The sequence below is a fragment of the Micromonospora sp. WMMC273 genome (assembly GCF_027460285.1).
Taxonomy (GTDB): Bacteria; Actinomycetota; Actinomycetes; order Mycobacteriales; family Micromonosporaceae; genus Micromonospora; species Micromonospora aurantiaca.
In genome coordinates, this window is record NZ_JAPZBE010000001.1 from 5531948 (window position 1) to 5643878 (window position 111931).

Annotated in this window: 114 protein-coding genes and 2 riboswitches (2 of these 116 cut by a window edge); of the genes, 53 read left to right on the forward strand and 61 right to left on the reverse strand. The window is 73.1% G+C overall.

Annotated elements, in window-relative coordinates; genetic code table 11:
- The 7 genes from O7611_RS25650 to O7611_RS25680 all read right to left on the reverse strand — a co-directional run.
- Nucleotides 1-456 carry the start of an ABC transporter permease gene (locus O7611_RS25650; RefSeq protein WP_269697712.1) on the reverse strand. The gene continues 729 nt to the left of window position 1, outside the view, so the window shows 456 of its 1185 coding nt (coding positions 1-456); it begins with the start codon at nucleotides 454-456; its stop codon lies beyond the left edge, outside the window.
- Nucleotides 453-1307: an ABC transporter ATP-binding protein gene (locus O7611_RS25655; protein ID WP_269697713.1), complete on the reverse strand. Its 855-nt coding sequence runs from the start codon at nucleotides 1305-1307 to the stop codon at nucleotides 453-455. Before O7611_RS25655 ends, O7611_RS25650 begins: the two co-directional genes overlap by 4 nt.
- Nucleotides 1304-2701 (reverse strand): efflux RND transporter periplasmic adaptor subunit, encoded by a 1398-nt coding sequence (locus tag O7611_RS25660; RefSeq protein ID WP_194801524.1) that lies wholly within the window; start codon nucleotides 2699-2701, stop codon nucleotides 1304-1306. Before O7611_RS25660 ends, O7611_RS25655 begins: the two co-directional genes overlap by 4 nt.
- 28 nt (nucleotides 2702-2729) lie before the next feature.
- Nucleotides 2730-4463 carry a hypothetical protein gene (locus O7611_RS25665; protein WP_228532311.1) on the reverse strand — a complete coding sequence of 578 codons (1734 nt, stop codon included), beginning with the start codon at nucleotides 4461-4463 and terminating at the stop codon, nucleotides 2730-2732.
- A 116-nt stretch (nucleotides 4464-4579) separates the two neighbouring features.
- Nucleotides 4580-4915 carry a YrdB family protein gene (locus tag O7611_RS25670; RefSeq protein ID WP_194801525.1) on the reverse strand — a complete coding sequence of 112 codons (336 nt, stop codon included), beginning with the start codon at nucleotides 4913-4915 and terminating at the stop codon, nucleotides 4580-4582.
- Complete coding sequence (locus tag O7611_RS25675) at nucleotides 4912-5481, reverse strand: TetR/AcrR family transcriptional regulator (protein WP_194801526.1); 570 nt, start codon at nucleotides 5479-5481, stop codon at nucleotides 4912-4914. The genes O7611_RS25670 and O7611_RS25675 overlap by 4 nt, the downstream gene beginning before the upstream one ends.
- Nucleotides 5474-6268, reverse strand: coding sequence for an alpha/beta fold hydrolase (locus O7611_RS25680; protein WP_194801527.1), 795 nt, complete (start codon nucleotides 6266-6268; stop codon nucleotides 5474-5476). Before O7611_RS25680 ends, O7611_RS25675 begins: the two co-directional genes overlap by 8 nt.
- Before the next feature lie 75 nt (nucleotides 6269-6343).
- Here O7611_RS25680 and O7611_RS25685 point away from each other — a divergent pair, with 75 nt between their 5' ends.
- Nucleotides 6344-6748: a VOC family protein gene (locus tag O7611_RS25685; RefSeq protein WP_269697714.1), complete on the forward strand. Its 405-nt coding sequence runs from the start codon at nucleotides 6344-6346 to the stop codon at nucleotides 6746-6748.
- 1 nt (nucleotide 6749) lies between these two features.
- Here O7611_RS25685 and O7611_RS25690 read toward each other — a convergent pair whose 3' ends face one another.
- Nucleotides 6750-7670, reverse strand: a complete 921-nt coding sequence (locus O7611_RS25690; RefSeq protein ID WP_030502864.1) for a proline dehydrogenase family protein — start codon at nucleotides 7668-7670, stop codon at nucleotides 6750-6752.
- Nucleotides 7671-7787: 117 nt separating this feature from the next.
- Here O7611_RS25690 and O7611_RS25695 point away from each other — a divergent pair, with 117 nt between their 5' ends.
- Genes O7611_RS25695 through O7611_RS25705 form a run of 3 tightly spaced genes read left to right on the forward strand, consistent with a single transcriptional unit; the run spans nucleotide 7788 to nucleotide 9817 of the window.
- Nucleotides 7788-8063 (forward strand): hypothetical protein, encoded by a 276-nt coding sequence (locus O7611_RS25695; RefSeq protein ID WP_269697715.1) that lies wholly within the window; start codon nucleotides 7788-7790, stop codon nucleotides 8061-8063.
- A gap of 1 nt (nucleotide 8064) precedes the next feature.
- Nucleotides 8065-9231, forward strand: a complete 1167-nt coding sequence (locus O7611_RS25700) for a glutathionylspermidine synthase family protein (RefSeq protein ID WP_194801529.1) — start codon at nucleotides 8065-8067, stop codon at nucleotides 9229-9231.
- 19 nt (nucleotides 9232-9250) lie between these two features.
- The gene (locus O7611_RS25705; RefSeq protein ID WP_018787720.1) at nucleotides 9251-9817 is read left to right on the forward strand and encodes a CGNR zinc finger domain-containing protein; all 567 of its coding nucleotides are present in this window, start codon (nucleotides 9251-9253) and stop codon (nucleotides 9815-9817) included.
- A 56-nt stretch (nucleotides 9818-9873) separates the two neighbouring features.
- Here O7611_RS25705 and O7611_RS25710 read toward each other — a convergent pair whose 3' ends face one another.
- Both O7611_RS25710 and O7611_RS25715 read right to left on the reverse strand, forming a co-directional pair.
- Nucleotides 9874-10680 carry a sugar phosphate isomerase/epimerase family protein gene (locus O7611_RS25710; protein WP_013288771.1) on the reverse strand — a complete coding sequence of 269 codons (807 nt, stop codon included), beginning with the start codon at nucleotides 10678-10680 and terminating at the stop codon, nucleotides 9874-9876.
- Nucleotides 10681-10755: 75 nt separating this feature from the next.
- Complete coding sequence (locus O7611_RS25715; RefSeq protein WP_194801530.1) at nucleotides 10756-11700, reverse strand: Ppx/GppA phosphatase family protein; 945 nt, start codon at nucleotides 11698-11700, stop codon at nucleotides 10756-10758.
- A gap of 74 nt (nucleotides 11701-11774) precedes the next feature.
- On the opposite strand from O7611_RS25715, the gene O7611_RS25720 reads away from it, so the two are divergent.
- On the forward strand, nucleotides 11775-12581 hold the full coding sequence (locus tag O7611_RS25720) for a hypothetical protein (protein WP_269697716.1): 807 nt from the start codon (nucleotides 11775-11777) through the stop codon (nucleotides 12579-12581).
- Between the two features lie 45 nt (nucleotides 12582-12626).
- Here the strand turns inward: O7611_RS25720 and O7611_RS25725 are convergent, their stop codons facing one another.
- The 3 genes from O7611_RS25725 to O7611_RS25735 all read right to left on the reverse strand — a co-directional run bounded on the left by O7611_RS25725 (nucleotide 12627) and on the right by O7611_RS25735 (nucleotide 16117).
- Complete coding sequence (locus O7611_RS25725; RefSeq protein ID WP_269697717.1) at nucleotides 12627-13202, reverse strand: hypothetical protein; 576 nt, start codon at nucleotides 13200-13202, stop codon at nucleotides 12627-12629.
- Between the two features lie 917 nt (nucleotides 13203-14119).
- Entirely contained in the window at nucleotides 14120-14803 is a 684-nt protein-coding gene (locus tag O7611_RS25730; protein WP_030272198.1) for a response regulator transcription factor, read from the reverse strand.
- A gap of 21 nt (nucleotides 14804-14824) precedes the next feature.
- A complete protein-coding gene (locus O7611_RS25735) occupies nucleotides 14825-16117 on the reverse strand; it encodes a sensor histidine kinase (RefSeq protein ID WP_370584975.1) in 1293 nt (430 codons plus the stop codon).
- Between the two features lie 201 nt (nucleotides 16118-16318).
- Here O7611_RS25735 and phoU point away from each other — a divergent pair, with 201 nt between their 5' ends.
- Nucleotides 16319-16963 (forward strand): phosphate signaling complex protein PhoU, encoded by a 645-nt coding sequence (gene phoU / locus O7611_RS25740; RefSeq protein WP_194801802.1) that lies wholly within the window; start codon nucleotides 16319-16321, stop codon nucleotides 16961-16963.
- Between the two features lie 46 nt (nucleotides 16964-17009).
- On the opposite strand, the gene O7611_RS25745 is transcribed toward phoU, so the two are convergent.
- A complete protein-coding gene (locus O7611_RS25745) occupies nucleotides 17010-17777 on the reverse strand; it encodes a phosphoglyceromutase (RefSeq protein WP_194801803.1) in 768 nt (255 codons plus the stop codon).
- A gap of 150 nt (nucleotides 17778-17927) precedes the next feature.
- Between O7611_RS25745 and O7611_RS25750 the strand changes: the two genes are divergently transcribed.
- A complete protein-coding gene (locus O7611_RS25750) occupies nucleotides 17928-19253 on the forward strand; it encodes an MDR family MFS transporter (RefSeq protein ID WP_194801804.1) in 1326 nt (441 codons plus the stop codon).
- Nucleotides 19254-19333: 80 nt separating this feature from the next.
- Nucleotides 19334-20584, forward strand: a complete 1251-nt coding sequence (locus O7611_RS25755) for an MFS transporter (protein WP_269697718.1) — start codon at nucleotides 19334-19336, stop codon at nucleotides 20582-20584.
- Nucleotides 20585-20965: 381 nt separating this feature from the next.
- On the opposite strand, the gene O7611_RS31950 is transcribed toward O7611_RS25755, so the two are convergent.
- The 3 genes from O7611_RS31950 to mshA form a co-directional block, all read right to left on the reverse strand.
- A complete protein-coding gene (locus O7611_RS31950; RefSeq protein WP_442929396.1) occupies nucleotides 20966-21823 on the reverse strand; it encodes a hypothetical protein in 858 nt (285 codons plus the stop codon).
- Nucleotides 21824-22110: 287 nt separating this feature from the next.
- On the reverse strand, nucleotides 22111-22644 hold the full coding sequence (locus tag O7611_RS25770; protein WP_194801807.1) for a YbjN domain-containing protein: 534 nt from the start codon (nucleotides 22642-22644) through the stop codon (nucleotides 22111-22113).
- Nucleotides 22645-22695: 51 nt separating this feature from the next.
- Nucleotides 22696-24057 (reverse strand): D-inositol-3-phosphate glycosyltransferase, encoded by a 1362-nt coding sequence (gene mshA / locus O7611_RS25775; RefSeq protein ID WP_269697720.1) that lies wholly within the window; start codon nucleotides 24055-24057, stop codon nucleotides 22696-22698.
- A gap of 171 nt (nucleotides 24058-24228) precedes the next feature.
- On the opposite strand from mshA, the gene O7611_RS25780 reads away from it, so the two are divergent.
- The 6 genes from O7611_RS25780 to O7611_RS25805 all read left to right on the forward strand — a co-directional run bounded on the left by O7611_RS25780 (nucleotide 24229) and on the right by O7611_RS25805 (nucleotide 28542).
- Nucleotides 24229-24993, forward strand: a complete 765-nt coding sequence (locus O7611_RS25780; RefSeq protein WP_194801808.1) for an SDR family NAD(P)-dependent oxidoreductase — start codon at nucleotides 24229-24231, stop codon at nucleotides 24991-24993.
- The gene (locus tag O7611_RS25785; RefSeq protein WP_194801809.1) at nucleotides 24993-25775 is read left to right on the forward strand and encodes a class I SAM-dependent methyltransferase; all 783 of its coding nucleotides are present in this window, start codon (nucleotides 24993-24995) and stop codon (nucleotides 25773-25775) included. The genes O7611_RS25780 and O7611_RS25785 overlap by 1 nt, the downstream gene beginning before the upstream one ends.
- Nucleotides 25776-26143: 368 nt before the next feature.
- On the forward strand, nucleotides 26144-26890 hold the full coding sequence (locus tag O7611_RS25790; protein ID WP_269697721.1) for an IS110 family transposase: 747 nt from the start codon (nucleotides 26144-26146) through the stop codon (nucleotides 26888-26890).
- Complete coding sequence (locus O7611_RS25795) at nucleotides 26785-27120, forward strand: transposase (RefSeq protein ID WP_228533097.1); 336 nt, start codon at nucleotides 26785-26787, stop codon at nucleotides 27118-27120. The genes O7611_RS25790 and O7611_RS25795 overlap by 106 nt, the downstream gene beginning before the upstream one ends.
- Entirely contained in the window at nucleotides 27117-28043 is a 927-nt protein-coding gene (locus O7611_RS25800; RefSeq protein ID WP_194803492.1) for an IS3 family transposase, read from the forward strand. The genes O7611_RS25795 and O7611_RS25800 overlap by 4 nt, the downstream gene beginning before the upstream one ends.
- A 196-nt stretch (nucleotides 28044-28239) precedes the next feature.
- The gene (locus O7611_RS25805; RefSeq protein ID WP_442929397.1) at nucleotides 28240-28542 is read left to right on the forward strand and encodes a transposase; all 303 of its coding nucleotides are present in this window, start codon (nucleotides 28240-28242) and stop codon (nucleotides 28540-28542) included.
- A gap of 131 nt (nucleotides 28543-28673) precedes the next feature.
- Here O7611_RS25805 and O7611_RS25810 read toward each other — a convergent pair whose 3' ends face one another.
- Nucleotides 28674-29765 (reverse strand): UDP-N-acetylmuramate dehydrogenase, encoded by a 1092-nt coding sequence (locus tag O7611_RS25810; RefSeq protein WP_194801810.1) that lies wholly within the window; start codon nucleotides 29763-29765, stop codon nucleotides 28674-28676.
- A 70-nt stretch (nucleotides 29766-29835) separates the two neighbouring features.
- On the opposite strand from O7611_RS25810, the gene O7611_RS25815 reads away from it, so the two are divergent.
- The 7 genes from O7611_RS25815 to O7611_RS25845 all read left to right on the forward strand — a co-directional run bounded on the left by O7611_RS25815 (nucleotide 29836) and on the right by O7611_RS25845 (nucleotide 37325).
- Entirely contained in the window at nucleotides 29836-30591 is a 756-nt protein-coding gene (locus O7611_RS25815) for a maleylpyruvate isomerase family mycothiol-dependent enzyme (RefSeq protein ID WP_269697722.1), read from the forward strand.
- 178 nt (nucleotides 30592-30769) lie between these two features.
- A complete protein-coding gene (locus O7611_RS25820) occupies nucleotides 30770-32077 on the forward strand; it encodes an ABC transporter substrate-binding protein (RefSeq protein ID WP_121683308.1) in 1308 nt (435 codons plus the stop codon).
- A gap of 70 nt (nucleotides 32078-32147) precedes the next feature.
- Nucleotides 32148-33137 (forward strand): carbohydrate ABC transporter permease, encoded by a 990-nt coding sequence (locus O7611_RS25825; RefSeq protein WP_194801812.1) that lies wholly within the window; start codon nucleotides 32148-32150, stop codon nucleotides 33135-33137.
- Nucleotides 33134-33967: a carbohydrate ABC transporter permease gene (locus O7611_RS25830; protein ID WP_121683310.1), complete on the forward strand. Its 834-nt coding sequence runs from the start codon at nucleotides 33134-33136 to the stop codon at nucleotides 33965-33967. Before O7611_RS25825 ends, O7611_RS25830 begins: the two co-directional genes overlap by 4 nt.
- Nucleotides 33964-35331, forward strand: coding sequence for a GH1 family beta-glucosidase (locus O7611_RS25835; RefSeq protein WP_194801813.1), 1368 nt, complete (start codon nucleotides 33964-33966; stop codon nucleotides 35329-35331). Before O7611_RS25830 ends, O7611_RS25835 begins: the two co-directional genes overlap by 4 nt.
- Before the next feature lie 19 nt (nucleotides 35332-35350).
- Entirely contained in the window at nucleotides 35351-36358 is a 1008-nt protein-coding gene (locus O7611_RS25840; RefSeq protein ID WP_194801814.1) for a LacI family DNA-binding transcriptional regulator, read from the forward strand.
- A 61-nt stretch (nucleotides 36359-36419) separates the two neighbouring features.
- A complete protein-coding gene (locus tag O7611_RS25845) occupies nucleotides 36420-37325 on the forward strand; it encodes a GNAT family N-acetyltransferase (RefSeq protein WP_194801815.1) in 906 nt (301 codons plus the stop codon).
- Here the strand turns inward: O7611_RS25845 and O7611_RS25850 are convergent.
- Nucleotides 37318-37836 (reverse strand): O-acetyl-ADP-ribose deacetylase, encoded by a 519-nt coding sequence (locus O7611_RS25850; protein ID WP_269697723.1) that lies wholly within the window; start codon nucleotides 37834-37836, stop codon nucleotides 37318-37320. The two genes, O7611_RS25845 and O7611_RS25850, sit on opposite strands and share 8 nt — an antisense overlap.
- 1 nt (nucleotide 37837) lies before the next feature.
- Nucleotides 37838-38629 carry an EI24 domain-containing protein gene (locus O7611_RS25855; protein WP_194801817.1) on the reverse strand — a complete coding sequence of 264 codons (792 nt, stop codon included), beginning with the start codon at nucleotides 38627-38629 and terminating at the stop codon, nucleotides 37838-37840.
- A gap of 40 nt (nucleotides 38630-38669) precedes the next feature.
- On the opposite strand from O7611_RS25855, the gene O7611_RS25860 reads away from it, so the two are divergent.
- Nucleotides 38670-39662, forward strand: a complete 993-nt coding sequence (locus O7611_RS25860; protein WP_194801818.1) for a helix-turn-helix transcriptional regulator — start codon at nucleotides 38670-38672, stop codon at nucleotides 39660-39662.
- Here the strand turns inward: O7611_RS25860 and O7611_RS25865 are convergent.
- The gene (locus O7611_RS25865; protein WP_269697724.1) at nucleotides 39653-40567 is read right to left on the reverse strand and encodes an SDR family oxidoreductase; all 915 of its coding nucleotides are present in this window, start codon (nucleotides 40565-40567) and stop codon (nucleotides 39653-39655) included. The genes O7611_RS25860 and O7611_RS25865 overlap by 10 nt on opposite strands.
- A 76-nt stretch (nucleotides 40568-40643) precedes the next feature.
- On the opposite strand from O7611_RS25865, the gene O7611_RS25870 reads away from it, so the two are divergent.
- Nucleotides 40644-41315, forward strand: coding sequence for a nucleotidyltransferase domain-containing protein (locus O7611_RS25870; protein ID WP_194801820.1), 672 nt, complete (start codon nucleotides 40644-40646; stop codon nucleotides 41313-41315).
- Nucleotides 41316-41320: 5 nt separating this feature from the next.
- Here the strand turns inward: O7611_RS25870 and O7611_RS25875 are convergent, their stop codons facing one another.
- The 5 genes from O7611_RS25875 to O7611_RS25895 form a co-directional block, all read right to left on the reverse strand.
- Nucleotides 41321-42058, reverse strand: coding sequence for an alanyl-tRNA editing protein (locus O7611_RS25875; RefSeq protein ID WP_194801821.1), 738 nt, complete (start codon nucleotides 42056-42058; stop codon nucleotides 41321-41323).
- Nucleotides 42059-42069: 11 nt separating this feature from the next.
- On the reverse strand, nucleotides 42070-42957 hold the full coding sequence (locus tag O7611_RS25880; RefSeq protein ID WP_194801822.1) for an alpha/beta fold hydrolase: 888 nt from the start codon (nucleotides 42955-42957) through the stop codon (nucleotides 42070-42072).
- Complete coding sequence (locus O7611_RS25885) at nucleotides 42954-43268, reverse strand: DUF2516 family protein (protein ID WP_013288803.1); 315 nt, start codon at nucleotides 43266-43268, stop codon at nucleotides 42954-42956. The genes O7611_RS25880 and O7611_RS25885 overlap by 4 nt, the downstream gene beginning before the upstream one ends.
- Before the next feature lie 71 nt (nucleotides 43269-43339).
- Entirely contained in the window at nucleotides 43340-44092 is a 753-nt protein-coding gene (locus O7611_RS25890) for a hypothetical protein (RefSeq protein ID WP_269697725.1), read from the reverse strand.
- The gene (locus O7611_RS25895) at nucleotides 44089-44715 is read right to left on the reverse strand and encodes a helix-turn-helix domain-containing protein (protein WP_269697726.1); all 627 of its coding nucleotides are present in this window, start codon (nucleotides 44713-44715) and stop codon (nucleotides 44089-44091) included. The genes O7611_RS25890 and O7611_RS25895 overlap by 4 nt, the downstream gene beginning before the upstream one ends.
- A 113-nt stretch (nucleotides 44716-44828) precedes the next feature.
- Here O7611_RS25895 and O7611_RS25900 point away from each other — a divergent pair, with 113 nt between their 5' ends.
- Nucleotides 44829-45626 carry an alpha/beta fold hydrolase gene (locus O7611_RS25900; RefSeq protein WP_194801825.1) on the forward strand — a complete coding sequence of 266 codons (798 nt, stop codon included), beginning with the start codon at nucleotides 44829-44831 and terminating at the stop codon, nucleotides 45624-45626.
- A gap of 111 nt (nucleotides 45627-45737) precedes the next feature.
- On the opposite strand, the gene O7611_RS25905 is transcribed toward O7611_RS25900, so the two are convergent.
- The 4 genes from O7611_RS25905 to O7611_RS25920 all read right to left on the reverse strand — a co-directional run bounded on the left by O7611_RS25905 (nucleotide 45738) and on the right by O7611_RS25920 (nucleotide 49260).
- Nucleotides 45738-46718: an asparaginase gene (locus O7611_RS25905; protein ID WP_194801997.1), complete on the reverse strand. Its 981-nt coding sequence runs from the start codon at nucleotides 46716-46718 to the stop codon at nucleotides 45738-45740.
- Nucleotides 46719-46791: 73 nt separating this feature from the next.
- Nucleotides 46792-47634 carry a 3-keto-5-aminohexanoate cleavage protein gene (locus tag O7611_RS25910; RefSeq protein WP_194801826.1) on the reverse strand — a complete coding sequence of 281 codons (843 nt, stop codon included), beginning with the start codon at nucleotides 47632-47634 and terminating at the stop codon, nucleotides 46792-46794.
- Between the two features lie 112 nt (nucleotides 47635-47746).
- On the reverse strand, nucleotides 47747-48856 hold the full coding sequence (ygfZ, locus tag O7611_RS25915; RefSeq protein WP_194801827.1) for a CAF17-like 4Fe-4S cluster assembly/insertion protein YgfZ: 1110 nt from the start codon (nucleotides 48854-48856) through the stop codon (nucleotides 47747-47749).
- The gene (locus O7611_RS25920; RefSeq protein WP_194801998.1) at nucleotides 48853-49260 is read right to left on the reverse strand and encodes a Fur family transcriptional regulator; all 408 of its coding nucleotides are present in this window, start codon (nucleotides 49258-49260) and stop codon (nucleotides 48853-48855) included. Before O7611_RS25920 ends, ygfZ begins: the two co-directional genes overlap by 4 nt.
- A gap of 92 nt (nucleotides 49261-49352) precedes the next feature.
- On the opposite strand from O7611_RS25920, the gene O7611_RS25925 reads away from it, so the two are divergent.
- Nucleotides 49353-50216, forward strand: coding sequence for an aminotransferase class IV (locus O7611_RS25925; RefSeq protein WP_269697727.1), 864 nt, complete (start codon nucleotides 49353-49355; stop codon nucleotides 50214-50216).
- 84 nt (nucleotides 50217-50300) lie between these two features.
- Here the strand turns inward: O7611_RS25925 and O7611_RS25930 are convergent, their stop codons facing one another.
- Together O7611_RS25930 and mtfM are read right to left on the reverse strand one after the other, a co-directional pair.
- On the reverse strand, nucleotides 50301-50891 hold the full coding sequence (locus O7611_RS25930; RefSeq protein ID WP_026268511.1) for an FABP family protein: 591 nt from the start codon (nucleotides 50889-50891) through the stop codon (nucleotides 50301-50303).
- 55 nt (nucleotides 50892-50946) lie between these two features.
- Nucleotides 50947-51051 (reverse strand): small membrane protein MtfM, encoded by a 105-nt coding sequence (gene mtfM, locus O7611_RS25935; RefSeq protein ID WP_013288813.1) that lies wholly within the window; start codon nucleotides 51049-51051, stop codon nucleotides 50947-50949.
- 23 nt (nucleotides 51052-51074) lie between these two features.
- Here mtfM and O7611_RS25940 point away from each other — a divergent pair, with 23 nt between their 5' ends.
- The 3 genes from O7611_RS25940 (at nucleotide 51075) to O7611_RS25950 (ending at nucleotide 53976) form a co-directional block, all read left to right on the forward strand.
- Nucleotides 51075-51437, forward strand: coding sequence for a DsrE family protein (locus O7611_RS25940; RefSeq protein WP_135242222.1), 363 nt, complete (start codon nucleotides 51075-51077; stop codon nucleotides 51435-51437).
- Nucleotides 51438-51511: 74 nt separating this feature from the next.
- Nucleotides 51512-51901: an SCP2 sterol-binding domain-containing protein gene (locus O7611_RS25945; RefSeq protein ID WP_194801830.1), complete on the forward strand. Its 390-nt coding sequence runs from the start codon at nucleotides 51512-51514 to the stop codon at nucleotides 51899-51901.
- On the forward strand, nucleotides 51898-53976 hold the full coding sequence (locus O7611_RS25950; RefSeq protein WP_269697728.1) for an amylo-alpha-1,6-glucosidase: 2079 nt from the start codon (nucleotides 51898-51900) through the stop codon (nucleotides 53974-53976). Before O7611_RS25945 ends, O7611_RS25950 begins: the two co-directional genes overlap by 4 nt.
- A 2-nt stretch (nucleotides 53977-53978) precedes the next feature.
- On the opposite strand, the gene O7611_RS25955 is transcribed toward O7611_RS25950, so the two are convergent.
- From O7611_RS25955 to O7611_RS25980, 7 genes are all read right to left on the reverse strand, one after another.
- Nucleotides 53979-54830: a hypothetical protein gene (locus O7611_RS25955; RefSeq protein ID WP_194801832.1), complete on the reverse strand. Its 852-nt coding sequence runs from the start codon at nucleotides 54828-54830 to the stop codon at nucleotides 53979-53981.
- 55 nt (nucleotides 54831-54885) lie between these two features.
- On the reverse strand, nucleotides 54886-55938 hold the full coding sequence (locus tag O7611_RS25960; protein WP_194801833.1) for a hypothetical protein: 1053 nt from the start codon (nucleotides 55936-55938) through the stop codon (nucleotides 54886-54888).
- Nucleotides 55939-56068: 130 nt separating this feature from the next.
- Nucleotides 56069-56407: a DUF1416 domain-containing protein gene (locus O7611_RS25965; protein ID WP_135242226.1), complete on the reverse strand. Its 339-nt coding sequence runs from the start codon at nucleotides 56405-56407 to the stop codon at nucleotides 56069-56071.
- Entirely contained in the window at nucleotides 56407-57255 is an 849-nt protein-coding gene (locus O7611_RS25970) for a sulfurtransferase (protein ID WP_194801834.1), read from the reverse strand. The genes O7611_RS25965 and O7611_RS25970 overlap by 1 nt, the downstream gene beginning before the upstream one ends.
- A 205-nt stretch (nucleotides 57256-57460) precedes the next feature.
- On the reverse strand, nucleotides 57461-57538 hold the full coding sequence (locus O7611_RS31955; RefSeq protein WP_310503780.1) for an Ms5788A family Cys-rich leader peptide: 78 nt from the start codon (nucleotides 57536-57538) through the stop codon (nucleotides 57461-57463).
- 95 nt (nucleotides 57539-57633) lie between these two features.
- Entirely contained in the window at nucleotides 57634-58416 is a 783-nt protein-coding gene (locus O7611_RS25975) for an LmeA family phospholipid-binding protein (protein WP_194801835.1), read from the reverse strand.
- Nucleotides 58417-58495: 79 nt separating this feature from the next.
- Nucleotides 58496-59545 (reverse strand): hypothetical protein, encoded by a 1050-nt coding sequence (locus tag O7611_RS25980; protein WP_194801836.1) that lies wholly within the window; start codon nucleotides 59543-59545, stop codon nucleotides 58496-58498.
- A gap of 245 nt (nucleotides 59546-59790) precedes the next feature.
- Between O7611_RS25980 and O7611_RS25985 the strand changes: the two genes are divergently transcribed.
- The 7 genes from O7611_RS25985 (at nucleotide 59791) to pstB (ending at nucleotide 66899) form a co-directional block, all read left to right on the forward strand.
- Nucleotides 59791-60510 carry a winged helix-turn-helix transcriptional regulator gene (locus tag O7611_RS25985; RefSeq protein WP_176739763.1) on the forward strand — a complete coding sequence of 240 codons (720 nt, stop codon included), beginning with the start codon at nucleotides 59791-59793 and terminating at the stop codon, nucleotides 60508-60510.
- 150 nt (nucleotides 60511-60660) lie between these two features.
- On the forward strand, nucleotides 60661-61515 hold the full coding sequence (locus O7611_RS25990; protein WP_194801837.1) for a polysaccharide deacetylase family protein: 855 nt from the start codon (nucleotides 60661-60663) through the stop codon (nucleotides 61513-61515).
- A gap of 67 nt (nucleotides 61516-61582) precedes the next feature.
- On the forward strand, nucleotides 61583-62554 hold the full coding sequence (gene mshD / locus O7611_RS25995; RefSeq protein WP_269697729.1) for a mycothiol synthase: 972 nt from the start codon (nucleotides 61583-61585) through the stop codon (nucleotides 62552-62554).
- 232 nt (nucleotides 62555-62786) lie between these two features.
- The gene (gene pstS, locus O7611_RS26000) at nucleotides 62787-63890 is read left to right on the forward strand and encodes a phosphate ABC transporter substrate-binding protein PstS (protein ID WP_194801838.1); all 1104 of its coding nucleotides are present in this window, start codon (nucleotides 62787-62789) and stop codon (nucleotides 63888-63890) included.
- A 41-nt stretch (nucleotides 63891-63931) separates the two neighbouring features.
- Complete coding sequence (pstC, locus tag O7611_RS26005; RefSeq protein ID WP_194801839.1) at nucleotides 63932-65017, forward strand: phosphate ABC transporter permease subunit PstC; 1086 nt, start codon at nucleotides 63932-63934, stop codon at nucleotides 65015-65017.
- Nucleotides 65014-66102, forward strand: coding sequence for a phosphate ABC transporter permease PstA (pstA, locus tag O7611_RS26010; protein WP_194801840.1), 1089 nt, complete (start codon nucleotides 65014-65016; stop codon nucleotides 66100-66102). Before pstC ends, pstA begins: the two co-directional genes overlap by 4 nt.
- Nucleotides 66103-66122: 20 nt before the next feature.
- Entirely contained in the window at nucleotides 66123-66899 is a 777-nt protein-coding gene (pstB, locus tag O7611_RS26015; RefSeq protein WP_013288829.1) for a phosphate ABC transporter ATP-binding protein PstB, read from the forward strand.
- A gap of 1 nt (nucleotide 66900) precedes the next feature.
- On the opposite strand, the gene O7611_RS26020 is transcribed toward pstB, so the two are convergent.
- Entirely contained in the window at nucleotides 66901-67728 is an 828-nt protein-coding gene (locus O7611_RS26020) for an NUDIX hydrolase (protein ID WP_194801842.1), read from the reverse strand.
- Nucleotides 67729-68177: 449 nt separating this feature from the next.
- On the opposite strand from O7611_RS26020, the gene O7611_RS26025 reads away from it, so the two are divergent.
- The gene (locus O7611_RS26025) at nucleotides 68178-68771 is read left to right on the forward strand and encodes a DinB family protein (RefSeq protein WP_194801843.1); all 594 of its coding nucleotides are present in this window, start codon (nucleotides 68178-68180) and stop codon (nucleotides 68769-68771) included.
- A gap of 59 nt (nucleotides 68772-68830) precedes the next feature.
- A complete protein-coding gene (locus O7611_RS26030; protein WP_194801844.1) occupies nucleotides 68831-69799 on the forward strand; it encodes a Gfo/Idh/MocA family protein in 969 nt (322 codons plus the stop codon).
- A gap of 43 nt (nucleotides 69800-69842) precedes the next feature.
- Here O7611_RS26030 and O7611_RS26035 read toward each other — a convergent pair whose 3' ends face one another.
- The 3 genes from O7611_RS26035 to O7611_RS26045 all read right to left on the reverse strand — a co-directional run bounded on the left by O7611_RS26035 (nucleotide 69843) and on the right by O7611_RS26045 (nucleotide 72578).
- Nucleotides 69843-70847, reverse strand: a complete 1005-nt coding sequence (locus O7611_RS26035) for an inorganic phosphate transporter (RefSeq protein ID WP_194801845.1) — start codon at nucleotides 70845-70847, stop codon at nucleotides 69843-69845.
- A gap of 4 nt (nucleotides 70848-70851) precedes the next feature.
- Nucleotides 70852-71478 (reverse strand): DUF47 domain-containing protein, encoded by a 627-nt coding sequence (locus O7611_RS26040; RefSeq protein ID WP_013288834.1) that lies wholly within the window; start codon nucleotides 71476-71478, stop codon nucleotides 70852-70854.
- A gap of 149 nt (nucleotides 71479-71627) precedes the next feature.
- The gene (locus O7611_RS26045) at nucleotides 71628-72578 is read right to left on the reverse strand and encodes a PPK2 family polyphosphate kinase (protein WP_194801846.1); all 951 of its coding nucleotides are present in this window, start codon (nucleotides 72576-72578) and stop codon (nucleotides 71628-71630) included.
- Nucleotides 72579-72979: 401 nt separating this feature from the next.
- Between O7611_RS26045 and O7611_RS26050 the strand changes: the two genes are divergently transcribed.
- Together O7611_RS26050 and sigJ are read left to right on the forward strand one after the other, a co-directional pair.
- Nucleotides 72980-74059 (forward strand): IS110 family transposase, encoded by a 1080-nt coding sequence (locus O7611_RS26050; protein WP_194802082.1) that lies wholly within the window; start codon nucleotides 72980-72982, stop codon nucleotides 74057-74059.
- Nucleotides 74060-74129: 70 nt separating this feature from the next.
- A complete protein-coding gene (gene sigJ / locus O7611_RS26055; protein WP_194801847.1) occupies nucleotides 74130-75083 on the forward strand; it encodes an RNA polymerase sigma factor SigJ in 954 nt (317 codons plus the stop codon).
- Between the two features lie 6 nt (nucleotides 75084-75089).
- On the opposite strand, the gene O7611_RS26060 is transcribed toward sigJ, so the two are convergent.
- A complete protein-coding gene (locus O7611_RS26060; protein WP_123110811.1) occupies nucleotides 75090-75596 on the reverse strand; it encodes a DUF402 domain-containing protein in 507 nt (168 codons plus the stop codon).
- A 124-nt stretch (nucleotides 75597-75720) separates the two neighbouring features.
- Between O7611_RS26060 and O7611_RS26065 the strand changes: the two genes are divergently transcribed.
- Nucleotides 75721-77865, forward strand: a complete 2145-nt coding sequence (locus O7611_RS26065) for an ATP-dependent DNA helicase (RefSeq protein WP_194801848.1) — start codon at nucleotides 75721-75723, stop codon at nucleotides 77863-77865.
- A 52-nt stretch (nucleotides 77866-77917) separates the two neighbouring features.
- On the opposite strand, the gene O7611_RS26070 is transcribed toward O7611_RS26065, so the two are convergent.
- Nucleotides 77918-79204 carry an AI-2E family transporter gene (locus tag O7611_RS26070; RefSeq protein ID WP_194802000.1) on the reverse strand — a complete coding sequence of 429 codons (1287 nt, stop codon included), beginning with the start codon at nucleotides 79202-79204 and terminating at the stop codon, nucleotides 77918-77920.
- A gap of 162 nt (nucleotides 79205-79366) precedes the next feature.
- On the opposite strand from O7611_RS26070, the gene O7611_RS26075 reads away from it, so the two are divergent.
- Nucleotides 79367-79714 carry a GroES family chaperonin gene (locus O7611_RS26075; protein ID WP_013288840.1) on the forward strand — a complete coding sequence of 116 codons (348 nt, stop codon included), beginning with the start codon at nucleotides 79367-79369 and terminating at the stop codon, nucleotides 79712-79714.
- Between the two features lie 97 nt (nucleotides 79715-79811).
- Entirely contained in the window at nucleotides 79812-79979 is a 168-nt protein-coding gene (locus O7611_RS26080; RefSeq protein WP_167796936.1) for a hypothetical protein, read from the forward strand.
- 18 nt (nucleotides 79980-79997) lie between these two features.
- On the opposite strand, the gene O7611_RS26085 is transcribed toward O7611_RS26080, so the two are convergent.
- Nucleotides 79998-81491 (reverse strand): PrsW family intramembrane metalloprotease, encoded by a 1494-nt coding sequence (locus O7611_RS26085; RefSeq protein WP_269698167.1) that lies wholly within the window; start codon nucleotides 81489-81491, stop codon nucleotides 79998-80000.
- Nucleotides 81492-81514: 23 nt separating this feature from the next.
- Nucleotides 81515-81637: riboswitch (SAM riboswitch) on the forward strand.
- Between the two features lie 44 nt (nucleotides 81638-81681).
- Here O7611_RS26085 and O7611_RS26090 point away from each other — a divergent pair.
- Entirely contained in the window at nucleotides 81682-82953 is a 1272-nt protein-coding gene (locus O7611_RS26090) for an aminotransferase class V-fold PLP-dependent enzyme (RefSeq protein ID WP_269697730.1), read from the forward strand.
- Between the two features lie 68 nt (nucleotides 82954-83021).
- Here O7611_RS26090 and O7611_RS26095 read toward each other — a convergent pair whose 3' ends face one another.
- A complete protein-coding gene (locus tag O7611_RS26095) occupies nucleotides 83022-84275 on the reverse strand; it encodes an FUSC family protein (RefSeq protein ID WP_269697731.1) in 1254 nt (417 codons plus the stop codon).
- A gap of 69 nt (nucleotides 84276-84344) precedes the next feature.
- On the opposite strand from O7611_RS26095, the gene O7611_RS26100 reads away from it, so the two are divergent.
- Nucleotides 84345-84980, forward strand: a complete 636-nt coding sequence (locus tag O7611_RS26100; protein WP_194801851.1) for an HD domain-containing protein — start codon at nucleotides 84345-84347, stop codon at nucleotides 84978-84980.
- Here the strand turns inward: O7611_RS26100 and O7611_RS26105 are convergent.
- Nucleotides 84906-85238 carry a DUF4031 domain-containing protein gene (locus tag O7611_RS26105; protein WP_194801852.1) on the reverse strand — a complete coding sequence of 111 codons (333 nt, stop codon included), beginning with the start codon at nucleotides 85236-85238 and terminating at the stop codon, nucleotides 84906-84908. The genes O7611_RS26100 and O7611_RS26105 overlap by 75 nt on opposite strands.
- Nucleotides 85239-85271: 33 nt before the next feature.
- Between O7611_RS26105 and O7611_RS26110 the strand changes: the two genes are divergently transcribed.
- Nucleotides 85272-86672, forward strand: coding sequence for an FAD-binding oxidoreductase (locus tag O7611_RS26110; RefSeq protein WP_269697732.1), 1401 nt, complete (start codon nucleotides 85272-85274; stop codon nucleotides 86670-86672).
- Here the strand turns inward: O7611_RS26110 and O7611_RS26115 are convergent.
- Complete coding sequence (locus tag O7611_RS26115; RefSeq protein ID WP_194801854.1) at nucleotides 86669-87172, reverse strand: hypothetical protein; 504 nt, start codon at nucleotides 87170-87172, stop codon at nucleotides 86669-86671. The genes O7611_RS26110 and O7611_RS26115 overlap by 4 nt on opposite strands.
- Nucleotides 87173-87238: 66 nt before the next feature.
- Nucleotides 87239-89056, reverse strand: coding sequence for a glycerol-3-phosphate dehydrogenase/oxidase (locus tag O7611_RS26120; RefSeq protein ID WP_194802002.1), 1818 nt, complete (start codon nucleotides 89054-89056; stop codon nucleotides 87239-87241).
- A 68-nt stretch (nucleotides 89057-89124) separates the two neighbouring features.
- Between O7611_RS26120 and O7611_RS26125 the strand changes: the two genes are divergently transcribed.
- Nucleotides 89125-91524, forward strand: a complete 2400-nt coding sequence (locus O7611_RS26125; RefSeq protein WP_269697733.1) for a S8 family serine peptidase — start codon at nucleotides 89125-89127, stop codon at nucleotides 91522-91524.
- A 48-nt stretch (nucleotides 91525-91572) separates the two neighbouring features.
- Here the strand turns inward: O7611_RS26125 and O7611_RS26130 are convergent, their stop codons facing one another.
- A complete protein-coding gene (locus O7611_RS26130) occupies nucleotides 91573-92091 on the reverse strand; it encodes a YfbM family protein (RefSeq protein ID WP_194802003.1) in 519 nt (172 codons plus the stop codon).
- 70 nt (nucleotides 92092-92161) lie between these two features.
- Between O7611_RS26130 and O7611_RS26135 the strand changes: the two genes are divergently transcribed.
- Both O7611_RS26135 and O7611_RS26140 read left to right on the forward strand, forming a co-directional pair.
- A complete protein-coding gene (locus O7611_RS26135) occupies nucleotides 92162-93088 on the forward strand; it encodes a GNAT family N-acetyltransferase (RefSeq protein WP_194801856.1) in 927 nt (308 codons plus the stop codon).
- 70 nt (nucleotides 93089-93158) lie between these two features.
- Nucleotides 93159-93401 carry a hypothetical protein gene (locus O7611_RS26140; protein ID WP_194801857.1) on the forward strand — a complete coding sequence of 81 codons (243 nt, stop codon included), beginning with the start codon at nucleotides 93159-93161 and terminating at the stop codon, nucleotides 93399-93401.
- A 71-nt stretch (nucleotides 93402-93472) separates the two neighbouring features.
- Here O7611_RS26140 and groL read toward each other — a convergent pair whose 3' ends face one another.
- The 3 genes from groL to O7611_RS26155 all read right to left on the reverse strand — a co-directional run bounded on the left by groL (nucleotide 93473) and on the right by O7611_RS26155 (nucleotide 96986).
- On the reverse strand, nucleotides 93473-95095 hold the full coding sequence (groL, locus tag O7611_RS26145; protein ID WP_018787968.1) for a chaperonin GroEL: 1623 nt from the start codon (nucleotides 95093-95095) through the stop codon (nucleotides 93473-93475).
- A gap of 275 nt (nucleotides 95096-95370) precedes the next feature.
- On the reverse strand, nucleotides 95371-96672 hold the full coding sequence (locus O7611_RS26150; protein WP_269697734.1) for a hypothetical protein: 1302 nt from the start codon (nucleotides 96670-96672) through the stop codon (nucleotides 95371-95373).
- Between the two features lie 110 nt (nucleotides 96673-96782).
- A complete protein-coding gene (locus tag O7611_RS26155) occupies nucleotides 96783-96986 on the reverse strand; it encodes a cold-shock protein (RefSeq protein WP_013288855.1) in 204 nt (67 codons plus the stop codon).
- A 219-nt stretch (nucleotides 96987-97205) separates the two neighbouring features.
- Here O7611_RS26155 and O7611_RS26160 point away from each other — a divergent pair, with 219 nt between their 5' ends.
- Nucleotides 97206-97721, forward strand: coding sequence for a GNAT family N-acetyltransferase (locus O7611_RS26160; RefSeq protein ID WP_194801859.1), 516 nt, complete (start codon nucleotides 97206-97208; stop codon nucleotides 97719-97721).
- Nucleotides 97722-97780: 59 nt separating this feature from the next.
- Here the strand turns inward: O7611_RS26160 and paaN are convergent, their stop codons facing one another.
- The 4 genes from paaN to O7611_RS26180 all read right to left on the reverse strand — a co-directional run bounded on the left by paaN (nucleotide 97781) and on the right by O7611_RS26180 (nucleotide 103325).
- Complete coding sequence (gene paaN / locus O7611_RS26165; protein ID WP_269697735.1) at nucleotides 97781-99454, reverse strand: phenylacetic acid degradation protein PaaN; 1674 nt, start codon at nucleotides 99452-99454, stop codon at nucleotides 97781-97783.
- Nucleotides 99455-99506: 52 nt separating this feature from the next.
- Entirely contained in the window at nucleotides 99507-100526 is a 1020-nt protein-coding gene (locus O7611_RS26170; RefSeq protein ID WP_194801861.1) for a GNAT family N-acetyltransferase, read from the reverse strand.
- 317 nt (nucleotides 100527-100843) lie between these two features.
- Nucleotides 100844-102133, reverse strand: a complete 1290-nt coding sequence (thrC, locus tag O7611_RS26175; protein WP_194801862.1) for a threonine synthase — start codon at nucleotides 102131-102133, stop codon at nucleotides 100844-100846.
- Between the two features lie 12 nt (nucleotides 102134-102145).
- Nucleotides 102146-102278, reverse strand: a riboswitch (SAM riboswitch).
- A 72-nt stretch (nucleotides 102279-102350) separates the two neighbouring features.
- Nucleotides 102351-103325, reverse strand: a complete 975-nt coding sequence (locus O7611_RS26180) for a DMT family transporter (RefSeq protein ID WP_194801863.1) — start codon at nucleotides 103323-103325, stop codon at nucleotides 102351-102353.
- 89 nt (nucleotides 103326-103414) lie between these two features.
- Here O7611_RS26180 and O7611_RS26185 point away from each other — a divergent pair, with 89 nt between their 5' ends.
- Nucleotides 103415-103723, forward strand: coding sequence for an ArsR/SmtB family transcription factor (locus O7611_RS26185; RefSeq protein WP_135242255.1), 309 nt, complete (start codon nucleotides 103415-103417; stop codon nucleotides 103721-103723).
- Nucleotides 103724-103730: 7 nt separating this feature from the next.
- Complete coding sequence (locus tag O7611_RS26190) at nucleotides 103731-104408, forward strand: DUF4232 domain-containing protein (RefSeq protein WP_269697736.1); 678 nt, start codon at nucleotides 103731-103733, stop codon at nucleotides 104406-104408.
- 54 nt (nucleotides 104409-104462) lie between these two features.
- Here O7611_RS26190 and O7611_RS26195 read toward each other — a convergent pair whose 3' ends face one another.
- From O7611_RS26195 to O7611_RS26205, 3 genes are all read right to left on the reverse strand, one after another.
- Nucleotides 104463-104909, reverse strand: coding sequence for a DoxX family protein (locus O7611_RS26195; protein WP_194801865.1), 447 nt, complete (start codon nucleotides 104907-104909; stop codon nucleotides 104463-104465).
- A 150-nt stretch (nucleotides 104910-105059) separates the two neighbouring features.
- Entirely contained in the window at nucleotides 105060-105977 is a 918-nt protein-coding gene (locus O7611_RS26200) for an ABC transporter permease subunit (protein WP_194801866.1), read from the reverse strand.
- A complete protein-coding gene (locus O7611_RS26205; protein WP_269697737.1) occupies nucleotides 105977-108841 on the reverse strand; it encodes an alpha/beta fold hydrolase in 2865 nt (954 codons plus the stop codon). The genes O7611_RS26200 and O7611_RS26205 overlap by 1 nt, the downstream gene beginning before the upstream one ends.
- 372 nt (nucleotides 108842-109213) lie before the next feature.
- Between O7611_RS26205 and O7611_RS26210 the strand changes: the two genes are divergently transcribed.
- Both O7611_RS26210 and O7611_RS26215 read left to right on the forward strand, forming a co-directional pair.
- A complete protein-coding gene (locus O7611_RS26210; protein WP_194801868.1) occupies nucleotides 109214-110386 on the forward strand; it encodes a hypothetical protein in 1173 nt (390 codons plus the stop codon).
- Nucleotides 110373-111931 carry the 5' portion of a sensor histidine kinase gene (locus O7611_RS26215; protein ID WP_269697738.1) on the forward strand. Its footprint extends 1303 nt past the window's final position, so the window shows 1559 of its 2862 coding nt (coding positions 1-1559); it begins with the start codon at nucleotides 110373-110375; the stop codon falls past the right edge of the window. The genes O7611_RS26210 and O7611_RS26215 overlap by 14 nt, the downstream gene beginning before the upstream one ends.

Sequence of the window (111931 nt, forward strand, 5' to 3'; positions counted from 1 at the left end):
CACCGCCACCCGGCGGCTGGTGTCCACGTCCGCCCCGGTGAGGTAGCGGCCCCGCGACAGCGACCTGGTGAACACCGACGGGGTGGTCTCCAGGACGCCCTGCACCGTGGTGAAGTCGGACCGGTTGCCGGCCCGGGCGGTCGCGCCGGAGGCCACCGTGACGGCGACCCGGCCGGGGTCGCCGACCACCCGGGAGACGGCGTCGGCGTCGCTGAGGTCCAGCGGCGAGACCACCGGGGCGGTGCCCACCTCGATCCGGCCCGGCACCACCAGCAGCAGGTTCGAGCCGAGCCCTTCGACCTGCTGCTCGACCTGCTGCTTCGTGCCGGTGCCGATGGCCACCAGGATCACCACCGAGGCCACCCCGATGATCACCCCGAGCATGGTCAGCAGGCTGCGCATCCGGTTGGCCCGCAGCGCGTCCGACGCCACCCGCCACGCCTCGGCCAGCCTCATCCGGCGTCGCCCCAACCTCGCGGAAGGCGCCCGGTGGCCCCGGTGGCGCCACCGGGGCCACCGGGCGGGTGCCCCGGGCCGCTTCCGGACGCGGACCGGGGCTCCGCGCTGGGAGCGGGGTCCAGTGTCGCAGGTACGCCGGAACCGTCCGACGGCGGTCGATCATGAAGGCTGTCGGACCGGATGAGCCCGTCCCGTACCGCGATGCGCCGGTGCGCCCGGGCGGCCACCTCCTGGTCGTGGGTCACCATCACCAGCGCCACGCCCGACTCGGCGTTCAGCTGTTCCAGCAGCTCCAGCACCGCCTCGCCGGTGGCACTGTCCAGGTTGCCGGTCGGCTCGTCGGCGAGCAGCACCGCCGGTTCGGTGACAAGCGCCCGGGCGATCGCCACCCGCTGCTGCTCGCCGCCGGAGAGCTGGTTGGGCCGGTGGTGCAGCCGATGGCCGAGCCCGACCCGGCCCAGCATCGCCGCCGCCCGCTCCCGCCGCTGCCGCGCCCCGACACCCCGGTAGACGAGCGGCAACGCCACATTGTCCACAGCCGACGTACGGGCCAGCAGGTGGAACGCCTGGAACACGAAGCCGATCGTCTCGTTGCGCAGCGTCGCCAGCTCCGGCGCGGTGAGCGTGGTCACGTCCCGCCCGCCGATCACCAGCCGACCGCCGCTGGGCCGGTCCAGCCCGCCGAGCAGGTGCATCAGCGTCGACTTGCCGGAGCCGGACGGGCCGATCACCGCCACGTACTCGCCCTGGTCGATGGTGAGCGACACCCCGCGCAGCGCGGACACCGAGACCCCGTCCAGCTCGTACGTGCGCCAGACGTCGACCGCCTCGACCGCCGGTACGGTCACCGCAGTTCCTGGCCGTCGCGCACCTGGTCGGCGCCGCGCACCACCACCCGGTCACCGGCCCGTACGCCGTCGACGATCTGCACCAGGTCCTGCCCCTGCACGCCCACCGTCACCGGCACCCGGTCGGCCCGGCCGTCGCGCAGCACCCAGACCGCGTCCCGCCCGTCGGTGGAGAACACCGCCGACGCCGGCACCGCCACCGCGTCGGCTGCCTCCCGCACCCGCAGCCGCACGACGGCGTTCATGCCGGGGCGGGGCGCCGGAGCGGCCTCGGCCTCACCGAGGCGGCCGGCGCCCAGGTCGAGCCGGACCCGGTAGGTGACGCCACCCCGCGCCGAGCTGGTCGGCAGCACGTCCACCGACCGCACCGTGGCGTCGTACGTCGCGCCGGTCACCGCATCCAGCTCGACCGACGCGGGCACCCCGGCCCGGACCAGCAGCACGTCGGTCTCGTCCACCTCGGCGAGCAGGCCGAGCCGGCCGACGTCCACCACGGTGAGCACCGGCGTGCCGGCGGTGACCCGGCCACCGGCCGGGATCGCGTCGTCCACCCCCGGCGGCGGACCGCCCTGCCCGCCACCGCCCAGCGCCGACGGGTCGAGACCGGGCACCCCCGCGCCACCCGCCGCACCCAGCAGCCCGGCCAGGTCGGCCGGTGCCGGCGACCGGGTGCCGCCCGGCTGCACCACACCGGCGATCGGCGCGCGCAACGTCAACGCGTCCACAGTCGCCTTCGCCAGGTCGTACGCCTGCTGGGCCTGGAGTCGTTGCGCGGCCGACAGCGCGCCGACGGCGCTGTTCAGGCCGGCGACGCCGCGCTGCACCTGGGCCACGGCCCGGTCGGCGGCGCGAGCGGCCGACTCGTACTGCCGCTGCGCCGAGGAGACCTGGAGCAGCAGCGCGGCGCGTACCCGCGGGTCGCCGACCTTGCCGGCGGCGGCGCGGGCGGCGGCGAACGCCTCGTCGGCGGCCCGGTCCGTGCCGCGCCGGCTGCCGCCCAGGTCGCCGGTGCCGGTGCCCCGCCCGGCCCGCTCAGCCGCGCGCAACGCGTCCCGCGCCTTCGCCAGGCGGTCCCGGGCCGACGGCGAGTCGATCACCGCGAGTACCTGCCCCCGGGTCACCCGCTGGCCCGGCTGGACCCGCAGGCGGGCGAGCGTGCCGTCGGCGGGTGCGGTGAGCGTGGCGGCGGCCCGCGCGGTGACGGTGGCCGGGGCGTCGATCACCTCGCTCACCGGCGCGCGGCCCACCTCGGCGACTGTCACCGCCGGGGCGTCGTCGCCGCAGGACGCGGCGGTCGTGCCGGTCAGCGCGACGACGGCGAGCACAGCGGTGACGAGACGGAAGCGGCGGGCCGCGGGCAGCCGCGGCGAGGGAGTGCGGGCCACCCGGCCCATGCTACGACCCGTCGACAGGTGTCGACGTTCAGCCGACGACGGCCCGCACGTAGGCCACGCAGTCGTCGTGCAGCATCGACCACTGGTCGCCGAACACCTCGTCGGCGGCCTGCTCCGGGGTCCGGCCCTGGTGCACCACGGCCCGGTAGAAGTCCAGCATCCGCTGCTCGCCGTACCTGTCGACCAGATGGCGTACGGCCAGGTAGCCGACGCCGTACGCGCCGCCGACCCGGTCGTCGCTCGCGTCGTCGGCCGGCGCCACCTCGTCCAGCCGCCCGGACCACCCGCCGCGCAGCAGGTCCCGCACCTCGGTCAGGCCGTCGTAACGGTGCACCGGCTGGCCGTCGGCACCGGCGTACTCGGCCAGCCCCTCCACCAGCCACCAGTCCGCGCGGTCGGCGTAACCGCGGTCGGGGAGCGAGGCGGCGTGGGTCAGCTCGTGCCGGAGCAGGTCGTCGAGGCCGGCCGGGGTGACGATCTGGGCGTTCAGCACGACGTCGTGACGCCCACCGCCGACACCCACCGCGTAGCCGGCTGTCCACTTCGGCCGCCCGCCGCCGTACCAGCGCTGCCACTCGCCCTTCCCGGCGTAGTAGACGACGTACCGGTCCGGCGGCCGGCCGCCGATCGCGTACCGGTCCGCGGCCCGGGCCGCGGTCTCCGCCTGGGCGAGCAGGCCGGGCAGCTTGCGCCGCTGGGCCGCGGTGGTGGCCACCACGACCCGCTTGCCGACCGTCACGGCCAGGTCGTTCGCCTGCCACGGCCGTACCCCGGCCGGGTCCGCCTCGGACGGTTCCAGCGCGGTCAGCCGGGGTTCCTCCCCCGCCAGCCGCCAGCGCGCGCCCAGCTCCACAGTGCTCGGCGCGCAGTCCGGCACCACGAAGCAGTAGCCCACGGTCACCGTCTGTCGCCACTCCCCCGGCCGCCCCTCGACAGCCTCCGGCACCCCGTCGGCCGCCGGCCGCCACACGGTGACCCGCAGCGCCCGCAGCGCCGCGTACCGGCGGCTCAGCGCGGGCCGGGCCGCCGGCTCGGCGACCGCGAGGAAGCCGGCCCGGTCCGCGCCGACCAGCGCGGTGGCCTGCCGGTCCAGCAGCGCGAGCATCCGTTTGCCGAGCCGCCGCTGCGCCGCCGTGCCCGGGTCGTCCTTCGCGGCCGACCGCCCGGCCGCGTCCGGCGCCGACCCTCGGAGGAGTACGCCGGGCACCGCGCCCGCCACCAGGCCGAGCGCGAGTCCGAGCGCGGTCCAGAGCGGCCACCGCCGCCGTGTCCGCACCGCCCGCGTCCGCGCCGGGTCCGGCTGCGCCAGCGGTACGGGGTACGGCGCCGCAACCGCCAGGAGGTGCGGCGATTGACTCGTGCCCGCGACGGGGCGCGGCGACGGACTCGTGTCCGCGACCGAGGGCGCGACGGGATGTGGCGGCGGGTCCGCGTCTGCATCAACGGCCCCGGCTGGGCGGGAGGGTGGGTCCGTGTCCGCCTCGATCGCCCCGGCCGGGTGCGGCGGCGGGCCGGCGTCCGCTGCCGGTTCGCCGGCATCGGCCGCGCCGTCGGCGTTCTCGCTCGGCACGGGTGCGGGTTCGCCGTCGCCGGCCGGAGCGGCGACGGCGGGCCGGGGTGCGGCGTCGGCGTGGTCCGCCGACGGCGGGTCTGCGTCGGCGGCGTCCACGTCGGCAACGGGGGCACCGCCCGGAGTGACGGCGGTACGAGGCTCGTCGCTGTCCGCCGTCCGGCCGGGAGGCTGCTCGTCGCCGTCGGTCACCGGCGAAGGGTACGACCAATCGGGCGTTCCGGGAAAGAGTCCCGTCGCTGTTCCGCCGCGCCCCGAGATCTTGGAAGGAAAGTGCCCCCAGAGGGGCCGAATCCTTCCAAGATCTCTCAGATGGGGGTGCCGGTCAGCGTCAACGCGGCCTTGTCGGCTGCCCACAGGGTCACCAGGGCCAGTCCGGGGGCGGCGTGGCCGGCCAGGGCGAGCAGGACGCCGCCGGTGAGGAAGCAGGCGGCCTGGACGGCGAGCTTGGCCGGGTCGGGCAGCGTCACTGCGGCACGCGGCGAGCAGAACAGTCCCCACACCACGGCGATCACCAGCGGGGCGCCGAGTCCGGCCAGCAGGCGCAGCGGCCAGCCGACGTCGAGCGTGAAGCCCCAGTAGCCGGCCGAGCCCAGCAGGGCCAGCTCCAGCAGGAAGATCACGCCGAGCAGCACCGCGGTCATCGGTCCCTCCAGGAACGGTAGGCGCGGTCCAGGCCCGCGATCATCTCGCCGAAGGAACGGTCGGTGTCGCGGGGCAGCCCGAATCCGCCGGCCGCCTCCAGGGCGACGAAGCCGTGCACGGCGGCCCGGAACATCCGGATGGCGTCGGTCGCGGCGTCGCCGTCGAGGCCGTACCCGAGCAGGATGGCCCGGACCGCGCCGACCGCGCGCTGCCCGGCGGCCAGATGCTCGGGGTCGGCCGGGTCGGGCGCCCGCTGGGCGGCCGGGTAGCGGCCGGGGTGCTGCCGCGCGTACTCCCGGTAGGCGGCGGCGACGGCGCGCAGCGCGTCGTCGCCGGAGCGACCCGCGGCGGCGGCCGTGAGCACGTCGGCGATCTCGGCGGTGGCGAGCACGGCGAGCCTCTGGTGCAGCGCGTCCGCGCCCCGGACGTGCTTGTAGAGGCTCGGCAGCGCGACGCCGAGCCGGGCGGCGAGCGCGGCCAGCGTCAGCTTCTCGTAGCCGACCTCGTCGGCGAGCGCGGCGGCCTCCCGCACGACAGTCGCCGGGGTCAGCCCGGCCCTAGGCACCTGCGGTCACCGCCAGGAACTCGACCAGGTCGGCGGCGGTGGCGTCGGGCTGGTCGGCGTGCGGGTAGTGGCCGGAGTCGGCGACCATCCGGGCCTCGGCCACGGCGAACAGCCGGCGTGCGGCCCGCGCCTCGGCGCCCGGGTCGGGGAAGTCCGGGTCCTTCGTACCCATCAGCACCAGCACCGGCCGGCGCACCTCGGGCGCGCGGGCGGTCCAGTGCGGGTCCACCGGTGCGATCACGCCGCGCACCGCGGCCATCCGCCCGCGCAGCTTGGCGACCAGCTCCTTGCGGTACGCGGCGTCGTCCGCCGGCCGCCCGCACGGGAACAGCGTGCGGTGGAACAGCCCGAACAGCCGAGGGCTGCGCAGCACCGCCGCCTGCGCCACACGCATCAGCGGGTTCGGCTTCGGGGTGCCGACGAATGGGCTGACCTGCACGATGCCGCTGACCAGGTCTGGCGCCTCGGCGGCGGCGAAGACGACCGCGGCGGCGCTGGACGAGCTGCCGACCAGGGTGGCGGGCTCCCCGCCGAGCGCCCGCACCACGGCGAGCAGGTCGCCGCCGACGTGCTCGGGGGCGTACGTGGGCCAGTGCGGGCTGGAGTCGCCGTGCCCGCGTACGTCGACCGAGGCGACCCGGTAGCCGGCCGTGATCAGCCGGGGCGTCAGGTGCCGGAAGGCGGCCCGGTTCTCCCCCATGCCGTGCGCGAGGACCACGAGCGGTCCCGACCCGTGCACCTCGTACGCGATCGTGCCGCCGTCCCGCGCCAGTCGGCTAACTGTCATAGCCAAAAAGCTAATGCCATTAGCCAAACTCGTCAAGCTTGACCTCAACCCGAGGTGAGGTCGCACGATCCCGGCATGCCGATCACCGCCGACACCCACGTACGCCTCGCCCGCCCGAGCCGCGACCTCGCCGCCACCGAACGGTTCTGGACGCAGGGGCTGGACCTGGACGTGCTCTACCGGAGCGAGGGCGGTCACGCGGACGAGCACGACCTGGTGATGCTCGGCCTCCCCGGGGCCGGCTGGCACCTGGAGCTGGTCGGTGGTCCGACGCTCACGGTCGAGCCGCGCCCCACCGGGGAGGATTTGTTCGTGCTCTACCTCGACGGCCCCGCCGACGAAGAACTGGTCCCGAGACTGGAACGGGCCGGCGGGACCAGGGTCTCCGCCGGCCCGTACTGGGACAGGTGGGGTGTCACGCTCGCCGACCCGGACGGCTACCGCCTCGTGCTGTGCACCCGGGCCTGGTCGAACGACTGACTCACTTCTTCGACAGCACCGCGCGGCCGAAGAACGCCAGGTTGGCCGGGCGCTCGGCGAGCCGGCGCATCAGGTAGCCGTACCACTGGTCGCCGTAGGGGACGTACGTCCGCACCGTGTAGCCCTCGCCGACCAGGCGCTGCTGCTCCTCCGGGCGGATGCCGTAGAGCATCTGGAACTCGAACCGGCCCGGGTCGCGGTCGAACCAGCGCGCCCGGTCCTCGCCGATCGCGATCAGCCGCGGGTCGTGCGTGGCGAGCATCGGGTAGCCGTCGCCGGACATCAGCACGTTCATGCAGCGCACGTACGACTTGTCCACCTCGCGGGCGGACTGGTACGCCACCGACTCCGGCTCCTTGTACGCGCCCTTGCACAGCCGCACCCGCGACCCCGCCGACGCCAGCTCCCGGCAGTCCGACTCGGTCCGCCGCAGATACGCCTGGAGCACCGCGCCGGTCGACGGGTGGTCCTTGCGGAGCTTCGCCAGGATGTCCAGCGTCGAGTCGGTGGTGGTGTGGTCCTCCATGTCCAGCGTGACAGTGGTGCCCGCCGCGTCGGCCGCCGCGCAGATCGCCCGCGCGTTGTCGTACGCGAGCTGCTCGTCGAACATCTGACCCAGCGCGGACAGCTTCACGCTGACCTCGGCGGCCGGGGTGAGCCCGGCGGCGGCGAGGCGGCTCAGCAGCGTGAGGTATTCGTCCCGGGTGGCGTTCGCCTGCTCCGGGGTGGTGGTGTCCTCGCCCAGGTAGTCGAGGGTGACCGCTTGGCCGTCGGCGACCAGCTCGCGGGTGGCGCGCAGCGCGTCGTCGGTGGCGGCGCCGGCGACGAACCGGCGGACGACGTCCCGGGTGAACGGGGCCGTCGCGACGAGCCGCTCCACCTGGGAAGACCGGGAGGCGGCGAGGATGACGGAACGGAGCATGAGCCGAGCGTAACGCTCACCACCGGGCCCTCGCCGGGTGCGTCCGAGGCCCGCTGCTCCCGTCCTCAGGCCCGGCCCGGGCACCCCCGGCTGGCGGGGATCGGCTACAACGTTCACGTGGATCGACGACACCCCCGGCGCCGGCTCCGCTCGGCCTCCGTGCAGCTCGGCGCGCTGACCGCGCTGGCCCTCGCGCTCTCCGGCTGCAACAACGGTTACGACGACGACGATGACGACTGCGCGCTCGGACCGGCCGGCGGAGGCGGCGACACCGTCGCGGTCGCCCTGCTCGTGCCCGCGCCGGCCACCGCCACGCGCGGCGAACCGGCCCCGACCGCCGCGCTGCCCGAGCGCGGTGGGTTCGGCACCCACCTCGCCTCCTGCGGCGGCTGACGTGCGCCGCGAGGCGAGCACGCCGCGCCCCGGCTGGGACGAGACCATCCGGGCCCAGGGCCTGGTGTACGTGGACACCGAGCTGCCCGACGGCGAGATCATGTCGTACTGGGACGAGACGGCCGCGTACTCGTTCACGCTCGACGAGGTGCTCCGGCTGGAGGAGGCCACGGAGGAACTGCACCGGATGTCGGTGGCCGCCGCCGAGCACGTGGTGGCCCGCCGCCGGTACGCCGAGTTCGGCATCCCCGAGTGGGCCGCCGAGGCGGTCGCCCGTTCGCTGCGGGAGTCCCCGCCGACGCTCTACGGCCGGTTCGACCTCTGGTACGACGGCAGCGGACCGCCGAAGATGCTGGAGTACAACGCCGACACCCCGACCGCGCTGGTCGAGGCGAGCATCGTGCAGTGGTACTGGCTGGAGCACACCCGTCCGGAGGCGGACCAGTGGAACAGCCTGCACGAACGGCTGGTCGGCGCCTGGGCCAAGATCGGCGCCGGGCTGCACGAGCCGCGGGCGCACGTGCTGTGGTCCGAGGAGGAGGAATCGGGCGAGGACCAGATCACCGCCGGCTACCTGGCCGAGACGGCCCGCCAGGCCGGGCTGGACGTGACGCTCATGCCGATCCAGCGGGTCGGCTGGGACGGGCGGCGCTTCGTCGACGCCGACGACCGGCCGATCACCACCTGCTTCAAGCTCTACCCCTGGGAGTGGATGCTGGCCGAGCCGTACGGGCGACCTGCGCTCGACCCGGGCACCCCCACCACCTGGATCGAACCGGCGTGGAAGCTGCTGCTGTCGAACAAGGCGCTGCTCGCCGTGCTCTGGGAGATGTACCCGGGGCACGACTACCTGCTGCCCGCGTACCTGGACTCGCCGCGCGGCATGACCGAGTACGTGGCCAAGCCGCTGCTCGGCCGCGAGGGCGGCTCGGTACGCATCGTGACTGGCGACACGGAGATCACCAACCCGGGGATCTACGGCGACGAGGGCTTCTGCTTCCAGGAGTTCCGCGCGTTGCCCGAGTTCGAGGGCAACCGGACGGTGCTCGGCAGCTGGATCGTGGACGGCGAGTCAGCAGGCGCCGGCGTGCGCGAGAGCGAGAGCCTCATCACTGACGGTTACGCGCGGTTCCTGCCCCACTACATCGACGCACCGCGTCCGCTCTGAGTCGTCTACCGTTGGTGTCGTGAACTTCGACGCGTACGCCCGGACCGGGGTCGAGCTCGTCAACGCCCGGCTGGACGACCTGGACGGCCTGCGGGCCGTCTTCTCGGACGAGCAGGGCTGGATGCGCGACGAGGTCGCGGAACGGGACCTGGCGATCTTCCGGCGGGCGCAGAAGCGCCTCCGGGACGTCTTCGAGTACGGCACCTCGGGCCGGGACAACGAAGCGGTGGCGGAGTTGAACGCGCTGCTGGAGGCGTTCCCGGTGCAGCCGCGCATCTCCGGCCACGACTCCTCGGACTGGCACATGCACGTGACCAGCCGGGGCGCGTCGGTCTCCTCGGAATACCTGGCCGGCGCGGTCTGGGGCCTGTCGGTGTGGCTGTGCGAGTACGGCAGCGCCCGCTTCGGGGTCTGCGCCGACGACCGCTGCGGCAACGTCTACCTGGACACCTCGTCCAACTGCTGCCGCCGGTTCTGCTCCGAGCGCTGCGCCACCCGCTCCCACGTGGCGGCGCATCGGGCGCGCAAGCGTGCCGCGGTCGGCGAGCAGGCCGTCCCGGCGCAGCCACTGTCCCCGGTGAGCTGACCTCCGGCGCTCCGGCCGCCCACCCGTGTGCGAGCGGCCGGGGTGGCCCGTGCCGGTCAGACGTCGACCGGGGAGGGCGCGGTCAGGTTGGCCCGGGCGAACTCCAGCGACTCCCGCAGGTCCGCCTCGCGGACCGCGCGGCTCTTCGCGCCCCGGGTGGTCACCTCCACCGCCACCGAACCGGTGAACCCCCGCCCGGCCAGCGAGCGGAGCATCTCCGCGCAGGGCTGACCGCCGCGACCGGGCACCAGGTGCTCGTCGCGCCCCTCGCCGGTGCCGTCGCCCAGGTGCACATGCGCCAGCCCGGAACCCATCCGGTCGGCCATCGCCATCGCGTCGGTGTGCGAGGCCGCACAGTGCGACAGGTCGAGCGTGTACGAGGCGTACCCGATCTCGGTGGGATCCCAGCCCGGCGCGTACGGGACGAACTGCCGCCCCGCCATCCGCACCGGGTACATGTTCTCCACCCCGAAGTGCAGGCCGCCGAACTGCCCGGCGATGGTGTCGAGCCCGTCGGCGAAGGTGCGCGCGTAGTCACGCTGCCAGGTGAACGGCGGGTGCACCACGACAGTGGGCGCCTCCAGCGTCTCGGCCAGCTCGGCGGCCTTACGCAGCCGCTCCCACGGGTCGGGGCTCCACACCCGCTGGGTGACGAGCAGGCACGGGGCGTGGACCGACAGCACCGGGACGCCGTAGTGCTCGGCGAGGCCGCGCAGCGCGCCCGCGTCCTGGCTGACCGGGTCGGTCCAGACCATCACCTCGATGCCGTCGTAGCCGAGCTCGGCGGCGAGCTGGAACGCCGCCGCGGTCCGTTCGGGGAAGACCGAGGACGTGGACAGGAGCACCGGAACGCGGTAAGTCACGCCTTCGAGGGTAGCCCCAACCGCCGGCGAGCATCGGGACGAGCAACCGCAAAGCAACCCAGAGCGCTCGTACGGTCACATCGGCGCGAGCTGATCCAACCGGCGCAGGATGACCCCCTCCCGCAGCGCCCACGGGCAGATGTCCACGCAGTCCACGTCGAGGCGCCGCATCACCGCCTCGGCCACCACCGCACCCGCGAGGAGCTGATGCGCCCGCTGCGCGCTGACCCCCTCCAGCTCGGGCAACTGGGCCGGCGGGATGTGCCTGATGAACCCGAGCACCTGCCGCAGCCCGGTACGGGTCAGGCTGCGCCGCGCCCACAGACCCGCACCCGAAGGCGCGGCGCCGGCCAGCCGGGCCAGCGTGCGGAACGTCTTCGAGGTGGCGACCGGACGCTCCCAGCCCACCGCCGTCAACTGCTCCACCACCGGGTCGAGCTGCGCGTCCACGTACTCCCGCAGTTCCTCCACGGCCTCGGCCGACGGCGGCGCCGTGCCGGCCGGATCCACCGCGAGCCGCTCCCGGCTGAGCCGCCCCGCGCCGAGCGGCAGCGAGATCGCCACGTCCGGGTGCTCGTCGATGCCGGCGGCCAGCTCCAGCGAGCCACCGCCGATGTCCATCGCCAGCAGCCGCCCGGCGGACCAGCCGAACCACCGCCGCACCGCCAGGAACGTCATCCGCGCCTCGTCCGCGCCGGAGAGCACCTCCAGGCGTACGCCAGTCTCGTCGCGGACGCGCGCCAGCACGTCGGCGGCGTTCGTGGCGTCGCGGACCGCGCTCGTGGCGAACGCCAGCAGATCCTCGGCGCCCAGCCCGTCAGCCGCCGCCCGGGCCATGCCGACCGCCTTGACCAGGCCGTCCGCGCCGCCGTCGGTGAGCGCGCCGTCCGGCCCGATCTGCTCGGCCAGCCGCAGCACCACCTTCTCGGAGTGCGCCGGCCAGGGATGCGCGCCGTGGTGGGCGTCGACCACCAGCAGGTGCACAGTGTTGGAACCGACGTCGAGAACACCCAGTCGCATGGGGAAGACCCTAGGGCCAACACGTTTCGTCGGCTCGGCGGCCGGGCGGGGTCACCGCGCGTACGCTGGTCCGAGTGACAGGGCAGATCGAGCTTCACGTGCTGGTGGACGACCCCGAGAACCCGCGCAGCCGGGAGGTCGGGCTGGACTTCCCACGGGAGTGGATCGAGTTCGTCGACCCGGCCGACGCGAAGCACGTAGTCCGCGCCGACCTGACCTGGCTGCTGTCCAGCTGGACGTGCATCTTCGGCAAGGGCTGCCACGGCATCATCGCCGGGCGGGCCGCCGACGGGTGCTGCTCGCACGGCGCGTTCTTCACCGACTCCGACGACGAGAAGCGCGTCCGGGCCGCGGTGAAGCGGCTGACACCGGAGACGTGGCAGCACTTCCGGCGCGGGTTCAAGAACTGGACCGAGAACGACACAGTCGACGGCAAGACGCCGGCCCGGCGTACCGCCACCCGCGACGTGGACGCCCCGTGCGTGTTCCTCAACGACGCCGACTTCGCCGGCGGGGGCGGCTGCGCGCTGCACGCCCAGGCGCTACGCGACGGGGTGCACCCGCTGGAGTACAAGCCGGACGTCTGCTGGCAGTTGCCGGTACGCCGCGACCAGGAGTGGCACAAGCGGCCGGACAACACGAAGGTGCTGATCTCCACGCTGGCCGAGTTCGACAGGCGCGGCTGGGGCGCGGGCGGGCACGACCTCGACTGGTGGTGTACGTCCTCCACCGACGCGCACGTCGGCGCCGAGCCGATGTACGTCTCGTACGGGCCGGAGCTGACCGCGCTGATCGGCGCGCCCGCGTACGCGAAGCTGGCCGAACTCTGCGCCGCCCGGCAGCGCCAGGGTCAGATCGCGCCGCACCCGGCAAGCGAGTGAAGGCCGGCACCCCCGTCTTGGGGTGCCGGCCTTCAGCTCTTGGTCTTAGCTGTTCCAGTGCTCGGCGACGAGGTCGGCGGCCTGCTGCTCCCACTGGGCGTAGTGGTCCGGGTAAGCACTGACCTGGACGGTCTGGGCGGCCTTGGTCAGCGGCATGTCCTGCCAGCCGTCGACCTGCTTCAGACCCTTCAGGAACGCCGTCGTCGAGTACTCAGGATCGGTGATCTGCTCCACCGTGCCCCAACCGGAGGACGGGCGCTGCTGGAACAGGCCCTGCGAGTCGTGGTCGTTACGGTCACCCAGGTGGCCCAGGTTCTCCAGCTTCGACTCCTGCAACGCCGTCGCGATCGACACCACCGCGGCACGCTCGTCCATACCGGCCTTCTTCGTCGCCGCGATGATCGCCTTCACATTCGCGGTCTGCTCGTCGTTCAGCTCGATCCGCGACTGCTCACCCTGCACACCGTGCGGGATCAGCTTGTCACTCTGCACCGTGGCCGCAACCGGCTTGGTATGGGTGGTGGTGTCGGCCGCGTGGGCGGCGACCGGACCGGCGAACACGCCGCCGGTGAAAGCCAGACCAGCAATACCCAGAACGCTCTTACGCAGAATCGTGTTCATCACAAGTGCTCCATTCGGGGGTCGACGCACCCAGGGGGAAGGGCGCGTGGCACCGTCAGGCGCTCAAAAAGTTCTTGGGGACCGGCTGCTCGCGGGAAACAGGGGGTGCCACTACGCGGCGCCGGAAGCATGTCCAACGACCCACCACCCGGCATCATTCCCGGGCCGGCTCACGCCACCACGCGGGGCGCGGCGCGGAGGTTCACGTCGTCGGAACCATGTTCAACGACCAGCCCACCGGGATGATTCCCGCGCTCACGCACGCCGCCCCGCTCGCGGGGCACCGCCGGTGCTCGGTCGTTCACCCGGTTACAACGCCCGGCACCCGCCCACGATTCCGCCACCAGAGTGCCGCCCACCACCCCCGACCCGGACACCCCCGACACGGCACCACAGAGACGCATATCCGCATTCCAGGAACAGCCGTAGATCTTGGTACGAAAGCGCCCTCATGCGGGCCGTTTCGTACCAAGATCTACGGATGGCTCGGGTCGCCGAGGCGGCGGAGGGCGCGTGGGACAAGCTCCCGTGCACGGGCGGCACCACAGCCACCCGCCCCCAAGCCGTCGATCATGAGGTTAGCGGCGACAAACCGGACACCAGGCGCCGCCAAGTTCATGATCGACCCGACCGGGTAGGGCGCGCGTTGGACGGGGAGCGAAGCGGCCGTCGACGAGCCACGCGATCTTGCAGTTCGCGCCCTCCGTGCGCCCCATTCGCGCGGTTTACGGGGCACCAAAGTGCAAGATCGCGCGCACTCAGGGTCTCGGCGGGGTCGGGGCCCGAGAACCTTCCCCGAAAGGCCCCGGGGGTCGGCGATCTTGGAGTTATGGCACCTCGCGAACGGCGCCAACTCGGGCATCCTGGGTGCCACAACTCCAAGATCGACGCAAAGGGCCCAACGCGGCCCGGGCGGATCAGGGCTCGAACTTGTAGCCCAGACCTCGCACCGTGACGATGTAGCGCGGGGCGGAGGGCTCCGGCTCGATCTTGGAGCGCAGCCGCTTCACGTGCACGTCGAGCGTCTTGGTGTCGCCCACGTAGTCGGCGCCCCAGACCCGGTCGATCAACTGGCCCCGGGTGAGCACCCGCCCGGCGTTGCGCAGCAGCAGCTCCAGCAGCTCGAACTCCTTGAGCGGGAGCTGCACCCCGGCGCCGCCGACTGTCACCACGTGCCGTTCGATGTCCATCCGGACCGGGCCGGCGGCGAGCGTCGGCGCGCCCGTCTCGTTCGACTCGGCGCTCTGCCGGCGCAGCACCGCCCGGATGCGGGCGACCAGTTCACGCGGCGAGTACGGCTTGGTCACGTAGTCGTCGGCGCCGATCTCCAGCCCGACCACCTTGTCGATCTCGCTGTCCCGCGCGGTGACCATGATGATCGGCACGTGCGAGCGCTGGCGGAGCTGCCGGCAGACCTCGGTGCCGGACATCTCCGGCAGCATCAGGTCGAGCAGCACGATGTCGGCGCCGGTCCGGTCGAACTCGGTGAGGGCGGCGGGGCCCGTCGCGGCGACGGACACCTCGAATCCCTCCTTGCGGAGCATGTAGGACAGGGCGTCGGAGAACGACTCCTCGTCCTCGACCACCAGTACGCGGCTCAACGGGTGTTTCCTTTCCTGTGGTCAGACCTGCCGGAGCTCGGCCGGGCCGGCCTCGATCCCAGCGGAGGCGAGTGTCGTCTCCAGGTCGTCCGGGGGGCGTGCGGGCAGCCGGAGAGTGAACGTCGACCCCCCACCAAGGGTGCTCGACACGTCGACCCGGCCGCCATGGTTGCTGGCGATGTGTTTGACGATGGCCAGGCCCAGGCCGGTGCCGCCGGTGGACCGGGAGCGGGCCTGGTCGGCCCGGTAGAAGCGCTCGAAGATCCGGTCGACCTCGTTCGGTGCGATACCGATGCCCTGGTCTGCCACGGCGATCTCGACGTGTTCCTCGGTGCCGGTGACAGTCACCCGTACCGTGGTGTCCTCGCCGGAGTAGTTGATCGCGTTCTCCACCAGGTTCGCCACAGCGGTGGCGAGCTGGCTGTCACTCCCGTACACCGTCAGGCCCCGCTGCCCGCCGACGGCGATCTCCACCCGGCGCGCGGTGGCCGCGGTGCGGGTGCGGTCGACGACCTCGGCGAGCACCCAGTCCACCGAGACCGGCTCGGGCGCGGGCTGCGGTTCGGCGCCCTGGAGGCGGGTCAGTTCCAGCAGTTCCTGCACGAGGCGGCCGAGCCGGGTCGACTCGTGCTGGATCCGCTCGGCGAACCGCCGCGCGGCGACGAGGTCCTCGGACAGGTCGGGCGCGCCGTCGGCGGCCGGTTCGGTGGCGTCGACGAGCGCCTCGGCGAGCAGTTGCAGCGCGCCGATGGGCGTCTTCAGCTCGTGGCTGACGTTCGCGACGAAGTCCCGGCGTACCCGCGCGAGACGGTGCGACTCGGTGACGTCTACCGCCTCGATCGAGATGTAGCCGGAGCCCAGCCCCATCGCCCGCAGGTGCACGCCGAGCGGGTTGTCACCGCCGCCGTCGCGGCCCCGGGGCAGGTCCAGCTCGATCTCGCGCCGCACGCCCGTGCGGCGGACCTGCCCAGCGAGGGTACGGATCAACGGGTGCGCCGCGATCGAGCCGGGTGTCGCCCCGGTACGGAGCAGACCCATCGCCCGGGCGGCCGGGTTCACCAGCACCGGCACGTCGTCCGGGCCGAGCACCACCACGCCCGCGCGCAGCGAGTCGATCGTCTTGCGGCCGAGGCCGGGTAGGCCCCCCTGCTGGTCGTCCGGAATCGTCGTCCTCCCTGCGTCACGACGGAGGATCCCGCCGCCCCGCGACGCCCGGCGGCGCCGCCATTCGTCAACGGGTCCGGACAGCAGCGCCCCGGCGACCAGCCCGGTCACCAGCGCTCCGGCCACCACGACGGCCACCGCCCATTCCACCCGGCGATCGTAGGGTCATTGTTAACCCGGGTATCGGGCGCAAAGGGACGAACCACTCTCGCTTTCGGCAAAGTTCACCTGCGGGCCCAGCGTCGTTCATCCGCGTTCACCCTGGTGCCGACCGTTCGGCCTAGCGTGGGGCGCGCACCTGCTCCTGCCGTACCCCTCGGGGGTGGCGGCCACCGAACCCAGGAAGTGACGATGCGCGACGAGTTCCGGGCCGACCTGCAGATTGTCAGCCAGTTGCTGGTGGACATGGCCGAGGCGGTACGCGCGGCCATGCGGCAGGCCACCAAGGCGCTGCTCACCGCCGACCGGACGGCCGCCGAGACGGTGATCGCGCGGGACGCCGAGATCGACGACCTCTACCGGCACGTGGAGGAGCGGGTCTGTGACCTGCTGGCCCGGCAGGCGCCGGTGGCCTCCGACCTGCGGGCGATGATCACCGCGTTGCACGTGGCAGCCGATCTGGAGCGGATGGGCGACCTGGCCGACCACGTGGCGAAGACGGCGTTGCGCCGGCACCCGTCCCCGGCGGTGCCGGCGGAACTGCGGCCGGTCTTCACCGACATGGCCGGGATCGCCGACCGGATGGCCGAGAAGATCGGCTCGGTGCTGGCCGAGCCGGACGCCGACGTGGCCGCCGAGCTGGACGGCGACGACGACGCGATGGACGACCTGCACAAGAGCCTGTTCGGCGTGCTGCTCGGCGACGACTGGCCGTACGGGGTGGAGACGGCGATCGACGCGACGCTGCTGGGTCGCTTCTACGAGCGTTTCGCCGACCACGCGGTGAACGCGGGCGAGCACGTGGTCTACCTGATCACCGGGTCGACGTCCGGCTGAGAACCGTGGGCGGGGCCGCCTCGGGGGAGGCCCCGCCCACGCCGTCTCAGCGGCCCTGGTTGGCGACTGCGGCGGCGGCGGCCTTGGCCGCCTCCGGGTCGAGGTACGTCCCGCCGAGCACCTGCGGACGCAGGTCGGCGTCCAGGTCGTAGCGCAGCGGGATGCCGGTGGGGATGTTCAGCTTGGCGATCGCGTCGTCGGAGATCTGGTCGAGATGCTTGACCAGCGCGCGCAGCGAGTTGCCGTGCGCGGCCACCAGCACCGTCCGGCCGGCCAGGATGTCCGGCACGATCGAGTCGTACCAGTAGGGCAGCATCCGTTCGACGACGTCCTTCAGGCACTCGGTGCGCGGCATCAGCTCGGTCGGCAGCAGCGCGTATCGGGGGTCGCCGACCTGCGACCACTCGTCCGCGTCGTCGATCGGAGGCGGCGGCGTGTCGTACGAGCGGCGCCAGAGCATGAACTGCTCCTCGCCGTACTCGTCGAGGGTCTGCTTCTTGTCCTTGCCCTGCAGGGCGCCGTAGTGGCGCTCGTTGAGCCGCCACGACCGGCGCACCGCGATCCAGTGCCGGTCGGCGGCGTTCAGCGCCAGCTCGGCGGTGCGGATGGCTCGGCGCATCAGGCTCGTGTGCACCACGTCCGGCAGCAGGTCGTGCTCGCGCAGCAGTTCGCCGCCGCGCCGCGCCTCGGTCTCCCCCTTGGTGGTCAGGTCGACGTCGACCCAGCCGGTGAAGAGGTTCTTGGCGTTCCAGTCGCTCTCGCCGTGCCGCAGCAGGACCAGCGTCCCGACGGTGGGCCCCTCGCTCGCAGTCATGCCGATCATCCTGCCGTACGACGCCGGCGGACACGCGGCGACCTGTGGTGACGACCACCACGTGGAAAACCTGATGACCACGGCTCCGGCCCGGCACTAGGTTGTAAGGCGCATTAAAGAGGTCGGTCATTACCACACGGGGGCATCGGGATGCGGGCAGCGCGAGGCTGGTTACAGGACACGGCGGGTGGCCTGCCACGGACGTTCTGGTACCTCTGGGCCGGCACGCTGATCAACCGGCTCGGCTCGTTCGTCCTGATCTTCCTGGCCATCTACCTGACCCAGGAACGCGGCTTCTCCGCCGCCCAGGCCGGACTGGTGATCGGCCTCTGGGGCGCCGGCGGCGCGGTCGGCACCACCATCGGCGGCACCCTGACCGACCGCTGGGGACGGCGGCCCACGCTGCTCGTCGCGCACGTCGGCGCCGCGGGCATGATGCTCGCGCTCGGCTTCGCCCGCCCGCTCTGGGCGGTCGCCGTGGGCGCGTTGCTGCTCGGCGCGTTCGCCGAGGCGGCCCGCCCCGCCTTCGGCGCGATGATGGTCGACGTGGTGCCGGACAAGGACCGGCTGCGCGCCTTCTCGCTGAACTACTGGGCCATCAACCTCGGTTTCGCCTGCGCCGCCGTGCTCGCCGGCTTCGCCGCCCAGGGCAGCTACCTGCTGTTGTTCCTGGTGAACGCGACCACCACACTGGTGACCGCGCTGATCATCTTCGCCAAGGTCGGCGAGACCCGCGGCCCGGTCACCGCGCTCCCGGTCAAGGGGATGGCGGCGCCCGCCGGCGCGTTGCGCACCATCCTCGCCGACCGGGTGTTCCTCGGCTTCGTCGCGCTGAACCTGCTCGCCGCGCTGGTGTTCCTCCAGCACATCTCGATGCTGCCGATCGCGATGGGCGACTCCGGGCTCAGCCCGGCCACGTACGGCTCGGTGATCGCACTGAACGGCGTGCTCATCGTGGTCGGCCAGCTTTTCGTACCCCGGCTCATCAAGGGCCGCAGCCGCTCGCACGTGCTGGCGCTCGCGGCGCTGGTGATGGGCGCCGGGTTCGGGCTCACCGCGTTCGCCGACACGGTCTGGCTCTACGGCCTGACCGTGCTGATCTGGACCGTCGGCGAGATGCTCAACTCGCCGTCCAACGCCACCCTGATCGCGGAGCTGTCCCCGGCCGCGCTGCGCGGCCGCTACCAGGGCGTCTTCTCGCTGTCCTGGCAGCTCGCCGGCGCCGCCGCGCCGATCCTCGGCGGCCTGGTCCGCGAGCACGCGGGCAACAGCGCGCTCTGGCTCGGCTGCGCTGGCATCGGCGTCGTGGCGGCGGTCGCCCACCTGATCTCCGGTCCGGCCCGGGAGCGCCGCGCTGTCGCGCTGCGCGCCGTGGGCACGCCGGTCACGCCGGTCACCGCCACCGCCTACCCGGCGCCCGAGGCGGGCGAGGCCGCGGCGACCGCACCGGCCGCGCCGGTCCGGGCCGGTTCCTGAGTACGCCCCGACGCGACCGCCCCGAGGCGGGTGGATACCGTACGGGACGGAATCGGTAAGGAAACCTTCCTGGAGGGCTGGTGCACGGCCTGCGGCGCTGGTGGGACGACACGGCCGGCGGACTACCGGCCACGTTCTGGTACCTCTGGTCCGGCCTGCTGATCAACCGGGCCGGCGCGTTCGCGCTGCTGTTCCTGTCGCTCTACCTGACCGCTGCGCGGGGCGCCCCGCCGTCGCTGGCCGGGCTGGTGGTCGGCGCGTACGGGATCGGCGGCGCGGCCGGCACGCTGCTCGGCGGCGTGCTGGCCGACCGGTGGGGACGCCGGGCCACGCTGCTCGCCGCCCACCTGGCCGCCGCCGCCCTGATGACGGCGCTGGCGTTCACCACGCACCTGGCGGCGATCGCCGTACTCGCCACGCTGGTCGGCGTGGCACACTCGATGCCCAGCCCGGCATTCGTGGCCGCCATCGTGGACGTGGTGCCCGAGGCGCGCCGCTCCCGCGCGTTCAACCTGCAGTTCTGGGCGTTCAACCTGGGCATGGCGGTGGCCTCGCTGCTGGCCGGCATCCTCGCCGAGGCGAGCTTCACGGCGCTGTTCCTGGTCGACGCCGGAGCCACGCTGGCCGCGGCGGTGGTGATCGCGCTGAAGGTGCCGGAGACGCTCACCCGGCGGCCCGCGCCCATGCCACGGGCGGTGGTGGGACGGCGTCCCGGGCTGCACACCGCGCTCACCGACCGCACGTTCCTGGTGTTCGTCGGGCTGACGTTCCTGCTGGCCGTGCTGACCATGCAGACCTCCACGATCATGCCGCTGGCGATGCGCGAGGACGGTCTGCGCCCGTCGGCGTACGGGCTGGTGGTCGCGCTCGGCGGGGCGCTCATCGTGGCCGGGCAGCTGTTCGTGCCCCGGCTCATCGAGCCGTACCGCAAGTCGAGCGTGCTGGCCGTCTCCACCGGCCTGATGGCGCTCGGGTTCGGCGCGCTGACGGTGGCCGACGGGCTGCCGCTCTACCTCGGCGCGGCGGTGGTCTGGACGGTCGGGCAGATGCTCGCCGCGCCGCCGAACGCACAGATCAACGCGGACCTCGCGCCGCCCGAACTGCGCGCCCGCTACCAGTCGGTGTTCTACCTGACGTTCCCGGCCGCGTCGTTCGTGGCGCCGGCACTCGGCGGGCTCAGCCTGGAACACCTCGGCGCGCGGCACTGGCTGGTGGTGGGCGCGCTCGGCCTGCTGGCCGCTGCCGGGCACCTGCTCGCCGGGCCGCGCCGGGAGCGGCGGGTGGCCGCGCTGCGGGCCGCGGCGGCGGAACCGGTGACGTCCGCCCGCTGACGGGCTCGAGAAGACAACGGCAGAGCGCCCACCCCGACCCCCGTCGAGATGGGCGCTCGTACCGTACGCCCGGCGGCGGCGGGCGACACTCACCCCCGTAAGCGTCGCCCGCTCGCGCCGCCGGTTCCACGGGTGGCACCGTCCCCCAACGGCGTGCTCCACCCGATCTTCGCATCTCGCCTGCGCGGATCTGATCGATCCACCGCTCCCCCGAACGGAAACAAGCGTGACGCGGTGCAATAAAGTTAGTTCGCCCGGATTCCGGATTCAACCCAGAACGCTGTCTTGCCCGTCACAGCACCCGTGTCGGAAAACCGGCTTTCCGTGTCGTCGTCCCTGGAATGGCAAACACGGCGTTCCCGTCGGCCATTCCCGTAAACCTCAGCCGTCCTCGCGATTCGGGTTCTCGGTCCGGAAGAAGTTGCTCTGCCGGCCGTCCCGCATCTGCTCCTGGTAGATCAGGTTCAGCCGCCGCAGGTCGAACGTGCGGAACCAGTCGTCCCAGGTGATCTCGCGGATCCGGCTGCTCTCCCGGTACCCGGGGATGTTGAACGTCAGCACCCCGGCCCGGCCCTCGCGCTCGGTTCCGGCGATGGTGGCGGGCTTCGCACCCCGCGCCCGCGCCCAGCGCTGGATCACCTCGTGGTTCCGGGTGACCAGGCTCCGGCCCGGACGCTCCGGCCGGTCTGCGAGCGACGTGATGAGCTGCGACGATCCGATCGACCGGCTGGACGCCGGCCCACGGGTCGGTGCCGCCTGGGCCCGGGCGGACGACGCCTTCCGAGCCGGCGCCGCCTTGGCCCGCGACGGGGCCGCCTTGGCGCGCGAAGGAGCTGCCTTCGCCCTCGACGGAGCTGCCTTCGCCCGTGACGCGGCAGTGGCGCGCCCGGGTGCCGCCTTCGCGCGGGACGGAGCTGCCTTCGCGCGCGATGTCGTCGCCCGCGACGAGGTCGCCTTCGCCCGAGCCGGAGCCGCCTTGGCCCGAGCCGGCATCGGCTTCGCCCGCGACGAGGTCGCCTTGGCGCGAGCGGGGACCGCCTTGCGCGTACCCGTCGCCTTGGCCCTGGCGCCGGTGGCGCGTGCGGCCGGCGCGGCCTTCGCCGGCGACGTGGCGCTCCGGCGGGCCGGCGTGGTCCGCTTCGCCGCAGTGGTCTTCTTCGCGGCGGTGCTCTTGCGGGTCGCCGACGGCCGGCCGGCCGGGCCGGTGCTCCGCCGGGCGGCGCCGCCCTCCCCGCGCATCGCCCGCGCCAGGGTCTTCACCAGTTCCGGCTTCCGCAGCGCGGAGATCCCCGAGACCCCGCGCCGCTTGAGCTGGCTGCGGAGGTCGTCGACCTTCATCCGGGAGATCGCCGACTCCGACACCCTCGGGGTGTTCGGCGTCTGATTGCCGGTTTGCCGCTTGGTCCGGGTCGCAGTCGTGCCGCGACCTGAGCTGTTGCGCTGAGCCATGGGACACGCTCCTCGACAGTCCGTCCTCGGCCCGCGGTGGGTCCCAGTGCTCCGCACCGCGCGGGGCGGCATACCCGTCAGGAGGGCTCCGAACCTCCGGCGGACGATCCGGCAGCGGCGGAAGGCTCGAAGAGGTGCGCGAACGCGGCCAGGTTCGCTGTCGACTCGCCGCGCTTGACCCGCCACTCCCACTCCCGGCGGATGGCGGTGCCGAACCCGATCTCCAGCATGCTGTCGAACGACTCGTCCGCGTACGTCAGCACCGAACCGAGCAGCCGGTCCAGCTCGTCGGCGTCCACCCCGGCCAGGTTGACCCGCCCGGTCAGGTAGACGTCGCCGACCGCGTCGATGGAGAACGAGACGCCGTACATGCGGGCGTTGCGCTGGAGCAGCCACGCCCACAGCTCCTCGCGGCGCTCGTCCGGCTGGCGCATCACGAACGCCTCGACCCGCAGCGCGTGCTCACCCACGATCAGGTTGCAGATCGTCTTGAGCTTGTGCGTGCCGGGCAGCGTCACCGCGTACGACGCCTCACCGGTGGACTCCCACTCCAGCTCGCGCTCCGCGCAGACGGACTCGATCAGCGCGGCGACCTCACTCGTGCGGCTCATCGCACCCACTCTACGACCGGCGTACCGGGGCCGCCCGGTGGCCGGTGGAGATCACCAGGAGCACAGCGCGGCCGGTTCGCCGAGCCGCCGCGCCAGCCGGGCCCGGTGCTCGGTGATCGCCTCCCCGTAGACCGCGAGCAGGCCGGAGGCGGTGCGGTGCCAGGAGAAGTCCCGGGCGTGCCGCTCGGCGCCGCGGCCCAGCGCGGCACGGCGTACCGGATCGGGCAGCAGGCGGGCCAGCGCGCGGGCCCAGTCGACCGGGTCGTGCCCGTCGATGAGCATGCCGCTGACGCCGTCGCGTACCGCCGTCACCAGGCCGCCCACGGCGGCGGCCAGCACCGGCGTGCCGCACGCCTGGGCCTCCAGCGCGACCAGCCCGAACGACTCGTTGTGCGACGGCACCGCGACCAGGTCGGCGGCGCGGTAGAGGGCGGGCAGGTCCGCGCCGGTCTGCGGCGGGAGGAAACGCACCCGGTCGGCGATGCCGAGCGCGTGCGCCAACTCGATCAGGGCGGTGGGCCGGTCCAGGCCGCTGCCGCTGGGCCCGCCGCAGATCACCACGGTCAGCTCGTCGGCCAGCGCCGGATCCCGTTCACGCAGCGCGGCGGCGGCGCGCACCAGCACGTCCGGCGCCTTCAGCGGCTGGATCCGGCCGACGAACGCGACCACGTAACCGTCGGTCGGCAGGCCGAGCCGGCGGCGCGCGGCCCGGGTCGCGGCGTCCCGGTCGCCCGCGGCGGGACGGAACCGGTCCAGGTCGACGCCGGGTTCCACGATCGCCACCCGGTCCGGCTCGGCCGCGTACCGGTCGAGCAGGTCGCGGGCCTCGACCCGGGTGTTGGCGACCAGCCGGTCCGCCTCGGTGACCACCTGCTCCTCACCGATCACCCGGGCCTTCGGCTCGGGACGGTCCCCGGCGGCCAGGCGCGCGTTCTTGACCTTCGCGAGGGTGTGCGCGGTGTGCACCAGCGGTACGCCCCAGCGCTCCTTGGCCAGCCAGCCGACCTGGCCGGAGAGCCAGTAGTGCGAGTGGATCAGGTCGTAGTGGCCGGGCGGACGGGCCGCCTCGGCCCGCAGCACCCCCGCAGTGAAGGCGCAGAGCTGACCCGGCAGTTCCTCCTTGGTCAGCCCCTCCAGCGGCCCGGCGGTGACGTGCCGGACGGACACGCCGGACGCCACCTCGACCACCGGGGGCAGGTCACCGGCGGTGGCCCGGGTGAAGATCTCCACCTCGACGTCGGCCTCGGCCAGCCGCCGGGCCACCTCCAGGATGTAGACGTTCATGCCGCCCGCGTCACCGGTGCCGGGCTGGTGCAGCGGCGACGTGTGCACCGACAGGGTGGCGATACGGCGGGGCCGCGGCCACGGAAGGGCACCTCGCTGACGACCGACACCGGTGTGCAAATCCGCCACGTCCGCTCCCTCTGTCACGGTTGATGCCGTCCCGCACGACCGGCGCTTCTCGGTCAACCCGTGTGCCGGATGTCATCTTCCCCATCGGGGTACGGAAATGCTTTCCGCCGGGTCCCGGGCGTGACGGACCTCATCCCGCCGACCGGCCCGGCGACGGGAGACAATGTCCGGATGACTTCAGTCGCCATCGTCACCGGGGCGTCCAGCGGGATCGGCGCGGCCACCGCCCGCCGGCTCGCCGCCGAGGGATTCCACGTGCTGGCCGCCGCCCGGCGTACCGACCGGCTGGCCGCGCTGGTCGCCCAGATCGAGTCGGCCGGCGGCGCGGCGACAGCGGTGGCCTGCGACGTGACCTCGGACGAGTCGGTGGCCGGACTGGCCGCCGCCGCCGAGGCCGCCCCCGGGCCGGTAACGCTGCTGGTGAACAACGCCGGCGGCGCCCGCGGCCTGGACCCGGTCGAGACCGCCGACGTGGGCGACTGGCAATGGATGTACGACGTCAACGTGCTCGGCACGCTGCGCGTCACCAAGGCGCTGCTCCCGGCGCTGGAGCGCTCCGGCGCCGGCACGGTCGTGATCGTCAGCTCCACCGCCGGGCACGTGGTCTACGAGGGCGGCGGCGGCTACACGGCCGCCAAGCACGCGCAGACCGCGATCGCCGGCACGCTCCGGCTGGAACTGTGCGGGCGCCCGGTCCGGGTGATCGAGATCGACCCCGGCATGGTGAAGACCGTGGAGTTCGGCCTGGTCCGCTTCGGCGGTGACACCGACCGGGCCGAGGCGGTCTACGCCGGAGTCGCCGAACCGCTGGTGGCCGACGACGTCGCCGACTGCGTCGCCTGGTGCGCGACCCGCCCGCACCACGTCAACATCGACCAGCTCGTGGTCCGCCCGCTGGCCCAGGCCGCGCAGCACAAGGTGCACCGGACGTCCTAATGGAGCGTCCGCTCGGCGTGGCCACCCGGGGCACGACGAACCCCAACCGGCTCCGGCGGGTGGACAACTGGATCGTCGAGACCTGCGGCGACGCGCTGCGCGCCGCCGCCGACCCGCTCGTGGTCGACCTCGGCTACGGCGCCACCCCGGTCACCCCCGTCGAGCTGCGCGCCCGGCTGGCCGCCGGGGTCCGCGCCGACGTGCGGGTGGTCGGCCTGGAGATCGATCCGGTACGCGTCGCCGCCGCCCTGCCCGCCGCCGACCCGCCCGGGCTGACGTTCGCCAGGGGCGGCTTCGAACTGGCCGGGCTGCGTCCCGCGCTGGTACGGGCGTTCAACGTCCTCCGCCAGTACGACGAGAGCGAGGTGGCCGACGCCTGGCGTACCGTCACCGGGCGGCTCGCGCCGGGCGGACTGCTGGTCGAGGGCACCTGCGACGAGCTGGGCCGGCTCGGCTCCTGGGTGCTGCTCGACGCCACCGGCCCGCGCACCCTCACCCTGTCGGCGAAGCTCACCACGCTGGAGAGCCCGGCCACGCTCGCCGAGCGGCTGCCGAAGGCCCTGATCCACCGCAACGTGCCGGGTGAACGCGTCCACGACCTGATCGAGGCGCTGGAGCAGGCGTGGCGCTCGGCCGCCGGTTACGCCCCGTTCGGCCCCCGGCAGCGCTGGCTGCGGACGGTCGAGGCGGTGAAGGAGTCAGGCTGGCCGATCCAGGACACCCCGCGCACGTGGCGCCACGGCTACCTGACGCTCCCCTGGCCCGCCGTGGCCCCCCGCTAACCCGCGCCGCCCCTGCCCCCCCGCCCGCCACCCGCCCCTCTCGGCGAGCCCTGACGAGGTCTCCCTCGGGCGCGTTGACGCTTCTATAGGTGGGCCGGTTCCGGGAGGTTGGTATCGGTAGGGTTCGACGTTGGTGATCTATGGGTGACTCATGCAAGATCTGGCCGCTGTCAGTTGGTGTGCCGTGGCGTCGACTTGTCCTCGTGGGTTGCCGGCGTCGGCCCGGCCCACCTTGTTGGCCTGATCAGAAGCCTGTCCGCGAAGGGGTGTGCAGCCCGTGTCGCGTGACTCATCACAGATGTGCCGCTGGGTGATCGCTCCCGGGCCGACGCCGTCCGAACGTCGTCCCGTGCAAGGGAGAACCGTCCGTGTTTCCCATCCTGGCAGAACGTCTGGCCGAGCGTGTCGACGCGGTCGTCGGTGTGGACACCCATACCGATACGCACACCGCCGCGGTGCTCACCGCGGTCGGCACCGTGCTGGCGGAGATCACCGTGCCGGCCACCGACGACGGCGCCGCTGTCCTGCTGGCCTGGGCCGGCCGGCAGACGGCCGTGCTGGGAACGGGCCGGCGGGCCTGGGCCCTGGACGGCGCTCGTTGTCACGGTGTCGGTCTGCTGCGCGTCCTGCGCGCCGCGGGTGAGTACGTCCTGGAAGCACCCAAACCCGCTGCCGGGCGCTGCCGTCGAGGCGGCAAGTCCGACGCGCTGGACGCCGCGCACGCCGCTCGTGGCGTCCTGGCCGCCGACCACGTCGCCTCACCCCGCACCGACGGCGACCGGGAAGCCCTGCGCCTGCTGCACGTCTGCCGCCGCCACTACAGCGACACCCGCACCGCCACCATCAACCTGTTCAAATCGGTGATCCTCACCGCCGACGACGACCTCCGCACACAGATGCGAGGACTGAGCACCCTGCGACAGGTCCAGCACGCCACCACCCTCACCACCACCAGCGGCAGCGGTCTTGAGCCACCCCCGCTTTCATGGAGCTTCTTGATCATGGTCTTATGGCCGTGGGGAGGAAGTCGTCCGTGGCAGCACCGAAGAAGTACCCCGACGAGCTACGTCAGCGCGCCGTGCGCCTGTATCGCGAGTCGGACCCGAAGCCGGTGATCCGGCGCCTGGCCGAGCAACTCGGCGTGCATCACGAGGCGTTGCGGAACTGGATCCGCCAGGCCGAGGCCGACACGGGTGAGCGTCACGACCGGCCGACCAGCGAGATGGCGGACGAGAACCGGCGGCTGCGCAAGGAAGTTGCCGAGTTGCGGCGGGCGAACGAGATTCTGAAGGCCGCGAGTGCGTATTTCGCGGCGGAGCTCGACCCGACCCGGCGACGGTCATGAGGTTCATTCACGAACACCGTGACCAGTTCGCGGTCGCGCTCCTGCTACGGGTCCTCAACATCGGCGCTTCAACCTACTACGCGTGGGTCAAGCAGGCCGAGCAGCCCTGCGACCGGGACGTCGTCGACCTGGGGCTGATCTCCAACATCCACGAGATCTGGGAGACCTCCGGGCGCACCTACGGCGCTGACCGGGTCCACCGGCAGCTGCGCCGTGACGGCATCCGCGTGGGCCGCAAGCGCGTCGAGCGGCTGATGGCCGAGCAGGGCTGGCAGGGGGCGTTCCTGCGTCGAGGCTGGCGTGGTGGCTCCACGAAGCAGGATCCCCGGCACACGCCGGCGCCGGATCTGGTCAATCGGCAGTTCACCGCCGACGGGCCGAACCGGCTCTGGGTTGCCGACGCCACCCGCATCCCGTGCGGTGAGGGTGTGTTCTGGTTGGCTGCGGTCCGCGACGCGTTTTCCCGCCGGATCGTCGGGTGGAAGACGTCTGACCGCTGCGACACCGACCTGATCCTCGCCGCCCTCGAATACGGCATCTGGTCGCGCGACGTCCGCGACGGCCAGTTGATCCACCACAGCGACCGCGGGTCGAACTACACGTCGTTCCGCTTCGCGGAACGCTTGCAGGACAACGGGATCCTGCCGTCGATGGGCTCCGTCGGCGACTCGTACGACAACGCCCTGATGGAGAACTTCTGGTCCACGCTGAAGATCGAACTCGTCTACCGCACGTCCTGGCGGACCCGCGACGAGGCCGAGAACGCGATCTTCGCCTACATCGACGGCTGGTACAACACCCGCCGCATACAGAAGGAACTGGGCTACCTCAGCCCGAACGAGTACGAGACCGCCTGGCACACCCGCCAGCCGCAACCAGCCGAGCCACCTATCGCCACCCCTGCGCCAGCCGGCAGCAGGTAACCACCGCTCCATCAAAGCGGGGGGAACTCATCTCGACCGGCTGCGCCGCACTCACCTGGCAACCCTCGCCGAGCAGATCCAGACCCTCGACCGGCTCCTGAAAGCCAACCTCACCGAAATCCGCACCCTGGTCGACAAACTCTGCCCCACCCTGCTCGACCAACCCGGCATCGGCCCCGTCACCGCCGCGATCGCGCTGACCGCCTGGTCACACCCCGGCCGGTTCCGCAACGAAGCCGCCTTCGCCTCACTCGCCGGCGTCAGCCCCGTCCCCGCCAGCTCCGGGCGCATCACCCGCCACCGCCTCAACCGAGGCGGCGACCGCACCCTCAACGCCGCCCTGCACACCATCGCCAAAACCCGCCAACGATGCCACCAGCCCACCAAGGACTACATCAACCGCCGCACCACCGAAGGCCGCACCCCAGCCGAGATCACCCGCAGCCTCAAACGCTACATAGCCCGCCAAATCTGGCGCACCCTCGAAGCCACCACTTGACAGCAACCTTCACAGATCTTGCACTGGCCGCGCCGGCAGAACGGGTCAACACGCCCGCACCGAGGGCCGGAAGTACAAGATCGCGGGGGTGAGGCGGGCGGGGGCCAGGGCGAGGGCGAGGGCGAGGGCGGTCAGATGGTGCAGTTGATGAGGACGGGCTCGGGGTGGAGGGTTACGCCGAACCGGGACTGGACGCCGTCGCGGATCTCGCGCGCCAGCGCCACCAGGGCGGCCGTACTGGCGGTGCCGGAACGGTTCGTGAGCGCCAGCGTGTGCTTGCTGGAGATGGCGACGCCCTCCGGGCCCGCGTACCCCTTGCCGAACCCGGCCTTGTCGATCAGCCACGCCGCGCTGACCTTCACCGCGCCGTCGGCACCAGGCCAGTGCGGCGGCTCCCCCACGTCGGCGGCGCGTTCCCGCATCTGCTCGAACACCTCGCCCGGCAGCACCGGGTTGGTGAAGAACGAGCCCACCGACCAGGTGTCCGGGTCTGCCGGGTCGAGCACCATGCCCTTGCCGGCGCGCAGCTTGCGCACCGTGGCGCGGGCTTCGGCGAGCGGCACCCGGTCGCCCACCTCGACGCCGAGCGCCCGGGCCAGTTCGGCGTAGCGGACCGGGCCGGACAGCGGGGACCGGGTGAGCCGGAAGTCGACGGTGAGCACCACCCAGCGGTCGCTGTACTTGAAGATGCTGCCCCGGTAGACGAACCCGCAGTCCGCCGCGGCGATCCGCACCACCTCGCGGCGGGTACGGTCGTACGCCTCGACGGCGACGATCGTCTCGGCGACCTCCTGGCCGTACGCGCCGACGTTCTGGATCGGGGTCGCGCCGGCCGAGCCGGGGATGCCGGAGAGGCACTCCAGCCCGGACCAGCCGCGCTCGACGGTGGCGGCGACGAGGTCGTCCCACGGCTCGCCGGCTTCGACACGTACCGTGACGGTGTCGCCGTCCTCGGCGACGGCCCGGAACCCCCGGGAGCGGACGAGCACGACGGTGCCGGGGAAGCCCTGATCGCCGATCACGACGTTGCTGCCGCCGGCCAGCACCAGTACGGCCTGCTCGCGGGCTTCCGCTTCCTGCACCTTCAGCACGATCTGGGTGGCGTCCTCGGCGGTCTCCAGCCGCCCGGCGGGTCCGCCGAGCCGGAGCGTGGTGTAGCGCGCCAGGGTGGCCGGATCGGTCGGTTCACCGGCAGTAGCCGGTTCGGCGTAGACGTCTGACACGCCTTTCACCCTAGGCTGAGGGGTAGCCGGAGCACCCACTGGTGGCCCGGTCACCCCCGGGAGGATGGCGATGAGCAGACTGCACCACACGAAGGACTTCTGGATCGGCGCGCTGCGCACGGAGGGCCCCGCCTTCGCCACGGCGGTGGCCGAGGCGCCGCCCGAGACACCCGTGCTGTCCTGTCCCGGCTGGACTGTCACCGACCTCGCTCATCACCTGACCCGCGCGTACGTCTGGGTGGGCACCGTGCTGTCCACGGGCGGCACCACGCGCCCGGAGCGGCACGACCCGGAGCCGCCGGCGGGTCTGACCGCGGCGCAGTGGTACGCGCAGGAGTACGAGCGGATCACCGCGCTGCTGGAGGCGACGGATCCGGAGGCGCCGGCCTGGAACTTCGCGCCCCAGCCGAAGAAGGCGGCCTTCTGGCCGCGCCGGATGGCGCACGAGACGGCCGTGCACCGCTGGGACGCCCAGCTCGCGATCGGTGCGGGTGATCCGATCGAGGCGAAGCTCGCGGCCGACGGGGTGAGTGAGGTGCTGGACACGTGGCTGCCGGCGGGACGGCGGGTGCAGCCCGGGCAGTGGCGCGGCGTGGTGCAGCTGAACGCGACCGACGCGGCACAGGAGTGGTACCTGCGGTTGCGGGGTGAGGGGGTCGCGCTGCTGGACACCGCGACGATCCTCGACCACGACGACCACCGCGCGCGGGCGCAGGTGTCGGGTACGGCGAGCGATCTGCTGCTGGCGCTGATGGGCCGGATCAGCTTCGACGCGCTGGACGTGGCGGGCGACCCGGCCCTGCTGGGGGGCCTGCGGGTCGGCTGACGACGGGCACCGGGCGGAGAGGGGCGGAGGCCGCTCCTCTCCGCTTCTTTTCGGACCGCTCTGAGAGCGCTCTCTTGACAAGGTCCGGGACCCTCCACCACGCTGTCGTGAGAGCGCTCTCTTAGTTCCGGAACCGCCTTCCACCACCCGTTTCGACGACCCGAGAGGTCAGGACAGCATGCTCACCTTCACGCGCCGCCGCCTGGCGGCGGTTGCAGTGGTCGCCGCCACCGCGCTGCTCGGCACCACCGCCTGCGGCGGCGGCGACGATGCCGCCGCCGACGGGCCGATAACGCTCACCGTCGACGTCTTCGGCCAGTTCGGTTACGCCGATCTCTACCAGGAGTACATGGCCAGCCACCCCGGCGTGAAGATCGTCGAGCGCGGCACCGGCGGCAACCTCGACGAGTACTCCCCGAAGCTCACCCAGTGGCTCGCCGCGGGCAAGGGCGCCGGTGACGTGGTCGCCATCGAGGAGGGCCTGCTCGTCGAGTACAAGGCCAACCCGCAGAACTTCGTCAACCTGCTCGACCACGGCGCGGCCGACCTGAAGGGCAACTTCCTCGACTGGAAGTGGAACCAGGGGCTCACCGCCGACGGCAAGCAGCTCATCGGCCTCGGCACTGATGTCGGCGGCATGGCGATGTGCTACCGCACCGACCTGTTCGCCAAGGCCGGCCTGCCCACCGACCGGGAGGCGGTCTCCAAGCTCTGGCCCACCTGGCAGGACTACATCAAGGTCGGCGAGCAGTTCACCGCGAAGAAGACCGGCGCGTCGTTCCTGGACGCCGCGACGAACACGTTCAACACGATCCTGCTCCAGACCGCCGGCAACAGCAGCGGCTACAGCTACTACGACACCGGCAACAACCTGGTCGTCGGCAGCAACCCGGCGGTGAAGCAGGCGTACGACACCACGATGGACATCATCGACTCGGGGCTGTCCGGCAAGTACGGCTCCTGGTCCGAGGAGTGGGTGTCGGCGTTCAAGCAGTCGAAGTTCGCCACCATCGCCTGCCCGGCCTGGATGACCGGCGTGATCGAGGGCAACGCGGGCGCGGGCGCCAAGGGCAAGTGGGACATCGCCCAGATCCCCGGCAACGGTGGCAACTGGGGCGGCTCGTTCCTCGCCGTGCCGAAGCAGAGCAAGCACCAGGCCGAGGCGATCGAGCTGGCCAAGTTCCTGACCAGCGCCAAGGGTCAGATCGGCGCGTTCAAGGCGAAGGGTCCCCTGCCCTCCTCGCCGCAGGCGCTGGAGGACCCGGCGATCATCGACTCGAAGAACGCCTACTTCTCCGAGGCGCCGGTCGGGAAGATCTTCGCCGAGGGCGCCAAAAGCCTGAAGCCGGTCTACATGGGACCGAAGAACCAGGCCGTACGCACCGAGGTCGAGAACGCCGTCCGCAGCGTCGAGCTGGGCAAGCGCTCACCGGAGCAGGGCTGGACCGACGCGGTCGCCAACGCCGAGAAGGCCGCCGCCAAGTAACCCGAGCAGCGCGTGCGGGCGGCCACCCGGCCACGGGGGCCGCCCGCACGGCGGAAAGGAGTCCCGGGTCATGGCCGTCCAGCTCGACGCCCGCCCGCCGGTCGCACCGGCACCCCGCCCCACCCGTCCCGGCCTGGGCAACCGGCTCAGCCGACTCGACACGAAGTACTCGCCGTACCTGTTCATCGCCCCGTTCTTCCTGCTGTTCGGCGTCTTCGGGGCGTACCCGCTGGCGTACACGTTCTGGGTCTCGCTGCACGACTGGGACCTGCTCGGCGCCGAGCACCCGTTCATCGGCTTCGACAACTACACCCAGTTGCTCGCCGACTCGGACTTCTGGCACTCGGTGGTCAACACGCTGGGCATCTTCGTGATCTCCACGGTGCCCCAGCTGCTGGCCGCGCTCTGGCTGGCCAACCTGCTCAACCGGCAGCTGCGCGCCCGTACCACCTGGCGGATGGCGGTGCTGATCCCGAACGTCACCTCGACCGCCGCCGTGGCGATCGTGTTCGCGGTACTGTTCGGCCGCGAGTTCGGCATGATCAACTGGCTGCTCGACCACGTCGGGATCAACGCGATCGACTGGAAGGCGAACCGGTTCGCCGCCTGGGTCGCCATCTCCACGATGGTCGACTGGCGCTGGACCGGCTACAACGCGCTGATCTTCCTCGCCGCCATGCAGGCCATCCCCCGCGACCTGTACGAGTCGGCGTCGATCGACGGCGCCGGCCGGGCCCGGCAGTTCTGGTCCATCACGGTGCCGCTGCTCAAGCCGACGATCATCTTCGCGGTCATCATCTCCACCATCGGCGGCCTCCAGCTCTTCACCGAGCCCCGGATGTTCAACTCCGGCACCAACGCGATCCGCGGCGGACCGCTGCGCGAGTCGCAGACGGTGACCATGTACATGTTCGAGAACGCCTTCGCACCGCACTACAACTTCGGCTACGGCTCCGCCGTCGCCTGGCTGCTGTTCGCCCTCATCGCCGTGGTCGCGGCGATAAACGTCCTGCTCCTGCGCCGGCTCGGCGGCGGCTCCCGCAAGGAGGTCTCCCGATGACCCGCCTCTGGTCGGCCAGCCGGCTCACCTACCTGGCGCTGACGCTCTCCGCCGTCCTGTCGATCTTCCCGATCTACTGGATGTTCGTGGTGGCCAGCCGGACCAGCGACACGATGGGCCAGGTGCCGCCGCCGCTCACCCCCGGCGGCAACCTCGGCGCCAACATCGCCCGGCTGTTCGACAACACCGACGCGTACTTCCTGACCGGCCTGATCAACTCGGCGATCGTGGCCACCACCGTCACGATCTCGGTGGTGTTCTTCTCCACGCTGGCCGGGTTCGCGTTCGCCAAGCTGCGCTTCCGCGGGCGCAACGCGCTGCTGCTGGTCATCGTCGCCACCATGATGGTCCCCACCCAGCTCGGCGTGATCCCGCTCTACCTGCTCATGACGAAGCTGAACTGGAACGACCGGCTGCCCGCCGTGATCGTGCCGGCGCTGGTCACCGGCTTCGGCGTGTTCATGATGCGCCAGTACGCCGGCCAGGCCGTGAGCACCGAGCTGATCGAGGCGGCCCGGATGGACGGCTGCAACACCGCGCGGATCTACTGGAACGTGGTGCTGCCCGCGCTGCGCCCGGCCGCCGCCGTCCTCGGCCTGCTCACGTTCATGACCACCTGGAACGACTTCCTGTGGCCGTACGCGGTGCTGAACGACCCGGAGAACCCGACTGTCCAGCTGTCGCTGCGGGCCCTCTCCGACGGGTACTACCAGGACATGTCGCAGGTGTTCACCGGCACGGCCATCGCCACGCTGCCGCTGCTGCTGGTGTTCGTCGTCTTCGGCCGCCAGATCATCGGCGGGATCATGGAAGGTGCGGTCAAGGCATGAGCAACGTCCGATTCCCGGAGGGCTTCGTCTGGGGCGGGGCCACCGCCGCGTACCAGATCGAGGGCGCCGCCCGCGACGACGGTCGCGGCCCGTCGATCTGGGACACCTTCAGCCGTACGCCGGGCGCGGTGTTCGCCGGCCACACCGGCGACGTGGCCTGCGACCACTACCACCGGTACGCCGAGGACGTCGCGCTGATGGCCGAGCTGGGGCTGCGGGCGTACCGGTTCTCGGTGTCCTGGCCCCGGGTGCGGCCGGACGGCACCGGCCCGGTCGAGCCGCGCGGGCTGGACTTCTACGACCGGCTGACCGACGCGCTGCTGGACGCCGGCATCGACCCGATCGTCACGCTCTACCACTGGGACCTGCCGCAGGCGCTGGAGGACCGGGGCGGCTGGACGGTACGGGAGACCGCCGAGCACTTCGCCGAGTACGCGCTCGCCGTGCACGGCCGCCTCGGCGACCGGGTCCGCACCTGGACCACGCTCAACGAGCCGTGGTGCTCGGCCTACCTCGGGTACGGCTCCGGGGTGCACGCGCCGGGACGCCGCGACGCCGGTGACGCGTTCCGCGCCGTACACCATCTGCTGCTCGGCCACGGCCTGGCGGCGCGGGCGCTGCGCGCGGCCGGCGCGGAGACGCTCGGGATCACGCTCAACCTGGCCGACGTGCAGCCGGCGGACGCGGGCAGCGCCGCCGACGCCGAGGCGGTCCGGCTGGTCGACGGCCTGCACAACCGGATCTTCCTGGACCCGCTCACCGGCGGCGGCTACCCGGCGGACGTGCTGGCCCACGTCAGCCGGATCGTCGCGCCGGACTTCGTCAGGGACGGGGACGAGAAGCTGATCGCCGCGCCGCTGGACCTGCTCGGCCTGAACTACTACGCGCCCACCTACGTGGCCGGGCGTGCGGGCGGCGCAGGCGGCGACGCGTACCCGGGGACCGCCGGGACCGTCGAGTTCCTGCCGCCGGCCGGGCCGCTGACCGACATGGGCTGGTCGATCGAGCCGGCCGGGCTGACCCGGCTGCTGGAACGCGTGGCGGCCGACTGTCCCGGGCTCCCCCTGATGATCACCGAGAACGGCGGGGCGTTTCCGGACACCGACGTCGACGAGCAGGGCGGGGTTGCCGACGCCGACCGGGTCGCCTACCTCGACGGGCACCTGCGCGCCGCGCACGAAGCCATCGCCCGCGGCGTGGACCTGCGCGGTTATCTCGTATGGTCGGTGCTGGACAACTTCGAATGGGCCGAGGGTTACCGGAAGCGGTTCGGGATCGTCCACGTCGACTACCTGACCCAGCGGCGCACACCAAAGCACAGCGCCCGCTGGTACCAGGAGGTGATCGCCCGGAACGGGCTGTGACGAGGTGGTGGTTACGGGGATGACGACGGCACAGCGACCGACCCTGGAGGCGGTGGCCCGGCTGGCCGGCGTGTCCCGGGCCACCGTCTCCCGGGTGGTGAACGGCTCGACCACAGTCGCCGAGCCGATCCGGCAGGCGGTACGCCGGGCGGTCGAGGAACTCGGGTACGTCCCGAACCTCGCCGCCCGCAGCCTGGTCACCCAGCGGACCGACTCGGTGGCGCTGGTGCTGCCCGAGGCGGCCACCCGGGTGTTCTCCGACGACCAGGTGTTCCCGGGCATCATCCGGGGCGCGGCACAGGAGCTGGAGGCGGCGGACAAGCAGCTCGTGCTGATGCTCGCCGGTTCGCCGGCCGGGCACGAACGGGTCGAGCGGTACACCACCGGGCGGCACGTCGACGGGGTGCTGTTCGCCTCGCTGCACGGCGAGGACCCGCTGCCCGGCCGGCTCGCCCGCCTCGGCATCCCGGTGGTGTGCAGCGGGCGGCCACTCGACGGCGCCGACGTGCCGTACGTGGACGTCGACCACGAGGGCGGCGTGAGCACAGCCGTCCAGCACCTGATCGCAAACGGGCGGCGGCGGATCGCCACCATCGCCGGGCCGCAGGACATGGTCGCCGGGATCGAGCGGCTGATCGGCTACCGCAGCGCGATCACCGACGCCGGGCTGCCGGAGCTGGTCGCGTACGGCGACTTCACCCGGGAGTCCGGCACCGCCGCGATGCGCGAGCTGCTCGCCGCCGACCCGGAACTGGACGCCGTGTTCGCCGCCTCCGACCTGATGGCGCACGCCGCCCTGCGGTCGCTGCGGGAGGCCGGGCGGCGGGTGCCCGAGGACGTGGCGGTGATCGGGTTCGACGACATCGAGACGGCCGCGTACACCGAGCCGCCGCTGACCACGGTGCGGCAGCCGATAGTGGAGCTGGGCCGGTCGATGACCCGGCAACTGCTGCGCATCGCCGCGGGCGAGCAGGTCGAGCAGGCGCTGGTGCTGCCGACGGAGCTGGTGCTGCGCGAGTCCGCGTGATCATCCGGTCGCGCTGATTATCCGGTCGCGGGCGGGCGGCGGCGGGGCTAGGGTCCGCCGGATGAGTGGAGCCGAGATCCGTCCCGCCCGCCCCGACGACGCGCCCGCCGTGGTGGCGTTGCGCGCGCTCGTCTTTCCCTATCTGGTGCGCGGAGTCGAGTCGACCCGCCGCATGATCGCCGAACCACCGCCCGGCGAGGACTGGGCCGGCTGGGTCGCCGAGGCGGACGGGCAGATCGTCGGCTGGGTGTCGGCGTACCGCAACACGCAGACCTCGACACCGGGCGTGGGCGAGATCGCCCTGCTGCACGTGCATCCGGAGCACCGCCGCCAAGGCGCCGGCACCGCGCTGTTCGACACCGCGCTCGGTCACCTGCGGACGCTCGGGACCACCCGGGTGCTCACCCACGCGCGCACCGAGTCGCTGCCGTTCGCGCAGCGGCACGGCTTCACCGCCAGCCGGGAGTTGCGCTACTCGGCGCTGGACCTGACCACCGCCCCGCCGATGCCGCAGCCGCCGCCGGGCGTACGGCTGGTGTCCGCCGCCGGGCTCGACCCGCGCCAGGTGCACCGGGTCGACGCCGAGTCGTCCCGGGACGAGCCGGGGGACGTGCCGACGGACGCGCTCGGCTTCGACCTGTGGCGGCACGAGTGCTGGGACAACCCGGGGCTGGACCGGGAGGCGAGCACGCTCGCCGAGGTGGACGGGGAACTGGTCGCGCTGAGCCTGGTCAAGCGGGACGGCGACCGGATGTGGTCGGACTTCACCGGCACGCTGCCCGCGTACCGGGGACGCGGGCTGGCCCGGCTGACCAAGCAGGCCGCGCTGCACGCCGCCGCCGCTCGCGGGGTACGGACCGCGTACACCTCGAACGACGAGGCGAACGCGCCGATGCTGGCGGTGAACGAGCGGCTCGGCTACCGGGCGGTGGACAGCCAGTGGTCGTGCCGGCGCAAACTCATGTGAGCCCGGCGGCCACCCGCACCGCCGTCGCGTACGTGTCGGCGCCGAACAGCACCAGCCGGGCCTCGGTGACGTGCGCCGGGGTGGCCGCGTGCAGCACGGTGAGCGCCTGCGCCACCGCGTCCTCGACCGGCCAGCCGTAGATCCCGGCGGAGATCAGCGGGAACGCGACCCGTGTCGCGCCCAGCCCGTCGGCGATGCGCAGGCTGTTGGCGTAGCAGTCGCGCAGCAGCGCCGAGCGGTCCTCGCGCGGCGAGAAGACCGGCCCGACCGTGTGCACCACCCAGCGGGCCGGCAGGTTGCCGGCGGTGGTGGCGACGGCCTGGCCGGTGGGCAGCCCGCGCGGGTAGCGGGAGGCGCGCAGCGCCTCGCACTCCTCCAGGATCGCCGGCCCGCCCCGGGCGTGGATCGCGCCGTCGACTCCCCCGCCGCCGAGCAGCGACGAGTTCGCGGCGTTGACTATCGCGTCGGCCTGCTGCGCGGTGATGTCCCCCTCGACCAGGACGGTGTCCATCTCAGCTCTCCTCGACGGGCTGGCCCAGCGAGCGGCGGGCCAGCAGCGCGGCCCCGGCGACGGCGGCCGGCATGACCAGCACCGCGCCGAGCGGGATCAGGAAGCACAGGAAGACCGCCACCCCGAAACCGAGCGCGGTTGGGCGGTCGGCCCGCAGCCGCGCCCGCCGGTCCGGCAGCCGCATCCCGCGCCGGTAGAACGGCGCGCCGACCAGCTCCAGCGCCAGGAACCAGCCACCCACCAGGGCGCCGACCACCGGGACCACCGTCTGTCCCACCACCGGGATGAAACCGGCCGCGAACAGGGGTACGCCGATCAGCGCGGACAGCGCCACCAGGCGCAACGAGTCGGCGACGCTGCGCCGCAGCGAGGACCAGAGCGGCACGTCCACCGCGCCGGGGGTGCCGCCGAGGCGGTCCTCGACCCGCTCCGAGATCGCCTCGTAGAACGGGTCACCGATGACGAGCGTGACGGCGGTGAACGTGAGCACGCCGACCAGCCCGGCGACCCCGACCACCGCCAGCCCGGCGGCGACCCGCAGCAGCCCGCGCCAGGGCGACGACCAGTCGTCGGCGAACGGGGTGAGCCAGCCCGCCAGGTCGTCGACGAAGTAGAGCAGCGTGGCGAACAGGGCCACGTAGAGCGCGCCGGTGATCAGCGCCGGGATCACGCCGAGCAGCATCAGTTTCGGGCTGCGGACGTACATGCCGAAGCCGCGCAGCAGCAGCCCGGCGCCGCCGAGGAAGCGGGTGGCCGCGCCGGTGACCGGCGCGATCGTACGGGAGGCGTTCACGACGGCACAGCCTAGTGGGCCGGTGCACCACAATGGGCCGGTGCGTGCATCCCGGCTGATCTCGCTTGTGCTGCTGCTCCAGTCCCGGGAGACGATGACCGCCGCCGAGCTGGCACGCGAGCTGGAGGTGTCCGAGCGGACCGTCTACCGGGACGTGCTGGCGCTCTCCGCCGCCGGTGTCCCGGTGTACGCGGACCGGGGCCGGGCCGGCGGCTACCGGCTGCTGGGCGGCTACCGGACCCGGCTGACCGGGTTGAGCCGGGACGAGGCCGAGGCGCTCTTCCTGGCCGGGTTGCCCGGACCCGCAGGGGACATGGGACTTGCCGACTCGGTGGCCGCCGCCGAGCTGAAGGTGCTGGCCGCGCTGCCGCCGAGCCTGCGGGACGCGCCGGCTCGTACCGGGCAGCGGTTCCACCTGGACGTGCCCGGCTGGTTCCGGGAGACCCCGGCGCCGCCGACGCTCGCCGAGCTGGCCCGGGCGGTCTGGCGGGACCTGATGGTGGAGCTGCGCTACCGGCGCGGGGACCGGGAGGTGACCCGCACGGTTGCGCCGTACGGGCTGGTGCTGAAGAACGGGGTCTGGTACCTGGTCGGCCGGGTCGGTGACGGCTGGCGGACGTACCGGGTGGACCGGGTGGTGGCGGTCGAGGTGAGCGCCGACGGCTTCGAGCGGGACGAGGACTTCGACCTCGGCGCGTACTGGCGGGAGCAGGCCGGCGCGTTCCTGCGCGAGCTGCTGCGGGAGCGGGTGACGGTGCGCCTGGGCCCGGCCGGGTTGCGGGCGCTGCGGCACCTGGTGGACGCACCGTTCGTCTACACCGAGGCGGTGGACGCGGCCGGGCCGCCGGACGAGCAGGGCCGGCTGGTGCTGCGGCTGCCTGTCGAGTCGGTCGACGTCGCGTACGGCCAGTTGCTGGCGCTCGGCCCGGAGGTGGAGGTGCTGGCGCCGCCGCGCCTGCGGGCACGCTTCGCCGAGGCGACCCGCCGCGCGGCGGCGCTCTACACCGATCCGCCGTCCGACGGTCAGCGGTAGCCGTCCGGGTCGGCCGGCTTGCCCGGCTTGACCACCTCCTCGTAGTAGCGGGCCCAGTGCGGGCGGCTGCCGTCGACGTCGGTGAAGCCGTACACCTGGGCCAGGCCGCCGCTGTCCAGCGACTGCCCGTTCCAGCGGGCCCGGTCCGGGTCGGCGGCCAGGGCGGCGACCGCGCGGCCGACGAACGCCGGCGTCTCCGACATGACGAAGTGCGGTTCGGTAGTCGCGGCGTCGCGCCAGTTGGACTCGGTGACGCCGTAGTGTTCCAGCATCGCCTCCGAACGCAGCCAGCCCGGCGTGAGCGCGACGGCGGTGCAGCCGTGCGGGGCCAGTTCGTGCGCCTGGCTGAAGCCGAGCCGGTTCACCGACACCTTCGCCAGGTCGTAGAAGACCGACAGGCGGTACTCCCTGTCGTTGTGCTCCTTGGTGCCGTCGCCGACCTCGACGACCAGGCCGCCCGGGTTGCGGATCAGCAGCGGCAGCGCGAAGTGGCTGGTGATGATGTGCGTGTCGACGGCCAGCCGCAGCGTGCGGAAACCGGCGTCGAGCGGCTGCTCCCAGACCGGCTTCTCCCAGGTGATCAGCGGGTCCGCGCCCCAGACGTCGTTCACCAGCACGTCGAGGCGGCCCTGCTCGGCGTCGATCCGCCCGACCAGGGCGCGTACCTGCTCGGGGTCGAGGTGGTCGACGGCGACGGCGATGCCGGTGCCTCCGGCTGCCGTGACCAGCTCGGCGGTCTCCTCGATCGTCTCCGGCCGGTCCATCTCGGAGCGGCGCTCCCGGGTGGTGCGGCCGGTGGCGTAGACGGTGGCCCCGGCGGCGCCGAGCTGCACGGCGATCTGCCGGCCGGCGCCCCGGGTCGCGCCCGCGACGAGCGCGACAGTTCCGGTCAGTGGTGAGTTCATGGGATCACCGTGTCAGCGATACCTGACAGCGGAAGTCCGGTTTCCCGAACGAATCGGATAAGCGATCATCACCGGTATGCACCTGCTGCTGTCCGGGATCGTCGGCTCGGTCGCGTACGGGCTGGCCGGTCCCGGCTCGGACACCGACCGGATCGGCGTGTTCGCCGCGCCCACAGTGGCGTTCCACGGCCTGCGCGCGCCGCGCGAGTCGGTGGTCACCACCGATCCGGACGTCACGCTGCACGAGGCCCGGAAGTACGCGCTGCTGGCGCTGAGCGGCAACCCGACCGCCACCGAGCTGATGTGGCTGCCCGAGGACTGCTACGAGACCCGTACCGGGTTCGGTGAGGAGCTGATCGCGATCCGCTCGGCGTTCCTCAGCGCGCCCCGGGTCCGCGCCGCCTACCTCGGGTACGCCTCGCAGCAGTTCCGCAAGCTCGCCACCCGCTCGGCGGACAGCGGCGGCCGGCGGCGCTCGGCGAAGCACGCCCGGCACCTGGCCCGGCTGCTGCACCAGGGCCGGACGCTGTACGCGACAGGCGTGCTGGAGATCCGCCTCGCCGATCCGGAGTGGTTCCGCACGTTCGGCGAACGGGTCGCCGGTGGCGCGCTGGACGAGGCGCAGGCCCTGGTGGCGGCCGCCGAGGCGGAGTTCGGCCGGATCCGCTCACCGCTGCCGGAGCGCCCGGACGAGGAGACGGTGGAACGCTGGCTGCTCGCCGTCCGGGCGGCGTACCTGCCGCGCTGAGCGGGTCAGTCCGCCAGGCGTACGCGTACCCGGCGGTTGGCCCGCCCCTTGCTCTCCACCTTGACCACCTGGACCTTGCCGATCTGGGCGGTGGAGGCGACGTGCGTGCCGCCGTCTGCCTGCACGTCCAGCCCGACGATGTCGACGATCCGCACCTCCTGCTCCTCCGGCGGGATCAGGTTCGACTGGGTACGGATGATGTCCGGCAGGGCGAGCGCCTCGGCGCGCGGCAGCACCCGCACCGCCACCGACCGGTCGGCGGCCACCTCGGCGTTCACCAGTTCCTCGATGCGGGCCTTGAAGTCCGGCGGCACCTCGGGGAGGTTGAAGTCCATCCGCGCCTCGCCCGGCTCCATGTTGCCGCCGGTGACGAGCGCGCCGAAGTCGCGGAACACCACGCCGCAGAGCACGTGCAGGCCGGAGTGGGTACGCATCAGCATGGTCCGGCGGGCGTCCTCCACCGCGCCGGCCACCTCGGTGCCGACCGGCGGCACCGGATCACCCTCGGCCGGGATCAGCCACAGGTCGTCGCCCTTGCGGGTGCCGACGATCCGGGTCTGTACGCCCTGCCAGAGCAGCACCCCGTGATCCGGCGGCTGCCCGCCGCCACCGGGGTAGAACGCGGACCGGTCCAGCACGATGCCCTGCTCGGAATCGGCCTCCAGCACCCGGCAGGTCCACTCGCGCAGGGTCGGGTCGGCGAGGTCGAGCCGGTGCGTACGGCCGTGGTGTGTGACGCCCATGGTGGCCGACGTTACCCGTTCAGGAACTCCGAGACGCGCTCCCGCAGGTCGGCGCGCTCGGTCCAGAGGACGCCGGGGCGGTCGTACACGTGCAGTGTGGCGTTCGGCAGCGCGGCGGCGAGCCGCTCGGCCACGGCGACCGGATGCAGGTCGTCCTCGGCGGCGGCGATGACCAGGGCCGGCGCGGTGACCGCGGCGAGCGACCCGGCGTCGTCGAGCGGGGCCTGGGCGGGCAGGTCGGCCAGCCCCGGCGCGAGCCCGTCGCGCAGCAGTTGATCGAGCCGCTGCCGCAGGTACGCCCACCCGGCCGGGGTGTTGCGCACCGACGGCGGCAGTTCCAGCGACACCGCGTCGGCCAGTGCCGAGGCGTCGCCCTCGGCCACCGCGTCGAGCAGGCCGGTGAGCCGGGCGCGGGCCACCTCGCCGCGCGGTGTGTCCAGCACGGCGGGCAGGAAGAAGACGAGCCTCTCGAAGCGTTCCGGGCTCTCCGCGAGCAGCCGGCAGAGCGCGCCCGCGCCGAGGCTGGCACCGAACGCCCGGGTCGCGCCGCTCAGGTCCGCCATCGCGCGCAGGTCACGGGCGAGGTCCAGGTAGCTCCACCGCCCGGGCGGGGAGTCGGAGCGCCCGTGCCCGCGGAACTGGAAGAAGATGCGCCGCCCGGCGACGCCGCTGCCGAACGGGCGCGTGGTGGCGATGCCGCTGCCCAGCCCGTGCGCGAACACGGTGACCGGGTCACCGGTGCCGGTGACCAGTCGTTCCAGGCTCACCCCGTGCGGGGTGGCGACCAGCTCCGTCTCCGGCTCGGGCAGCGCGGGCCGCCCGGTCCGGGGCGCGCCGGGGCCGGGCCCCCAGGTGCGGGGACCGCCGTCCGGCGGCGGGGGCCAGCGGAAACCTCTCACCAGGACCCTCGGCCGTCGTGCAGATCCCGCAGGCCGGGCCGCACGTCGAGCAGGTAGATCAGACCGGCCGCGATGCCGATCAGTCCGAACAGGCTGATCGGGCCGAAGCCGAGCAGGGTCAGCAGCAGGCAGACCGCCAGAATGGCGACCCAACCGCCCTTGGGCAGCGTGCCGAGCGCGGCGAAACCGTCGCCGCGCTGGGTGACCGCGTGCACCAGCGCCACTCCCTGTACGACCAGGGCGAAGACGAGCAGGATCAGCTGGATCACGTCTTGGACTGCGAACGCGAAGATCGGCGCGGCGATGGCCATGGGGGCAAGCTTATGCCGAGACCCCGGAAACGTCCGACAAGACGTTGTCCGGGGTCCGGTGGAGCATCAGGTCACTCGGCGGCCGGGCGGGTCCGCTTCGTGGCCTTCGGCAGCTTCGCCGACGGGGTGGCCGGCTTGGTCGCCTTGGTGGCGGTCGTCTTGGCGGCGGCCTTGGTCGCGGTCGCCTTGGTGGCGCGGGTGCGCTTCACCGCGGCCGGCTTGGCGGCCACCGCCTCGGCCACCTCGGCCGGGGTGGGCACCTCGGTCGTCGCGGCGGCCTTCGGCGCGGTCTCCGGCTTCGCGGTGATCTCGGTCTTCGGGGCGACCTCGGTGCCGGTCGCTGCGGTGGCCTCGATGTCGGCGTTCACCGTGTCGGCGGCCTCCAGCACGCCGGCGCCGACGACGCGCTCACCGCGGGCGACCAGCTCGGCGTACGCGGCAAGCGCGCGCTCCTGCGCGGCGTGCGCCCCGGCCACCACGACGGCGGCGTTGCGGGTGGCGGCCTCGCGGAGCTTGTCCAGGTTCGCCGCCTCGCGGAGCTTCTCCAGGTTGGCGGCCTCGCGCAGCTGGTCGAGGTCGGTGGCGACGGCGCGCTCGCGCAGCCCGGTGGCGGTCTGGTTGGCGGTCTTCAGCGTCTCGGTGGCCTTCTGGCGCAGCTCGAAGCCGGTGACGACGGCCTTGCCGCCGAGGTCGGTCACGACCCGGGTGCCGAGGCCGCTGACCACGGTGGGCAGCTTGCGCAGCTGCTCCAGGGCCAGCTCGCCGGCGCCGGCGGCGGCGTAGAGGGGTGCGGGGATGCGGTTGGTCTTCGGCTGGGTGGTCATGACTGCTCCTCTTCGGCCGCACCGGCGGCCTTCCGGGCCGCCCGGCGGGCGGTCGTGTCCTGCGGGGCGGCGGTGGTCGGGGCGGGCGCGGTGGTCGGGGCGGGCGCGGCACCCGCTTCGGTGACGGCCACCGATTCGAGGACCGCCTCGGTCGGCGTGCCCTCCGGCGTGACCGGACCGGTCGCGGCCGCCGCCACCGTCGCCGGGGCCTCCGGCGCGGCGGCCGGCTCGGTCGCGCCGGCCGTCTCCGCCGTCGTGGCCGCCTCGGTCGCCTCGGCCAGGCGGGCGTTCTCGCGCCGGAACGTCTCGTAGATCTGGGTGAGCGACTGCTTCTGGGCCATGGTCAGCTCGGGGTCGACGGCGATCGCCGCGAGCACGCCCTGGCCCTCCTTGTCGTCCAGCAGCCCGGCACGCAGGTACATCGCCGGGGTGGAGACACGAAGCGCGCTGGCGAGCTGCTGGAGCACCTCGGCACTCGGCTTGCGCAGCCCGCGCTCGATCTGGCTCAGGTAGGGATTGCTGACGCCCGCCTGCTCGGCGAGCTGGCGCAGTGAGATCTTCGCGTTGCGCCGCAGGTCGCGAATGAACCCGCCGACATCGGGAAGGTCCTTGCTGGTGGCCATGACTCAACGCTAGCTCGGTCCGCTAACTCCTGCAAGCAAAACGCTAGCCAGAGTTAGCAGGGTCACCACAGGCGGGTTGCGGAGGCCATGTCCGGTCCGTACCGTTCTCCCCCGTGACCAAGATCGATATCAACGGTGCCCGGCTCGCGTACGACGAGAGCGGCACCGGCACCGCCGTGGTGCTGCTGCACGCCGGCATCGCCGACCGGCGGATGTGGCGCGGGCAGATCCCGGCGCTCGCGCAGCGGCACCGGGTGATCGCGCTGGACCTGCGCGGCTACGGCGAGTCGGAGCTGCCGCCCGCGCCGTTCGCCCACCACGACGACGTGGTCGGGCTGCTCGACGCGCTGGGGATCGAGCGGGCCGCTCTCGTCGGCTGCTCGTTCGGCGGCCGGGTCGCGGTGGACACCGCGCTCGCCCACCCGGAGCGGGTCTCGGCGCTGGCACTCTTCGGCGCCCCGGTCTCCGGCAACGAGTGGTCCGAGGAGACCGAGCAGCTCTGGGAGGAACTGGTCGGCGACGTGGACCCGGAGGACTTCGCCGCCACCGCCGCCGGCGAGGTGCGGTTCTGGGTGGTCGGCCCGACCCGCCGCCCGGAGGACGTCGACCCGGAGCTCATCCGGTTCGCCGAGGAGATGGACCGCCGCGCGCTCGCCGCCGAGCAGGCGCTGAGCGCGATCGAGGTGGGCGAGCTGGACCCGCCGGCCATCGACCGGCTGGGCGAGCTGCACGTACCGGTGCTGGTCGGCACCGGCGCCGACGACCTGGCCGACATCCGCCGCCTGGCCGACCGCATCGCCGACGAGGCCCCCCAGGGCGTACGTATGCCGGACGTCCCCGACGCGGCCCACCTGCTCCCCCTGGAGCGCCCCACCGAGACCAACGCCGCCCTCCTGCCCTTCCTCCCCTGACCTCCCCCTTTGCCCTGTTGATCTTGCACTTGCGGCCCTCGGTGTGCCCCGGGATGAGCGATTTGCCGGGGCAGCAAGTGCAAGATCGCCGGGGTGGAGGGCGGGGGCGGGTTACCAGAGAGGGCGGATGGCTCCTACCGGGAGGCCGCCGCCCAGCAGGGGTGACTCGGCGTACTCGGTCAGAACGGGGGCGCGCACGTCCAGGCGGGCCAGGGCGGACACCAGGACGGGCGTGCGGCCCCTCGCGGCGCCGTCGTCGATCTTCAGAGCCACGGCGCCGACCTCCGGGATCGCCGCCGCGATCACACCCTCCGCACCGATCTTGGCGAGCAGACCGGGTACGCCCCGCATCAGCCGGGTGTCCTCCGCCTGGGTGCCGCCTACCAACTCCGGGTACGTCCGCATCGCGTCCGCCACCGTCCGCTCGACGGTGCCCGGCTCGGCCTCGACCAGCCGCAGGAACGCCCGCGCCAGCCCGGTCAGCGAGACGGCGAGCACCGGCGCGCCGCAGCCGTCCACCCCGACCGCCGCCGCCCGCTCACCGGCGAACTCCTCGATCGTCGCGGTCAGGCACTGCTGGAGCGGGTGCTCCGGCTGCCAGTAGCCGTCCAGCGGCCAGCCCGCCGCCAGGCAGGTACGCACCATGCCGGCGTGCTTGCCGGAGCAGTTCATCAGCACCCGGGCCGGACCGCCGCCGGCCCGCAGCACCGCCTCCCGGGCGGCCTCGCCGAACGGCAGGTCCGGCGGGCAGTGCAACGCCTCCTCGGTCAGGCCGGCGTCGCGCAGCAGCGCGGTCACCCGCTCGACGTGGAACTCCTCGCCGGCGTGGCTGGCCGCGACGAGCGCGATGTCGGCCGGATCGGTGAACGGCAGGCCGGCCCGCAGCATGCCGATCGCCTGCATCGGCTTGCTCGACGAGCGGGGGAAGATCGGCGAGGTGACGTCACCGGCCCCGGCGACCGGCTCACCGGCGGCGTCGAGCACCACCACGGAACCCCGGTGGACGCCCTCCACGAAGCCGGACCGGACCACCTCGGCGAGCGGCACGCCGCCCTCGTACGTTTTTCCCACGGTATGGACGGTACCGAGCAGACGGACCCGGTCGGCGGCGGGGTGACCTGCGACGTCGACCGGGGCGGTACGGGGCCGGAGCCGGGTGCGCCGCTTACCGGACGGTAGCCGGGAGGCCGAGCAGCGTACGGGCCTCGGCGGTGGTCAGCGGAGGCCGCTGGGCGAGCTGGGCGAAGCCCACCGCCCGCGCGACGAGCTGCATGTTGGACTCCACCGGGCGGCCCTTGGCGTACGTGACCGTGTCCTCCATGCCGACCCGCAGGTGACCACCGGTCGACAGCGAGGCCAGCATCACCGGGATGGTGCTGCGCCCGATGCCGGTGGCCGAGAACGTGGTGCCCTCGGGCAGGTCGCGGAGCATCTGCTGGGCCGCCACAAGGGTCGCCGTGGTGCCGGGCATGCCACCCGGCACGCCCATCACGAAGTCGACGTGCACGTGCCCGCCGTGCGGCAGGCCGTACTTGCCGAGCAGCCGCTGCAGGGCGGTGAGGTGGCCCAGGTCGAAGATCTCGTACTCGGGGACGACGCCCCGCTCCTGCATCCGGGTGTGCAGGTCGACGATGAACTCCCACCGGTTGAGGAACACGTCGTCGCCGAAGTTGACGGTGCCCATGGTGCAGGAGGCCATGTCCGGCGCGGCGTCGAGCACCGCCAGCCGGGCCGACTCCGGGTCTGTCACCGCGCCGCCGGAGGAGAGCTGCACGATCAGGTCGGTGCTCTCCCGCAGCGCCGTCACCGTGTCGCGCAGCCGCCCCTGGTCGAGCGTGGGCCGCGCGTCGTCGTCGCGGATGTGGACGTGGATCACGGCGGCGCCGAGCGCCTCGCACTCCTTGGCGGTCAGCAGCAGCTCGTCGAGCGTCACCGGCAGCGCCGGCACCTCCGCCTTCGCCGACTCCGCGCCGGTGGGGGCAACCGTGATCAACGTCCCTGTCGTCATGCCCCGGATCCTAGACCGGCACCCGGCACCGGGTCGACCGCAGAATTTCCGGTGCGAGCGGCGTCATGAAGGGATCCTTCCGTCACCGAGGGCGTTACGAAGGGGCCCTTCCTTACCCGTCGATGGCGGCGGCGCTCTCGCCGACGAGCAGGCGAGCGTCGTCGGGCGTGTTGCGCTTCAGCACGGCGAGCGCCACCTGACCCAGCTCGAAGTGCTGCACGGCGGTGCCCACGAAGCCGACCGTCCGGCCGTCGAGCGTCACCGGCGTACCGGCGACCGGCGGCTGGTCGCTCGCCACGCCGTCCAGGTGCAGCAGGACGAGCCGGCGGGGCGGCTTGCCGAGGTTGTGCACCCGGGCGACCGTCTCCTGCCCCCGGTAGCAGCCCTTGTCCAGGTGCACGGCCGGGGCGATCAGGTCCACCTCGGCCGGGATGGTCCGGTGGTCGGTGTCCACCCCGGCCCGGGCCCGCTTGGCGGCCACCCGGATCGCCTCGTACGCCCACAGCCCGGCCACCGGCACCCCGGCACCGCGCAGCTCGGCCACCACCGCGTCCATAGCGGCCCGGGGCACGAGCAGGTCGACGCCGAGCGCCACCCGCCGGGCCCAGCCGCCGACCGGGAGCGGCTTGACGTCGTACACCACGGAGGGCCGCGCGGGCAGCTCGCCGGAACGGAACTTCGGACCCGGCACCGCTGCGACGTCGGGCGCGGCCAGCCCGGTCACGCCGAGCGTGTCGAGCGCGCCCTGCGCCTCCGGCCCGACCAGCGACAGCAGCGCGTGGTCGGCGGTGGCGTCGCGCGGGTCGACCCTGCTGAAGAACCGCATCTTCTCCAGGTATGACAGCAGGCCCTCGGTCATCCCCGGCTCGGTGTCCAGCCAGGTGGTCTCGCCGTCGTCGGCGACCATCGCGTGCTGCTCGACGTGCCCGTGCGGGGAGAGCACCAGCAGCTCGGTGCCCTGCCAGGGGGCCAGCGCGGCCAGGTGCTGGCTGGTGAGCGTGTGCAGCCAGCTGATCCGTTCCTCGCCGGGGACCGCGACCACGCCCCGGTGGGAGCGGTCGACCAGGCCCACACCGGTGGCCAGGAGCCGCTGCTCGCGCATCGGGTCGCCGTAGTGGGCGGCCACCGGGCCGACGCCCGCCGCCCGGTGGGCCGGTTCCGGCTGGTCCCGGGTCTGGTCGTCGATGGCGTCGGTGGTCACCGCGCCCGCGATGTCGATCATGTGCGTTCCCCGTCCTGTGCGCAGCGGCCGCAGACCCCGAAGAGCGCGACGTGCCCGATGTCGACCTGGAAGCCGCGCTGCTCGGCCAGCTGGTCGGCGAGCGGGCGGAGCATCTCCGGGGCGATCTCGTCGATCGCCCCGCACTCCCGGCACACCAGGTGCACGTGCTGGTGCTCGCCGGCCGCGTGGTAGGTCGGCGAGCCGTGCGACAGGTGCGTGTGCGTGACCAGGCCGAGCCGTTCCAGTAGCTCGAGAGTGCGGTAGATGGTGGTGATGTTGACGCCGGCCGCCACCTCACGGACCGCGGTGTGCACCTGCTCCGGGGTGGCGTGCCCCAGATCCAGGACGGCCTGGAGCACCAGCTGCCGCTGCGCCGTCAGCCGCAGCCCGCGCGAGCGGAGCATTTCCGCGAGGGAGGATTCGGACACCGTTCGATCATAGTTCGGCCGCCGCGCGGGCCGGCCCGCCGCCGGGGGTACGCCACTACGCTGCGCCAATGGGTACGACACGGGTGGCGGTGCTCAGCCGGGGACTCGTACCGGCGGGTGAGCCGGTGCTGCGCGGCGACGACCGGGGTGTCCTGCACGGCGACGGCCTGTTCGAGACGCTGCACCTGCGCGACGGCCGCCCCTGGCTGCTGGAGCCGCACCTGGCCCGGCTGCGGGCCGGCGCGGCGGCGATCGACCTGCCACTGCCCCCCGATGCCGCACTCGTCGAGCTGCTGGACGAGGTGCGCGCCGGCTGGCCCGCCTGGACCGAGGGCGCGTTGCGGCTGGTCTGCACGCGGGGACCGGAGGGCGGCGGGCCGCCCACGGTGTACGCCACGCTGGGCGAGGTGCCGGAGTCCGCCCGGGCGGCCCGGCGCACCGGGGTGACTGTGGCCACGCTGCCGCTCGGGGTGGCCGCCCGGTCCCGCCCTGAGCTGGGGTGGCTGCCCAGCGGTGTGAAGTCCACCTCGTACGCGCTCAGCACCGCCGCCCGGCGCTGGGCGCAGCGGACCGGCGTGGACGACGTGCTCTGGGTCTCGACCGACGGCTACGTGCTGGAGGGCCCCACCGCGAACGTGGTGTGGCTGCGCGGCGGCACGCTCTGCACGGTCCCGGCGGCGGAGACCGGCGTGCTGCCCGGCGTGACCGCCCACCACCTGCTGAGCCGGGCGGCCGAGCTGGGCCTGACCCCGGCCGAGCACCTGCCCACGGCGGCCGACCTGCACGAGGCCGAGGCGATCTGGCTGACCAGCTCGCTGCGCGGCCCGGTGGAGGTCACGTCCCTGGACGGAACCCCTCGCCCGGGTTCCCCCCTGACCCCGAGGCTGCAATCTCTCCTGAACTTCCCCCGTCCCCCACTCGGTGGATCATGAAGTTGGCGGCGTTCGTTGTCCGATTTGTCGCCGCCAACCTCATGATCGACGCGATCACACGCAGGGGAGGGGTCAGGGGCGGGGTCAGCCGGCTACGCGGGTGAGGCGGGCGGAGAGGTGCGGGCTCAGGGGCTGACCCACCGCGGCCATCTCCTGCGCGTAGAGCAGGGCGCCCTCGACGATGCCGAACAGCCGGGCTCCGGCGGTGACCTCCTTCGCCGTGGCGGTACGCACGACGGCGTCGGTGGCGAACTCGATCTGAGTGCCCTTGCGCTTGCCGATGTGCAGCTCCATCACGCCGGTCGGCGTGGTCATCAGCGCCTCCAGCTCGTCCGTCACCCGCTCACCGTCGAGCACCGGACGCCACCAGCCCACCTCACGACCGGCGGGACGGACCGGACGGCTCTGCTCGTCGAGGATCCACGCCCGCGACTCGTAGAACAGGAACGGCCTGCCGTCGTGGCTGATCCGGATCTCCTGCGCGTAGTCGAAGTCCTCGATCGTCGGGAACCCACCCCGGCCCCGGCCGCGCCACACCCCGATGTACGGCAGCAGGCCGTCCAGGCTCGGGTGCAGCTTCGGGCCGACGCGCAGGTCGTGGCTCTCCTCGTACGGGTACTCCTCGACCGGCGGCGCGTTCAACCACGGCGGCTGAAGCGGATTCTCACTATTCACAGCGCCACCTTCGTTCGCGACTGCGGGGCTCGCAAAACCGGCTCTCTCCTCGCGCTCACCATTTACCTCTAGCGATTCGCACTGCGACATAGACCAGGCCACCGGCGAGCGCGCCCAGGCCGGCGACCAGCAGGCTGACGAACCCGATCTCGGTAACCATCCGGACCATCCTATGCTGGCGTCATGGCGCGCACTCTCGTCGTCAAGGCCACCGCCGGCGCGGACTCACCGGAACGCTGCGCCCAGGCGTTCACAGTCGCCTCCACCGCAGCCGCAGCCGGGGTGGACGTGTCGCTCTGGCTCACCGGTGAATCCACCTGGTTCGCACTGCCCGGGCGGGCGGAGACGTTCGAGCTGCCGCACTCGGCGCCGCTCGGTGAACTGCTGCACGTGGTCCTGACCACGGGCCGGGTGACCGCGTGCACCCAGTGCGCGGCCCGGCGGGACATCGGACCGGGCGACGTCATCCCCGGCGTACGCATCGCGGGCGCCGCGGTGTTCGTCGAGGAGGCGATGGCCGAGGGCGCGCAGGCGCTCGTCTACTGAGCGGGCCCGCCCGGGTCGTCCACTCTGACCGGTGAGCCGATCCTGGCCCGACATGTCCGGATTACGCCTACCATGTGAACGTGAGTGAGGCGATCCAACAGTTCTTCGCGTCGCTACCGGCGCGCGCCGCATCGGTGCTGAACAGCCCGATCGGCGGCACGCTCCAGATCGACCTGGCCGACGGCAACCGTACCGAACACTGGTACGTGCGACTGGCACCCGGATCGGCCCAGGTGAGCCGGGAGGAGCAGGGGCAGGCCGACGCCGTGCTCACCCTCTCCACCGATCTGTTCGAGAAACTGGTCACCGGCCGGGAGGCCGGCATGGCCGCGGTGCTGCGCAACGAGGCCACGTTCAGCGGGCACGTCGTGCTGTTCCTGGCGTTCCGCCGGTTCCTGCCGACCCGGCCCGACGTACGGGATCCGCGGGACGCCGCCCGCGACCACGTCCGGCGGCTGGTGTGAAAGACCGGGTCAGCATCCTCGACGGCAACACATTCCTGGTCAGCGACGATCGCGGCAACATCCAGCCGTCGTACGACTTCCCCACCGGGTTGTTCTCCTTCGACACCCGGTTCCTGTCCACCTGGATCCTCACCCTCGACGGGGAACCTCTGCACGCGCTCTCCATCGACGACTCGCTGTCGTACAAGACGCGGTTCTTCCTGGTCCCCGGCGAGCCGACGCACTACCTGGACGCGAAGGTCTCGGTGATCCGCAGCCGCGCGATCGGCGGCGGCCTGGACGAGGAACTGACAGTGCTCAACCACTCCGAGCAGGAGATGGAGTTCCACCTCCGGCTGGACATCGGCTCCGACTTCGCCGACCTGCTGGAGATCAAGAATCAGCGGGGCAAGGAGGGACACACCACGCCCACGGTGGAGAGGAACGGCCTGCGGCTGACCTACCGCCGGGCGGCGTTCCACCGCGAGACGCTGGTGACCAGCAGCGCGCCGGCCGAGGTCGACGAGAGCGGGATGACGTTCCGGATGCGGGTCGGCCCGCACGGCGAGTGGACCACCCGGTTGCACGTCGACACGGTCATCTACGGGGCACGGGGCGAGGACGTCCGGGCCATCCTGCCGCTGGGCGGCCAGCGCACGGCGGTCGAGATCGAGGCGGAACAGAGCGCCCTGATCAGCCGCGCGCCGAAGCTGGGCTGCGACTGCGAGCCGCTGGCCGGAGCTTATCGGCGCAGCCTCAACGACCTGGCCGCTCTCCGGTACGAGTCGATCACGCTCGGCGTCCGGCTGCTCGCCGCCGGCCTGCCCTGGTTCATGACGCTGTTCGGCCGGGACAGCATCTTCACCTCGCTCCAGGTGCTGCCGTTCCTGCCCGAGCTGGTCAAGCCCACGATCGTCATGCTCGCCGGCCTTCAGGGCAGCCGGGTCGACGACTTCCGGGACGAGGAACCCGGCAAGATCCTGCACGAGCTGCGCTACGGCGAGAGCGCCGGGTTCGAGGAGCAGCCGCACTCGCCGTACTACGGCGCCGCCGACACCACGGCGCTGTTCGTGATCCTGCTCGACGAGTACGAGCGGTGGACCGGTGACGCCGACCTGGTGCGCAAGCTGGAACACGAGACGCGGGCGGCGCTGACCTGGCTGGACACGTACGGCGACCTGCTCGGCACCGGCTACGTCTGGTACATGTCCCGCAATCCGGAGACCGGGCTGCCGAACCAGTGCTGGAAGGACTCGCCGGACGCCATCTCCTACGCCGACGGGCGGATGCCCGAGTTCCCCCGGGCCACGTGCGAACTTCAGGGGTACGCGTACGACGCGAAGCTGCGCGGCGCCCGTCTGGCCCGCACCCACTGGAACGACCCGACGTACGCCGACCGGCTGGAGCACGAGGCGGCGGCGCTGAAGGAACGGTTCAACCGCGACTTCTGGATCCCGGACCGGGAGTACTACGCGTTGGCGCTCGACCCGCTGGGCCGGCAGGTGGACGCGCTCACCTCCAACATCGGCCACCTGCTGTGGAGCGGCATCGTCGACGAGGAACGGGCCCCGGCGGTCGCCGCCCACCTGCTCGGCCCGCGCCTGTTCTCCGGGTGGGGCGTACGCACACTCGCCGACGACCAGGGCCGGTACAACCCGGTCGGCTACCACGTCGGCACGGTGTGGCCGTTCGACAACTCGATCATCGCCTGGGGCCTGTGGCGGTACGGCTTCCGGCAGGAGGCCGGCCGGATCTGCGACGCCCTGCTCAGCGCTTCGCACTACTTCGACGGGCGGCTGCCCGAGGTGTTCGCCGGCTACGAACGCGCCCTCACCGACTATCCGGTGGAGTACCCCACCGCGTGCAGCCCGCAGGCGTGGTCCGCCGGCACGCCGCTGCTGGTGCTCCGGGTGATCCTGGGACTGGAACCGCAGGGCGAGCACCTGATCATCGACCCGGCCGTACCGCCCGGCATGGGCCGGGTGGAACTGCTCGACATCCCGGGCCGCTGGGGGCGGGTGGACGCGCTGGGCCGCAGCCGGGAGCCGCACTCCGAACAGCCGTCGCCCCCGGCGCTGACCCTGCCCGGCGGCTGACGTCAGGCAGGGCAGGACGCGGTGACGGCGACCCGGACCCGCTCACCGGCCCGCAGCGCCAGCACCGCCGGGTCGCCCGGGCGTGCGTACGCGTCGGCCGAGTCCACCACCGGCGCGGCGCCGGCGCCGAACGCGGCGGACAGCGACCGGTCGGCCGGCACTGCGGCCTCGGACCGGGCCGTGCGGACGGTCCCGCCACCCGGGCAGGGCGCGGCCAGCACCTGGACCGGCCCGGTCGCGCCGCCCCAGCGGCCCAGCGCCGACGCCAGCACGGCCGACTCGGCGTCGGCGTCGGCGGACGGGGCCAGGTAGCCGGAGCCCGCCGGGCGGCAGCCGGTGTCGGCGGTGAGCAGCACCCGGCCCGGGCCACCGGCCCGGCCCTCGACCGTGACGAACTCGCCCGCGTCGGCGCGCAGCAGCGGCTCACCGTCGAGCGTCGACACGCCGGCCCGCCAGCCCGGCGGCAGCCGGTCGGCGATGCCGCGCAGCACCTCGCGGACGTCGCCGCCGCCGATCGCCACCTCGACGCCGCGCTCCAGCGTCGCGCCGTCGTCCATCGGCGTGATCCGGCAGCCGCGCTCCAGGCGGTCGGGCAGGAGCGCCGGTACGCCGGCGGTGCCGGCCGCGGCGGTCAGTTCACCGATCGCGCGGTCCACCACCGGGCCGGCCTGGTCCAGCGAGCGCTGCTCCTTGACCGTCGGCGCGTCGGTGCGTACCGACCACCAGGTCAGACCGGCGAGCAGCACGGCCCACGCCACGGTGGCGACCGCCAGCCAGCGCAGCCGGCGTCGGCCACCGGGGCCGGGCCGGCCGGGCGGGGTGGGCGGGGCGTAACCCGTCTCGACGGCAGTCACCCGGCAATGGTGTCACGTGTCCGCGAGGCGCCCGGCCGCGCCTCGGCACCCTCGCTCAGACCGGCACCGACCGGCGGGACAGCAGCCACAGCAGGTAGAAGGGACGCTGCCGCAGCTCGCCGCGACGGTCGGCGTACTGGTCGGCGGCGAGCACAGCGGAGAAGAAGCCGCCCGCGCCCAGCATGCCGAGTACCGGGGCCAGATGCGTGCCCTCGACCGCCACCAGGGTCGCCGCGACCGTCGCCACCGCCGCGCCGGCGGCCTGTACGGCCGAGCGCCGGGACACCCGGGCGACCTCGGCCCGGGCCGCCCGCACCCCCTCCTGGATCTCCGCGTCGAGCTTCGCGAGCTGCACCAGCGCCCGATCCGGATCGGTGTCGACCTCCAGCATCCGGCCCCGCAGGTACGCCTGGGTCGCGGCGAGCGCGTCGCTCTCCTGGGTCAGGATGGCGCAGTAGTCCCGCAGCGAGGTGCCCTCCAGCATCGGCAGATCGAGCTGGAGCAGCGGGGTGACCAGTCGAGCCTTCACCGGATCCCCGCTCGGCACGTCGACGACCCGGTGCCCTTTGACGATCAGGTCGAGCGTGCGGTCCGGGTTGTCGCCCAGCTCGATCCGGCCCGATGTGTCGAACAGCGAGGAGGTGGACTGGGCGTCCGGCGCGCGCGACTCCAGGTGGCTGCGGCGGAAGGTCTGCGGGAAGTAGACGAGCTGACCCAGCTCCAGCAGCGGCGCGCAGTCCCGCAGGTACGCGCCGAGGCGGTCCAGGTCGTCGCATTCGGCGTAGAGCTCGTCGATCCGGATGTCCTCGTACCGGCAGCGCGGGTCGCAGTGATCCGGATCCTTGCCGCACCTTTTGCAGATCTCCCGGTGGGCCAGATAGCAGCGCTCGCCGCCCGGCTGGGAGAGGACCAGCTTGGCCGTGACGAGCGTGGCCCGCTTGGTCAGGAAGGACAGGTCGGTGTCGAGGCTGGCCACCGAAACGTCGAACGGGCGCGACCGGCTGGACCCGTCGGCGCGCTGGAGTTCGCGGGCGATCTCCTCGCCCCGGTTGCCGTCGATGAAATCGATCAGATAGCGGCGGGCGTGGGCAGCGGCGTCGTCGGGCACCTGATCCCCCTCCGGCGCGTCCGGGGCGCACCGCCGTCCAGCCTGCCAGCCACTGTCGAGGCGCACAGTCGCCGGAACGGCTCGTGGCCCGCCACCGGGTTGGGTGGCGGGCCACGATCTCCAGCGTGGGTCAGGCGGCGACCGAGACGGTCACCTCGTTGATCCCGCGGGCCGCGGCAACGGCGGTGTCGCCGTTGCCGTGGCGGGACAGCGCCCGCAGCGTCCACGAGCCCGGCGCGGCGAAGAACCGGAACTGCCCGGCCGCCGACGTCACCACCTCGGCGGTGAACTCGCCTGTCGAGTCGAGCAGGCGCACGTACGCGCCCGGCACGACCTCACCGGACTCGGCCAGCACGCGGCCGGTGATGACGGTCTCCTTCTCCAGGTCCAGGCTCGCCGGGAGGGGGGCGGACTGGTCCGGCGCGGCGCAGCCGGCGGCAGCCGTCGAGGCGGCGGAGGCGGCGGTCATCAGGCCTCCCCCGGCTCGTCGCCGAGCGCCACCGGCACGCCGACGAGCGAGCCGTACTCGGTCCAGGAACCGTCGTAGTTCTTCACGTTGCGGTGCCCGAGCAGCTCCTGGAGCACGAACCAGCTGTGCGAGGAGCGCTCGCCGATCCGGCAGTACGCGATCGTCTCCTTGCCGTCGTCCAGCCCGGCGTCGGCGTAGATCTTGCGCAGCTCGTCGTCGGACTTGAACGTGCCGTCCTCGTTGGCCGCCTTGGACCACGGGACGCTGATCGCGGTCGGGATGTGGCCGGCCCGCTGCGCCTGCTCCTGCGGCAGGTGGGCGGGGGCGAGCAGGCGGCCCGCGTACTCGTCGGGGCTGCGCACGTCGACCAGGTTCTTGGTGCCGATCGCGTCGACCACCTCGTCGCGGAACGCGCGGATCGAGGTGTCCGGCTCCTGCGCGACGTACTGCGTCTTCGGCCGCTCCACCACGTCGGTGACGAGCGGACGGGCGTCCAGCTCCCACTTCTTGCGGCCGCCGTCGAGCAGCTTGACGTCGCCGTGGCCGTAGAGCTTGAAGTACCAGTACGCGTACGCGGCGAACCAGTTGTTGTTGCCGCCGTACAGGATCACGGTGTCGTCGTTGGCGATGCCCCGGTCGGACAGCAGCGCCTCGAACTGGGTCTTGTTGACGAAGTCCCGGCGGATCTGGTCCTGCAGGTCGGTGCGCCAGTCGAGCTTGACGGCGCCGGCGATGTGCCCGGTGTCGTAGGCCGAGGTGTCCTCGTCGACCTCGACGAAGACGACGCCCGGGGCGCCGAGGTTCTTCTCGGCCCACTCGGCCGAGACGAGTGCGGTGTCGCGACTCATCAGATCACTCCCTGGTGAGGATGGTTTGGTGAGCCTGCGCGTGGAGATCGATGTCGATGGTTGTCGCACCACACGCGGACCCTGAGCTAGGAACGGATCACGGGTACGTGCGACGGCGCCGCTGCCGGGCGTTGAGGAGGGGGAACCGGGAAAGGTTCGTGGACCCTGGTGGCCGCCGTTCAGGCGGCCGGAGACAGCCCCGCCGTCAGATGACGGGGCGACACAGGCAGGTGGCCACGCGGCACAGGTCGACCGCGCGCCGTTTGGTGAGGTGGGTCCCCATGTGCAGGGAGATTACCAGCCGAGGCGACAGGTGCCACCAGGCCGACCAGCATCCGGGACGGCCGGCCCGCTCCCCGGACCGGCCGCGTGCGGCTCTCAGCCCGCGGAGTTGATGGGCACGTTCGCCGCGTCCGCCGTGACCACCAGGCCCTCCGGCTTCGGCTCCACCTTGCGCAGGTTGAGCTGGAACGGCAGCTCCGGCAGCGGCACGTCGATCGAGATGCCCTGCGCGTACCGGGTCAGCGCGGCCCGCGCCAGCGGCACGTTCGGCAGGCCGTCCGCGGTGAGGTCGTTGAAGCGCAGCGCCACCTTGTTGCCGGCCACCGTGACGTCGGCGGTGCCGTTGACGGTGAGCTTGATGCCGAGGACGTCCACCGGGGCGGTGACGGCGAGCTTGCCGTTGCGCTCGCCCAGCGTCAGCCCGGGACGGTCCAGCAGCTTGGCCAGGCTGTCGTAGGTGACGGTGCCCCGCCCGTCCACGCTCTCGGCCACCACGTCGCCCCGGCCGGAGCGCAGCGTGTCCAGCGAGGCGGTCACGTTGCGCGCATCCACGTCCAGCTTCGGCACCTCGACGGCGTCGCCCTGCACGTCACCGCGTACGTCGGTGAGCTGGATCGAGATGCGCTCGTACCGGCCGTCGAGCACCTGGGTGAGGAACGGGAAGCCACCCACCTCGACCTGCGGCGCGGCGGACTGCGCGTCCTGCTTGGCGATCTCCTGCCGGACCTGGTCGGCGATGGCGCGCTCGGCCACTCCGGCGGCGACCCGGTCGGCGACCACGAGCAGCCCGGCCAGCACCAGCAGCAGGACGAGGAAGCCGATCAGCACCTTCCGGCCCCGTCGCCGGGGTCGACCCTCCGCCGGATACGCCTCTGCCACGCCGCCTCCCGTCCTCGCCGCCGTCACCGCGCCTCGCGGCGCAACCGTACTTACCCGAGGCGAATCCTCCCCAACCGCGTCACAGGAACAGCACGCACATGGCGTACGCGGCGGGCGCGGCCAGCGCGAACCCGCCCAGCGGCCCCTGCATGTGCCGGGCCACCCACATCGTCGGCGGTTCACCGGCCATCAGCCGGCCCGCCTCGGCGTACCCCACGGCGAGGTCGGCCAGGACGGCGGTGGCCGCGCTGACCACCCCGACCAGGGCGGCGCTGGTCGGGGTGAAACCGACCAGGTAACTGCCGAGCACGGCGCTGGTGAGCGTGCCGAGCATGGCGCCGACGACCACGCCGGCCGCGCCGCGTGGCACCTGCGGGGCGAGCCGGGGCCACGGCGCGACCGCGTCGGTGAGCCGGGCGACGAGCAACGCCACCCCGGCGGCGGTGAGGCAGACCGTGATCGCCTGGGTGCCCTTGGGGATCCGGCTGAGCACGACGAGCGTGGCGAAGGAGACCACGCCGACCACGATGAGCAGGGTGCCGCCGAGCGAGTCGGTCACCCGGACCCGGTCCACCCGCCGCACGAGCTGCCCCAGCACGGCGAGCAGGAACCCGGCTGCGGCGGCGTAGCCGAGCGGGGCCAGGCCGGCGATGTCCGACCGCACGGCGGCGACGTCGGCGATCACCGCCGTCGCGGCGCTGACGAGCGCGACCACGAGCAGCGCGGGCGGCCGCATGGCCATCGTCCAGGCCAGCACGAACAGCAGCTGGACACCGAAGATGATCGCGGCGAACGGCAGCCGGTGCCCCGGGCCCGAGGTCTGCGCGCCGAGCACCAGGCCGACGCCGAGCAGCGCGGCGAAGCCGGCCACGGTGAGCGCCAGCGGGCGGCGGACCGGGACCGGCGGCACCTCCTCCTCGGGTTCCTCGTCCGACTCGTCATCGGGACGCCGGCCGGGCCCGCCCTTACGCAGCCGGCGCGGGCCCTTGCGTTCCGGCCGGTCGCCCTCCTCGTCCGCGGGGCCGGTGCGCGGGGCGGGCGGGTAGCCACGGGCGGGGGCCGACGCGCCGGTGGGCGGCTCGTCGGTCCACGGGTCACGGCCGGTGTCGCGCGAGGTGGAGGGAAACACGCCCCGATCGTGCCAGACCCGGGCGGCTCGGCGGAGGTCCCGGTTTCAGCGACGTTAAAACCTGCGCCGCGATCGAGGGCAGAAAGGGCAAACGGTAAATCGCGCGAAGGTGACGGCCGGTCCATCGGTTACGCTCAGGCCGTTACCCGCCCGTCGACGACGCCGGGACCCACGCAAGTTCACAGTGCCGCCCGTAGCCGGGCGTGTCGCTGGTCGCGCGCGGCCGGAAGGCCGCCGGGACGGAGGTGATCGTGGAGCTCCTGCTGCTCGTGACCGCGCGGGCCGGTGAGCCGTCGGCGGTGTTGCCGGCACTCGACCTGCTGCCCCACTCGGTCCGCACCGCACCCCGTGACGTCCGCACGCTGGTCTCCGGCCCGACGCCGGACGCCGTCCTGGTGGACGCCCGTTCCGAGCTGAGCGAGGCGCGGGCCACCTGCCGGATGCTGCACGCCACCGGGCTCGGCGTACCGCTCGTCGCGGTCGTCACCGAGGCGGGCCTGATCGCGCTGAACGCGGACTGGGGCGTCGACGACGTGATCCTGGCCGGCGCCGGGCCGGCCGAGGTGGAGGCGCGGCTGCGGCTCGCGGTGGGCCGGCTCAGCAACGCCACCGCCGGCGCCGGCGGCTCGATCCGGGCCGGCGAGCTGAACATCGACCCGGACACGTACGCCGCCAAGCTGAAGGGCCGGCCGCTCGACCTCACGTACAAGGAGTTCGAGCTGTTGAAGTTCCTGGCCCAGCACCCGGGTCGGGTGTTCACCCGGGACCAGTTGCTGCGTGAGGTCTGGGGCTACGACTACTTCGGCGGCACCCGGACGGTGGACGTGCACGTGCGGCGGCTGCGCGCCAAGCTCGGCTCGGAGTACGAGTCGATGATCGGCACCGTCCGCCAGGTGGGCTACAAGTTCGTCGTCCCGCCGTCGCGCTCGCTACCCGAGCCGGAGCCCGCTCCGCTGCCGGTCTGACCGCCTCCGCACCACCTCGCTACGGGGCATTTTTCTCGTATGCCCTTTTTGCCCGATAAGTCAGCCATATCCTGGCTGCCGGAATTGTCGGGCTAAGGGGGCGGCGGTGCGTGCGGTGAACACGGGGGCGACGAACGGGCGGTGCCGCTGATGCGGGCCCCGACGCTGCGCGCCGCCGGGCTCGTGACAGTCGTGCTGGCCGGCCTGCTCGGTTCGGCCTTCGTGCTGGGCCGCAGCCTGGTGCCGGACCCGCACCCGTCGGCCGCCGGAGTCGCCACCACGCTCACCGGGCCGCGCTACGGCGAGCAGCCACCCAGCACCGACTTCCCGGGCGGCACGACCAGCCCACGGCCGAGCCCCGACGCCGCACCGGACGCCGCCCCCGTCCCGGCCGACGGCGACGGCCCGTACGGCGCCCAGGTCGCCACCGGCTCGTCCCGGGTCGCGCTGACCTTCGACGACGGCCCCGATCCACGCTGGACCCCGCAGGTGCTCGCGCTGCTGGCCCAGTACGGCGTACGGGCGACGTTCTGTGTCGTCGGCGAGAACGTCGAGGCCCACCCGGATCTGGTGCGTTCGATCGTGGCCGAGGGCCACACGCTGTGCAACCACTCCTGGAACCACGACGTCAACCTGGGCAAGCGATCCCCGGCGACGATCCGCGCCGACCTGCTGCGCACGAACGACGCGATCCTGGCCGCCGCGCCCGACGCGCGGATCGCGTACTACCGCCAGCCCGGCGGGGCCTGGATGCCGTCCGTCATGTCGGCCTGCGCCGACCTGAACCTCACCCCGCTGCACTGGAGCGTGGACCCGTCGGACTGGAAGGCGCCGGGCGCCACCACCATCGAGGCGATGGTCCGCTCGCAGATGGGGCCCGGCGCGATAGTGCTCATGCACGACGCGGGCGGGGACCGGTCCGGCACGGTCAGCGCGTTGCAGCAACTCCTGCCCGAACTGCTGACCCGGTTCGAGTTGGAGCCGCTGCCCGTCGGCAGCCCGTGACGAGCGCCACCGATCCCCGTCGTCGTCCGGCGCGAACCGCGGCCCGCCGGGCGCTACCGTGACTCAGATGAGCAGCACCGAGCCGACGAGTGGTCCCGCCGCCGACCGGATCGCCAGGGCGGACCGGCTGACACCGGACGGGATCGACCGGCCGGACCGGCTGACGCCGGACGAGGTCGCCGAGGTGCTCGCGCTGGCTCGCGCCGCCGGTGACGCCGACGGCGCCGACCCGCTCGACGAGCACGTGCTGCTGCGGCTGCGCGACCCCGAGGCCCCCGCCGTGCACCTCACCGCCCGGACCACCGACGGCACCCTCACCGGGTACGCGCACCTCGACACCACCGCCCCGGCCGACGGAGTCGGCGTGGAGATGGTCGTGCACCCCGCGTACCGGCGGCGCGGCTCCGGCCGGGCGCTGGCCCGTGCCGTGGTGGCCGCCGCTCCCGGGCCGCTGCGCGCGTGGGCGCACGGTGACCACCCGTCGGCCGCCGCGCTCGCCGTCGACCTTGGTTTCTCCCGGGCGCGGGTGCTCTGGCAGATGCGCCGTCCGCTCACCGCCGAGATGCCGGCGCCGGTCGTACCGGAGGGCGTGACGCTGCGCGCGTTCCGCCCCGGCGAGGACGACGAGGCCTGGCTGGCGGTGAACAACGCCGCCTTCGCCCAGCACCCCGAACAGGGCAGGTGGACGCTCGACGACCTGCGCGTCCGCATCGCCGAGCCGTGGTTCGACAGGGCCGGGTTCCTGCTCGCCGTCGACTCCGCCACCGGGCGGCTGCTCGGCTTCCACTGGACCAAGGTGCACGAGCGGCAGGGCTCGGCCCGCATCGGCGAGGTGTACGTGCTCGGCGTCGACCCGTCCGCGCACCGGGGCGGGCTGGGCCGGGTGCTCACCGCCGCCGGCCTGACCCACCTGCGCGACGAGCGCGGGCTGGACCGGGTGATGCTCTACGTGGACGAGAGCAACACCGCCGCGGTGGCGCTCTACGAGCGGCTGGGCTTCGCGCACTGGTCCGCGCACGTCAACTACCAGCTCGGCTGAGCGTCCGCCGGCCCTGGAAATTCGCCACAAGGGCGATAGCAGGCTGCTAGTTCACGAAATGGACAACCCCTCCTCAGCGTACGGCCACCTCGTCGGCTGAACGTGTTCACCGCGCGTTCACTTGCGTCCGGCGAACCGTCCACCTGGCCCTCCTACCTTCATGTCAGCCGGTCAGCGCCGGCCCCCGGCACTCCGGGCGACCTGACCAAAGACGTGAAGGGAAACCCCTGAAGTGAAGCTCCAGCGGCACGGCGCCATCGCCTGTCTCGCTCTTACCGCGGTTCTCGGTCTCAGCGCCTGCGGCTCGGACAACAACGAGCCGGCCGGCGCCTCCACCGCCGGTTCCGCCGCGGCGGTGGACTGCGCGACGGGCACGCTGAACGCGCAGGGCTCCTCCGCCCAGAAGAACGCCATGGCCGAGTGGATCAAGGTGTACCAGCAGAAGTGCGCCGGCACCACGATCAACTACGAGCCCAGCGGCTCGGGCGCCGGCATCCAGGCGTTCATCGCCGGCACCGCCGACTTCGCCGGCTCGGACTCCCCCCTCAAGCCGGAGGAGCAGCCGCAGGCCGACGCCAAGTGCGTCGGTGGCCAGGCGCTCAACCTGCCGATGGTCATCGGCCCGGTCGCCGTCGTCTACAACGTGGGCGGCGCGGACAACCTCCAGTTCAGCCCGGCCACGCTGGCGAAGATCTTCGCCGGCAAGGTGACCAAGTGGGACGACGCGGCCATCAAGGCCGACAACCCGGACGCCAAGCTGCCGTCGACCGCGATCCAGGCGGTGCACCGCTCCGACGAGTCGGGCACCACCGACAACTTCACCAAGTACCTCTCCAAGACCGCCGAGGCGGACTGGACGCTCGGCAACTCCAAGGCGTGGAAGGCCCCGGGCGGCGTCGGCGCGGCCAAGTCCGACGGTGTGGCCAGCAAGGTCAAGAGCACCGACGGCACCATCAGCTACGTCGAGTGGTCGTACGCCGAGAACTCCGACCTGAAGATGGCGAAGATCCGCAACGGCAACGGCGAGTTCGTCGAGCTGACCGGCGACTCGGCCGGCAAGACCATCGCCGGCGCCAAGTTCGAGGGTCAGGGCAACGACCTGAAGATGTCGATCGACTACAACACCAAGGAGGCCGGGGCGTACCCGATCGTCCTGGCGACCTACGAGATCGTCTGCAGCAAGGGCCTCGCCGCCGACAAGCTGCCGCTGGTCAAGGGCCTGCTCGGCCACGCCGCCAGCGCCGAGGGGCAGAAGGAGCTCGTCGAGCTCGGCTACGCGCCGCTGCCCGAGACCGTCCGCACCAAGGTCGAGGCCGCGGTCAAGAGCCTCTCCTGAAGCTCTGACCGACACCTCCTCAACACGAAGCGAGCGAGCAGATGGGTGACACCCCTCACCGCTCGGCCCACGCCGGCACCGGCGGGAACCCCGTGACCACGAGTCACGAGCGACCCGCCGGTGCCTCGGCGCGTGTGGTCGAGCGCCCCGGTAACCCGGGCCGCCCCGACGGTGGCCTCGGCGGCGGCGGTGCCCTCCCCCGGGCCCGCGCCTTCGGCGCGGAACGGGCGTTCCGCGGCCTGACCCTGGCCGCCGGCACCACGGTCCTGGTGGTCATCGCGGCCATCGCGATCTTCCTGGTCGCCAAGGCCGTCCCGGCGCTGCGGGCGAACACCGAGTCGTTCTGGACGTTCGAGGGCTGGTTCCCGAACGACAACCCGCCGCAGTTCGGCATCGGCGCGCTCGCCTTCGGTACGGTCCTGAGCTCGCTGCTGGCGCTGCTCATGGCGGTGCCGGTCGCGCTGGGCATCGCCCTGTACCTGTCGCACTACGCGCCCCGGCGGCTCGGCAACGCCCTGGGCTTCCTGATCGACCTGCTGGCCGCCGTGCCGAGCGTCGTGTTCGGCCTGTGGGGCCGGGACTACTTCGCCCAGCCGGTCGCCGACCTGTCCGCCTGGCTGAACAGGTACTTCGGCTGGATCCCGATCTTCGGCGACGGCCCGTACGGCAACTCGATCCTGCTCGGCTCGGTGGTGCTCGCCATCATGGTGCTGCCGATCGTCACCTCGCTGTCCCGCGAGGTGTTCCGGCAGACCCCGACCGCCAACGAGGAGGCAGCGCTCGCGCTCGGCGCCACCCGCTGGGAGATGATCCGCACCGCGGTCCTGCCGTACGGGCGGCCTGGCGTCATCGCCGCGGTGATGCTCGGCCTGGGCCGGGCGCTCGGCGAGACCATCGCGCTGGCGCTCACGCTCGGCTCCACGTACGCCATCTCGTTCAACATCCTGGCCAGCGGCGGAAACTCGATCGCCGCGAACATCGCCAACCGGTTCGCCGAGGCGAACGACACCGGCCGGGGCGCGCTCATCGCCTCCGGCCTGGTGCTGTTCGCGATCACGCTGATCGTCAACATCACCGCCCGGGCGATCATCCACCGGCGGCGCGAGTTCACGGAGTCGGCCGCATGACCACTACCCTCACCCCCCGCCGCCCGCGCCCGCCGGCCCAGCCGGCCACGCTGCGGGCGAGGCGGCTTCCCGCGTACGCCGCTCCGGCCATCGCCGTCACGGCCCTGCTGCTCGCGGCGGCTCTGGTGTACGGCGCCGGCATCGGCGGCCCGGTCCTGGTCGTGGTGGTCGGCGCGCTGCTCTACCTGGCCGGTCTGTTCGTCGCGGCGAACGCGGTGGAGGGCCGCCGGTCGGCCCGCAACCGCACCTGGAGCGCGCTGATCCACTCCGCGTTCGTGCTGGCGGTGCTGCCGCTGGCCTCGGTGGTCTGGACGCTTGTGAGCAAGGGCTCCGAGCGGCTGGACGCGAACTTCTTCGGCACCTCGATGAACAACATCGGGTCGCGGGACGCCAACGGCGGCGCGTACCACGCGATCGTCGGCACGTTGCAGCAGGTCGGCATCGCCACGCTGATCACGGTGCCGCTGGGCGTGCTGTGCGCGATCTACATCGTCGAGTACGGCCGGGGCCGGTTCGCGTTCACCATCCGCTTCTTCGTGGACGTGATGACCGGCATCCCGTCGATCGTCACCGGCCTGTTCGTGCTGGCCTTCTGGGTGCTGATCGTCTCGCCGTGGTTCAACGACGGCCGGCCGGGCTTCTCCGGCTTCGCCGCCGCGCTGGCCCTGAGCGTGCTGATGCTGCCCACTGTGGTCCGCTCCACCGAGGAGATGCTCCGGCTGGTGCCGGCGCCGCTGCGCGAGGGCGCGTACGCCCTGGGCGTACCGAAGTGGAAGACCATCCTGCGGGTCGTGCTGCCGACCGCGCTGCCCGGCATCGTCACCGGCATCATGCTCGCCATCGCGCGGGCCGCCGGTGAGACCGCGCCGGTGCTGCTCGTCGCCGGCGGCGGCGCGGCGATCAACTTCAACCCGTTCGAGAACAACCAGTCGTCGCTGGCCCTCTTCGTCTACCAGCAGGCCGGTGAGGCGTCGAGGTACTCGCCGGCACGGGCGTGGACTGCGGCGCTGACCCTGGTCGCCCTCGTCCTCGTCCTCACCGTGGCGGCGAAGCTGCTGTCCCGCCGCAACCGGCTCGGCCGATGAACCCCGGAGGTACCGCCACCATGGCCAAGCGCATCGAAGCCACGAACGTGACCGCCTACTACGGCGGGTTCAAGGCGATCGAGAACATCAACCTGACCGTCGAGCCGAAGACGGTCACCGCCCTGATCGGTCCGTCCGGCTGCGGCAAGTCCACCTTCCTGCGGTCGATCAACCGGATGCACGAGGTGCTGCCCGGCGCCCGGGTCGAGGGCAGCCTCACCATCGACGACCAGGACATCTACGACCGCGACGTGGACGTCACCGCGGTCCGCCGGATGATCGGCATGGTCTTCCAGCGGCCGAACCCGTTCCCCACCATGAGCATCTTCGAGAACGTGGTGGCAGGCCTGCGGCTCAACGGCGTACGGCGCAAGTCGATCCTGGAGGAGGCGGCCGAACGCGCGCTCCGCTCGGCGAACCTGTGGGACGAGGTGAAGGACCGCCTCGCCAAGCCCGGCGCGGGCCTGTCCGGCGGTCAGCAGCAGCGGCTCTGCATCGCCCGCACCATCGCTGTCGAGCCGCAGGTGGTGCTGATGGACGAGCCCTGCTCGGCGCTGGACCCGATCTCCACGCTGGCGATCGAGGATCTGATGTTCCAGCTCAAGGACAAGTTCACCATCATCATCGTCACGCACAACATGCAGCAGGCCGCGCGGGTGTCGGACCGGACCGCCTTCTTCTCGATCGAGAAGACCGGCGACCCGGGCCGCCTGATCGAGTACGACAACACCCAGAAGATCTTCAGCAACCCGAGCCAGAAGAAGACCGAGGACTACATCACCGGCCGCTTCGGCTGAGTCAGCGCAGCAGGAAGCGGGGCTCGGCACCGTCCAGGCCGTCGATGTGGGGCAGGATCGGCGTACCCGGCTCGCGCTCCGCCGCGGCGCGGGCCACGGCGGCGAGGTCGCCCGCGGCGGCGACCTCGGCGAGCGTGACCATGGTCGGCGGCAGCATGGTCAGCTCGCCGGCCTCCGCCCGGGCCAGCGCGTCCGCCGGGCGCAGCCACAGCGTGTGGTCGGCCTCGCCGGAGACGTCCCGGGTCCGCTGCCCCTCGGGCAGCAGGGCGACGAAGAAGTACGTGTCGAAGCGGCGCGGTTCGAACTCCGGGGTGATCCACCGGCTCCACGGCAGCAGCAGGTCGGACCGGAGCGTCAGGCCCCGCCCGGCCAGCAGGTCCGCGAAGCCGACCCGCCGGCCCTCCAGATCCTGCCGGGCCGCCTCCCAGTCGTCGCCGCTCACGTCGCCGACCACGGTGTCCGGGTCCGGCCCGGCGAGCAGCACGCCCGCCTCCTCGAAGACCTCGCGGGCGGCGGCGCACACCACCGCCTGCGCGTCGGACGGGTCGAGCCGGAGCCGCTCCCCCCACGCCGCCGGTTCCGGCCCGGCCCACCCGAGGTGCGCCTCCGAGTCGGAGCGGTCCACGCCGCCGCCGGGGAAGGCGTACATGCCGCCGAACGTCATCGCCGCCACCCGGCGGATCATGTAGACCTCGAAGCCGTCGCCGGCCGGGCGGAGCAGCAGCACGGTGGCGGCGACCCGGGGTACGGCGGGCACGGCGCCCTCGGCCTGGAACCGGCGGGCGTGCTCCACCAGGGCGGGGGGTGCGGCGAAGCCGTCGATCGTCATGCGTCGAGCCTAGTTCCCGCCGGGCGGCCCGGCCGGGGGCGGCCGGGCGGGGGCGCACACCGCCGCAACAGCACTCCCCGACCACCCCACCTGGTGACGATGCGTAGCCCTCGGCCCCGAGCAACAGCCACCCCTCCGCCGACTTTGCTCTGCAGCCAGATCCGCAGCGGCAACCTTCCGTGAGCGGTGCGTAGAGGGCTGCAGAGCAAAGTCGGCGAGAGGTAGCCAGCCCGGGCCGCGCAAGCGCTGCCTTATGTCCGGTCAGCCGCCTTTGGGCAACCGACTTCAGCGAGGAGACGAGCGGCGCCCGTCACGCTACGCAAACTTCACGCTCTGTGTTCGCCGGAGGTGGCATCAGCTCGCCGCCCCGGCCGTGCGCGGCCCGACCGCGCAGACCGTCGCCGATACGGGGCAGCAGCCCCCGGTCGTGACTGGCAGGGTGGTGACCCGTGATCGACGACTTCGCGAAGCAGTATCTGCACAACGACCTACGCCAGATCCGCGAGGTGGTGCTGTGGAAGCTCGACGGGTTGTCCGAGTACGACGTGCGCCGCCCCCTGGCCGCGTCCGGGACCAACCTGCTCGGCCTGGTCAAGCACCTGTCGTTCACAGAAGCCCGGTACTTCGGCGAGGTGTTCGGCAGGCCGTTCCCGGAGCCCCTGCCCCGGTGGGATGCTCCGGATCCGGACGGCGCCGACATGTGGGCGAGCGAGCACGAGACCCGCGAGGGGGTGATCGGCCGCTACCGGCGGACATGGGAGCACGCGGACACGACGATCGACGCCCTCGCGATCGACGCCCCCGGCCGCGTGCCGTGGTGGCCCCGCCCCGACGTCAAGTTGTTCAACGTCATGGTCCACGTGCTGACCGAGACCAGCCGGCATGCGGGGCACGCCGACATCCTGCGGGAGCAGCTCGACGGCTCGACCGGGGCATGGGCCGAGTACGCGCACCTGGAGCCCGACGAGCCGACGCTGACGGCGCGTCGGGCGATGATCGAACGGGCCGCCCGGGCCGCTGCCGACGCCCACGGCACCGCCTGACGTCCCGACGGGTGGATCACCCTGCCGGCCCCGGAGCGGGAAGGGATAGCGTGCCGGGCATGACGCGTTGGGGAATCCTGGCCACCGGAAACATCGCCGCCCGCTTCGCCGAGGACCTGCGGCTGGTGCCGGACGCCGAACTGGTCGCGGTCGGCTCGCGTACCCGGGAGAGCGCCGAACTGTTCGCGCGCCGGCACGACGTGCCGCGGGCGTACGCCTCGTGGGCGGAACTGGCCGCGGACCCGGACCTGGACGCGATCTACGTGGCCACCCCGCACGCCGCGCACCACGAGGCGGCGCTCGCCTGCCTGGCCGGCGGCAAGGCCGTGCTGGTGGAGAAGCCGTGCACGCTGGACCTGCCGACCACCACCGAACTGGTGGACACGGCCCGCGCTCGGGGTCTGTTCCTCATGGAGGCCATGTGGATGCGGACGAACCCGCTGATCCTGCGCGTGCTGGAGCTGATCCGGGACGGCGCGATCGGTGAGGTGACGCACGTACGGGCGGACTTCGGCGTGGCCGGGCCGTTCCCGCCGGAACACCGGATGCGGGCCCGCACGCTCGGCGGCGGCGCGCTGCTCGACCTCGGCGTGTACCCGCTGAGCCTGGCCCACCTGGTGCTCGGTGTGCCGCAGCACGTGCAGGCATGGGCGAAGCTGACCCCGGAGGCGGTGGACGAGAACACCGGCATGGTGCTCGGCTGGGACTCCGGCGCGGTGGCGACGCTCAGCTGCGGCATGGTCGGGGCGACAGCGATCTCCGCGTCGATCACCGGTACGACCGGCCGGATCGACCTGCCCGAGCTGTTCTTCCGGCCCGCGCACGTGGTGCTGCACCGGGCCGGCGCCGAGCCGGAGACGATCCCGGCGGACCTGACCGGCGGCGGCTACCAGTACGAGGCGATCGAGGTGCAGCGCTGCCTGGCGGCCGGGCTGACCGAGAGCCCGCTGGTGCCGCACTCCGCCACGCTCGAGGTGATGGGCCTGATCGACGACATCAAGGCCCGGATCGGCGTCTCCTACGCGTGAGGGGTCCCCCGCCACGGCGGGGAACCCCTCGGCGTCAGGTCACTCAGAACAAGGGCCGGACCAGCAGGTACGCGAGGCAGGCGATCGCGGCGGCGGCCGGGAACGTGATGATCCAGGCGATCACGATGTTGCCGGCCACGTTCCAGCGCACCGCGGAGAGCCGTTTCGTCGCACCTACACCCATGATCGCCGAGGTGATCGTGTGCGTGGTGGAGATCGGCGCCTTCAGCACCAGCGCGTTGAAGTAGAGCACCGCGCTGGCCACGGTCTCGGCCGCGAAGCCCTCCGCCGGGCCGAGGTCGATGATCTTCCGGCCGAGCGTCCGGATGATCCGCCAGCCGCCCGCGTACGTGCCGGCCGCCAGCATGGCCGCGGAGGTCCAGAACACCCAGCCAGGGATGTGCGTCTTGCTCTCCTGGAAGCCGCCGGTGTAGAGCGCGAGCACGATGATGCCCATGGTCTTGGCGGCGTCCTGCATGCCGTGGCCGACCGACATGGCGGCGGCGGACGCGGTCTGCGCCCACCGGAAGCCCCGGCTGAGCTTGCCGGGCTGGCCCTTCCGGAACAGCCACATGATCGCCAGCATCATCAGGAAGCCGAGGATCAGGCCGACCACCGGCGAGAGCACCATCGGGACGAGGACCTTCTCGATGATGGTGCCCCACTGGACGATGCCGTCGGCGGCGAACAGGGTGGCGCCGACCAGGCCGCCGAAGAGGGCGTGCGAGGACGAGGACGGCAGGCCGAAGTACCAGGTGATCAGGTTCCAGATGATCGCGCCGAGCACGCCGGCGAAGACCACGCCGAGGCTCTCCACCCCGGTCGGCAGCGTCACCAGCCCGTCGCCGACCGTCTTGGCCACCCCGGCGCCGAAGTGCGCGCCGACGAAGTTGCCGACGGCGGCCAGCGCGAGCGCGATCCGGGGGGTCAGCGCCCGGGTCGAGATGCTGGTGGCGATCGCGTTGGCCGCGTCATGGAAGCCGTTCGTGTAGTCGAACGCCATGGCGACCGCGATCACCGCCAGCACGGCGATGAGTTCGGGACTCACTGGATCAGGACTCCTTGACCGCGATGGTCTCGACGGTGTTGGCGACGTGCTCGAAGGCGTCGCAGGCGGCCTCCAGCTCGTCGGCCACCTCCTTCATCTTCAGCACCGTGAGCGCGTCGTACTCACCGGAGAAGAGGCGTACCAGCAGCATCCGGTACGCCTGGTCGCCGTCGTTCTCGAGCCGGTTGCACTCGATCCAGTAGTCCTCGAGATCCTTCATCGACTTCAGCCGGGGCATCGCCTCGGCGGTGAGCTTGGCCTGCAGGTCGAGCACGTTGACCAGCTCGTGCAGCTCGCGCGGAAGCGACGGGAGCTTGGTCAGGCCGTACAGGTAGAGCAGGTTGCCGACCGCCTCCAGGTGGTCCATCACGTCGTCGAGCAGCGAGCCCAGCCGGTAGATGTCCTCCCGGTCGAACGGCGTGATGAACGTGGAGTTGATCTTCTTGTACAGCTCGTGCGTGATCTGGTCGCTGTCGTGCTCGATGTCGGTCAGCCGCTCGCTGATCGACTGCACGTCGGCACCGGGCAGACCCAGCTCGTTGAGCAGTTCGGTCCCCTTCACCAGGTTCTGCGCGGCCCTGGTGAAGAGCTCGTAGAAGGCGCCCTCGGTGGGACGGAAGGAAAACTTCACAGCACGGACCTCGTCGTGTCGGTGGAAGGGTGGCCGTCGCCCCCCGGGCGTCTGCTCTGCGCATGCTAGGGACCGCGCCGAACCCACTTTCGATCGGCCCACCCCTGGTCAGGCCCGATTCACCGCTCGTTCACCTTCCGTTCATCTGGTCACCCGCCGAGTTGGTTCCGTAACCGGTCACGCTCCCGTTCGACGTCGAAATCGGCAGGCGGATACCCCAGATCCAACCCGTCGAACGTCTCCCGCAGCAGGTGGGCGACCGCCCAGTCGCGGTACCACTTGCGGTCCGCCGGCACCACGAACCAGGGCGCGGCGTCCGTGCCACAACGCTGGAGAGCCTCGGCGTACGCGTCCTGGTAGTCGCCCCAGCGTGCCCGGGTGTCCAGGTCGCTGGGATTGAACTTCCAGAACTTCGCCGGGTCGGTGAGCCGCTCCATCAGCCGCTCGCCCTGCTCGGCGTACGAGATGTGCAGCATGACCTTCACCACTGTGACCGCCTGCTCGGTCAGCTCCCGCTCGAAGTCGTTGATGATCGCGTACCGGGACCGCCAGGTCGCCTCGTCGACCAGCCCTTCGACCCGGGCGATGAGCACGTCCTCGTAGTGGGAGCGGTTGAACACGCCCACGTACCCGGGTGGCGGCAGCGCCCGGCGTACCCGCCACAGGAAGTCGTGCCGCAACTCCTCCTCGGTCGGCGGCCCGAACGAGCGGATGTGCAGCCCGAGCGGGTTCATCGCGCCCGCCACCCGCTTCACAGTGCCGTCCTTGCCGCCGCAGTCCATCGCCTGGAGAACCAGCAGCACCCGGCGCGGCCGGTCGCCGTCCAGCCCGGCGTCCGCCTGCGCCGGAGCGCTGGTGGCGCTGCCCGGTCCGGCGGCGCCCTGCGCCGAGGCGTACAGCATCTCCTGCTGCCGCCCGAGTTCCGCGCCGATCAGCTCGACCTGGGCCCGCGCCCACTCCTTGCGCGCCGGTCCGCGTCCGGCCGCCACCGGCAGCCCCGGCGTCGACCGGGGATCGACAGCCGCCAGATCCACAGTCCCCGGCGGAACCCGGAGCAGTTCCCGCATGGGCCCACCGACGGGCCGCACCACCTCACTCATCCCCCGATCCTCACCCCCGGAGCCGCTCCCCGCCCGCCTCGTCCCGCCGATCTTGCGGTTGCGGCCCCCGGTACGCCCGGAAAGCACCTTTTGCCGGGGCGGCAAGTGCAAGACGCTTCTATGTGTGTGGTGATCGGTTCGGCTGGTTGCCGTTAGGGTTCGGCGTTGGTGATCACTCGGGTGACTCTCCGTTGATCCGGCTGCCCGTGGTGTGGGTGTGCCTTGTGCAAGACCTGTCCCCGGGTGATCGTCGGCGCCGGCCCGGCCCACCCTGCTGGCCTGATCAGAAGCCTGCCCGTGCGAGCACACGTGGCCCATCACAGATCTGCCGCCGAGGTGACTGCTTCCCGAGCCGACGCCGACTGTCCCGGTCGTCGCTGGCAAAGGAGCAACAATCCGAGATGACAAGGATCGTAGAGCGAGTCGCGGATCGCTACGACGTGGTGGTAGGGGTCGACACCCACACCGACACGCACACCGCCGCCGTGGTCGACCGTCTCGGCGCCGTGTTGGCGCAGGTCACCGTGCCCACCGACCCGGACGGGTTGGCCCGGTTGCTGACCTTCGCCGTCGCGCACACCCCACCGCAGGGGCGCCGGTTGTGGGCGGTGGAAGGCACCCGATCGCACGGGCAAGGGCTGTGCCGGGTGCTGGACGCTGCCGGTGAAGCGGTCTGCGAGGCACCCAAACCCCCCGCCGCGTCCCGTCGTCGGGGCGGCAAGTCCGACCACCTGGATGCGGTCGCCGCCGCCCATACGGTGCTTGCCCTGCCCGCTGAGCGCATCGCCGTGCCCCGAAGCGACGGACCACGCGAGGCACTGCGTCTGCTGCTGATCTGCCGCCGACACCACACCGATGCCCGCACCGCAGCAGTCAACCTGGTCAAAGCGTTGATCCTGACCGCCGACGACACCCTGCGCGAGGCGCTACGCGGACTATCCACCACCACCCAGATCGCCCGCCTGGCCGCCCTCGACCTACCCGAGCACACCGACCTGCCCTGCGAGGAACACACCCGCCGCCGCGAACTGACCACCCTCGCCCGGCACATCCAGACCCTCGACGCCACCCTCGCCGACAACCACCAACGCCTACGCACCCTCGTCACCGAACTGTGCCCACCCCTGCTCGACCAACCCGGCATCGGACCCGTCACCGCCGCGATCGCCCTCACCGCCTGGTCCCACCCCGGCCGCGTCCGATCAGAAGCCGCCTACGCCACCCTCGCCGGCACCGCCCCCATCCCCGTGGCCAGCGGCCGCACCAACCGACACCGCCTCAACCGCGGCGGCGACAGAACCCTCAACAGCGCCCTACACACCATCGCCCTCACCCGCCGCCGCATCCACCCCGAAACCCGCGACTACATCACCCGCCGCCGCACCGAAGGCCGCACCACCAAAGAAATCACCCGCTGCCTCAAGCGCTACATCGCCCGACAGATCTACCGCACCATCACCAACCACCACCGCACCACTTGACAACCCCACTCACAGATCAACGAGGGTGGGTGGGGTGCCGTGGCGAGGGGTGGGGCGGGAGAATGTCTGGGTGGACGAGCTTGCGGGGGAGTTCGAGGCGGAACGAGGGCGTCTCCTGGCTGTGGCGCAGCGGATGCTTGGCAGCCGCAGCGAGGCCGAGGACGCGGTGCAGGAGACCTGGCTGCGCTTCTCCGGCGCGCTGAGCGACCCGGAGGAGCGCGCCCGCGTACGCGATCTGCGCGGCTGGCTCATCACCACCTGCTCCCGGATCTGCCTGGACGTGCTCCGCTCCGCCCGGGTGCGCCGGGAGGCGTACCCCGGTCAGTGGCTCCCCGAGCCGATGGTGACAGCGGTGCCGGCGGCGGACGGATTCGCGCCCGACCCGGCCGAGCGGGCGATACGCGCCGACCAGCTCGGCACCGCGCTGCTGGTGGTGCTGGAACGGCTCACGCCGGAGCAGCGGGTGGCGTTCGTGCTGCACGACGTGTTCGCGGTGCCGTTCTCCGGCGTGGCGGACGTGCTCGCGGTGACGCCGGAGGCCGCACGTCAGCTGGCGTCGCGCGCCCGCCGCGCGGTGCACGGGCCGGACGCGCCCCGGCACAGCGCCGACCTCGCCGAACAGCGGCGGGTGCTCGCCGCGTTCGCCGCTGCGGTGGAGTCCGGTGAGCTGGAGCAGCTGGTCCGCGTACTCGCCCCGGACGTCGTGTCGATCGGCGACGCCGGCGGTCACTTCCCGGCCGGACGCCGGCCGGTGGTCGGCGTCGACTCGGTCGCCCGCCTGCTCCTCGGCCTCTACGGCCAGGCCCGGCAGCGGGGTGGCCTGCGCGGACGCCCGGTGCTGGTGGACGGCACGCTGGGATGGCAGACGGAGTTCTTCCACCGGGACGGGCGAACCATCCGGATGGTCACCTCGTTCGCGGTCCACGAGGGGCGGGTCACCGGCGTGTTCAACCAGCTCAACCCGGCCAAGGTGAGCGACCTGCCGCCGCTGGGGCCGGACGCCGTCTGGCCGCCGCGCTGGTGAGGCGGCTCAGACCACCAGTGCGAGCCACTTCCGGTACGACGTGGCGAACGGCTCGGTGCCGTCGCCGAGCGCGCCGAGCAGCCAGCGGGACGCGGCCTCGGCCTCGGTGACCACGTCCTCCGGGTAGCCCCAGCGGGCCCGGTGCACGGCGAACTCGTCCTCGTCGCGCAGCTCGACCAGGCCGGTCTCGCGGCGGCGCACCACGTCCAGGTCGAGGTCGATCAGGTGGACCGTCTCCTCGCCCTCCCAGCGGGCCGGGGTGGCGATGTCGCAGTAGACCTCACTGGTGCGCGGCGGCGGGTTGAACATACCGGTCCACCAGCCGTGGTGCGGCACCAGCAGGACGAACGGGATCCGCTCGACCGACGGGCGACCGTGGTAGACGGACTCGGTGCCGGCGGGCACGCCGAGCCAGACACCGAGATCGTCCTCGGCGAGCCGGCGGGCCGGGTAGTCGCGGTGTGCGCTGCCGTCGTACTTGCGGTAGATCACGCGGACCACATCGCTCGGCATGCCTGGCACCCTAACCGATTCCGGCCACGCCACGCGATCGGGAGGTAACCGGACGCGACCCGCCGTCCCGCCACGCCGTCGGAGCGGCCGGACCCCCGTCGGTGCCGGCGGGTACGGTCGCACGGTGACCCCGTCCCGCACCGCCACCGGCCCGGCCGTCCCGAAGAAGCGCCGCAAGGGCCGCGCCGGTGCCGGGGAGTTGCTGACCGCCGCGGTGGGCGCGGTTCCGGGCGGCGCGGCCCGGCCGGGTCAGCAGCAGATGGCCGAGGCGATCGAGCGCAGCATCGCCTCCGGCGAGCATCTGCTGGTGCAGGCCGGCACCGGCACCGGCAAGTCCCTGGCGTACCTCGCTCCGGCGCTGACAGTGGACGGGCCGGTGGTGGTCTCCACCGCCACGCTGGCGTTGCAGTCCCAGCTCGTCGAGCACGACCTGCCGAGGCTGGCCGACGCGGTCGAGCCGGTGCTGGGCCGCCGTCCCACCTTCGCCGTGCTGAAGGGGCGTCACCACTATCTCTGCCTGGCCCGGCTGGACAGCTCGGTCGAGGACGAGCCGGACGACGCGCTGTTCGACGCGCCGCGTGCCGGCAACAGCGGCGGCACCAAGTGGCTCGGCGAGGCGGGCCGCCTGGGCAAGCAGGTGCAGCGGCTGCGCGACTGGGCCGAGGAGACCGCCACCGGCGACCGCGACGAGCTGGACCCGGGCGTGGACGACCAGGTCTGGCGCAGCGTCTCCATGCCGGCCCGGGAGTGCGTGGGCGCGAGCCGCTGCCCGTTCGGGCAGGAGTGCTTCGCGGAGGCGTCCCGGGCGCGCGCCCGCGAGGCCGACATCGTGGTCACCAACCACAGCCTGCTCGCCGTCGACATGCTCGCCGGACGGCACATCGTGCCACCGCACAAGCTGCTCGTGGTGGACGAGGCGCACGAGCTGGCCGACCGGGTCTCGTCGGCCGCCCAGGCGGAGCTGGTGCCGGAGCTGATCGACAGGTCCACCCGGCGGGCCCGGCCGCTGCTGCGCCCCGACGTGGCCGAACGGCTCACCGAGGCGGGTGACGCGCTCGCCGTGGGGCTGGCCGAGGCGCCGGCCGGGCGGCTCACCGCCGGTCTGCCGCCCGCGCTGCGCGAGGCGTGCACGCTGCTGGACTCGGCGACCCGGGCCGCGCTGGAGGGGATCGGCGACGTGAAGGCCGACGACCCCGATCCGGTACGCAAACAGCAGGCCAAGGCCGTGCTGGACGAGCTGTCCACCACCGCCCAGCGGCTGCTGGAGGAGGCCGACCACGACGTCGCCTGGGTCGAGAAGCCGGACAACGGCAGCCGCCGCGCGCTCGTCGTGGCGCCGCTGTCGGTGGCGGGCACGCTCGCCACCCACCTGTACGACGAGCGCACGGTGGTCGCCACCTCGGCCACGCTGGCGCTGGGCGGCCGCTTCGACACAGTGGCCCGGGCGCTGGGGCTGGACGCGCCGCCGCCCGCCCCGCCGTCACCGGCCGCCGCCGCGATCGCCACCGCTGCCGCCGCGGGCCGTTCCCCGGTCACGCCGGTGGCCGCCGCCGAGGGCAGCCGCGCGTCGGTCGGCACCGTACCGGCGACCGAAGGGCCGGGCTGGAGTTCGCTCGACGTCGGCTCGCCGTTCGACTACGCCCGGCAGGGCATCCTGTACGTCGCCGCGCACCTTCCCCGCCCCAGCGTCTCCGGGTTGCCCGGACCGGCCGGTGAGGAGTTGCTGGCGCTGGTCGAGGCGCTCGGTGGTCGTACCCTCGGGCTCTTCTCGTCGCGACGGGCCGCGCAGCAGGCGGCGGAGCTGGTCCGCGCGCGGACCGACCTGCCCGTACTGCTCCAGGGCGAGGAGGCGCTGCCGCTGCTTGTGCGCCGGTTCCGTGAGGTGCGGGAGAGCTGCCTGTTCGGGGTGATGTCGCTCTGGCAGGGGGTGGACGTGCCGGGCGACGCCTGTCAGCTCGTGGTGATCGACAGGTTGCCGTTCCCCCGCCCGGACGAGCCGCTCGCGGCGGCGCGCGCGGCGGCGGTGGACGCCGGTGGCGGCTCGGGTTTCGCGGCGGTGAGCGTTCCGATCGCCGCGGTCCGGCTGGCCCAGGGTGTCGGCCGGCTGATCCGGGCCACCGGTGACCGGGGCGTGGTGGCGGTGCTCGACTCGCGGCTGGAGACGGCCCGCGGATACGGCCCGTTCCTGCGCCGCTCGCTGCCGCCGTTCTGGTACACCACCCGGCCCGAGGTGGCCCGGGGCGCGCTGGAACGGCTCGCCAAGAGCTGACGCCCGCGCCTCCCCGGGCGGGGTGACGCGGGCGTCGGCGAGTGTTTCCCGGTCAGGGCGCCTGGGAGGCGACCACCACCGCGTCCGGCGGGGTGTCCGGCACGGTACGCGCGGCGAGCCGGCGCACCGCGGTGTTGAGGACGGCGATCAGCGGTACCGCGACCAGCGCGCCGGCGATGCCGGCGAGCACCACGCCGGCGGCGATGCCGATGATCACGGCGAGCGGGTGGATGGCCACCGCGCGCCCCATGATCAGCGGCTGGAGCACGTGGCCCTCGACCTGCTGCACGCCGACCACCACGCCGAGGATGATCAGGGCGGTCACCGGGCCGCTGTCGACGAGCGCGACCAGCACGGCCACCACTCCGGACAGGAACGCGCCGACGATCGGGATGAACGCGCCCAGGAAGACCAGCGCGGCCAGCGGGAACGCGAACGGGATGTCGAACAGCACCAGGAAGATGCCGATGCCGACCGCGTCGATGAAGGCGACGAGCACCGTGGCCCGCACGTACGCGCCGAGCGTCGCCCACGACGCGCGACCGGCGTCGTCGACCTTCCAGCGGGCCGCGACCGGCAGCAGCCGGACCAGGAACCGCCAGATCGAATTACCGTCACGCAGGAAGAAGAACGTGGCGAACAGCACGAGCACGGTGCCGGTGAGCACCTCGGCGAGCGTGGCGGCGGTGCTGAGCGCACCGCTGGTGAACCGCTCGGTGTTGCCGTTGATCCAGTTCTGCGCCTCGTTGATGTAGCGGTCGAGCTGGCTGTCGGACAGGTGCAGCGGGCCGGTCTTGAACCAGTCCTGGATCTGCCGAACGCCCTGCGAGGACTTCTCGCTCAGCTCCGGTACGCCCTTGATGAACTCGTTGACCACCAGCGTCAGCGTCCCCACCACGGCGGCCAGGCCGCCGACGAGCACCACACCGGTGGCCAGGGAGCGGGGCAGGCGGGCCCGGAGCAGCCAGCCGACCGCCGGGGCGAGCAGCGCGGAGAGCAGCAGCGCCACGGTCAGCGGGATGATCACGATGCTGATCGTGCCGACGATCTTGAGCAGGGCCCAGGTGACGATGCCGATCACGATCAGCCGCCAGCACCACGCGGCGGCGATCCGCAGCGCGTGCGGCACCTCGGTGTCGTCCCGGCTCACAGTCGACGAGTGCAACGCCGCCGGCGGCTCGACGCCCACCACTGTCGCCTCCGGCGAGGCGGCCGGGCCCGGGGAGGCGGGCGAGGCCACGCCCCCGTCCGCCGCCTCCGCGGCGGCTGCCCGCCGGGTCCGGGCGGCTTCGCGGCCCGACTCGTACGCACGGCGGAGCCGTCCGCGCATCCGCTCCATGCGGCTCAAGCGCACCTCCGGCAAATCGGCCCCACCGGGTCACAGGGGGCACAGGATACGTCCGTACGCCCCACCCTAGGGCGACTCGGCCACACATTGCCCTCCCGGCGCTCTCACCAACCGCGCCGGAATCGACAGACGGCCACGCGGTAGCGTCTTCGCGTGACCGCCGACCAGAGTCTCGACGCCGGGCTGCCGATCCGCCTGCTGCACGACCGCGTGCTGGTGCGTACCGAGGGTGCGGAGGGGGAACGCCGCTCCACCGCAGGCATCGTGATCCCCGCGACGGCAGCCGTGGGCAAGCGGCTGGCCTGGGCCACAGCGGTCGGCGTCGGGCCGAACGTCCGCGCGATAGTGGCCGGCGACCGGGTGCTGTTCGACCCGGACGACCGCTCCGAGGTCGAGTTGCACGGGCGGGCGTACGTGCTGCTGCGCGAGCGGGACGTGCACGCCGTGGCGGCCGAGCGGGTGGAGAGCACCGCCGCCGGCTCCACCGGTCTGTACCTGTAGTCCTCCCCTCCGCCGCCGCTCGCTGCGCGGCGGTGCCGTTTGCGGCGCTGCCCGGCGGGAAGCCCAGGCACCTCAGCGCGCCCTGGGGAGGGACACCATGCCGGTAGTGATCAAGAAGATCCTCGCCTGGGGATTCCTCGCGTTCCTGATCTACTTCATGGCGTTCCGGCCGGACGGTGCGGCGCAGGTGTTCAAGGGCATCGGGGCCGCGCTGATGGCCATCGCCCAGGGGCTCGGCGACTTCCTCACCGGCCTGATGAGCTGACCGGCCCCGGATCGGCTCTCAGCGCCCCGGGTGCCAGGGCGCGCCCGGGTCGTGCCAGCCGCCCGGGCCGTGACCGCTCGGGCCGTAGCCGCTCGGCGGGAAGGCGGGCGGCGGGGCCAGCACCACCGGGATCGGCACCACCGGGTCGTCCGGCGCCTCCACCGAGCGCTGCGAACCGTCCGGGAACCGCAGGTGGTAGCGCTGACCGTCCCAGACCCCGACCGGCGCCTGCGGGTCACGACCGACGAAGAACGACCGGTACGCGGTGATCGCGTCCAGCAACTCCCGTTCCTCCCGTGCCGTCCGCTCCCGCTCGGCGGGCTTGTGATCGAGTCCCCGGCGCATCCCGTCACGCAGCAGCGCCAGCCGGGTCGCGGCGAACTGGTAGCCGCGCATCGCGCGTACCCCGCCCTCACCGGCGACCCGCCGGGCCCAGGTACGCGCCGCGTGCCGCCGGCCCAGGCTCCCCAGCGCCGCCACCTCGGGCGGGGTGAGCCAGCCCGCGCGTACGTAGTCGGGCAACGTGCGCTCGGTGAGCCGGCCCTCCCAGGCGCGCAGCCAGATCGCCAGCCCCACCATCGCGAAGAAGATCGGCATCATCAGGCCGATGAAGCCGTAGAGCGCGATCACCGGCTGCCCGATGGCCTGGGCCAGCGTCGGCAGCAGGTTCCAGGTGCCGTGCAGGATCATCGCCACGAGCAGCCCGGCGAGCGGCGCGAGCACCCGTACCCGGCGGTCGGCGGTACGCGCCGCGATACCGAGCCCGACGCCGGTCATCGAGGTGAACAGCGGGTGGGCGAAGCCGAACAGCAGGATCCGGCCGATGAACAGCGCGATCACCAGCTGCGTGCCGGTGGCCGGGCCGTACTGCTCCACGCCGGTGCGGTAGCCGTAGCCGCCCAGGTAGAGGATGTTCTCCACCATCGCGAAGCCGACCGCGGAGAGCCCGCAGTAGACCAGGCCGTCGGTGATTCCGGAGAACTCGCGGCGCCGGAAGATCAGCAGCAGGAGCGGGCCGGCCGCCTTGGTCAGCTCCTCGATGAACGGGGCGACGAGCACCGCGGTGAGCGCGGCGGGCAGCCCCAGGTCGTCGAAGATCTGCGCGCCGGTCTGGTTGACCTTCAGCGAGATGGCGGTGGAGACGAAGGCACCCCAGGCGAAGCAGAAGACGAGATAGGGCAGCGGCTCGGGCTCGTAGCGGTCGAGCCACAGGAGGCAGGCGACCAGCACCGGCACCGGCAGGACCGCCGCGACGGCGCCCACCAGGAGCGCCTCCGCGCCCAGGCTCTCACTCAGCTTGTAGACCATGTAGAGCGCGCCGGCCGCGATCAGCAGCACCACCCCGGCCAGCACCGACGCCCGTCGCCAGTCGAACCGGCGCGACGGCATCCCGGGCGTCGGTGCCCCCGCGGGCGGTGCGGTGGGCGCGTGCGGTGGCGGCGGTGCTGCGCCGGGCGGGGTGTCGGCCATGCGGTCAGCGTAGTCACCCGCGACCCACTGGTCCGGTCGCATCGTCACGGCTATGCTCCCGAACAGGTCACGAGCGCCAGCGTCAAGCCCCGGCTTGCTGGCCGGCAACCCTCGTCGAGGTTCGCGGTGGGGTGCCCCGGGTGATGACCGGGCCCGGTGCCGCTCCGCGCGCCGGGCAAGCGCGGACCCCGTCCCGGCACGCCTGGGGTCCCTGTGACCCGGAGGCTCCGGCATGACCGTCACCCTCGTACCCTCACTGCCCGTGCTGCCCGCGCCGGTCCGGCCCGACCCGCTCGACGTGCTCGGCGTACCGGGGGAGATCAACCTGGACCACGCCGCCAGCGCGCCGTGCGCGCGGGCCGCGGCCGACGCGGTGGCCGGGCTTCTTCCCTGGTACGCGAGTGTGCACCGGGGCGCCGGCGCGCTGTCGCGGCGCTGCACGCTGGCATACGAGCGGGCCCGGCAGACGGTGGGCGACTTCCTCGGCGCCCGCCCCGGCGACCACGTGATCTTCACCCGGAACACCACCGACGCGCTGAACCTGCTGGCCCGGGCGCTGCCCGCCGGCACCACAGTGATCACGTTCGGCGGCGAGCACCACGCCAACCTGCTGCCCTGGCCGCGCGGCTCGGTACGGCTGCCGGTGCCGGACAGCCCGGCCGGCGCGGTCCGGTCCCTCGCGGCGGCGCTCGGCGAACTGGCCCGCGACGCCCGGCCCGGCCTGCCGGTGCTGGTGGCGGTCACCGGCGCCGGCAACGTCACCGGCGAGTGCTGGCCGGTCGCCGAACTGGCCCGGGTGGCGCACCGGTACGGCGCCCGCATCCTGGTCGACGCCGCGCAGCTCGCCCCGCACGCCCCGGTCGACCTGACCGCGCTGGATGTGGACTACGTGGCCGTGTCCGGGCACAAGCTGTACGCCCCGTTCGGCGCGGGCGTGCTCGCCGGGCGGGCGGACTGGCTGGACGCGGCCCCGCCGTACCTGGCCGGCGGCGGCGCCACCAGCCACGTCGGCGCGGCGACGCACGAGGTGCGCTGGACGACCGGCCCGGCCCGGCACGAGGCCGGTACCCCGAACCTGCTCGGCGCGGTGGCGCTCGCCGCGGTCTGCGAGGCGCTCGGCGCGGCCGACCGGGACGCGCTGCACGCCCGGGAACAGGCGCTGCTGGCCCGGCTGCGTACCGGCCTGGCCGCGCTGCCGGACGTGGTGGAGCTGCGCATGTTCTCCTCCGAAGCGCCCCGGGTGGGCATCGTCAGCTTCGTGGTCGCCGGGCGGGACTCCGCCGAGGTGGCCGCCCACCTGGCGAGCCGGCACCGGATCGGGGTACGCGACGGCCTGTTCTGCGCCCACCCGCTGACCCGGCGCCTGCTGGCCGAGGCCGCCGCCCGTACCGGCCGCACCGACCTGCCCCCCACAGCCCTGCGCGCCAGCCTGGGCCTGGGCACCACAGAGCCGGAGGTGGACACCCTCCTGACGGCCCTATCCGCCCGACGGGGACGATCATGAAGTTGGCGGCCGCAGAAAGCGCTTCCCCGCCAGCCAACCTCATGATCAACGGGGCCTACCGGGGTGGGTCAGCCGACGGGTGGGGCTGTGGGTGGGTGGGCGGCGGGGTTCCGGGCGGCGGGTTCGCCCTGGCGGTTCTCGCCGAACGCCTGCCGGACCAGCCGGTTCGCCTCCTCCTGCTCGACCCCGGAGGCCACCATCAGGTCGCTCGCCGTGGTACGCACCTGCGCGATCACCACGCTGCCGGAGAAGCCGACCCCCTCGGCGTACGCCCGGCCGGCCTCGCTCACCGCGCGCAGCGACCGTTCGCGGGCCTCCTGCGGCTCCTGCCCGGCGGCGAACTCCTGGCGGAGCAGGCGCACCGACTCGGCCAGGTGACCGATCGCGTCCGGCATCGGCTCGGGGGCCGGTTCGTCGTCCTCGATCATGGTGACCGCGCGGCGGATCAGCGTGCCGGTGTTGCGCATGGCCCGGTCGATCGGGTCGGCCGCCTCCGCGTAGTGGGTCAGCTCGCTGCGCCGGTGCCAGCGGGCCGGGGACAGCGTGCTGGTCTCCTTGGCGCCCTCGATCGCCTCGGAGAGGGCGGCCAGTTCCTCCTTGTTCTCCCGCAGCCGGAACAGCGCCTGCTGGGCGGCGTCCCGGTCCCGGCTGCGCACCGCGTCGGCGCAGGCGTCGAGCTGGTCGGCGAGCAGGTCCAGCGCGGGCCGGGCGGCCCGGTTGATCACCCGGAGCGGGTTGAGCGGCAACAGGATGGCGGTGACCAGCAGCGCGATGCCGCCGCCGAGTAACGCGTCGATGAAGCGGGGGAACTCCAGGTTCTCGGTGGACGGGCTGAGCGTCACGATCAGCACTGCGGTGGCCGCGGCCTGGATCACGATGGCGACGCTCGCCCCGGCGAAGATGCTCAGCAGGATCGCCGAGGTCACCACGAGCGCGAGCTGCCACGCGCCGGTGCCGACGAAGTAGATCAGCGCGTCGCCGACGAGCACGCCGACCGCCACCCCGGCGATCAGTTCGACCGTACGCCGGAACCGCTGCCCGACCGAGGCGGCGAGCGTGCCGACGGCGGAGATCGGGGCGAAGACCGGCTGCGGGTTCTTCAGCAGCCGGTGCGAGATCAGGTACGCCAGACCGGCTGCGAGGCCGGCCTGTACGGCGAGACCGAACGCGGTACGGACCCGGTGCAGCCGGTCGTGCAACGTCGCCTTGCCCCGGTGCCGCAACTCCTCCATCGCGGAGGCGATCCGCTGCCCGTCCCGGTCCGCCAGCCCTTCGCGCAGCCTGCCACGACGCAGGAACTGCAGTCGTCCGTCCCGGGCCATGGCCGGTACTACCCGTACCGCCCCGGCTGAATCCCTCCGACCGGGCCGGAGTGGGGCAGACTGCACCCGATGGACGACCTGACGGCACGCTGGCGGGACACGGCACGGGCGGCGGGCGCGACCGATCCGGCGGCTGTCGACCGGGCCGGTGCCCGGCTGCTGGCGGGATGGCGGGAGCCGCACCGGCGCTACCACGACGAGGCGCACCTGGGGGCGGTGCTCGACGTGGTCGACGCGTACGCCGGTCTGGCCCGCGACGCGGACCTGGTCCGGCTGGCGGCGTGGTGCCACGACGCGGTCTACGACCCGCGCGCGGCGGGCGACGCCAACGAGCGGGCCAGCGCCGACCTGGCCGGGGAGCTGCTGGCCGCCGCCGGGCTCCCGGCCGCGACGGTGACCGGGGTACGCCGCCTGGTGCTGCTCACCGCCGGGCACGCGGTCGGGCCGGACGACCCGGACGGCGCGCTGCTGTGCGACGCGGACCTGGCGGTGCTCGCCGCCCCGGCGGAGCGCTACGACAGGTATGCCGCGGCGATCCGCGCCGAGTACGCGCACGTGCCCGAACCGGACTTCCGCACCGGCCGGGCCGCGGTGCTGCGGCACCTGCTCGACCTGCCGGCGCTGTACCGCCTACCCGAGCCGCACGCCCGCTGGGAGGACCGGGCCCGGGCCAACCTGTCCCGGGAGCTGGCCGCGCTCACCTGAGACGCGGTGCTTGGGGCGGCGCAGACCGGCGTCCCGCAGCAGGCGGACGATCTCCCGCGACGGCACCACAGTGGCGCCCAGCCAGACCGCGGTCCGGAACCGCTCGGCGGGCACGTCGTAGTGGTCGCGGTCGAAACCGCGCCGGGGCGCGCCGAGCATCTCGGCGAACGCGTGCAGCTCGGCGTAGGAGACGTCGCTGATCAGGTGCGACCAGAGCCGGCCGCGCCAGGGCACGGCGGGCGGGTCCAGGTAGAGCACGGCAACAGACGGTACGCCGGTAGCCTTCCCGGCATGGCCGCCCATCCCCTCCTCGACGACCTGCGGGCCGCACTCGGTGACGCCGCCGTGCTGACCGACCCGGATCTGCTGGCCGGGCACGAGCGCGACGAGGCCGACCTGTGCGACTCGGGCACCCCGCTCGCGGTGGTGCGTCCCCGCGACACCGACGAGGTGGTGGCTGTGGTCCGGGCGGCCGGGCGGCACGGCGTACCAGTGGTGCCGCAGGGCGCGCGGACCGGGCTGGCCGGCGCGGCGAACGCGGTCGCCGGCGCGGTGGTGGTGAGCACCGTGGCGATGGACGCGGTCCGGGAGATCGACCCGGTCGGCCGGATCGCGGTGGTGCAGCCGGGCGTGGTGAACGCGGCGCTCGCCCGCGCGGTACGGGAGCACGGCCTCTGGTATCCGCCGGACCCCGGCTCGTGGGAGTCGTCCACCATCGGCGGCAACGTGGCCACGAACGCCGGTGGCATGTGCTGCGTGAAGTACGGCGTGACCAGCGAGTACGTGCTGGGCCTGGAGGTGGTGCTCGCCTCCGGCGAGGTGCTGCGCACCGGGCGGCGTACCGCCAAGGGAGTCGCCGGGTACGACCTGACCCGCCTGTTCGTGGGCTCGGAGGGCACGCTCGGCGTGATCACCGAGGTGACCGTGGCGTTGCGTCCGGCTCCGGAGGAGTCACTGACCCTGGTCGCGGTCTTCCCCACGGTGGCGACGGCAGGCGGTGCGGTCGCCGGGATCGCCGAGCGCGGGCTCACGCCGAGCCTGCTGGAACTGCTGGACCGGACGCATCTGCTGGCTATCGAGGCGTACCGGCCGATGGGTCTGCGCACCGATGCCGAGGCGCTGCTGCTCGCGGCGGTGGACACCGGCGCGCGGGCCGCCGACGACCTGGCCCGGCTCGCCGAGGTGTGCACCGCGGCGGGCGCCGACGAGGTCTACGCGGCCACCGACGCGGCCGAGGCCGCGGCCCTGCTCCAGGCGCGGCGGCTGGCCCACCCGGCGATGGAGCGGTTCGCCGCCGAGACGTTCCCGGGCGGCAACGGCGGCCTGGTCATCGACGACGTGGCGGTGCCGCGCGGCCGGCTGGCGGAGCTGCTCGACGGGGTGGCCCGGATCGCCGAGGCGTGCCGGGTGCCGATCGGGGTGGTCGGCCACGCCGGCGACGGCAACATGCACCCGAACATCGTTGTCGACCGGGCCGATCCGGCGAGCCTGGCCCGGGGACGGCAGGCCTTCGACGAGATCATGCGGCTGGGGCTGGACCTGGGCGGCACCTGCACCGGGGAGCACGGCGTCGGGCTGCTGAAGCGGGACTGGCTGGCCCGCGAGATCGGCCCGGTGGGCGTACGCGTGCACCAGGCGATCAAGGCGGCACTGGACCCGGCCGGGCTGCTCAACCCCGGCAAGGTGTTCTAGCCCTTGTCCTCCGCGGGCGTGGCCTGGGTAACGAGCAGCAGCACGTCGTAGGCCACCTTCGGCTTCGGCTCGCCCGGGCAGTCCTGAATGGTGACGGTAAGGTCCGGCGGCACGAGCAGCGTCGAGGTCAGCACGCCGATGCAGCCCTGCTTGTAGTTGCGGGCCTGGTCGGTCTCCTTCGCGATCGCCGGGTCCGCGAGCATCCGCTGGAGCCGCCGCTTCTGGTCCGGGCTCAGCGTGCCGGTGGCGTCCACGCCGTCACCGGCGCAGTCGCGGCACTGCCAGCGGCCGGACGGGTCCACGTCGAGGTTGCGGACCGGGCCGTCACCGAGCCGCTGCACCAGAGAGACGCGCCTGCCGTCCGGTGTCGGACTGGCCGCGCCGACCGCCCCGGGTGTGGTGGCGCCCTCGGCCCGGCCGAAGGAGCAGCCGGTCAGTGCGGTTGCCAGCAGCACAACAGCGGACAGGGCGGGGACGCGCAACCAGGATGGGCGAACCACGCGGGGAAACCTACACTTCCGTAGGTAGCGCGCACCAGCGGCCGAGCGGCCCGGGTCGGGGATCCCCTACCTGGGGGAGGCCGGAAGTTCAACGCCCGGGCCGTCGGTCCCACGGTCTGCCGCGAATCCGCGCACATCGGGCGCGCCGAGGCGGGCCGCGTCTGCCGCGATGTCGTCCGGCATGAGCTGCGACTCCCGCTCGGCCAGCACCCGCGCCCGGTAGTGGGCGACCTCCCGGTCCCGGGTCGCCGCGTCCCAGCCGAGCACCGCACCCATCAGCTCGGCGGCGTGCTCCGCCGACTCCAGGCCGCGGTGGCTGGTCTCGATCGAGATCCGGGTACGCCGGGTGAGCACGTCCTCCAGGTGCAGTGCGCCCTCGGCGCGGGCGGCGTACGTCACCTCGGCGGCGAGGTATTCCGGCGCGCCCGCCAGCGGCGAGCCGAGCAGCGGATCGGCGTCGACCAGGGCGAGCAGTTCCAGGGTGAGGCTGCCGTAGCGCTCCAGCAGGTGCTCGACCACGCCGACCGCCACCCCGTGCCGGCGGGCCAGGTCGGCCCGGTCCCGCCACATGGCGGCGTACCCGTCGGCGCCGAGCAGCGGCAGGTCGGCGGTACGCGAGGAGCGGGTCCGGCCGAGCCGGTGCATCGCGCGGTCGACCACGTCCGAGGCCATCACCCGGTAGGTGGTGTATTTCCCGCCCGCGACCAGCAGCAGGCCGAGCATCGGCTCCACCACGGCGTGCTCGCGGGACAGCTTGGAGGTGGAGTCCGCCTCGCCGGCCAGCAGCGGGCGCAGCCCGGCGTAGACGCCCTCGATGTCGGCGGTGGTCAGCGGCCGGTCCAGCACCTCGTTCACCTGCGACAACAGGTAGTCGATGTCGCTGGCGGTCGCGGCCGGGTGGGACCTGTCGAGTTGCCAGTCCGTGTCGGTGGTGCCGATGATCCAGTGCCCGCCCCAGGGGATCACGAACAGCACGCTCGTCGCGGTACGCAGGATCAGGCCGGTCTCGCCGACGATCGCCGAGCGGGGCACCACGAGGTGCACCCCCTTCGAGGCGCGGACCCGCAGCTTCGGGCGCAGCCCGACGTCGTTGAGCATCCGCGACATGTCGTCGCTCCACACGCCGGTGGCGGCGATCACGGTGCGGGCGCGTACCTCGAACTCGGCGTCCGGCGAACCGGCGGGCGCCTCCAGGTCGCGGACCCGCACGCCGGTGACCTCCCGGGCCTGCCGGGTCAGGCCGACCGCGCGGGCGCTCGTCACCACAGTCGCGCCGAGGCTCGCCGCGGTGCGCGCCAGCGTCACCACCAGGCGGGCGTCGTCGACCTGGCCGTCGTAGTAGCGGATCGCGCCGGCCAGCTTGTCCGGCCGGAGGCTGGGGAAGATCCGGCGGGTGCCCTCGCGCGTGAGGTGCCGGTGCAGCGGCATGCCGCGCCCGCCGCCGAAGACCCCGGCGAACGCGTCGTACGCGGCCACGCCGAGGCCGTAGTAGGAGCGGCGGAAGAACCGCCCGGGCAGATCACGTGCGCCGCCCTCGGCGGGCAGCGGCACCAGGATCGGCACCGGCCGGACCAGGTGCGGCGCGAGCCGGGTGGCGAGCAGGCCGCGCTCGGTCAGCGCCTCGTGGACCAGGTGGAACTCCAGCTGCTCCAGGTAGCGCAGGCCGCCGTGGATCAGCTTGCTGGACCGGCTGGACGTGCCGGCGGCGTAGTCACGCGCCTCCACCAGGGCGACCTTCAGCCCTCGGGACGCGGCGTCGAGCGCGGCGCCCGCTCCGGTCACGCCACCGCCGATTACCAGCACGTCGAACCGCTCGGCCCGGAGCCGGCGCAGGTCGTCGGCGCGGCGCTCGGCGGACAGCCGGCCGGCCGTGGATCGGGACACACTCGGGTCACGCACCAGTCAACGGTAACCGTCCCGGGCGCGCGGCGACACGGCCCGGCCGTACCGTGATGACCATGCTGACCGGTCCGCCGCTCGCCCCCGTACCGCCGCCGCCACCGCGCGGGACCGGTCCGTGGCCGGTCGTCGCGGCGGTGGCGACCGGCGTGTGGATCGTGCTGGTCACCGTGCCGGGCCAGGTCACCGGCTGGCTGGTCGACCAGGTGGCGCTGGTGATCGGCGCGGACCGGCCGGTGGCGGCCTGGCCGGTGGTGGCGGTGGCCACGGTGCTGCTGGCGGGCGCCCCGGCGCTGGCGCTGGCGCTCGCGCCCCGCTCCCCCGCGCTGCGAGCGACCGGCCGGGCCTGGGCCGCCGCCGTGGTGGCGCTCGGCACGACCACGCTGCTGCGGGCGGTGCCGCCGGTGCACCACGAGGCGTACCTGGCCGCGCTCGCGGTGACCGCCGCGGTGCTCGCGCTCGTCGCCGTCCGTCTCGGCCGGGTCCGGCCACCGGTGGTGGTGGACGCGGCTCCGGAGGGCCGGTTCGGGCCGGTGTCGCTGCTGGCGATCGCGGCCGGGCTGGCCCTGCTGCTGCCGTGGGCCTGGGTCGGCGCGCTCGGCGGAGCGCTGGAGACGTTGCTGGCCGCCCTGGCCGCCGCCGCGCTGGGCGCGCTCGCGGGGGCGCTGCTCGGCGCCGGTTTCTGGGCCGCGTTCGGGCCCGGTTCGGTCCGGCTGGTGCTCGTCGGCGGCCTGGTCGCGGGTGTCGCGCTGACGCCGCTCGCGGCCGGCGCCGGGCAGACGGGCGTGCAACTGCCGGCGCTGGTCCTGCTGCCGCCGCTCGGTTTCGTGCTGGCCGCGCTGGAGGCGGCGGCCCGCCACGCGGGCCGTCCGGCCGGGCCCGCGCCGGTGCGCCGGCTGGTCGGGCTCGCCCTGCTGGGGCCGCTGGCGTTCACCGACCCGGAGGAGATCAGCCTCCTGCTCTCCGCCACCCGCGACATGCCGTTCTGGGTCGCGGTGGGCACCGGCGTGGCGTTCGCCGTCGCGGTCCTGCTCGCAGTCGGGTACGGCGTGCTGCTCGCCCGATCCCGCGCCCGCGCGCCCCGGCGCGGTCCGGCCGCGCTGGCCGCCGCCGCGCTGCTCGCCGCCGTCGCCGTGGTGTACGTGGTCCCCGGCCAGCCCGGTCTGTACGGCGAGCGGCTGCTCGTGGTGCTGCGCGAGCAGGCCGACCTGACCGGCCTGCCGGCCGGGACGCCGGGCCGGGCCGGACGGGACGCCCGGGCGACCGAGGTCTACCGGCGGCTGGTGGCGACAGCCGACCGCACGCAGGGCGACCTGCGCCGCACGCTCACCCGGATGCGGCTGAACCCGACGCCGTACTACCTGGTGAACGCGATCGAGACGGACGGCGGCCCGGCGGTACGGGCCTGGTTGTCGAGCCGCCCCGAGGTGGCCCGCGTGCTGGTCAGCCAGCGGGTACGCCCGCTGCCCGCGCTCGCCCCGGAGGCACGCGGCGACCAGCCCGCACCGGCCGGCCCGGCCTGGAACATCTCGCTGATCGGCGCGGACCGGGTCTGGTCCGAATTGGGGGTCACCGGTTCCGGTGTGGTGGTCGGCAGCTCCGACTCCGGGGTGGACGGCCGGCACCCGGCGCTCGCGGGCGGCTTCCGGGGCGGCGACGACTCCTGGCACGACCCGTGGGAGGGCCGCCGCGCCCCGGCCGACCGGGGTGGCCACGGCACCCACACGCTGGGCAGCGCGGTGGGCCGGGACGGGATCGGCGTCGCGCCCGGCGCGAGCTGGGTCGGCTGCGTCAACCTGGACCGCAACATGGGCAGCCCGGCCCGCTACCTCGACTGTCTCCAGTTCATGCTGGCCCCGTTCCCGCCGGGCGGGAACCCGCTGACCGACGGCCGTCCCTCCCGCGCCCCGGACGTGCTCACCAACTCGTGGGGCTGCCCGCCGGTCGAGGGATGCGACCCGGGGGCACTGCGACCGGCGACCGCCGCGCTGACCGCGGCCGGCATCCTGGTGGTGGCCGCTGCCGGTAACACCGGCCCGTCGTGCGGCTCGATCGCGGACCCGCCCGCGCCGTACCCGGACGTACTGACCGTCGGGGCGGTGGACCGGCAGCGCCGCGTCACCGAGTTCTCCAGCCGGGGCCCGGCGCCGGACGGCCGGGCCAAGCCGGACCTGGTCGCCCCCGGTGCGGCTGTGCTCTCCGCGATGCCCGGCGGTGGGTACGCGACGCTGGACGGCACCTCGATGGCGACGCCGCAGATCGCCGGTGTGGTGGCGCTGATGTGGTCGGCGAACCCGGCGCTGCTCGGCAACCTGGAACGGACCCGGGCCATCCTGCGCGACACCGCGCAGCCGGTCGCGTCGCCTGCCGGCACCTGCGGCGGACCGCAGGACGTCTCCGGCGCCGGGCTGGTGGACGCGTACGCGGCGGTGCGCGCGGCCCGGGCCGGGTGAACGCCAGTCGTCACCGCCGTACCACCGGCCACCGCGACGCCCCGCCGGTCAGTCGAGCCAGCAGATGACCGCGTCGCCCGCCTTCGCCGCTGCGGCGAAGTAGTCCCGGGCGTACGGCAGGTGGTGGGCCACCCAGTCCAGCTCACCGTCGCGGTCCCAGATCAGCGGATAGATGTCCGCAGCGGTCAGCTCGGCCGGGTCGACGCCCCACAACAGGTCCTCCTCGGTGATCCCGGCCAGCGCGGTCGCCGCCTCGGCCACCTGCTCCGGCGTCAGGTAGGCCGGCGGGCCGTAGCCCCAGTCGTACGGCTCGAGGAACTCCGCCCAGTCCATGCCCTCCGGCGGGGCGTCGGGCAGCGCGACGAGCAGCTCGCCGCCGGTGACCAGCGGCACCGTGACGCCGCGCCGCTCCAGCAGGAACTGCAGTGCCTGCCAGGCCTTGCCCGTGCCGGCGTGCCGCACGTCTTCGGCATCGGCCGCCGCCTGCGCGAACTCGTAGGCCCAGTCGTGATCCGCTCTGGCCCGCGCCAACTCGTCGGGCCTCACCCGGATCCAATTCCCGTTCATGCTCACGGGCGCAGCCTAGAGACCGGGCCCGACACCCGTCGTCCGGCGGAGGGCGCTACCGTCGGCAGCCATGAACGTGGAGATCACCGATCTGCCGCCCGAGCCGTCGCCTGCGGTTGTCGACCTGTGCGGGCGCGCGCTCGACCTGTCCGAGGACGCGGCCGAGGCGCCGGGCATCGTGGACACTCTGACCCGGCGGGCGGCGGCGCACCGGCCGGTCGTGGTGCTCGGCGCGGTACGCGACGGCGCGCTGGTCGGCGTACTGATCGGGTCGCTGTCGGCGGCCGATCCGCGCCTCGGCCACGTCGACCTGGTCGCGGTCGCGCCTGCGGAACGCCGCCAGGGCGTCGGCGGGGCGCTGCTGACCGAGGCGGAGAGCCGGCTCGGCGCGCTCGGCGCGGCCGAGGTGCTGCTCGCCGGCAACCCGCCGCACTACGCCTGGCCCGGCATCGACGTGCGCTACACCCCGGCGGTCTGCGCCGCGCAGCGGCTGGGTTACCGGCAGGACCGTACCGCCTGGAACATGACCGCCGAGCTGGCCGACGGGTCGGCGGCGCTGCGTCCCACCGAGGCCGCCGAGCAGCGGCTGGCCGGGCGGGGCGTGACGGTACGCCGGGCCGGCCCCGACGACCTGCCGGCGCTCGCCGCGTTCGCCAGGTCCACGTTCGGCGGCACCTGGGACGGTGAGCTGGCCGGTTCGGTGGGGCGGCCGGACGCGGGTGTGCACCTGGCCGAGCGGGACGGCGAGATCCTCGGGTTCGCCGCCTACGGGTCGGCGCGGCCGAGCTGGTTCGGGCCGATGGGCACCGCACCGGCGGCGGAGGGCTCCGGGATCGGCGGCGTGCTGCTGCGCCGGTGCCTGCGTGACCAGGCGGCCGCCGGGATCACGGCGGCGCAGATCGGCTGGGTGGGGCCGGTGCCGTTCTACTCGAACGCGGCGGGTGCCCGGATCGAGCGGGTGTTCTTCCTGTACCGGAAAGCCGTCAAAGGGGCATAGACGTCAATAGCGCCATTCGGCCTCCTTCGCCATCGACCGGGCTCTACGGTCGGAGCAGAGGAGGCGGTGCATGACCACGAATGACGAACGGGCCGAGGACCCGGCGGCGGGCCGGCGCCCGTCCGACGAGCTTCCCGGCCAGCTTCCGTTCGACCGGCTCGACGTCGGTGACGCCGAGCAGCTCGCCGAGCTGACCGGCGGCGACGGGCCACCGGTGGAGGAGACACGGCAGCCGGTGGACGAGCCGAGGCGGTTGCCGCCGCCGTACGACAGGGCGCACAAGCGGCGCAACCAGCGCCCGCTGCCCACCTGAGCCGGGTACGCGGAAAGGGGGCGGACCGCTGACGCGGCCCGCCCCCTTCGGCGTACTGGATGGAGCTGGACTCAGAAGTCCATCTCCCCGCCACCCGGGCCGGCCGGGGCGGCCGGGGTCTTCTCCGGCTTGTCCGCGACGACGGCCTCGGTGGTGAGGAACAGCGCGGCGATCGAAGCGGCGTTCTGCAGCGCGGAACGCGTCACCTTGGCCGGGTCGATGATGCCCGCGGCCAGCAGGTCCACGTACTCGCCGGTCGCGGCGTTGAGGCCGTGGCCCGGGTCGAGGTTGCGGACGCGCTCGACGACGACGCCACCCTCCATGCCGGCGTTGACGGCGATCTGCCGCAGCGGGGCGTCCAGCGCGATCTTGACGATCTGCGCGCCGGTCGCCTCGTCGCCGGCCAGGTCCAGCTTGTCGAAGGCGGTCTTGCCGGCCTGCACCAGCGCGACGCCACCACCCGGGACGATGCCCTCCTCGACGGCGGCCTTCGCGTTGCGGACGGCGTCCTCGATGCGGTGCTTGCGCTCCTTCAGCTCGACCTCGGTGGCCGCGCCGACCTTGATCACCGCAACACCGCCGGCCAGCTTGGCCAGACGCTCCTGCAGCTTCTCCCGGTCGTAGTCGGAGTCGCTCTTGTCGATCTCGGCCCGGATCTGGTTCACCCGGCCCTGGATCTGCTCGGCGTCACCGGCACCGTCGACGATGGTGGTCTCGTCCTTGGTCACCACGACCTTGCGGGCGCGGCCCAGCATCTCGAGGCCGGTCGCGTCCAGCTTGAGGCCGACCTCCTCGCTGATGACCTGACCACCGGTGAGGATGGCGATGTCGGTCAGCATGGCCTTGCGGCGGTCACCGAAGCCCGGCGCCTTGACGGCGACCGACTTGAAGGTGCCACGGACCTTGTTGACCACCAGGGTGGCCAGGGCCTCGCCCTCCAGGTCCTCGGCGATGATCAGCAGCGGCTTGCCCGACTGCATGACCTTCTCCAGGATCGGGAGCAGGTCCTTCACCGACGAGATCTTGCTGTTGACGATCAGGATGTACGGGTCGTCGAAGACGGCCTCCATACGCTCCGGGTCGGTCATGAAGTAGGCGGAGATGTAGCCCTTGTCGAAGCGCATGCCCTCGGTGAGCTCGAGCTCCAGGCCGAAGGTGTTGCTCTCCTCGACGGTGATGACACCTTCCTTGCCCACCTTGTCCATCGCCTCGGCGATGATCTCGCCGACGCTGGGGTCGGCGGCAGAGATGGAGGCGGTGGAGGCGATCTGCTCCTTGGTCTCCACGTCCTTGGCGAGCTTGAGCAGCTCCTCCGAGACGTTGGCCACGGCCGCCTCGATGCCCCGCTTCAGGGCCATCGGGTTGGCGCCGGCGGCCACGTTGCGCAGACCCTCACGGACCAGGGCCTGGGCCAGGACGGTCGCCGTCGTCGTGCCGTCACCGGCGACGTCGTCGGTCTTCTTCGCGACCTCCTTGACCAGCTCGGCGCCGATCTTCTCGTACGGGTCCTCGAGCTCGATCTCCTTGGCGATGCTCACACCATCGTTGGTGATGGTGGGGGCACCCCACTTCTTCTCGAGCACGACGTTGCGGCCCTTGGGGCCGAGGGTCACCTTCACGGCGTCGGCGAGCTGGTTCATGCCCCGCTCGAGGCCGCGGCGCGCCTCTTCGTCGAACGCGATCATCTTGGCCATACGGCGTTGTCCTCCTGGACACTCACGGGCCACCCGGGATGCCCGGATGGGCCGTCTGGTGTACGCACCTTGGGGACGTCGCCACCTGGCGACGACGACGTCTCCTCGGTCGGGCCGGACAGCCCGCGACGACCGGCCTCGTACCGCTCCGGCACCCCTTCGGACACCGGTGCGACCGTGGCCCTACCGCCCCGACCTTCTGGCACTCACCGTACGCGAGTGCCAATGACTTGTTTAGCACTCTCCCTAGCCGAGTGCAAGCACGACAGCCCCGCTCAGCCGAGTTCCGCCGCCAGCCGAGCCGCGTTCACCGGGCCTTCGTGAGCCCGCTGTTCGGCGTACGTGACGACCAGCCCGACCTGCTGCGCCAGGTAGGCCGGGGCGGCGAGCAGGGCACCGAACACGGCGAGCACCACGGCCCCGATCGCGGTGCCGACGGCGTTCATCGGCGTGACGCCGAACGCCGCCCCACTGATCCCGCCCACCACGGCGTCGAGCACCGTCGCCGCGAAGAGCACCGCGATCACCAGCGCGACCCGGCCCAGCACCATGCCGAACCGGCTGTGGAACATCCGCCACGCGCGCCCGATCGGCTCCCGCCGCTCGAACAGGTAGACCGGGCCGAACAGGGCCAGCGCGAACGCGGCGTACAGGCCGGGCAGCAGGCAGAAGCAACTGCCGAGCACGACCAGGAGCGAGACGAGGAGCGTCCAGCCCCACAGGCCGAGAGCGCGGCGCAGCCCGTACCGGAAGGCGGCGCCGAGTTCGACCGGCTCGCCGGCCGCCTGGCGGGTGACCACCCAGGTGCCGGCGGCCCAGCCCATCGCCTGGAGCAGCCCGAAGACCAGCCCGGCGGACAGGAGCACGCCGTAGAAGGCGAACATCTGCCCCCAGAAGCCGGCCGGCAGCACCGGCGCGCCGTCCGGCGCTGTCGCCAGCTCGCCCTCGGGGCTGAAGACGAGCGTGAGGACGCTGATCACCGAAGCCGGGAGCACCTGGGTGAGCAGCACGATCGGCAGCAACTGCCGCCAGCCGCGCCGCAACGCGGCGGTGCAGCGGGCGAACCAGGGACCGATGCCCGCGTGCGGCGGGTTGACGAGCGGATCCTGCGGGTCGAGGCCGGGGAACCAGCCGGCGTACGCGCCGGGACCGGCCTGCATCGGGTACGCGGCACCGGGCACCGGGTACGCCGCGCCGGGCATGGGATGGCCCGGGTACGCGGGAGGGCCCCAGCCGGTGGGGGGCGTGCCGGGCGGCGCGTTCCAGCCGTGTGGCGGGGTGCCCGGGGCGTTCCAGTTCTGCGGCGTAGCGCCCGGCGCGGTCCAGCCGGGCGGGGTACCCCAGCCGGGTTGGCCGGCCGGGTTCGGGGCGCCGGGCTGCGGGCTGCCGTCCTCCGGAACGATCGGGGCGTGGCCGGTCTGACCGGCCCACGGGTCGGCGCCGGGCGGGCCGGAGGCGGGCGTCCCCGGCGGTCCCGGCGCGGCGGCCGGCGGTGGGGGCGCGGTCGGGTCGGCCGGAGGGCCGGACGACGCCGGCGGCACCGGCTCGGTGGAACCCGACGGGGGCAGATCGGACATGGGCCCTCCTCAGCGACTACGGCTGGAACGGCTCATGATCTTCCATGGTGGCCGGCCGCGACGCAGCCCCCCGGTCCGGGGCCCGGTCACGGAGCACCGCCCGCCGCAGATCAGGCGATGACGCGGACCCGCTCGGCCTGCGGGCCCTTCTGCCCCTGCGCGATCTCGAACTCGACGCGCTGGCCGTCGTCGAGCGCCTTGTAGCCGTCCATCTCGATCGCGGAGAAGTGGACGAAGACGTCCTGCCCGCCGTCGACGGCGATGAAGCCGTAGCCCTTTTCGGCGTTGAACCACTTCACGGTGCCCTGTGCCACGGTGCACTTCCTCACTCTGCGCGGCGTTCCAAGACCCGGGGACCGGCGGACCGGCACCGGCGGCGCACCGGGCCCAGCGATCGGTAATGCTGAATTCGGTGACCGAAATCGCACGCTACACGAGGCGTGACGACGGCGCACGACCACAAATCGGGCATATTCCGGGCGTGGAACAGCCCGGTCGCACACGCGCGTCGGGTCGTCCGGTATGCATGCGGCATGACCAGCGTGCGCACCACGACCATCGTCCACCGGGTCCGGCCGACCGACGCCGCCCGGATGCGGGCGCTCCGGTTGGAGATGCTGGCCGACTCTCCGCTGGCGTTCCTGGAGACCGTGGCCGAGGCCGCCGCCCTGCCGCACACGGAGTTCGCGGCCCGGGTCGCGGCCGTCTCCCGGGGCGACCACAACGCGCAGTTCGTGGCCGATCCGGGTGGCCGTCTGGTCGGCCACGCCGGCGGCGTCGCGGCGCCGGACGAACCGGGCCTGACGCTCGTCTACGCGGTCTACGTGACCCCGGCGCTGCGGGGTACCGGCCTGCTGGCGGCGCTCGTCGACGAGGTGGCGGCCTGGTCGCGCGCCTGCGGGCGGCCCGAACTGATGATGGAGGTGGTGGTCGGCAACGACCGCGCCTATCGGGCCTATCAGAAGCTGGGCTTCGTGGACACCGGGGTACGGGTGCCGCACCCCCGGATCACCGGCCTGTACGAACTCCAGATGCGCCGCCCGGCCTGAGAACGCCGCCGGGCGCGTCGGTCGTCACCGCGACGACCGACGCACCCGAAGGCGGTGACTCAGGCGTGCCGGCGGCTCTGCACGATGCGGAACCGGTTTGCCACGTACGCGCCGTCGGTCAGCGCCGAGTTGGCCGCCGCGTTCGCGCCGGAGCCGTGGAAGTCGGAGAACGCGGCCGACTGGTTGACGAAAACCCCGCCGGTCAGGTTGCAGGACAGGTGCACCCCGGCGTCGACCGCCGCGGCCTCGGCCGCGTCCAGCACCGCCTCGTCGGTGGAGTAGACGCCCGCGGTCAGCGCGCCCTTCTCCCCCACCGTCTCGCGCAGGATGCGCAGGCTGTGCTCGGTCGAGTCGGTGGCGATGGCGAACGAGATCGGCCCGAACCACTCCCGCGAGTAGGTGGCGGTGTCGGACGCGTCGAGCTTCACCACGGTCGGCGTACGCACCACCGCGCCGGGGAACGACGGGTGCTCGACGGTGCGCGACTCCAGCACCGGCTCGCCGACCTTGGTGACCTCCTCCAGCCGCTCCAGCACGCCGTCGTTGACGATCGCGCCGGTCAGCTCGACGCCCCGGGCCGGGTCGGCGGTCAGCTTCGCGACCGCGCCGGCGATCCCGGCGGCCACCTCGTCGAAGCTCTTGTGCCCCTGGTCGGTGGAGATGCCGTCGCGCGGGACCAGCAGGTTCTGCGAGGTGGTGCACATCTGGCCGCTGTACAGGGTCAGCGTGAAGCCGAGGTTGCGGCAGAGCCCGGCGAAGTCGTCGGTGGAGTCGATCACCACCGTGTTCAGGCCGGCCTTCTCGGTGTAGACGGCGGCCTGCCGGGCGTTCGCCTCCAGCCAGTCGCCGTACTCGGTGGAGCCGGTGAAGTCGACGATCTTGACGGCCGGGTGCAGGGCCAGCGTGGTGGCGAGCTTCTCGCCGTCGGTCTCGGGGGCGAGCTGCACCAGGTTCGGGTCGAAGCCGGCCTCGGCGAGCACCTGGCGGGCGTACTTGACGGTGATCGCCAGCGGCAGCACCGCGCGCGGGTGCGGCTTCACCACCACCGGGTTGCCGGTGGCCAGCGAGGCGAACAGACCGGGGTACGAGTTCCAGGTCGGGAACGTGTTGCAGCCGATGACCAGCGCGACCCCGCGCGGCACCACGTGGAACGTCTTGGTCATCCGCAACGGGTCGCCCTTGCCTGCGGCCTTCTCCCAGCCGGCGGTCCCCGGGTGACGGGTCATCTCCGCGTACGCGTAGGCGATCGCCTCCAGCGCCCGGTCCAGCGCGTGCGCGCCACCGGCCTGGAACGCCATCACGAACGCCTGGCCGCTGGTGAACTGCACCGCGTTCGCCAGCTCGAACACGTTGCGGTGCAGCCGGTCCAGGATCTCCAGGCAGACACCGGCGCGGGCCTGCGGTCCGGCGTCGCGCCAGGCGGGCAGCGCCGCGCTCGCGGCGGACACCAGCTGGTCGGCGCCCGCGTGCGGGTAGCGCACGTCCAGCGCCACTCCGAACGGGCTGGCCTCGGTCGCCACTGTGGTGCCGTCACCGGCCTGGTCGAGCGGGAAGTCGCCGCCCAGGTACGCCTCGAAGGCGGCCCTGCCGTCGGCGGCGGCGGTCTCGCCGTACACCCGGGGGCTGGGCGACTCGGGGTAGGCCGACCAGTACCCGCGCTCCGCGATGGCGGTCAGCGCCCGGTCGAGGGTCTCGCGGTGCCTGTCGTACAGGGGGTGCGGGGTCTCCGTCATGCCCGCCATCATGCAACAGAAAGGCACCAGATCAGTAGGGGCGTGTCACAACTCAGATCGTCAACTGCCAGTCGACGGAACCGGCGGCTGGGCGGAACCCGAGCCGCTCGTTGATCGCGATCATGTGCCGGTTCGCCGCCGCGTTCCAGGTGTCGACGGCCCGCAACGCCGGTTCGTGCGCCAGCGCGTACGCCAGGTTCTCCGCCTTGCAGAGCAGGCCGAGCCGGTGGCCGCGGTGATCGGGGTCGACCAGGGTGATCTGCTGCCAGGCGTGGTCGGTGCTGCTCGCGTCAAGGCTGAGCTGGGTCCAGCCGACCAGGCGGCCGGTCGCCTCGTGCACCGCACCGGTGTTGTAGCGGCGTACGCCCCGGGCGTCCAGCGCCCGTTCCGCGTCCCGCACCCGCGCCGCGTCCATCCGCTCCGGCTCCCAGTCCAGCTCGCCCATGGGCGCGTCGAGCAGCAGCCGGCCCTCCAGGTAGGCGGCGTCCGCGACGTACTCGTCGGGCGCGTGCTCGCGCCACCGCACCAGCCGGTAGCCGGTGGCCGCGGCGCGGGCCTCGGCCAGCAGCGCGGCGAGCCGGTCACGGTCGAGCCCGGTCACGTCGAGCCGGCGGCGGACGTCGGCCAGCGCCGGCTCGGCGCCCAGGGCGGCGGCGAACGCGGCGCCGGGGAAGACCCGGTCCTCCTCGCCGGGCAGCGCGGCGGCGGTCGAGCCGACCAGGCGTTTGCCGCCGCGCTCGCGGAGCAGCCGGACGCCGTGCTCGTGCAGCGCGCGTCCGATGCCGCGCCGCCGATACGCCGGGTCGACGGTCAGTTCGACGGTGGCGTTCTCGGTGTTCTCGATCGTGTGCAGGTGCAGCCGGAGCCAGCCGACCGGCAGCCCGTCCAGGCGGGCGACGAGCCAGCGTCCCTCGATGCCGGGCATCGGGTGCGACAGCAGCGCCTCGAAACGGCGGCGGCAGGTCGGCGGAAGGTCCGGTTCGTCGACGGCCTGGGCGGCGCAGGCGATCCGGTACACCGCGTCGAGCGTCTGCCGGTCGGTGGGATCCAGCGGCGTCACGGTGAGCGTCATGCCACCGAGGGTGCGCCGGACACAGCGAAGGGGCCAGCGGTTTTCCGCCGGCCCCTTCGAACGTTGGTCGGGAGGGACGTCCGCACAACGCCTCCGGCGTTGGGTCGCAAGAACTTGAAAAGTCTCCGGCGGATGCCCTCCCGCACGAAGCATCTTGCGCCGTCCGGTTCCTGCCGTCAAGTCCTTGAGGGTGGTTTTCTGGCACTCACCGCACATCACCGGTTACCCACCGGTCTCACCCGATCCCCCACCCGGGCGAGCCCCACCTCCCCCACCCGGCCATCCCGGCACGGCCGGGGTGGCGGGAGAAGGGACCGTCAGGCGAGGAGGCCGGCGTCGCGGGCGGCGCGCAGGCTGGGCTTGATGCGGTGGGTGGGGCCGACCTGGGCGGCCACCGCGTCGAGCGTCTTCAGGCCCTCGCCGGTGTTGAAGACGACAGTCTCGGCGGACGGGTCGAGCCGGCCCGACTCGACCAGCTTGCGCAGCACGGCGACGGTCACGCCGCCGGCCGTCTCGGCGAACACCCCTGTGGTACGGGCGAGCAGCCGGATGCCAGCGCGGATCTCGTCGTCGTCGGCGTAGTCCATCCAGCCGCCGGTACGGCGCACCGCTTCCAGCGCGTACAGCCCGGCGGCCGGGTCGCCGATGTTCAGCGACTTGGCGATGCCGACCGGCTTGACCGGCGTGATCGTGTCGGTGTCGCCGTGCAGCGCGGTGGCGATCGGGTTGCAGCCGGCCGACTGCGCGCCGAACACCTTCCAGCCACCGGCCGGCGCCTCGACCAGCCCGATTTCTACCAGCTCGGTGAACGCCTTGTCGATCTTGGTGAGCAGCTCGCCACTGGCCATCGGGATGACCACCTGGGCCGGGATCCGCCAGCCGAGCTGCTCGGCCACCTCGTAGCCGAGCGTCTTGGAGCCCTCGGCGTAGTAGGGCCGCACGTTGACGTTGACGAACGCGGTGTCCTCGAACTCGTCGGTCTCCACCAGTTCGCCGCAGAGCCGGTTCACGTCGTCGTACGAGCCGTCGATGGCGACCAGGTCGCCGCCGTACACCGCGGTGGTGACGACCTTGCCCTGCTCCAGGTCACCGGGGATGAAGACGACCGACGGCACGCCGGCCCGGGCCGCGTGCGCGGCGACCGAGTTGGCGAGGTTGCCGGTGGAGGCGCAGGCGTAGCGGGTGAAGCCGAGCGCCTGGGCGGCGGTGAGCGCCACCGAGACGACCCGGTCCTTGAACGAGTGGGTGGGGTTCGCGCTGTCGTCCTTGACCCAGAGCGGCGCGGTGAGCCCCAGCTCGGCGGCGAGGTTCGGGGCGGCGACCAGCGGGGTCAGCCCCGGGTCGAGCGTGACCCGGGTGGCCGGGTCCTGACCGGCGGGCAGCAGTGCCGCGTACCGCCAGATGTTCGCCGGACCGGCCTCGATCTGCTCCCGGGTGACGGTGGCGAGCGCGGCGGTGTCGTAGTCGACCTCCAGCGGCCCGAAGCACTCGTAACAGGCGTGCTGGGCGGCCAGCGGGTAGCGCGCCGAACAGGCGCGGCAGACCAGGGCGCGGGCCGGGCTGAGGGTGGTGTCGATACCGGTGGCGACGGGAAGCGTCGACGTCATGTCGAGGAGTTCCTCTCATCTTTCCCCGCATCGCCGGGTGCGGCGGGGACGGAATTGGCACCTGCCCGCTGTCGCTCGTCGTCGAGCGTGCGGGTGGTTGCCGGGGCGTCGTCGGGCCGTATCCCTCAGCCCCTCTGGATGAGGTATTCAGTTGTGCCGCCGAGTCTATGCGCTGCTCACGGCCGCGCCACCTCGGGATCCCACGCTGTGGGCCGGCTCAGCGTCCGACCACCGCGACCGGGTCCACCACCGCGGGCCGGTCCACCACCGCGACCGGTGCCGGCACCGTCGCGGTCGCCGCTGCCGAGGGGGTACGGGTGACGAGGTTCGCGGCCACCAGGGCGGCGATGGTCAGCCCGGCGCCCACCAGCTCCACCGCGACCGGCCGGTATCCGCGCACGATCTGCACCGCGAACGTGGCCACCGGCACCAGGTTCATGAACAGCGCGGCATTCGCCGGGCCGAGCCGCCGCACGCCGGTGTTCCACGCCAGCACCGCGAGGACGGCGGCGACCAGCACCGCGTACGCGAGCTGCGGAGCGACGGCGACGAGGTCGGCGGTGGACGGCGCGTGCTGGAGCCCGGTGAGGTCGGCGACGGCGCTGGCGCCGATCATGGCGATCATGCCGGCGACGGCGGTCAGCGTGGTGTAGCGCAGCGCGGACCACTCGGGGAACCGGCTCGCGCCGTGGGTGTAGAACGCCCAGCCGAACACGGCACCGATCATGAGCAGACCGCCCCAGCCGAACTGGCCCAGCCCGTCGAGCCGGCCGCGGGTGATAACCAGGCCGACGCCGGCCAGGGCGACGAGCGAGATGCCGAGCAGTACCGGACGTGGGCGGACGCCGTCGCGCGCCCAGCGGACGAACTGGGTGACCAGCGGCACGGTGGCCGCGAACAGCGCGATCTGCTGCGGCGCGGCGTGGCCGAGGGCGAGATTCGTCAGCGTGTTGAACCCGGCGAAGCCGAGCGCGCCGAGGAGCACCACCTCGAGCCCGCGCCGCTGGGTGGACAGGGCGGCCACGCCCTCGCGGGCCAGCAGCAGGGCGAGCAGCACGGCGGTGGCGAGCACGTACCGGACGGTGGTCAGGTTGAGGGCGTCGACGCGGGTGAGCGCGCTGGCGAGCACGGGGAACATGACGCCCCAGCTGACCACGGCGAAGATCGGGAGGGTGGCGTGACGGGATCGCATCGCAGCTCCTATGTTCGAGTACCGTCGAACCAACGCCCCGACTCTAGGAACTTGTTCGACGATTGTCGAACATGGGTTATCGTTGTCACATGGAGCTGCACGAACCCGAGCTGCGCGAGGTGCCCGTCACCGCCGTCCTGGCGGCGCTGGCCGACGACGTCCGGCTGCAGATCGTGCGCGCGCTCGCGCCGGGCGGAGAACACGCCTGCGGCTCGTTCGAGTTCGGTGTCTCCAAGGCGACCCGAAGCCACCACCTCAAGGTGCTGCGGGAGGCCGGCCTGACCCGCACCCGGGTCGCCGGCACCACCCGCTACGTTCGGCTGCGCCGCGAGGAACTGGACCGCGTCTACCCGGGCCTGCTCGACGCGGTCATCGCCGAGCGCGACGGAGTGGCATGATCGCCGGATGCGGAGACCGGCGCGCCTGATCGGCGCCCTCACCGGCATGGCGCTGCTGACCGCCTGCGCCCCGGCGCAGGGGCCCGCCGACGGGCGGCTGCCCGACCCGCCCCTCACCGGTGTCGACCCGCTGACCACGGTGCCGCCGCGACCGGGCGCCTCCACGGCCGGGCCGGCACCCGCCGCCACCTGCTCCCCCGAGGGCATCGCGATCACCGAGCTGGGCGTGAGCGCCGCGATGGGGCTGCGGGCGATGGGCCTGGACCTGCTCAACTGCGGCGACCAGCCGTACGAGCTGCGTGGCTATCCGGCGGTCACGCTCCGGGACGCCGACGGCGACCCGATCGAGGTGCGGATCATCCCGGGTGCCAAGCCGATCACCTCCGGCTTCGACCACCCGCCCACCCGGATCGTGCTGGCCCCCGGCGAGCGGGCCGGCGCGGCGTTGATCTGGCGGAACCTGGTCACCGACCCGACAGTGGTGGCGACGGACGGCACCGAACTCGACGTCGCGCCGGTGGCCGGCCGGCCGGCGTACCCGGTCGCCCTGGACGGGCCGATCGACCTCGGCAACACCGGCCGGCTGGGCGTCAGCGCGTGGAAGCGCCGGGAGCCCGGCCCGGCCGGCACGCCCACGCCGGCCGCCCCAACGCCGCCCACGACGCCGCCGGTCAATCCGCTGTAGAACCAGAACCCGGCACGGGAGCGCCCCGACCGGGATCTGGTTCGGCGCGGACGCTCAGACCGGGACCGAGGCCGGCGCGGCGGCGCGCTCGGCCGGGACGGCGTTGCGGCGGGCCAGCAGCGCGTCGATCGCCCAGTTGCCCGGGCCGAGCACCGCGACCAGCAGGAACGACCAGCAGAAGAGCGCGGCCAGCTCGCCGCCGTTCTGCATCGGCATCAGGTGGTGCGGCTGGTGCACCACGAAGTACGCGTACGCCATCGAACCGGAGGCGAGCAGCGCGGCCGGCCGGGTGAACAGGCCGACGAGCACCAGCGCGCCGCACACGAGCTGGATCAGCGCCGCCCACCAGCCGGGCCAGGTGGCGAACGGGACAGCGCCGCCGGTGGCCGGATTGCCGCCGAAGACGCCGAATATCGAGGCGGCGCCGTGGCAGAGGAAGAGCAGGCCGGTGACGATGCGGAACAGGGACAGCGCGGGGGCCTTCAGCTGCGCCGGGATCATGGGAAACCTCCTGGTACGGGTGGCGGACGCCGTCCAGGATGGCGGGACTATTGATAGATGTTAATCGATATCTTTGCAGGCGGGACAATCTCATGGGAACGCTCCCATGATATGGGCCCGGCCGCCCCGCCGCGACCCCGTCCGGTCACCTCAGCTCGTGACGTCCTTGCGGGTGAAGCGCCAGAAGGCCAGACCCCAGAACAGCGTGGCGTAGACGACCGCCGAGAACGCGCCCTTGACCACGTCGTCGGTCTGCATCGGCGTGGACAGCAACCCCAGCCAGGCGCTGCTGTAGTGGGTCGGCAGCAGGTTGCGCAGCCCGCCCAGCGCGGTGATCTGGTCCAGGATGCTGGAGAGGATCCACAGCAGCACCGCCCCGCCGACCGCACCCAGCGCGGCGTCCGTGGTCACCGACAGCAGGAACGCCAGCCCGGCGACCACCAGCAGCACGACCGCGAGATAACCGAGTACGCCGAGCAACCGCAGCAACCCGTCTGCAGGCGCCAGCTCGGCCGAGACCTGGCTGCTCAGCGGCTTCCAGCCGTACCGGAGCGTGCCGGCGAGCAGCGCGGTGCCGGCCAGCAACAGCAGGGCCAGCCCCGAGTACGCGAGCGCCACCACCAGCTTCACCGCGAGCAGCCGGGCCCGGGGCACCGGCACCGCCAGCAGGTAGCGCAGGCTGCCCCAGCTCGCCTCGCTCGCCACCGTGTCGCCGCAGAACAGCGCCACCACCACGACCAGCAGGAACGACGCGGACACCAGGATCGAGAACAGGGTGAAGTTGAGCCCGCCCGAGGTGGCCAGGTCGGCCAGGCTGGAGAACTCGCCCCGCCCGCCGCCGTCGTCGTCCCCGGCGTCGAACTGGAACGCCACCAGGATGATCAGCGGCAGCAGCACCATGAACCCCAGCGCGAGCTGGGTACGCCGGCGCGACGCCTGCCGCCGAAACTCCGCGGCGAACGGGAGCGTGGCCGAGGGCCGGTAACCGGCCGCCGCCCCGCCCGCGCCCGGCGCCGCCGTACCGGACGTGCCGCCACCAGGCGACGATGCCACAGACGAACCCGCCATCACCGGTCCCCGCTTCCCCGAGAGTTCTCGCCCACCAGGGCGAGGAACGCGTCCTCCAGGCGGCGCCGGGGCACCACCCGGTCCACCCCGATGCCGGCGCGGACCAGTTCGGCCACCACCTCGCTGCGGGCGGTGCCGTTGGTGTCGACCACCAGACCGCCCTCGGTGTCGGGCAGCACCCGTACGCCGTCGAGCCGGTCGAGCACCGTCCGGGCCGCGTCCGGGTCGCTCACCTCGAACAGCACGCTCGGCGACTCGCCGACGATGTCCTCCACCGGGCCGGACGCCACGATCCGCCCCTTGTTCACCACCACCGCGTGCGTGCAGGTCTGCTCCACCTCGGCCAGCAGGTGGCTGGAGACCAGCACCGCCCGGCCGTCGGTGGCGTAGCGCTGGAGCACCCGGCGCATCTCGGCGATCTGCGGCGGGTCCAGCCCGTCCGTCGGCTCGTCCAGCACCAGCAGCTCGGGCAGGCCGAGCATGGCCTGGGCGATGGCCAGCCGCTGCCGCATGCCGTGGCTGTACTTCTTCGTCCGCCGGTGCACCGAGTCGCCCAGGCCGGCGATCTCCAGCGCCTCGTCGAAGTGCGCGTCCTCCCACGGGCGGCCGGTGGCCCGCCAGTACGCCTTGAGGTTGTCCAGGCCGGACAGGTGCGGCAGGAAGCCCGGCCCCTCGACCAGCGCGCCGATCCGGGACAGCACCGGCGAGCCCGGCACCAGCCGGTGCCCGAAGACGTAGATCTCTCCGGCCGTGGGCTGGGTCAGCCCCATCAGCACCCGCAGCGTGGTGGTCTTGCCCGCCCCGTTGGGTCCGAGCAGGCCGACCACCTGACCGGGGTGCACCTCGAAGTCGACGTCGGAGACCGCGACGAAGCCGTCCGCGTACTCCTTGCGCAGGTTGCGCACGGCGAGCGGGACGCCCGCGTACTCCGGGTGCACGGAGTCGTCCTGGCGGCGGTGCCGGCGGCGGGTGAGCAGCACGACCACGACGAGCCCGGCCACGATCGCGGCGAGCAGGCCGGCGAGCGCCCAGCGCCAGATCGTCGCGGTGGTGGGGATCGGCGTGGAGTCGACTGTGGGCAGCGTCAGCGGCCCGTCGGCGAGCGCCACCGTGTGCACGGCCGGTTCGGCCGGCGAGGCGTACGCCTGGTCCGACGTCGCCACCACGAGCCGCAACCGGTGCCCGGCCTCGACCCGCCGGACGATCCCCGGCAGCGTCACGGTGACCGGCGTGGCCGCGTCGACGGTGGCCGGCAGGCCGGTCAGGCGCACCGGCGCGACCAGGCCGGACGGCAGCGTGGCGGCGCCCTGCGGGTCGACGTCGTAGAGCTTCACGAACAGCACCGCCTCGCCGGTCGGTGAGGCGGCCCTGATCCGCACCGTGGGCGCGCCCACCACGTCGACCGGCTCGTCCAGCGGCGCCGACTCGAAGCGGGCGTGCTGGCCGGGGATGTCACCGGCGACGCCGTCCAGCAGCGAGCCGAGCGCACCAGCGAACGGCACCGAGGAGATCGCCGCCGGGTTGCCGTTCGGCGGTACGGCGACCGGCTGCGGCGGCCCGGCGAGCGTCACCTCGCGCCGGTCCTGGCCGGCCAGTCCCGGATAGTCGGCGGTACGGAAACCGGTGGCGACCAGGCCCCGGTCGAGCGCGTCGAAGCCGGCGATCCGGGAGAACGTGAACGTGTCGCCGGGGGCAGCTCCGTCACCCTTGACGTAGTGGTCGAGCCACTGCGCGGTCAGGAACTTCACCCGGTCGGAGTCGGAGGTGGGTCCGGAGCCGCCGTCGTGGCCGCCGGTGAACCAGGCGACCCGTACCGGCGTGCCGGCCGCCGCGATGCCCCGGGCGTTGGCGTCCGCCTCGGCCAGCGGGAACAGCGTGTCCGCCTCGCCCTGCACCAGCAGCGTCGGCGACTTGATCCGGTCCAGCACGCCGGCCGGCGACGACCGGCGCAGCAGCTCGACCGCCGCCGCGTCGGCCCGGCCGGTGGTGGCGATGCGCAGGTACGCGGCGCAGACGTCGGCCGCGAAGCGCCCGCAGGACGGGTCGGCGGCGCCGGCCGGCGCGCGACCGGAACCGGTGCCCGGCCCGGCGCCCGGTTGCGGGCTCGGCGGGCCGGCCGACTCGGGCGCGCCCTCCGGCGCGGCGGCGGTGGCCCCGGAGAGCCCGGCCGGACCGGAGCCGGCGTTTCCGCCGCCGCCGAAGAAGATGCCCGCCCAGCCCTTCTTGAACACGCCGTCGGTGGGCTGCCGGCCGCTGCTCTCGGGCAGGAAGGCGCGGGACAGGTCGTTCCAGGTGATCATCGGGACGATCGCGTCGATCCGCTGGTCCTGCGCGGCGAGCAGCAGGGCCAGGCCGCCGCCGTACGAGCCGCCCACCACACCGACCCGGGGGTCGCCGGCCGCGTCGAGGCGGATGTCCGGGCGCTCGGCGAGCCGGTCGAGCAGGCGCTGCGCGTCCCGCACCTCGTAGTCGGGGTTGTCCAGGTGGATCTGGCCGCCGCTGCGCCCGAAGCCGCGGGCGGTCCAGGTGAGCACCGCGTACCCGCGGGTGACCAGGTCCTCGGCGTCCGAGCGGACCGAGTCCTTGGTGCCGCCGAAGCCGTGCGCCAGCAGCACCGCCGGTACCCGCTTCGACGACGAGGCATCGGCCGGCAGGTAGAGCGTGGTGTCCAGGTCGACGGGCTCGTCACCGGAGGGCCCGGAGCGTACGGTCACCAGCGCCGCCTCGGTCCGGAAGTCGTCACCCCGCGGCCGGGCCGTCCAGACCAGCGCGGCGGCGACGAGGACGACCACCGCCACCGCGGCGACGATGCGGCGCGGATGGCCGGCCAGGGCGCGCCGGAGCCGCGCGGCGGTTGATCTCATGCGGCACACGGTACGGGCCGGCGGCTGAGCATTCGCTGAGATCCGCCGTACGTCTGTCCGGTTGCGCCGATCGTCGCGTAGCGTCCGTCATCCGCCAAAGGTCCAGAGCATCCCAGCGGGACGTATTCGGATCACGTGAATTCACATCTACAGGCGCAAACCATCGTCGATGTCATTTCTCGGCAACTCGATCACACGCTACGTACCTTTCGCCCTGACACAGGGTCACCCAAAATGGACTGACGTGAAGCCGACTCATCGGCCGAGGTCTCACGCGCGTCCGGTTCGGCTACTTTTCCGGTCCGGTGCACGGGACTGCGTACGGCGACCTCCCGGGGCACCGATCGCCCCGCCGTCGCCGGAGGAGAACACATGACAGTCCCCGCGTCGCGGGTCCGTCGGCGGCCCGCCGTACCGGGCCGTACGCTCACCCTGGTTCTGGTGCTGGCGCTGCTGGCCCCGCTCGGGCTGATCTTCATCCAGGCCGAGCGCGACTTCGCCGACGACCACGACCTGGTGAGCCGGGAGCGGCTCGGCGTCCGCTACCTGCGCGCCCTCGGGCCGGTCACCGACACGCTGGTGGAGGCCCAGGCCATCGCCGTCGCCGAGGGGGCGGTCTCCCGGGCCTCGCTCGCCGCCGCCATCGAGGGCGTCGCGGAGGTGGACAACGCCGTCGGTGACGAGCTGCGCACCCACGAACGCTGGGCCGGGCTGCGGGCCAAGCTGGAGGCGCTGCCGGACCGCGGCATCGGTGACCCCGAGGCGGCGTACCGGGCCTACGGCGAGGCGTCCGACCTGCTGCTGGCCCTCTACCGCAAGGTGCGGGAGAGCTCCGGGCTGATCCGCGACCCCCGCTCCGACTCGTTCTTCCTCCAGGACGGCATCGGCGGGGACCTGCCCACCGCGACGGTGCTGGCCGGGCGGCTCGTCGACCTGGCCCGGCTGTCCGCCAAGCGCCCCGCCGCCGAGCGCGCGCGGGTGGGCGCCGAGCTGGCCGAGCTGCGGGTCGCCGCGCTCGGTCCGGCCACCGACCTGGTCACCGACCTGCGCTCGGCGGTGGACAGCTCGGAGAGCACCGACCTGGGCGCCAACGTGCTCACCCCGCTGGACACCTACCAGCGGTCCCTGGAGACGTTCGCCGTCTACTCGGCGCCCGGCGCCGGCCGGTCCGCGCCGGGCACCGACCAGCTCACAAAAGCCGGGATCAGCGCGCAGAACGCCGCCAAGCAGCTCCGTACGGTCATCCTCGACCAGCTCGACGCACTGCTGCGGGAGCGGCTCGACACCCTGGAGCGGGACCGGCTGCTGGGCCGGATCGCCGCCGGAGCGGCGGTGCTGCTGATCGCCGGCATCGTCGCGCTGCACGTGGCCGCGCTGCGCCGGGACCGCTCCCGGGCCACCCCGTCCCGCCGGGAACCGGCCGGGGCCGCCCCGGCGGCCCACCCCGCCCCGCCGCCCGCCGTGCCCGAGGACGACCGCCAGCCGGTCGCCGTGGGACACGGTGGCGACGCCGACCGGTGGAGGCCGTTCGATGCTGCTCGGTAGGTTACGCATCCGGGGCAAGCTCGCCCTGCTGGTGATCATTCCGCTGCTCAGCATGGTCGGCCTGGCCGTACCGGTCGTCATCGACCGGGTGACCGCCGCCCGGCAGGCCGCCGACACCGCCGAGACCGTCCGCGTCGCCAGCCGGGTCGGCAGCCTGGTCCAGGACCTCCAGCAGGAACGCCTGCTCTCGATCGGCCTGCTGCTGCGGCGGGTGAGCCGCACCGAGCTGATCCAGAAGTCGGCCACAGTCGACGACCGGGTCGCCGACCTGCGCGCCGAGCCGCTCCCCGCGGCCGTCCGCGAGAGCCTCGACGGGGTACGCCGGCTGGAGGACGTCCGCAACGCCACGCTCGCCGGCCGGGCCACGCCGCAGCAGATCCTGACCGTGTTCGGCGAGGTCGACACCGCCCTGATCGACGCGTTGCGGCTGCCCTTCCGGGTGGACACCGACACCGCCGCCGGGCGGCAGGTGCTCGCCCTCGACGCGCTGCTGCGCGTCGACGAGGCCCTCAGCTCGTGCACCACCCAGATCGTGCTGGTCAAGGCCACAGGCGATCCGCAGGTCGCCCGGGCGTTCGTGGCCTGCATGGCGGCGCTCAACGTCGACAACCGGCGGTTCCGCAAGCTGATCACGCCCGAGCAGCTCAAGGTGGCCCAACTGGACGACGCCGCGGTGGCCGCCCGCACCAGCCCGACGTTCCTGGTGGACAGCCTCCGCGACCCGGAGGGCGCGATCGCGCCGGTGCCGCTGGACGTGCTGTTCCCCTCGGCCCGGTCGATGATCACGCTGGGCCAGTTCGTGGAGAAGAAGGTCGTCGCGGACGTCATCGCGGAGACCCGCGCCCGGGAACGGGAGGCGCTGACCGCGGCCTGGCTGGTCAGCCTCGCGGCGGCGGCGATCCTGCTCGTCGTGGTGCTGCTGAGCATGACCGTTGCGCGGACGGTGGCCCGGCCGCTGAGCCGGCTCACCCGCTCCGCCGAACGGGTCGCCCGGGTCACCGAGGCCGAACTGACCCGCGTCGCCGACGACGAGTCCGAGACGGTCCCCCCGGTACGCCTCGACCCGGTGGAGGTAAGCGCCCGGGACGAGATCGGCGACCTGGCCCGCGCGTTCGACCGGGTGCAGCACACCGCCGCCCGGCTGGTCGAGCGGCAGGTCGCCGGCCGGCGCAACGTGGCGCAGATGTTCGGCCACGTCGGCCGCCGTACGCAGAACCTGGTCGGCCGCCAGATCGCGCTCATCGACCGGCTGGAACGGCAGGAGACCGACCCCGGCCGTCTGGAGCACCTGTACCGGCTCGACCACATCTCCAGCCGGTTGCGCCGCAACGCGGGCAGCCTGGTGGTGCTCTCCGGCGCCACCGGCTCGGACGGCCACGTGGCCCCGGTGCCGCTGGCCGACGTGGTCCGGCTCGCGCTCGGTGAGATCGAGGACTACACCCGCGTGGACGTGGAGGTCCCGCCCGGCGTGGCGGCGGCCCCCGCCATCGCCGGTGACCTGGTGCTGACGCTCGCCGAGCTGATGGAGAACGCCACCTCGTTCTC

Coding starts and splice junctions, on each gene's coding strand:
- O7611_RS25660 (WP_194801524.1), bottom strand. CDS start 2,701: ATGGGCCGGGTGGCCCGCACTCCCTCGCCGCGGCTGCCCGCGGCCCGC.
- O7611_RS25670 (WP_194801525.1), bottom strand. CDS start 4,915: ATGACCGCGGTGCTGCTCGGCGTGATCTTCCTGCTGGAGCTGGCCCTG.
- O7611_RS25680 (WP_194801527.1), bottom strand. CDS start 6,268: ATGACAGTTAGCCGACTGGCGCGGGACGGCGGCACGATCGCGTACGAG.
- O7611_RS25685 (WP_269697714.1), top strand. CDS start 6,344: ATGCCGATCACCGCCGACACCCACGTACGCCTCGCCCGCCCGAGCCGC.
- O7611_RS25690 (WP_030502864.1), bottom strand. CDS start 7,670: ATGCTCCGTTCCGTCATCCTCGCCGCCTCCCGGTCTTCCCAGGTGGAG.
- O7611_RS25715 (WP_194801530.1), bottom strand. CDS start 11,700: ATGCGACTGGGTGTTCTCGACGTCGGTTCCAACACTGTGCACCTGCTG.
- O7611_RS25725 (WP_269697717.1), bottom strand. CDS start 13,202: ATGAACACGATTCTGCGTAAGAGCGTTCTGGGTATTGCTGGTCTGGCT.
- phoU (WP_194801802.1), top strand. CDS start 16,319: ATGCGCGACGAGTTCCGGGCCGACCTGCAGATTGTCAGCCAGTTGCTG.
- O7611_RS25745 (WP_194801803.1), bottom strand. CDS start 17,777: ATGACTGCGAGCGAGGGGCCCACCGTCGGGACGCTGGTCCTGCTGCGG.
- O7611_RS25750 (WP_194801804.1), top strand. CDS start 17,928: ATGCGGGCAGCGCGAGGCTGGTTACAGGACACGGCGGGTGGCCTGCCA.
- O7611_RS31950 (WP_442929396.1), bottom strand. CDS start 21,823: ATGCGCGGGGAGGGCGGCGCCGCCCGGCGGAGCACCGGCCCGGCCGGC.
- O7611_RS25770 (WP_194801807.1), bottom strand. CDS start 22,644: ATGAGCCGCACGAGTGAGGTCGCCGCGCTGATCGAGTCCGTCTGCGCG.
- O7611_RS25780 (WP_194801808.1), top strand. CDS start 24,229: ATGACTTCAGTCGCCATCGTCACCGGGGCGTCCAGCGGGATCGGCGCG.
- O7611_RS25785 (WP_194801809.1), top strand. CDS start 24,993: ATGGAGCGTCCGCTCGGCGTGGCCACCCGGGGCACGACGAACCCCAAC.
- O7611_RS25795 (WP_228533097.1), top strand. CDS start 26,785: ATGGCCGTGGGGAGGAAGTCGTCCGTGGCAGCACCGAAGAAGTACCCC.
- O7611_RS25800 (WP_194803492.1), top strand. CDS start 27,117: ATGAGGTTCATTCACGAACACCGTGACCAGTTCGCGGTCGCGCTCCTG.
- O7611_RS25815 (WP_269697722.1), top strand. CDS start 29,836: ATGAGCAGACTGCACCACACGAAGGACTTCTGGATCGGCGCGCTGCGC.
- O7611_RS25820 (WP_121683308.1), top strand. CDS start 30,770: ATGCTCACCTTCACGCGCCGCCGCCTGGCGGCGGTTGCAGTGGTCGCC.
- O7611_RS25825 (WP_194801812.1), top strand. CDS start 32,148: ATGGCCGTCCAGCTCGACGCCCGCCCGCCGGTCGCACCGGCACCCCGC.
- O7611_RS25830 (WP_121683310.1), top strand. CDS start 33,134: ATGACCCGCCTCTGGTCGGCCAGCCGGCTCACCTACCTGGCGCTGACG.
- O7611_RS25835 (WP_194801813.1), top strand. CDS start 33,964: ATGAGCAACGTCCGATTCCCGGAGGGCTTCGTCTGGGGCGGGGCCACC.
- O7611_RS25840 (WP_194801814.1), top strand. CDS start 35,351: ATGACGACGGCACAGCGACCGACCCTGGAGGCGGTGGCCCGGCTGGCC.
- O7611_RS25845 (WP_194801815.1), top strand. CDS start 36,420: ATGAGTGGAGCCGAGATCCGTCCCGCCCGCCCCGACGACGCGCCCGCC.
- O7611_RS25850 (WP_269697723.1), bottom strand. CDS start 37,836: ATGGACACCGTCCTGGTCGAGGGGGACATCACCGCGCAGCAGGCCGAC.
- O7611_RS25865 (WP_269697724.1), bottom strand. CDS start 40,567: ATGAACTCACCACTGACCGGAACTGTCGCGCTCGTCGCGGGCGCGACC.
- O7611_RS25870 (WP_194801820.1), top strand. CDS start 40,644: ATGCACCTGCTGCTGTCCGGGATCGTCGGCTCGGTCGCGTACGGGCTG.
- O7611_RS25875 (WP_194801821.1), bottom strand. CDS start 42,058: ATGGGCGTCACACACCACGGCCGTACGCACCGGCTCGACCTCGCCGAC.
- O7611_RS25885 (WP_013288803.1), bottom strand. CDS start 43,268: ATGGCCATCGCCGCGCCGATCTTCGCGTTCGCAGTCCAAGACGTGATC.
- O7611_RS25890 (WP_269697725.1), bottom strand. CDS start 44,092: ATGACCACCCAGCCGAAGACCAACCGCATCCCCGCACCCCTCTACGCC.
- O7611_RS25895 (WP_269697726.1), bottom strand. CDS start 44,715: ATGGCCACCAGCAAGGACCTTCCCGATGTCGGCGGGTTCATTCGCGAC.
- O7611_RS25910 (WP_194801826.1), bottom strand. CDS start 47,634: ATGACGACAGGGACGTTGATCACGGTTGCCCCCACCGGCGCGGAGTCG.
- ygfZ (WP_194801827.1), bottom strand. CDS start 48,856: ATGATCGACATCGCGGGCGCGGTGACCACCGACGCCATCGACGACCAG.
- O7611_RS25920 (WP_194801998.1), bottom strand. CDS start 49,260: ATGCTCCGCTCGCGCGGGCTGCGGCTGACGGCGCAGCGGCAGCTGGTG.
- O7611_RS25925 (WP_269697727.1), top strand. CDS start 49,353: ATGGGTACGACACGGGTGGCGGTGCTCAGCCGGGGACTCGTACCGGCG.
- mtfM (WP_013288813.1), bottom strand. CDS start 51,051: ATGGTTACCGAGATCGGGTTCGTCAGCCTGCTGGTCGCCGGCCTGGGC.
- O7611_RS25940 (WP_135242222.1), top strand. CDS start 51,075: ATGGCGCGCACTCTCGTCGTCAAGGCCACCGCCGGCGCGGACTCACCG.
- O7611_RS25965 (WP_135242226.1), bottom strand. CDS start 56,407: ATGACCGCCGCCTCCGCCGCCTCGACGGCTGCCGCCGGCTGCGCCGCG.
- O7611_RS25970 (WP_194801834.1), bottom strand. CDS start 57,255: ATGAGTCGCGACACCGCACTCGTCTCGGCCGAGTGGGCCGAGAAGAAC.
- O7611_RS31955 (WP_310503780.1), bottom strand. CDS start 57,538: ATGGGGACCCACCTCACCAAACGGCGCGCGGTCGACCTGTGCCGCGTG.
- O7611_RS25990 (WP_194801837.1), top strand. CDS start 60,661: ATGCGGGCCCCGACGCTGCGCGCCGCCGGGCTCGTGACAGTCGTGCTG.
- mshD (WP_269697729.1), top strand. CDS start 61,583: ATGAGCAGCACCGAGCCGACGAGTGGTCCCGCCGCCGACCGGATCGCC.
- pstC (WP_194801839.1), top strand. CDS start 63,932: ATGGGTGACACCCCTCACCGCTCGGCCCACGCCGGCACCGGCGGGAAC.
- pstA (WP_194801840.1), top strand. CDS start 65,014: ATGACCACTACCCTCACCCCCCGCCGCCCGCGCCCGCCGGCCCAGCCG.
- pstB (WP_013288829.1), top strand. CDS start 66,123: ATGGCCAAGCGCATCGAAGCCACGAACGTGACCGCCTACTACGGCGGG.
- O7611_RS26020 (WP_194801842.1), bottom strand. CDS start 67,728: ATGACGATCGACGGCTTCGCCGCACCCCCCGCCCTGGTGGAGCACGCC.
- O7611_RS26030 (WP_194801844.1), top strand. CDS start 68,831: ATGACGCGTTGGGGAATCCTGGCCACCGGAAACATCGCCGCCCGCTTC.
- O7611_RS26045 (WP_194801846.1), bottom strand. CDS start 72,578: ATGAGTGAGGTGGTGCGGCCCGTCGGTGGGCCCATGCGGGAACTGCTC.
- O7611_RS26050 (WP_194802082.1), top strand. CDS start 72,980: ATGACAAGGATCGTAGAGCGAGTCGCGGATCGCTACGACGTGGTGGTA.
- O7611_RS26060 (WP_123110811.1), bottom strand. CDS start 75,596: ATGCCGAGCGATGTGGTCCGCGTGATCTACCGCAAGTACGACGGCAGC.
- O7611_RS26070 (WP_194802000.1), bottom strand. CDS start 79,204: ATGGAGCGGATGCGCGGACGGCTCCGCCGTGCGTACGAGTCGGGCCGC.
- O7611_RS26080 (WP_167796936.1), top strand. CDS start 79,812: ATGCCGGTAGTGATCAAGAAGATCCTCGCCTGGGGATTCCTCGCGTTC.
- O7611_RS26085 (WP_269698167.1), bottom strand. CDS start 81,491: ATGCGACCGGACCAGTGGGTCGCGGGTGACTACGCTGACCGCATGGCC.
- O7611_RS26090 (WP_269697730.1), top strand. CDS start 81,682: ATGACCGTCACCCTCGTACCCTCACTGCCCGTGCTGCCCGCGCCGGTC.
- O7611_RS26095 (WP_269697731.1), bottom strand. CDS start 84,275: ATGGCCCGGGACGGACGACTGCAGTTCCTGCGTCGTGGCAGGCTGCGC.
- O7611_RS26100 (WP_194801851.1), top strand. CDS start 84,345: ATGGACGACCTGACGGCACGCTGGCGGGACACGGCACGGGCGGCGGGC.
- O7611_RS26110 (WP_269697732.1), top strand. CDS start 85,272: ATGGCCGCCCATCCCCTCCTCGACGACCTGCGGGCCGCACTCGGTGAC.
- O7611_RS26125 (WP_269697733.1), top strand. CDS start 89,125: ATGACCATGCTGACCGGTCCGCCGCTCGCCCCCGTACCGCCGCCGCCA.
- O7611_RS26130 (WP_194802003.1), bottom strand. CDS start 92,091: ATGAACGGGAATTGGATCCGGGTGAGGCCCGACGAGTTGGCGCGGGCC.
- O7611_RS26135 (WP_194801856.1), top strand. CDS start 92,162: ATGAACGTGGAGATCACCGATCTGCCGCCCGAGCCGTCGCCTGCGGTT.
- O7611_RS26140 (WP_194801857.1), top strand. CDS start 93,159: ATGACCACGAATGACGAACGGGCCGAGGACCCGGCGGCGGGCCGGCGC.
- groL (WP_018787968.1), bottom strand. CDS start 95,095: ATGGCCAAGATGATCGCGTTCGACGAAGAGGCGCGCCGCGGCCTCGAG.
- O7611_RS26150 (WP_269697734.1), bottom strand. CDS start 96,672: ATGTCCGATCTGCCCCCGTCGGGTTCCACCGAGCCGGTGCCGCCGGCG.
- O7611_RS26160 (WP_194801859.1), top strand. CDS start 97,206: ATGACCAGCGTGCGCACCACGACCATCGTCCACCGGGTCCGGCCGACC.
- paaN (WP_269697735.1), bottom strand. CDS start 99,454: ATGACGGAGACCCCGCACCCCCTGTACGACAGGCACCGCGAGACCCTC.
- O7611_RS26170 (WP_194801861.1), bottom strand. CDS start 100,526: ATGACGCTCACCGTGACGCCGCTGGATCCCACCGACCGGCAGACGCTC.
- thrC (WP_194801862.1), bottom strand. CDS start 102,133: ATGACGTCGACGCTTCCCGTCGCCACCGGTATCGACACCACCCTCAGC.
- O7611_RS26180 (WP_194801863.1), bottom strand. CDS start 103,325: ATGCGATCCCGTCACGCCACCCTCCCGATCTTCGCCGTGGTCAGCTGG.
- O7611_RS26185 (WP_135242255.1), top strand. CDS start 103,415: ATGGAGCTGCACGAACCCGAGCTGCGCGAGGTGCCCGTCACCGCCGTC.
- O7611_RS26190 (WP_269697736.1), top strand. CDS start 103,731: ATGCGGAGACCGGCGCGCCTGATCGGCGCCCTCACCGGCATGGCGCTG.
- O7611_RS26195 (WP_194801865.1), bottom strand. CDS start 104,909: ATGATCCCGGCGCAGCTGAAGGCCCCCGCGCTGTCCCTGTTCCGCATC.
- O7611_RS26200 (WP_194801866.1), bottom strand. CDS start 105,977: ATGGCGGGTTCGTCTGTGGCATCGTCGCCTGGTGGCGGCACGTCCGGT.
- O7611_RS26205 (WP_269697737.1), bottom strand. CDS start 108,841: ATGAGATCAACCGCCGCGCGGCTCCGGCGCGCCCTGGCCGGCCATCCG.
- O7611_RS26210 (WP_194801868.1), top strand. CDS start 109,214: ATGACAGTCCCCGCGTCGCGGGTCCGTCGGCGGCCCGCCGTACCGGGC.